Raw genomic sequence first — 109190 nt, 5'->3', positions numbered from 1 at the left:
GTACGCATATCCCATCTCCCACGCCGTCCCCGAATCGGCGTCGGCCCCGTCGATGACGGCGACGACGATATCGACCCTGTTCAGGGCCTCGAGATTGTGCTCGAAGATCGCCCGCCCGTCCCCGGCGCTCCGTGCGGCGTCGTTGTCCCCGACCTCCTGCGGGAGATGGACGTCGTAGAGCGCCGCCTCAAGAAGGTCGCGCACCTCCAGGTTGAAGGCGCGTTCGGCCCCGGAGAAGAGCGGGGCGGCGAGGTACACCCGGTACCGGGCGAAGGTGCAGACGTCGACCGCCCTGATCTCCGGGAACCGGGCGAGGAATGCCCCCCGGCCCGGCACCCGCTCGTCCAGCCATGTCCGGTTCACCCCGCAGGCCGGCGAGGAATCGACGCCGATGATGCAGAGCGGCGGTCCCCGTGCGCGGATCGTTGCCCTCACCTCTTCTTCCATCAGGTCGAGGAGGGCGCGGAAGGCCGGGGTGTCCAGGCGCTCGACAAAGGTCGCGGGCGGGCGCGGCCGGCCGAGATAGGCGGTCTCCGGGCAGGGGAGGGGGACGACCTCGATCGAGAAGCGCCGGCACCGCTCCAGGGCCCGCTCGAACGCCGCACGGTCGGACGGTTTTGTGATCCCCTCGGCCCTCAGAGAGGGGTCGAGGATGCAGGGTGAGACCAGGACATACATTCAATAGGTGTCTGCGTCAAACCGGCATAGATGATACGCCTCTTCGCCTTCAGGGACAACTCCTGCGATCCCAGGAAGTGCACGGTGAAGCGGATGGAAAAATGGGGGCAGGTGAAAATTGTCGACACCCTCACCCGGATCCCGCGCTCATCCTTGATTCTCGACCCGACGGCCGAGCGCGCCCTCTCCCCGGCCGACCGGGGCGTGCCCTCGATCACCGCCCTGGACTGCTCCTGGGAGGTGCTCGACTCGGTGACGGTGCGGCGCTGGCCGACCCGCCGCGCCCTCCCCTACCTCGTCGCCGCCAACCCGGTGAACTTCGGCCGCCCCCTCCGCCTCACCTCGGTGGAGGCGTTTGCAGCGGCGCTCGTGATCCTGGGCGAGGACGAGCAGGCGCGCCAGGTCCTCTCGAAGTTCAACTGGGGGATGCACTTCCTCGAACTGAACGCCGACCCCCTCGCCGAGTACGCGGCGGCGAAGGACTCCGCCGAGGTCGTGGCGATCCAGGCGCTGTATATGGGAGAGTGAGGGCCGTTCACTCCTCGTTGCCGAGGTCGGAAAACGGCGTGCCGGCGGCGGCGAGCATCTTCGGGTAGTAATGGGTGACGTACTCCTTGACCATTCTTCGTGCGCAGAACTGCGGGGCATTGCTCTTGATCGACTCCTTCATCGCCCGCACCCACCCGTGCGGCACCCCGTGCATGTCGGTGTCGTAATAGAGCGGGACGATCTCTTTTTCGAGGAGTTCGTAGATCGCATTCGCATCCGCCGCCGTCCGGTCGCCGACGATGTACTCGCCGCCGAACGCCCAGCCGTTTCTGCCGTTGTAGCCCTCGATCCACCAGCCGTCCAGGATGGAGAGGTTGAGCACGCCGTTGATCGCCGCCTTCATCCCTGAGGTGCCGCTCGCCTCCATCGGGGGCAGGGGGTTGTTGAGCCAGAGATCAACGCCGTGGACGAGGTACTGGGCGACCTGCTCGCCGTAGTCCTCGACGAAGGCGATCTTCCCGCCGAAATCCGGCGACCGGGCGAACGAGTAGATCCGCTGGAGGATCTGCTGCCCCTCGACGTCTGCCGGGTGCGCCTTGCCTGCAAAGACGATCTGCACCGGTCGCCAGCGGTTGTTGACGATCCTCTTCAGCCGTTCGAGATCGTGAAAGATGAGGTCTGCCCGTTTGTAGGTCGAAAAGCGCCGTGCGAACCCGATGGTGAGCACAGTCGGGTTCAGGAGCACCCCCTCTGCGACGATGTTCTCGGGCATATCCCTGTGTTCGGCCCACGTGCGCCGTTTTCTCTCCCTGATCCTGTTGATCAGTTTTGCCTTCAGCCAGATGTGGAGGTCCCAGAGTTCTTCGTCCGGGATCTCGTCGACGAGGTCCCAGATCACCGGGCAGTCATGCTCCATCTGCCAGCAGGGACAGACGGCCCCGATGTAGCGATCGAGGAGGAGTTCCATTCTGTCGTTGAGCCAGGTCGGGAGGTGGACGCCGTTGGTGATCACATCGATCGGCACCCGCTCCTCGGGGAGCCCGGGCCAGATCCCCTGCCACATCGCCCTTGTCACCTCGCCGTGGCGCTGTGAGACGGCGTTGTGATGGGCCGACATCCGCATCGCAAAGACGGTCATGTTGAAATTGCCGCCCGGATCGCCGGGCGCGGCCCCGAGGGCGAGGAACCGCTCCCTCTCGATGCCGAGACAGCGGTAGTAGGTGCTGAAGTAGCGGTCGATCATCTCTGCCGGAAAGATGTCGGTGCCGGCCGGGACCGGGGTGTGGGTGGTGAAGACCGTGGTCCCCCGCACCTGCGCGAGGGCGTCCTCAAAGGACTGCCCTTCCCCGACCCGTTCCCTGACCCGTTCGACCAGGGCGAAGGCCGGATGGCCCTCGTTGATGTGCACGCCCGCATAGTGGACGCCGAGGTACGAGAGCACCTTTCTGCCCCCGATGCCGAGGACGATCTCCTGGAGGAGGCGCTGCTCCTTATTCCCTGAATAGAGGCGGTGGGAGATGGAGCGATGTTCGGGGGCGTTCTCAGGGATGTCGGTGTCGAGGAGGTAGAGGGGGATGCGGCCGACCTGCACCTTCCAGACGGCGACGCTGATGGGCAGGTTGATGTGGGGCACGGGCAGGACGATCTGTTTGCCCGAGGGGTCGAGGACGCGGGTGATCGGGGCGGCGTCGCGGTTGAGCCTCTCCTCGACATTCATCTGCGAACCGTCGGGGCCGATGTGCTGGTGGAGGTAGCCGGCGGCGTACATGAACCCGACGGCGACGAGGGGGACGCCGAGGTCGGAGCACTCCTTGAGGTGGTCGCCGGCCAGAAACCCGAGCCCGCCGGCGTAGAACGGGAGGGAGTGGTGGAGGCCGTATTCCGCCGAAAAATACGCGACGGTGAACGGACGGGAGGTGGCGTATTCCTCGGTAAACCAGGAGTTTTTTCTGGCCATGTACTCCTGGTAGCGCTCCATGATGATGTCGTAGCGGCGGAGGTACTCCCTGTTCTGCGCCGCCCGCCTGAGGTAGTCCTCAGGGATCTCCTGGAGCATCTGCACCGGGTTGTGCCGGCTCTCCTTCCAGGCATGGGCGTTCACCTGCTTGAAGAGCATCCTGGCTGACGGGTGCCAGCTCCACCAGAGGTTGAAGGCGAGGTCGACGAGCCCCTCGATACGCTCCGGGACATGATCGAAACGGCTCCGGTCCATGGCGTCGGCGGTCATCGTGATCGAGGAATAGGTAGAGATGGTTATTTAACTTGCGGGATGAAGGGGGCGTCTCTCTCGTTAAACGCCATATGGCTGCCTGATTATGAATAAATCTATTATTTTTTTTGTAAATTGCGTTTTTTGATCTTCCGGTCAGGGATATCTATAAATAGTATTGTGGTCTGTATTGATCCAATGGAGAAACCGGTACAGGACCGCCTGTTCCTTGATGTGATGAGGGTGGACGCGGAGCAGCGGATCCTGATCCTGATCGTCGCCCTGATCGCCCTGATGTCGCTCGGCATCGGGATGATGCTGCCGCTGACCTTCCCCGGCCTGTTTTCCTGAGTGCTTCCGGTCATGCGCCCGGAGCGGGCGTTTGCTCTTTTTCACCCCTGCCCCGGGCCTCCCGGGAGGGGGAATCAGGTGTGCGACAGGACCCGGCGGTCTTCCGCCTCCCTTATCCCGGCGGCGAGGTCCACGGCGGCGTCCTCGCTGATCCGGTACCTGACCGCCCGCCCGTCGCGTTCCTGCCTGATGATCCGGTCCCCGGTCAGCTTCTTCATGTGCCAGGTGACGGCCGGCCCCGAGATCCCGACCGTGTCGGCAACCTCCTGCCGCGACGCTCCCGGGTGCTCCAGGATCCCGATGAGGATCTCCCGTGTGGTCGTGTTCCTCAGGTGCTTGAGCACTCTCTGCTGGGCAGCGGTGTAGGTCCCGCTGTTCTCGTAGAAGCGGAGGTGGCCGTCCTCGTCGAGCGAGGTGATCTTGTGGTGCTCCTGCAGGACGGCAAGATGATACCTGAGGGTGCTCATCGAGATCGCCGCGCTCTCAGAGAGCGCAGATGGATGCCCGGCGCCGCCCTGATCATCGTGTAGATCTCGGCTCTGGCCGCGCTCTCCAGGACGTTCTCGCGGCCCACCCTGCGGCACCCCAGAGAGAGGCAGGTCTTCGCCGCCCAGAGAAGTTCGAGCGGGACGATACAGACCTCCAGAAGGATCACCCAGAGCGGAAGTTCCCAGAAGGCGACTTCGGACGGGACGAAGGGATGATCTGAAGGGGGGTACAGGCCCCCCGGACTGACAACGTAGGCTGCGGAGGCGATCTGAGCGAGTGCGACTGCAAGAAATACGGCGATCATCCATGCTCTCATCCCGTCACCCCATATATGTCATGAACGTGTAGTTCTTCGACGTGAACGATTTCGACCCGCTGATCTTCAGGAACCAGTTCCCCTCTGCGATCCCGGCCTCGTTCGAGATCCTGAGATAGATCCTGCCGTCCTCGTTGCCGTCGCTCATGTCGTCGTAGGTGCCGAGCACGCCGCCCGGATAATAGATGGTGAGATCGAGCGGCCGATCAGGGTCTATCCAGACGAGATCGACCCAGAAACAGGTCATGTTCGAGGCGATGTCCAGCATATAGTAGCGGCTCCTCCCGCCGAACCCGGGCAGGATAGGGAGGCTGTTCGAGGAGAGGATCGGGATCCCCCGCTCCCCGCCCCCTCCATACGAGGCGCTGTCCGGCTGCCGTAAAGAGGTGACGTTCGCGTCATCCGCCTGCTCATCTCCCTTATTCGTGGCGTTTTCGTATTTTTGCAGCCCTGCCCCGGTTTTTTCTTCGGGAACCGGGTAACAGACGGCAAACGCAACGACATCCTCGCCGGCCTTCACCGTGTACACAGAAACGCTGAGGCTTGACGGCGAAACGCTCTCCTCCGCGGAAGAACCCGATCTTCGAGATGAAGCTGCGCAATGTCGGGAAGGCCGACGATACCTATCGGCTCTCGATCGACGGGCTCCCTGAGGGCTGGTACGCCAGGTACAAGGAGAACGCCGCCGAGACGAGCGACATCTCCGAGATCTTCGTCCCCGCCGGAGAGGAGAAAGCCCTGTACCTCGAGGCGATCCCGCCGTACGGCGTGACGGTCGGCGACTACTTCCTTACGGCCACAATCGAGTCTTCGTCAGGGGCCTATCCCGAAGACCTGACGGCGAAGATCAGCGGGAGTTATGAGATGGGGCTCTCCGCGGACCGCTACCGCTACGAGGCGTCGATGGGCGAGACCGTCGAGTTCGACGTGAAGGTGGCGAACCTCGGCAATGCCGGCGCCCTGACCGGGATCAGGTTCGAGGTGAGCGCATCGCAGGGCTGGAAGGCGACGGTGACGCCCACAAACGTCACGAGCCTCCAGCCCGGCGAGTCGAAGAAGGTGAAGGTGCAGGTGGTGCCGCCGTCGAGCATCGTCGCCTCCGAGTACAAGATCACCGTGAAGGCGGTCTCAGATCAGGGCGAGCAGAGCGACGAGTTCAGGATCGTCGTGAAGGAGCAGTCGTTTGCAGCGATCGCGGGGCTTCTCCTGCTCGGGGCGATTGCCGGCGGGGTCTGGTACTACTTCAGGAAGTACCAGCGCCGGTGAGAGCGTCGTCGGGCGCCTCGCCCTCCCCGGCCGGGACCGGGGCGAGGTGCTCGACGATCAGGCACACCTCGCCGTTTTTGTCGAAGATGGGCACGCTCGTGCATCGCAGGTGCAGGTCCCGTTCAGGGACGTATTTCTCGATCGTCTCTGTTTTTCTGCTTTTGAGGGCCATCTCGGTGGCGCAGACCTCGCAGGGGCGGGCCCTGCCGATGAGGGAGTAGCAGGGTTTTCCCACCACCTCCTCCGGCGTCATCCCGAGCGCCTCGTAGCCGGCCCGGTTGTAGCGGATGATCCGGCGGTCAGGGCGCATGATCCCGACGATCTCGGGGAGGGCGTCGAACGTCCATTCGAGGAGGGCATTTGCCTCGTGCAGCGTCCGCTCGCCGGCGCGGATCTCGGTGACGTCGCGCAGCGACTCGATGGCGCCGACGATCTCCCCGTCCGGGCCGCGCAGGGGCGTTGCCCGTCCCTGGAGCACCCGCTCCTCGCCGTCGCCGGTGACGGCGGTGTCCTCACCCGTGAGGCTCTCATAGTCCCACCGGGAAGCGTCGTGGAGACCTGCAGCCCCCTTCTTCCCCCGGCCGACGACGATATCGGCGAGCAGCGGTCCGGGCGGATCGCTGGGATGGATGAGGGCGTGGCAGTCAGACCGCCCGATCACGCCGGCGGCCGGCACCCCGAAATACCTGCAGAATGCCTCGTTTGCAAACAGGATCACGCTGTCGGGGTCGAACCAGCAGATCATCTCGGTCTGGTCCTCGACGACGGTGCGATAGCGCTCCTCGCTCTCTTCGAGGGCACGGGCGATCCGTCTCTTCTCGACGGCCTGGATGATTATGATCTCCAGATCGGCGAACAGGGTTTTCGGCGCCCCGCCCTTCTGGAGGTAATAGTCCACCCCGGCGTTCAGCGCCTCGATCACTACCTCCTCGCGCTCTTTTCCGGTGAAGATGATGAAGGGAAGAGGGCCGTACAGTCTCCTGACCTCCCGCAGAAGTTCGATCCCGTCCATGCCCGGCATCTGCAGGTCAGAAACCACGCCGTCGAAGGTAGCGGTCGCCAGCGTCGAGAGCGCCTCCTCTGCGGAGGTGGCCGTCGTCACGGCCATATTTCCTCCTCTCTGGAGGAACAATTTTCCTATTTCGACAAGTGCTGGCTCGTCGTCGATATAAAGAATAGATATTTTTTGTTTATTGGGATAATAGGGCTCCGGGAAATCCATTATGGCTCATAATGGTGCCATGCTATATTTACATTTCGATATATCCAAGGATATAAAATGCGGCATATTTAATGTTTTTTACAAATCTGCGGGGCCGGCCGGTGCGTTTTATTCCTGCTGGCCCCCTCTTCCCGGAGAGGGGAGGCCCCGCTCCACCTCCCGCGCAACCTCGCGGAGGGTGACCCCGAGTTCGCGGGCGATCTGCCGCATATCCTCGTACTCGGGCTTGACGGCGATCACCCGGCCGCAGGCCTCGGAAGTCTTCACCCGCACCGGAAAGGTGCGCCCGCCGACGGCGACCTCCACGGTCTCCCGCCGCCGGTCGGCGACCAGCCGGGGCTCCTCGCGCACCCGCACCCCGAGGGTTCCGGTCTCCTCCATCAGGACGGTCAGGAGGCGTGCATAGCGCTCCCGGTCGGTGATCACCGAGATCACCTGGACCGGGCGGTTTTTCTTCCCGATCGCGGGGGTGACGAAGACATCGATCGCCCCCTCCTCGAGGAGGCGGCCGAGGGCGTGGGCGACCACTTCGCCGCTGATGTCGTCGAGGTTCGTCTCCAGCAGGACGATCCGCTCCTCGACGAGCCCGCTCATCTCGCACTCCACGACCCTGAGGATGTTGGCGCCGGCGCCGTTCGGACGGGTCCCGGCCCCGTAGCCGGTGCGGATCGGTGTCATCGCCGGGAAACGGTCGGCCACGACGGCGAGGTTGGCGAGGAGGGCGGCGCCGGTCGGCGTGGTCAGCTCCATCGAGAGCGGGCTTTCCGCCACCGGGATCCGGTGCGCCGCACAGATCTCCAGGGCCGCAGGCGCCGGACCGCCGACCGTCCCGCCGCCGGTCCTGATCAGCCCGCCGCCAAGGGCCGGCGGGGTGGCATGGACCTGACACCCGGCAAGCCCGGCCTCCTCGATCAGGAGGAGAGGGGCGAGGATGTCGAAGATCGTGTCGGCCGAGGCGATGGCGTGCCGCGAAAAACCCGTGGGGTGGAAGCGCCGCTCGGCGGCGAGGAGGTCGCTGAGTATCCTCTCTGATCGCTCACGCCCCCATGCCGTAAGCCCGACCGAAGCGGCTACTTCAGCCAGGGCGGCGGCAAGGTCCCCGTCCGATCCCGCGGGCTTCTCGCGCACCTTAAAGGAGAGCCGCCTGGCCCTGACACCACCGTCGGCCTCCTCCAGCCTCACCGAGAACTCCACACACCCGGGAAGGGCGGCGATCGCTGCGCTCAGCCGTTCGAGGGGCGCAGCCGATCCCGTCAGGTCGGCCAGGGCGGCAGCGAGCATGTCGCCTGATATCCCGCCGGTGCGGGGATCGATGAGCAGCGCCCTCATGCTGCAGGCGGGAAGGGCTCGTTGATCTTCGCGTACACCCGTTGCGCCAGTTTCGCCACCTCAAAGGCCTTCTCGCCGGCGCCCGGGATGGCGCGGGTCAGGAAGGCGCCGTCCTCCGCACTGAATGCGGCGTCCTTTGCATCGTTCCCCACAAGGGCCGCCACCGCCGCCGGGACCGTGATGTTGATGATCGTGTGCCCGATGTACTGGAGCTCCTGCGTCAGCACCGCCCCGCAGAAGAGAGCCGTCGCCCAGTTCGGATCGTCCCGGTTCTTCCCCTCCAGGGCGAAGGCCGGCACCTCCTTCCCGCCCAGGTTCTCCACATGATAGGGCTTGCCGTCGATGGAGACGTCATAGGAGACGTTGGAGTCAAAGCCCCAGTAGCGTGCGGTGAACTTGTCGGTCCGGCGGCCGTGCGCCTTGATCGAGGTGTATTTGAAGGCGATCTGCTTTCCGGTGAAGCCCGAGAGGACCGCCGAGCCCCGGCGCTCCACATAAGCCTGCCGCTCGGCGTCAAGGGTCTGCGTCGCCTCGGCCACCGTCTTTCCGGCCTTCATCAGGTCGTAGGTGTGGGCGGCCCGCCGGTAGATCGCCCGGTCGCGCACCCCTTCGGAGGCGAGGATGCAGGCCTTCGTGATCTTGCCGCGGCTCACCTGCTCGGCCTTGCGGGCGATCGTGTTCAGGCCGCAGAGGGCCATCTCGGGGTCGATGAAGGCGTTCATCTTGTAGTCGCGGATCGCCTCGGCAACGGCGAAGACGTCACCGTTATGCTTCACGAGCAGCCGCATCGCCGGGACGCAGTCGCCCTCCAGGTGGCCGAGGGGCGGGTTCACCGGGCCGCCGGAGAACCCGGCCCCGATCATCGCCGCCTCCTCGAAGGCGGCGAAGATCTCGGAGAGGGCCATCGAGCCGATGACCGACGGGCCGCCGATGTCCTTGAGGATCAGCCCGAAGTCGCCGATCACCCTGGCGGTGTCGTACTCCTCGTGCGTGCCGCGGATATGGATCTTCTCCGGCAGGCCGGCGGCGTCGCGGGCGCCTTTCCCGGCGAGATAGGCCGAGTCCACCCGCCCGAACTTCCCGAACTCCTCGCCGAGGAGGGCGTCCGGGTGCACGAGTTCCATCGTCACCGCCGCACCGATCAGGGCCGGCCAGAGGGCGTACGGGGTGATCCCCGCACCCTCCATGCTCCGCATCATCGCCTCGGTCCCTACTTTCGCGGCGTTGTAGGCGAGCTCGGGGATGTTGTAGTCCTCGCCGAGTGCGGAATGGCCGTAGATCGCCCCGCCTGCGATGAAGGGCGGGAGGATGGCGCCGTCCACCTTTGTCAGCTTCTTCCCCATCAGCCCCTCGTAGATAGCGAGATAGGCCGGGAAGGCCTGGATGCGGTGGGTGAACTTCCCGGTGACCAGGGCGATGGCGCTCGTCCGGGCAGCGCCGGCGTGCATCCGGGCGATCGCCCCGAGCTTGCGGTTGCCGAGCGGCACGCCCGATCTGGCGCAGGAGCCTGAGAAGTAGGCGAGCGACGCTACGATCAGGGCGGCGTTTGCCGGTTCGGCCCCGGCGTTCATCGCCGCCCGTACGGCCTTCTCGATCACCATGTCGAGCGGGAGGTCCGGGGCGGCGGCGTCCACCACGGTCATCCGTCCCATGAGGCTCATCTCATCCCCCCCGATCGGGCAGAAGATGTCGCCGGCAAGGGAGTTTGCCGCCGCAAACACCGGGATCACCATGGAGCCGTGCCCTTTCGTCGCCGCCTCGAGTTTGTCGTTGGTCATCGAGTCCGGCTCAAAGGTCGCCGCCATCGTGGCGGCAAAGATGACTTTGTCCTTTTCGTGTGCATCAGCCATTTCTTATCCCTCCTTTTCCGATGATCCAGACTGAGGACTTTCCGGTAGATATAGGTTGGCGTCGGGAAACGGGAGCTTAAGAAAAGAGTTTCTGGGCCTATGCAGTCCCTTTTGCCGCGGTGTAGGCGTCGTACATCGAATAGAGCCACACCAGCAGGTAGAACGGGAGGCCTATCAGCTCCATAGAGAAGAAGCCGAATATGACCGCAAGCACGAAGAGCACGACGGCCTTGATCAGTTGCCCGGTGTAGAACTGGCCGAGGCCCGGGATGAAGAACGAGAGGACGACGGCGAGAAGTGGTGATGCCATGTCTGTCTCTCTGCTTCCGTCCGCAAAAAAGATTCCTCCGCCGCATGCTCCCGATCGGAACCCTGAATTACCCCGAGGGACGATCACTCCCCCATGGAGGAGCGCGCTGCCATCTCTGCACGGGGCCTGACCAAACGGTTCGGCGACGTCGAGGCGGTCGGGGGGATCGATTTTGCCGTCCTCGAAGGCGAGGCCTTTGGTTTTCTCGGCCCGAACGGTGCCGGAAAGACCACGACGATGCGGATGATCCAGTGCGCCTCGCCCAGGAGCGGCGGCGATCTCCGCGTCATGGGGATGGACCCGGATAGGAACCCGCGGGAGATCAAGGCCCTCCTCGGGATCGTGCCCCAGGAGAACAACCTTGACGCTGACCTCACCGGCCGCGAGAACCTCGTCTCCTATGCCCGCTACTTTGGCATCCCGAGGGCCAGAGCTGAGGAGCGGGTGGAAGACCTTCTCGGGTTCGTGCAGGTGCGGGAGAAGGCGGACGTCGTCATCGAGAGCCTCTCGGGCGGGATGCGGCGGCGTCTGATCCTCGCCCGCGCCCTGGTCAACGACCCTGCGATCCTGATCCTGGACGAACCCACCACCGGCCTCGACCCGCAGGCCCGGCACCAGATCTGGGAGAAATTACGGGCGCTCCAGCGCGAAGGGCGGACGATCGCCCTCACCAGCCATTATATGGAGGAGGCCGAACGCCTCTGTGACCGCCTGGTGATCCTGGACGGCGGCAGGATCCTGGCAGAAGGCGCCCCGGCCGACCTGATCAGATCGCGGATCGGGCGGCACGTGATCGAGGCCGAACCGACCGAAACCGTCCGCGCCTGCCTGGGGCGGCACGGGATCGGCTATGAGGAGGGGGGAGGGAGCCTCCAGGTCCCGGTCGAGGACCCGGCGGCGGTCTCAAAACTCCTCCTTGAGGAGTGCGGGGCGATCCGCCTCTCGACCCGGCCTGCAACCCTGGAAGACGTCTTTCTCACCCTCACGGGCAGGAGGCTGCGGGAATGATCAGGGAAAACCTGAGCCGCAGGGCCTGGACCGTCTGGCGCCGCAACCTCGACGTCTATCTCAAATCCTGGCGGGTGAACCTCCTCACCCCGGCGTTCGAGCCCGTCCTCTACCTCATCGCCCTCGGCTTCGGGGTCGGGTCGTACATCAGCGAGATCGACGGCGTCCCGTACGTCCGCTTCATCGCCCCGGCCCTCGTCGCCATCTCGGTGATGAACGCCTCCTTCTTCGAGTGCACCTACGGGAGTTACGTGCGGATGTACTACCAGAAGACCTTCGACGCCATCGTCGCCACTCCGGTCTCGATCGAGGAGGTGATCGCCGGCGAGATCCTCTGGGGGGCGACCCGGAGCCTCATCTCCGCCTCCCTGATGCTCCCGGTCCTGGTCGCTTTTGGCGTCGTCGCCCTCCCATCGTCCCTCCTCCTCATCCCCTTCGCCTTTGCGGCCGGCCTGCTCTTCGCCTCGATCGCGATGTGCTTCACCTCGATCATCCCGAATATCGAGTCGATCAACTACCCGGCCTTCCTCTTCATCACCCCGATGTTCCTCTTCTCCGGGACCTTCTTCCCGCTCGATCTCCTGCCCGCCCCGCTGCAAACCCTCGCCCTTGCGGTCCTGCCCCTGGCGCACGTCGTCAACGTCTGCCGGGCCCTCACCCTGATGGCGGGGTGGGAACTCCTTGTCCTCGGCCTCGCCTGGATCGCCGTCGTCACCCCGCCGGTCTTTCTCCTGGCCCTGCGGCTGATGCGCCGGCGGCTTGTCGTCTGAGGAGAGGGTGCCGGGAACACTTGAGAGCCGTTATCACCGCCCAGGTGCCAGATAGGATCGAGAAATGATGGAAGGAAACGATCACCCTGATAGCATCGGTTTCTCGAAGTCCAGGTTTGAGGCGCTGACCGACGGTATATTCGCGATCGCCATGACCCTTCTCGTCCTCGGGCTTGCGGTTCCGGCCGGGGGGACGATCAGGACGTCGACGGGCCTCATCGAGACCCTTATGGGGCTTTTCCCGGACTTTATTCACTATGTGATCGCCTTCTTCATCCTCCACGGCATGTGGGTCTCCCATCACGTCCTCTCCAGGCGGATGGCCTCCATCGACCGCCGGTTTCTGGAGATCAACCTCTGGCTGCTGATGGCCATCTGCCTCATTCCCTTCACCACCTCGTTTTCAGGGGATTTCGAGGATATTGCTCTCGCCGCCGTTGTCCTGGAGGCAAACCTCCTCGTCGTCGGCGGCATCCTCCTCCTCCAGTGGCGGTATGTCGCCCGCACCCCGCACCTCCTCTCACCTGAGTTCACGCCGGCCGGGCTCGGGGTCGGGATGCAAAAGACCGCCGTCACCCCGGCGGTCTCGGTCCTCGGCATCGCGCTCGCTCTCCTCGGAGTTACCTGGAGCACGGCGGTGTACCTCCTGATCCCGGTGATCTTCTGGGCGATGAGGGCCGTACGGCGGTGACAGGGGAGGCCTGAACCGGCCTCTCGTCACTCCACGATCGCCGACGCTCCGGGGTTGAACGGGTTCGTCCGCGCCGCAAGGGAGAAGAGGTACGGGTAGGTCGCCTGCAGGTGCTCCATATAGTCGAGCCACTGGTACATCGTTGCAAGGTATGCCCGCCTGAGATCTCCGGTGAGGTGATGGAGATCGCTTTCGGGGAGGGCGGTAAGGTCGTCGCGGTACGAGAGTTCGTCTGCAAGGTGGAAGGTGGCGTGGAGCACCTCGGTGAAGGCCTCGTCCTCCAGGAGGATCGGGTTCTCCATCAGCCTCAGAAGGAAATCGTTTTTTTCTGAAAGAAAGGCGAGGAGGTCTTCGAGGTCGATTCCCGAGAGTGCCGGGCCTGAGTCATGGGTGCGCACCACTTTTTTCATTCGTGCGAAGTCTTTTGCGCTCCAGTTCGCCGTCACCATCAGTTCCTCCCTGATCGTCCCGATCAGGGGGTCGGCCCGGGCGAACCCTCTCAACAGCGGCGTCCCGGTCGTGGTGAAGAAGGCGCCGATGAGCATGTACACCTTTTTGCGCCGGCCCAGCCGTTCCCTCCGCTCCATCCAGGTCTCGAAGAGGTTTGCGATCACCCCGACGAAGGTGCCGACCCCGGCGACGATCACCAGGATCGCAAGCACCTTTCCGGCCGCGGTCACCGGGTGGATCTCGCCGTAGCCGACGGTGGCGACGGTGACGATGCAGAAATACACGGCGTCGAGGGGGGAGAGCCCCTCGGTGACGACGAAACCGGCGGTGCCGATGACGACAACCGCAGCCAGGACGGCGAGGTTCACTCTCAGGCGGGTGGTGGTCGCGGCCATGGCACCCTCAGTTCAGAGGATCTCCTCGTCCTCTTCGCTCCACATCGGATCGACGATCGCAAGGATGACCAGGTCGCCCTCGCCGGTGTTTTCGATCCACTGGGTGGCGCCTGCCGGGATAGAGACGACCTGCCCCTCCCGCACCGGTGCGGACTCGTCGCCGATGTGCATCTGCCCCTCCCCCGCGAGGATATAATAGGTCTCAGAGGAGGTGTTCAGCCGGTGCGGCAGGGTCGCCTCCCCGGCCGGGACGACGGCGTGGGCGAGGCTGCAGCGGTTTGTGCACTCTGGCTCGTGTGCCGGGTGGAGGAGTTCGCAGAGGACCGAGCGGTCTTTTGCCCGGGCGTATGATCCGTTTCTGATGTCCCTGATCAGCATGCTCGATCCTATTCTCTGCCCTGACGGGTGCATATACCCACCGGCCCGAGAGCCCTCAATATCCCGGACGATCGCGATGGGCCTCTATAGTGATCTCCGGGAGTCATACATAACCACTTTGTTTCCCCTGGAGATCCGCCCGTCCCTCCCCTTCCCAACCTATATCTCTGCCGAAGGCCAACCTTTCTGGAATCCTGCCCCATGGCCGCCCGCACCTCTCTGCCCTATTTCTATGCCATCGCCGCCGCCGCTCTCTTCGGGAGCGGGGCTCCGTTTGCGAAGGTGCTCCTCGGGGGGATCGGCCCTGCCACCCTGGCCGGTCTGCTCTATATGGGCAGCGGTCTCGGGATGGCGGCCTATCTTGCGGTCGTGCGCCTCGGCGGAAACGACCGTGGCGCTGTCGAGGCCTCTCTCTGCCGCAGCGATCTCCCCTGGATTGCGGGAGTTGTGATCTTCGGGGGCTTTCTGGCCCCTCTCACCCTGATGCTCAGCCTGCAGGCGACCCCGGCGGCGACGGCCGCCCTCCTCCTGAACTTCGAGGCGGTGGCGACCGCCGGGATCGCCGCCCTCCTCTTTGCCGAGGCGGTCGGACGGCGCACCTGGGCGGCGCTCGGCCTCATCACGGCGTCGTGCCTGATCCTCTCCCTCGCCGAGGGAGGGCCCGGCGGTTTTTCGCTCGCCGCCCTCGGGATTCTTCTGGCCTGCACCTTCTGGGGGCTGGACAACAATTTCAGCAGGAACGTCTCGGCAAAGGACCCGCTGGCGACGGTGATGATCAAGGGGATCGGCGCCGGTATCCTCTCCCTTCTGCTCGCCCATCTCCTTGCCGAGCCTTTCCCGGCGCCGGGCCCGGCCCTGATCGCGATGGCCGTCGGCCTCCTGAGCTATGGCGGCCTGACCAGCGTCCTCTTCCTCCTCTCGCTCCGCAGGGTCGGGTCGGCGCGGACCGGGTCGCTCCTTGCGATCTCGCCGTTTTTCGGGATCGTCGTCTCGTTCGCCCTCTTCGCCGCCCCGCCAGACGGCCCCTTCTATCTCGCCCTCCCGGTGATGGCCGCGGGAGCGTGCCTCCTGGTCACCGAGCGCCACTCCCACCCCCACGAGCACCTCCCGACCGTCCACGAGCACCGCCACCGGCACGACGATCTCCACCACGACCATCCCCATCTGCCCGGTACGGTGCCGCCGGACCGGAACGGCGAGCACTCCCACCCGCATGTCCACGAGGGGACCAGGCACGAGCACCCGCATGTCCCTGACATCCACCACCGCCACCGGCATGACTGAGATAAAAGATGCCTTAAAAATTGAATAGTTCTATTCTGGGCGCATTTCTTCCTCTATGCGCGTGATGCATACCCTTATATGCTCTCAGCAGAAAAGGGTGCAGAAGAATGTACAATATAATGGAGTTGATTACCTGACAAGTTATGGGAAAAAAAACGATAAGGGGCCTGAAGAAGAGATTGTACGGGTGCGTCTGCCGAATAAGCGCAACAGAGAGATGTTTGCAAGTGCCGATCTGATGCTCGGTGCAAACCATATCAGGGTTCGCTGCTTTGACGGAGAGACCCGGGTCGGCAGGATCAAGGGGAAGATTAAAAAGAGAGTCTGGATCCGGGAGGGCGACGTCCTGATCGTGGTCCCATGGGACTTCCAGGCCGACAAGTGCGATATTATCTACCGTTATACCCGCCCGCAGGTGGACTGGCTCCGCGGCCACGGTTATCTCTAAAAAAATACTTTTTTCGGCGCTCAGACAGAGAGCACCAGGATATCGTATTTTTTGACGATCAGACGATCTGCACTGATCGTGTAGGTGTCAGGGGCCGTTTTGGACATCCCGAGGCTCCCGGTGAGGTAGTTCTCCCAGGCCTTTGAGAAGCTGCTGGCGGGATCCGGGGTGTAGACGACCTGCACGTTTAACGTCCCGCTTTTATCCATAAGGGTCTCCGTGCCGTTGAGTTTCAGCCTGACGCCGCCCATCCCGCTCCTGGCCATCGTGCCGGTGCTGTTCAGGGCGATGAGGTTGATCACCAGGGTATCGCTTGCGTCGTCGAAGTACCACCGCGGTTCGGCGAGCATCGACGATCCGCCGGCCTGCGCCCGGATCACCGCCCCGTTCTCCAGGGCAATGGTGGCGTCCTGGTTGTCCGAGTCATAGAGGAGCATGCCCGGAGGGAAGGTTTCCGTGTCGCCGCCTTCGGTGATCGTAAATCTCTGCGCCGTTCCGCTGGTGTTCACCACCGCCAGCGACCCCCCGCTCACCTGCATCGAGGTCTCCTTATAGGGGACGTTCTTGTAGCAGAGGCTCTTGATGTCGTTCTGGAGTACGACCATCGTCTGCTCCATGTTCCGCACGTCGGCGTTGCTCTGCTGCTGCATGAGCATCGGGTAGCCGTACAGGGTGATCAGGGCGATCCCGGTCAGCACCAGCCCGAAGATGATGATGAACCCGATCGCCTCGGAGACCGCTTCTTCGTTGTTTCCTGCTGAAATTTTCATCTTAAACCCCACTCGAGTTGTAGACGATCCGGTTGATCCCGCCGCCGGTCGTGCTGCCGGTCACGCCCATCGTCGCCCCGATCCCGGCGATGGCGATCCGGCTCCTGATATCGCCCCGGGAGATCATCACCACCTGGTCGCCCCCGCTCCCGTCCAGGTCGACGGCATAGTCCTGGCCGGCCACGTCGTCAGGGATATCGAACTCGGTCGCGATCGTCCCGTTGTCCGGGGCGATCACGTAGACGTCCACGACTCTGGTGGAAAGCCCGTTGCCGATGTCCACGAAGGAGTGGTAGGCGAGTTTGTTCGCCGGCCCCTCCATGAAGGCTGCGTTTGTGACGAAGATCGTGATCACCAGGAGCACCACCAGGATGCCGGTGATGGTGACGTATTCAATGAGGCCTGAGGCCCCTTCCTCATCAGAGATAAACCGTCTCGTCATAGGCTGTCACCCCGTTGTTGAAGTGGATGGTGGTTTTGTCGTACGGCGTTCCCGATTTTATTTCCTGGACAACTGAATAATTGACGAGGGCGTTGTTCCTGGCGAGTGCGAGCGCCCTGATGTCCTTCTTGAGGGTTGTGGAATTTCCGTCGCCGCTCAGTACGATGCCGTAGACCTCGCTCTGGAGGTCCCTGATCTCGCTCTTCGGGAACTCGAGCACGCCCTCGGCGGTCGTCTGCCCTACGAGGGTCGCCTGGTTGATGACCAGCGCCAGGAAAAAGATGGAGACCGCCACGATAAAGCCCATCATCACGATCCACTGCCCCTCGTCGTCTAATCTCTCCATATGAGCACCTCCAGCATCACGACCTGCTTCTCCGACCGCATCTCTCCAGGCGCACCCGCGGGTTTTCCTGAAGAGTAGTCGACCGATACGAGTCTCGTCACCCGAACCGCCTGTTCGTAGCCGGTGGGCCGCTCCGAAGAGACGAAATCCCCGTTCTTCACGGTGCCATCGGCTTTCCTGTACGAAACTGAGGCGGCGAACTGGAGGGTGTCGTCGGTCCCGGCGGTTCTGTTGTTCAACAGCGTTTTAAACTCGCTTTCAAAACCTGTGTCGTCCCAATTTTCGATATATGTGACGAGGTCACTCTTTGAAGACTCGTCAACCGGCGTGTCCATCACCAGGAGGACGTCGTTTCCCAGCACCTCCAGCTGCATGTCGGTGATGTGGGAGTCGCCGGGCGTGTAGATGCTCGTCGTGCCTGCCACGAGGTACACGGTGGCCAGGATCACGAAGGCGGCGGCGATCCCCTCCATCGTATAGAGCTGGGCCGCGTCGTCTACCATACCGCCACCTCCAGCACGGCGGGCTTCAGGAGCGGCATCGTGATGTTGTCGTCTGTTTTGGTGTAGTTGAATACGCCTCTAACCGTCGTGTTCGTCCCTGGTGTGTTGGCGAAGGTGAACTTCAGGTCCATGGTGCTCGTCTCGGAGGCCTTGCCGGTGAAGAAGCCCGGCTCCAGTACTACCTTCAGGTTATTTTCCACCTCGACAGGGGGGCTGGTAGTGTTTACCTGTGCCCCGTCGATGTACAGACGCGAGTTCGCATCAGGGAGGTTCGGCGGCACCCAGGTCGCCCCGCGGTAGAGTTTCACTGTCGTGAGGGTGGCATTTTGTGCCCCGTTGTAAAACGTTTTATTCAGGTTCTCGATTCTGATCGTGATCCGCTCGCCGAAGGGATCGATCCGGTATGCCGGCGACGGCGCCAGCAGGTCGGTGAAGTTCAGGCTGACGGTGAAGGTCGAGGTCGCCCCCGGCGCCGTCGCCGGGTCTGCATATGCGGTCAGCACTGCGGCATCGGAGAAGTTCAGCGTCGCCGAACTGGCGTTCTTCACCAGCACCGTCCTCCTGATAGAGCCGTACTCCCCGTCCGGGGTCCCGTCGCCGAGGCGATACGCAAAGTCATCAGCCTTCAGCGAGATGTTGAAGGAGTACGGGATCTCGGAGAAGAAGACCCGGTCCCGGTAATCGTCCGGGTAGGTGTAGTTCGTGGAGAAGAAAGACTCGATCTTCCCTGCCGAGAGGACGTTCGGCAGCCTTTTCGAGACTGCAAGCCCCATCCGCTCCACGCGGTCCATCGCCGTCCGCTCCCCCTCCCAGTGCGAACTCCCGCTCATCGTGACGTCGTCGAACCACCACCCCGGGTCCTCCGCGAGGATCACCGAGGTGCGGTAGGCGACGCCGTCGTAGTCGATCGTGGCGCTCTGGAGCCCTGCGAGCATCCCGGGCACCATCCCGGCCGCGACGATGAGGGAGAGGAGGAAGATCGTGAACCCCGCGAGGAAATCTATGGACATGAGGGCGTCGTCGTTTGTCCGGTCCATTCAGATCGCCTCGCCGGTTCGTGCATCGAAGGTGACGGCGTCAGGGCGGTCGCTGTGCGACCGTATGGTATATGTGCCGCCCTCGAGCAGCAGGTCGGTCCGCTCTCCGGGAATGCCGATCGTCGCCGCATGCAGGCGGTAGAGGTCGCCGGGCATCATGATCTCGTCGAGGATGAGGGGTTCGTCGGGCAGGGCCCCGTTCCATGCAAACCTCGACCAGGCGCCGCGAGAATAGACGAGGAGAGATGTGGCGTTCTCCTGGCGCACGCCGAGCACCCAGGTGCCCGCGCTCGCGGTTTCGGTGACGGCGGTGCCGCTCACCATGACGACTTCCATGCCGGTGACGTTCTCCAGCCCTTCCCCTGCGAGCATATCGAGTTCTTCGAGCGCCGTTTCGAGATCCGTCTTCGTCTCCAGGACCGGATGGGTGACGTCCTGGATCCCGGCACCGTCACCTGATGGCCGGGGGGGCGCCGAGGTGCACCCGCAGACGACGGAGAACGCGAGGATGCAGCAGATCGCCAGAATGAGCGGGGGGATAGGCTTCATATCTGTGATCCTCTTTAGGGGGATTACTATATATACCGATCGAATCTCTATTATCGGTTTCAGATAGTTAGAATTCTGTTTTACGTCATTATATCTCTCTTTGTCCGGCTGCACTCCTTCCTGGTCCACGGATCGATCTGCGGCGGTGTGCCGGGCGCAGGCGCCGGAGATCGTATGGTAATACTTTTTTCATATCAGGTATTACCCTATCGTATGCAACACCCAACCTACGAGGACGTGATCCGCTTCCACGGCCATACCTGCCCTGGCGTCACCTTCGGCTACCGTGCTGCCGGGATCGCCATGGAGCGGACCGGTTCGGTGCGGGCGCCCGACGAAGAACTTGTCGTCATCGTCGAGAACGACGCCTGCGGCGTGGACGCCTTCCAGGTCATCACCGGCTGCACCGTCGGGAAGGGAAACCTCCTCCTCCGCGACCTCGGCAAGAACGCCTGGACCCTCATCAACCGCACCACCGGCAAAGCCGTGCGGATCGCGACCCGCCCTTCCTTCTCGATCGAGGCGATCGATCCCGAATTCCTCCCCCTGCGGGCGCGGGCATGGGGCGCTGGTGCGACCCCCGAAGACAAGCAGGCCTATGAAGAGCACTTAAAGGCGATCTGCAATGCGATCCTGACGCGGCCGGCCGAGGAGATCTTCACGATCCAGGAGATCGAGCCCGAGGTTCCGGAGCGGGCGCGGATTTTCAGGTCGTACATCTGCGCCGTCTGCGGCGAGTCGGTCGCCGAGTCCAGGGTGCGCATGAAGGACGGCAAGACGGTCTGCATACCCTGCGCCGGCGACTATACGCGGGGCTGGTGACCAGGCTGCCCCCCTTTTTCTAAAAAAAGTTATTCTTTCTTCCCCTCGCCCAGGGTGTGGATCACAAGCCCGGAGAGGAGTTTTGGCTCGAACCAGGTCGACTTCGGGGGCATGACATTTCCGTCGTCGGCGATCGACATCACCGTCTCCACGTCGACGGGCTGCATCGAGAAGGCGACGGCAAACTCCCCTGAGTCCACCCGCTCCTCGAGATCGGCAAGGGGCCGCGCCCCGCCGAGGTACTGGAGGCGGGCGTCGCCGCGGGGGTCGGTGATCCCGAGCATCCCTTCGAGCACCGTCTTCTGGAGATACGAGACGTCGAGAGAGCCGATGACGTCCTCCGGGTTCTTCACCGGCGTGGAGAGTTCGTACCATATCCCGCCGAGGTACATGTGGACGACGTGGAGGTTCGCCGCCTCTTTCAGGGGGGGCACGCGGAAGACCGTGTCGTCGATCTCGCCGTAGGGCCTGACGTCGAAGCGCTCCTTCAGCGCCGCGAGGAACGATTCTGGAGTATATTTGCCGAGATCGGTGACCAGGCGGGAATACCCGTGGATCTTCACCCGCTTGTGGGCGAAGAGGATCGCCATGAACCGCCCGTCGTCGGGCTCGTAGGTCCCGGCCTTCCGGCGCTCCTGTGCGATCGTGACCGCCGACTTCGCACGGTGGTGGCCGTCGGCGATATATGCCGCCGGCACTCTGGTAAAGAGGTCCTCGATATGCGCGAGGCGGACGCGGTCGGTGATCCTGAAGAGCTCGTGGACATTGCCCTGCTCGGTCTTGACCACGGCGTCGGGCTCGCCATCAGGGAGGACCGACTCCATGTAGCCGAAGATCTCGCCCTCGTCCGGGTACAGGACGACCACCAGCCCGGTGTTGGCGTTCGTGGCGGCGATGTGCCTGGTCCGGTCCCGCTCCTTGTCGTAGCGGGTGTGCTCGTGCTTCTTGATCACGTCGTCGATGTAGTCGTCCACATCCAGGCAGGCGACCAGGCCGAGATAGAGGCTGCCGCCCTGTTTCACCCGGTAGAGGTAGACCGAGGGTGCGTCGTCGCGCTGCATGAGCCCCTGGTCCTGCATCTCCTGGAAGTTCTCCCTGGCCTGCACGTAGATCTGCTCGTCGTCCGCCGGGATATCAGGCAGAAGGGCGTCGGTACGGCTCACCCTGAGAAAAGAGAGAGGGTTTTTCCTGATGATCTCTGCCGCCTCGTCGGCCGTCACGACGTCGTACGGCACCGAGGCGATCTGCGCGGCATATGCGCGTTGTGGCCTGAGCCCTGTAAACCGGTATACCTTCACCATGAGGATCACGCACCTGATAAGCTGGTAGTAGTTTTGTCGGCGTCAATATATTATCTCCCGCGGGAATAGATGAGAAGAGATGGAAGGGCCAGGATTTTTTCTTCGAAGGGCGAAAGCAGAGGACATCCCGGCGATTGTCGCCATCGAGAAGGATTCCTTCGTCGACCCCTGGAACGAGGAGACGTTCCAGCAGTCACTGGAGTACTGGGCCGACTCGTTCTTTGTTGCGATTGTCGGCGGTCACGTCGCCGGTTTCATCGTCGGCGGGCTTGAAGATACGGGCGAGGCGATCTACGGGCATATCTGCAACTTCGCGGTCGCCGAACGGTTTCGTGGGTGCGGCATCGGGCGGATGCTCGTCCGCCGGGCCGAGCAGCAGTTCGCCCTCCGCCTCGCCGAAGGGGTGCAGCTGGAGGTGCGGGTCTCCAACACCCCCGCGCAGGCGTTCTACCAGAAACTGGGGTATGAACCGGTCTTCACCGTCGGGGGCTACTACTCGAATGGCGAGGACGCCCTGGTGATGATGAAGTGGTTCAGGTTTTAGCCCCGGCCGAGTTCCTTGTGGGCCCGGGCGAGGTGGTTTGCGGCGAGGGCGCCCAGGAGGGAGAGTTCGCCGGCGAGCACCCCTGCCGCCACGATCTCGGCGAAGGCCTTTGCGTTCGCTCCTTCGGGCTCGCCGCCGCCGGCGACCCCGAGGAGGGAGAGACAGGCCGCCTGGGTGTCGATCCCGGTCCCGCCGCCGACGGTGCCGACCTGTACGGCCGGGAGGGTGACGGCGACATATGCGCCGTCGTCGGTCGCCTCGATGGTGGTGATGCAGCTGCTCCCCTCGACGACGTGGGCGGCGTCCTGGCCGCAGGCGAGGTAGAGGGCGGCAATGATGTTTGCGGCGTGGGCATTGAAGCCGAGGGCGCCGGCCCGCACCGATCCGATCAGGTTTTTGCGGTAGTTGACCTCGGCGAGGGTCTTTGCGTCGGTCTTTAAGACCGTCTCGATCAGGTCGTTGCTCAGGTGCACGCCGGCGACGACGCTTTTGCCCCGCCCCTCGATCATGTTGATGGCAGAGGGTTTTTTGTCGGTGCACATGTTGCCGGAGAGGGCGATGAGCCGCGCTCCCGTGGCCGCCTCCACACGGTCGGCGATCTCGGCGGTGGCGATCGTCACCATGTTCATGCCCATGGCGTCCTTGGTGTCATAGGCGCAGCGGAGGAAGACGTTGGTCCCGACGATATAGGGGGTGATGGAGAGGAGCTTTCCGCGGGCCGTGGTCTTCTCGGCCGCCGCGGCGAGGTCGGCGGTGTGGGCGGCGGCCCAGTCGGCGATCTCCCTGGCGTGGACGATGTCCCGTGCGGCAAAGACCGGGGCGCGGGTCATGCCGTCCTTGATGATCCTGACGTCGGCCCCGCCGGCCTTCGTGATCGCCGAGCAGCCGCGGTTCGCCGAGGCGACGAGCGCCCCTTCGGTGGTGGCGAGCGGTATCCAGTAGGTTCCGTTCGCGTACTCGCCCTTCACCTTCAATGGACCGGCGACGCCGACCGGCACCTGGACGGCGCCGATCATGTTCTCGATGTTGCGCTTCACCACGCGGTCGATCCCGATGGAGAAGGTGCCGAGGGCCGCGAGGTCGGCGCCGGTCTCCTCTTCGATATAGGCACGCCTGACCCTGACCGCCTCCTCTGGGGGCAGTTCCTTCTCCAGGGCGTAGAGTTTGAGGGTTCCATTTTTTAGTTTTGCGAGAGGATCATCCATGAGAATAGTGTTGGGAGATCCGGGATAAAGATGCATGCCGAAGGCGACGAACTCTGGGGCCTCAGGGTGGATAAGAGGCGGGCCGAGGAGATGCGGCAGGACCTGATCGGCCGCGGCCTGCTGGAGCGGGGCTATCGGCCGAGATCCGAGGGGGAGAGTCTGCTCCTGCCGCTGACCGGGGAAGTGCCGGGCGCCGAGCGGGCGGTATTCGTCCCGTTCCCGCCCAGGGAGGACCTGGCGCGCCACGAGCTCGTGGGCGGGATCGCGATCCTGCAGGAGGAGGACCGTGCCGCCGCCGAGAAGATCCTCTCATCTCGCCCGTCCCTGCATACGGTCGTCGTCCCGACCGGCCCGGTCACGGGTGAGTTCCGGACGCGTGCGCTCAAGGTCCTGGCCGGGGAGCCGACCACCCGGACGGTCGTCACCGAGCACGGCCGCCGCTTCGCCGTCGACCTCGCCCACGCCTATTTCTCGGCCCGCCTCTCCACCGAGCGGCAGCGGGTGCACGGCCTGATGGCGGAGGGCGAGGAGGTCTGCGATATGTTCGCCGGGGTCGGGCCGTTTGCGATCGCCCTCTCTGACCGGGCCTCCTTCGTCGTCGCCGCCGACTTAAACCCGGCGGCGGTCTCCCTGCTCTGCGAGAACGTCAGGATGAACCGGTGCAGGAACGTTCTGCCGGTCCTCGCCGACGCCGCCCACCTGCCCGGGATCTTCCCCCGCACCTTCGACCGGGTGATCATGAACCTCCCGATGGAGTCGGCGCAGTTCCTCCCGGCGGCCTTCGCACTCTGCCGCCCGGGCGGGACGATCCATTATTATGCCCTGCAGGAGGAGGAGGGGGCGTACCTCGACCGCATCCGTGCCTTTCCGGTTGCGTCGGTCGCCGAGCGGCGGGTGCGGAGCTATTCGCCGGGCGAGTGGCACGCGGTGTACGATATCGTGGTCGGGGAGTGAGGTGCTCCCGTGCGCCTCTCCCGCTCCTTCACGCGGCGCATCCTGATCGCACTGGCGGCTCTCCTTCTGCTGGTCTATATCGCGCTCCCGGTGTTGTTCGGCGTCTTTGTCGTCATCCCGGCCGGCGCTGAGGTCGGCGCCCCGCCTTCCGGGTTTGAGGAGGTGGCGCTCGTGGCCGAGGACGGCGTGCCGCTTGCCGCCTGGTACGCCCCGCCGTCAGGCACTGCAGCGATCATCCTGATCCACGGGGCCGGGGGTTCGCGTGAAGATCTGCGCCCCTATGCCGCCATGCTCAAAAAGCACGGTTACGGTGTCCTCGCCATCGACATGCGGGGGCACGGGATGAGCGGGGGCGCCACCAACCAGTTTGGCTGGGAGAGCGGCCGCGACGTGGGCGCCGCCGTCGCCTTTCTGGAGGGGCTGGAGGAGGTCGCCGCCATCGGCGGTATGGGTCTCTCCCTCGGCGGCGAGGTGCTCATGGGTGCGGCGTCTGAATATCCGGAAATCCGGGCGATCGTCGCCGACGGCGCCACGCACCGCTCCCCTGACGATCTTGTGGCGCTGGAGTCCGAGCGGCCCCTCTACCGGAGTTTCACGGCGCTGGTGATGTACGCCGCCGTGGGGGTGCTGAGCGGCGATCACACGCCCGAACCGATACGGGACTCGATCGTTGATGCGGAGTCCACCGAATTTTTGCTGATCGCGGGGGGCGAAAAAGCGATGGAAGAAGCATTCGGCCGCATGTACGTCCTGAGTGCGGACGGGCGGGCTTCTCTCTGGATCGCCCCCGGTGCCGGTCATACCGAAGCGTTCGCTCTTCTGCCTGACGAGTACGAGGGACGGGTCGTCGCCTTTTTCGATGAAGCTCTGCCGGACGGCACCACGCTCCTCTACAGCGCCGCCGTCTTCAGGTAGTCGTTCTCGGCGGCGATCGCCCGCTCCTGCCACCCGGCGGCAAGCCCTGCATACTCCTCGAAGCGCGGGGAGACAAAAAGCCCGGTGCCGCCGTTCTGGAGCGTCCAGACCTCCCTTCCCGGCGTGAACCGCCCGTCCATCTCGTTCTCCACGGCATGATAGACGATGGCGTCGATCTGCTTCACCACCGATGCGGCGACGAGGGCGGGGGCGAGGTACGACTGGTCGGTGTCCTCGCCGATCAGGGAGACGCCCCCGCTCTCCCGGGCGGCGTCCACGATCCCGGTGATGGTGGGGCCTCCAGTTATCCAGATGATGGTGGGGCGCTCTCAGGAGATTTCTTTGATGATCTCCTGGATCTGCTTCCTGAACAGAGGGAGGTCGGTGTGGGCCGTCTCCCAGATGATCCTCATGTCGACGCCGAAGTAGTGGTGGATGAGTTTGTCCCGCATCCCCGCGACGGCATCCCCCCCGACGCCGGGATGCGCCTCCCTGAATGTGGCCGGGAGATTTTTCACTGCTTCCCCGATGATTTCGAGGTTTCTGATCACGGCGTCCTGTGTCTTTGTATCGTGCAGGAATTCCTCAAAACCGGTTGACCCGGTATAATGTTCTATGCGGTCGATGGCTTCGAGAATATCGTTGCAATAGAGAAGAGGGTCCGGCTCAGACATAGGCCGTCTCGCCTGCGATCCGCTCCTTCATCACCGGCTTGATGGCGTCGGGCGTCACCAGGTCGACCGGAGCGCCGGGTCGTTCGGAGAGGTATTCTTCCAGCTCCATGAAGGTGAAAAAACCGACCGGCCGGGAGAACTCGACCAGAATATCGATGTCGCTTGCGGGTGTCTGTTCGCCGCGGGAGACCGAGCCGAAGACGCCGATCCTTGCGACGTGGAAGCGGACCGCGAGGTCGTCTTTGAGGGTGGCGAGGATGGCGAGGACGCTTTCCCGGGAGTGCATGGGGGATCATCTGTTGGGGGGAGGATAAAGGTTGTGGATGGCGAGAGAGAACGGATCATTTCAGATCTTCGAGTTCTTCTCTTTCTATCCCTGCCTGTCTGAGGATTTCAAGAAGAGTCCCTGTGGGCAGATCCTTTGCATGAACCGGGACGGTCACGCGTCTCCCTGTTTCGGGGTGACGATAGAGGTGGTGACTGCCCCGTGTTCGTACACGGACGAATCCTTTCGCCTCAAGGATTTTGATGACTTTTTGCGGAGAGAGGACGGGAATTTTAGGCATATGCTTCGACCGTCAGGGTATATTCGAGGGTGTCCTCCTCGGTCGGGATCTCCTCGCCCCTGTCGGTCAGGTCTTCCAGGTACACCTCGATCGCCTCCTTTGCCATTGCGATCGCCTCCTCGATCGTGCCGCCGAAGGTGACGCAGCCCGGGAGCGTCGGCACCGTGACGGTGTAGCCTCCCTCCGGCTCTTTTCGCAGAAGAATGCGATAGGTGATCTGGTGCATGTCTCTTTTCTCCTGTTGGTTCGATCTTTTGTGGGGGGTTTATGGGTGAAATAGGTTTTGTGGTGGGTGGATATTGTTGGGATAGAGGACGGGTTCGGGCTCGGGCAGGGGCCGTCTCGCCTGCGATCCGCTCCCTCATCCTCGGTTTGATGGCGTCGGGGAGCGCCGGGTCGTTTGGAGGGTAGTCTGCCGGCTCCATGAAGGTGAAGATAGCCGACCGGCCGGGAGAACTCGACCAGAATATCGATTTCGCTTGCGGGTGTCTGTTCGCCGCGGGAGACCGGGCCGAAGACGCCGATCTTCGCGACGTGGACGCGGGCGGCAAGGTTGTCTTTGAGGGTTTTGAGGACGACGGTGGGGGGATTACGGTTGGTTCGGATCGCCGGTGCGATCGCGATCAGGCACGGCATTGAATACATTTTTTATACGATCGTATACATTATTGATACATGCTCGAGCAGCTCATCCCCTCGAAGACGCGGGTGAAACTCCTCACCCTTTTCCTCCTGAATCCCGGTCGGGAGATGTACCTGCGTGAGGTCGGGCGCCTGACCGGGGAGAACCTCAACGCCGTCAGGCGTGAGCTTGCGAATCTTGAGGGGATCGGGCTGCTTTCCAGCACACGGCGGGGAAATGCGCATTATTATACGGTGAACCGCTCATTTCCCCTGTACGAGGAACTCACCTCGATGATCCTCAAGACCGAGGGGGTGGCGAAGGTCATCGCCGGGCACCTCGACGGGATCGGGGCGATCGACTCGATGTTCATCTTCGGCTCTTTCGCCCGCAGCGAGGCCGGTGCAGGAAGCGACATCGACCTCTTCATCGTCGGGACGGTGGACGAAGCCCGCCTGATCGTAGCGGTCAGGGAGGCGGAGGAGGTGCTCGGGAGGGAGATCAACTATGTCCTCTTCACGAAAGACGAGATGGAGCGGCGGATCGCCGCCGGAGATCCGTTCGTGGCGAACGTGCTTGCAGGGCCGAAGGTGGTGCTGATTGGCGAAGGTTGAGGACCTGGAACGCCAGGGGTTGATCCGGCGCCTCCAGCCTGATCCGCAGGCGGTGGAAAATGCGATGAGCCTTGCCCGGCGGGACGTGGGGGTGGCCGGGAGCGTCCTTGCGGGCAACAGCGATTGGGCCTATACCATTGCATACAACGCCATGCTCCAGGCCGGGCGGGCGCTGATGTTTTCGAAAGGCTACAGGCCGGCGGGAACGAACCAGCACATCTCGGTGGTGAAGTTTGCCGAACTCTTCCTGGACGGAGAGATCGTGCTCGCCTTCGACCGGATGCGGAGGAAGCGGCATATCACGGTCTACGATGTGGCGGGGACGGTCTCGGAGGAGGAAGCGAAAAATGCCGTTTCGCGCGCGGAGGTGTTTCTGGATGTTGTGGAGAGGCTTCTTTGCTGAGGGAGTGAGGGTCCGGCTCAGACATAGGCCGTCTCGCCTGCGATCCTCTCCCGCATCACCGGTTTGATGGAGCGGGCCCACCTCTCTCCGCCGATATTTGAATCCGATCGCGACACCGACCAGTTTATTGCAACGTTCCTGATGCATCACTTCCCTGACCAGCAGGATATTGAGTGGCTGGCGCATTTCAAGGATGCTCATCTAAGCGACGACGAGGCCAGAATCCTTATTCATGCCCGTGAAATCGGATCATTTCAGATCTTCGAGTTCTTCTCTTTCAAGGATTTTGATGACTTTTTGCGGAGATAGGACGGGAATCTCAGGTGTACGTCTCGACCGTCAGGGTATATTCGAGGGTGTCCTCCTCGGTCGGGATCTCCTCGCCCCTGTCGGTCAGGTCTTCCAGGTACACCTCGATCGCCTCCTCGATCGTGCCGCCGAAGGTGACGCAGTTGGGAAGGGTTGGTATTATAACCGTATACCTGTCTTCCGCCTCCTTCCAGAGGAGGATACGGTACTGCAGAAGTTTCATCGCGTCCCTTGTAAGAGTACACTACCCGCTGACACATAAGAAACACCGCCCGAATCCTTTATCCCCTCACGCTCCAACATCTACTCAAAGTTGAAAGTCGCCTATGCCGAATGATCTGATAGCAATTGTGGAAGAATCCGAGGACGTGAACAGCACCCTCATCTCCCGGGTGCGCCTGGAGATACTCTGGGCGCTCTCCGAGCTCGGCGAGGACGGGGCCACCGCACGGCAGCTCAAAGCCGGGCTGAACCTGAGCGACGGCGTGCTCTACGCAAACCTCAAGAAACTTGTCGAGATGGGATACCTCCGCTCCGAGAAGGTGACGCTTGAAGGGAAGGAACTGGAGCTCTACGCCATCACCCAGGAAGGGCTCGGCGAGTGGCGGCGTGTCCGGGGCTGGCTCTGCAAACTCCTCAGCTGCGAAGGTGATATCTGTGAACGATAGAAGCAAAGTCATTGCCTGTTTCAGGGAAGCTGGATTCCGGATGGATAAAGACCAGTTCGAGCACCGGCTCATCGCCCAGAAGCTTGTTTACCTGCTGAAGCTGAAGGGTGTCGAATGTGCGTATCCGTTTCATCTCTACGTCCGGGGGCCCTACTCGCCGGACCTTGCACGGGAGTACTACCAGCATGCCGACGAGTTTTCCCGGTGCGAGACGGAGAGCACCCTCTCTCCCGCCGAAGCGGACTCTGTTGCCAGTCTCACCGGCCTCTTCGACAAAAGCCCGTCCCTGCTTGAGATCGGAGCTACTTACGGGTATCTGGCCTACGAGATGCACCAACCGCCGCAGCAGGCATACCGGGCAGTCCGGAGGATGAAGTCCTTCTACTCCAATGAGCAGATCGTCAAGGGCGTCAACCGGGCGAAGCAGTACCTCTTCGTCCCCACCGCCGAAGAGAGGGCGGCGCTCGACGCCGAGCTGCAGGAGTGGCAACGATCCGGTATCCAGTCGATGAGGCATTAGGATGCGCCGGAGCAGAGGCGATATCTGGTTCGTCGATCTCACCGACGCACGGGGGCACGAGCAGAGCGGGCTGCGTCCTGCCGTGGTGCTCGCCGTCGCCTACGGGGGTCTGACCATCGCGGTCCCGCTGACGACGACCCCGGTGGCTTTTTCGTTCCCGCACACCCACGGTATCGAGAAGAGTTCACAGAACGGGCTGACTTCTAATAGTGCGGCGCTGGTCTTCCAGATTGTTGCCCTCTCGGAAGATCGTTTCGTCCGGAAGATCGGGCGGTGCTCGGTCGAGGATATGGAAGCAATAAGCGTTCTTTTGAAAGACCTGTTGGCGCTGGAATAGCGGTCTTTTCCGGCGAAGGAGAGATGTCGGTACAATCCCATCCCCCTTCCCGCGACATCGTGCCGCGTGGCGATTTCCCGGATACTATTCAACGAACTCCGCAAGGAGTCCCCGGACTTCAGGCCGGGGTAGTTGACACTGAATATTACATTGAATGTCGAAAAATGCTGAAGGGGATTAACTCCACTTTCTGCAGTAAAAGGGTTTGTGTCCAAAATAGTGCTCGTTATATGGTTTTTTGACCCTATTTTCTGAAGATTGAGCCCCCCCAAAAAAATTATTCGAGGATTTCCCCCCGCACCGTCAAAAACACCGGCCCCCGCACATCCACCTTCCGCTTATTATCCGTAATATACCGCATCGCCCATTCCGGTATCCTCAAATTCACATCAGAAGGCGTCTTCGCCATCTTCACCTGCACGGTGACACCCTCCCCGCACCGGGCCGCCTCCTCGATCCTGGCCGCGGCGAGATTCGCCGCCGCCGAGAGGTACGAGATCCCGGTCGGTGCCCCGTTCGCCCGCACGTCCGCGAACTTCTCGGTGTCGGGGACGCCGAGCACTTTGCCCTCCTGCACGAAGACCTCGTTGAAGGTCGCCGGGCCGCAGAGGCGCGAGTTCTCCTCGGGCTCCTCCACAAAGACCCGGAGGTTCTTCCCCGCGAACGCCCCTTCATAGGCGAGGAACGAGCACGGCCCGGAAGCGGCGGCGTTTGCCGTCGCCGTGGCGGCGATTGCGGAGACGAGCCGCCGCCCCTCGACGCTCCGCGGCTCCTCGCGCAGCCCGATCGCCGCCGCGATCTCGCGGTCGGTGAGGCTGCGGGGGAAGAACTGCGGGTAGGTGAGGTGCCGGACGTCGTTTGACTTGTAGAGGATCATCGCCAGGCGCTCGACGCCCAGGCCCAGGTTCATCACCGGGACGCCGACGCCGTACTCGCCCAGGGCCGAGGGCGAGTACATCCCGAAGGTGGCGACCTCCACCCACCCGATCTCGGGGTGCTTTGCATACACCTCGGTCTGGGTGTCGGGGATATAGTATTTCGAGCGCTTCTCGTCGGGCCGGAACTGGAAGTCCTCGAAGCCGAAGGCCGAGAGCAGGGCCTCAGAGACCGCCTTCCCGTCCTCGATCGTGACGTCCTCGCCGGCCACGATGCACGAGGCCGAGTGGTAGGTCATCAGGCGGGTCGGCCCCTCCTCCTGCTCCCGGCGGAAGCACCGGTCGATCGAGAAGAGGCGGATCGGGTGGGCGTAGTGCTCCCACATCGCCCCCAGAGAGAGGAACCACCCGCTCGTCATGTGCGAGCGCAGGGTCGTCCTGGACGACTCCGGGGCGAGGTTTCGAAACTCGGGGAAGACCGCGTCCAGGATATGCACCACGAGGCCGTCGTCGATGGCGAGGTCGGCGGCGATCTCGTGGGTCAGTTCGTCGCCGTCGATCGTCGCCTTCTTGTAGGCGTGGAAGGTCCGCTGGAGTTTCTCTTTCACCGTCTCCGGGGCGACGGCGAAGTCCTCCTCGTGCGACGCGATGATCGCCATGATCTCATCGAGCTGCTTGTCCGAGATCCCCACGTTCGGCCGCGGCAGACCGCCCAGGTAGAAGACCCGGTCCAGGACGGCGCTCGCCTCGGGGCCGAACTGCCGGTAGACGTCCGATTCCTCGATCATCACCGGGACGCGGGCCTCGTCGAAGCCCATCGAGAGGTACACCTCGCGGAGGCGCTGGATCGTCTCGGCGATCGGGTGCGGCGCCGCCCGCGTATAGGCCTTCCGTGGATAGGTCTCCGCAAGCGACGGGGGCGTCAGCACCTCGGGGCCCCGGTGCCATGCCGTCTCGAAATCGCTCCTCGACAGTTCCTTCCGCTCTTCTGGATCAAACCTCATACTTCTCTCTCCATCAGGACCACCCTGGATATCGGGCTCTCGTCGGTGATCCGGTAGCTGCAGTGCCCGGCGATCGCCTCGGCGAAGCGGCGGACCTCCTCGTGCTCCGGCATCGCACTCCGTGAGAGGCGTTTCCGACTGTTTCCCAGATACATGTATCCCTTCACCTCGATGAAGGTGGCGCCCGAGGCCTCATACATCGCTGCGTAGCCCGCCGGGTCGAAATCGTTCTTCCCCTTCACGAGCGTCGTCCTGACCGCCGACCGCCGGGCGGCAAGGATCGAGAGGCTCTCGTGGATCCGGTCCCAGTAGTCCTCCTGCGGGTTGCAGAGGGCGAGGTAGGTCTCTCTGTCGGGTGCGTCCAGGGAGATGTAGGTCTGGTACGGGCGGCACCGCCTGATCATATCGGGCATCGTCCCGTTCGAGACGAGAAAGGTCGTGTAGCCGCGCTCGTTCAAGAGGTCGATGTATTCCGGGAGGTACGGGTAGAGCGTCGGCTCGCCCGAGAGGGAGATCGCCACCATGTTCGGGTCGAGCGCCTCGGCAAATCGCTCAGAAGTGACGTACTGCGAGACCTTGTAGCCCGAGAGCGCTTTTTTCTGGAGGACGGGCAGGGCGTCCGCAATCTCCTCGGGGGTGCAGAAGCGCTCCTCGGTCGTCTCGTGCTCGAAGGAGCGCCAGCAGAAGAGGCAGCGCTGGTTGCACCGCAGGGTCGGCGTCATCTGGACGCAGCGGTGGCTTTCGATCCCGTAAAACTGGTGTTTGTAGCACATATCGCCGCCGCGGAGCGTCCGCTTGTTCCACAGGCACGGCTTCACCGCGGCGGTGGCGTCCGGAGCGACGAACTGGTAGCCCTGCTTGCGCAGGGCGATCCGCCCCTCCTCACATGGTTCTGATGGCATCGATCCCCAGGGTTTCGAGAGCTTCTTTCAGGGTGTTCTGCGCCGCGGCCACGAGGGTCAGCCTGCTCTGCAGGGTCTCGCCCTCGCTCTTGAGCACCGGCACATAGCGGTAGAAGGTGTTGAACTGGTCGGCGAGCTCGCGGGCATAGGCAGCGAGCAGGTGCGGGCGCAGTTCCCTGATGACGCGGTCGATCACTGCCGGGAACCGGGCGATCTGCTTGGCGAGAGCGATCTCGTGCGGGTCGGTGAAGGTAAAGGCGCGCTCGAACGCCCCGGCCTTCTCCAGGATCGAGCAGGCCCGTGCATGGGAGTACTGGACGTACGGCCCGCTCTGCCGCTCGAAGTCCAGCGCCTCCTTCCAGTCGAAGACCGTCGATTTCTCCGGCGATATCTTCACGATATCGTATCTCACCGCGGCCAGGGCGACCGCACGGGCGATCCCCTCGCGTTCCTCCTCGGGGAGTTCGGGCCGGCGCTCTGAGACCTCGGCGAAGGCCTTGTTCGTCACCTCGGCGATCAACTCGTCGGCAGAGACAAACTTCCCGGCCCTCGTCGACATCGAACCCTCGGGCAGGGAGACGAACTCGAAGATCACGATCTCGGGCGCCCTCTCCCCGAGGAGGCGGAGGGTGCACTGGAGCTGCGAGCCGATCAGCTTGTGGTCGGCGCCCAGGACGTCGATCGCACGGTCGAAGTTCCGGCTCTTCCAGGTGTGGTAGGCCAGGTCGCGGGCGGCGTAGACCGAGGTCCCGTCGCTCCTGCGGATGACGTAGTCCTTCTCGAAGCCGCACTCGGTGAGGTCGATGGAGAGGGTGCCGTCGTGCTTTGCCTGCGGCAGGCGCTCGATCTTCGCGATCACCCGCTCCATGTCGCCGTTCCGCACAAAATCGGATTCCCAGACAAAGCGGTCGTGGGCGACGTTGAGGTTCTTCATCGTCACCTTGAAGCCGTCCAGGCAATGGGAGACGACGCTGCGGAACCGCCGCCCGGTCTCGGGATCGCCGGCCTCGATCTGCTGCATCAGGCGGTCGACCTGCTCCGTGATCGTTTCGTCGGCCTCGATCGCCCGGTTCGCCGCCACATAGACGCGTGCGATATGGTGGTCGGGCTTCTCGCCCTCCTCAGCGGGCAGGGGGTTGTTACTGAATCCCCAGGAGACGATGGCGATCTGCCGCCCCATATCGTTCACGTAATAATGGACTTCGAGGGGGTAGCCCGCCTTCCTGAAGGCGCGTGCAAGGGTGTCGCCGATGATCGAGTTCCTGATATGCCCGACATGCAGGGGGCCGTTGGGGTTGGCGCTCGTGTGCTCCAGGATCACCCGCTCGCCCCTCTCGGGGAGACGGCCGAAGCCGGGTTCGAGCGCCGCCGCGACGGCTTCCCTGACGTACTCGCCGCTCACCTGGAAGTTGACGTACGGCCCGGCCGCCTCGACCGTGATCCCGGTCCCGGCCAGGCGCTCCCTGAGGTCTTCCACCAGTCCGGCCGCAATCGCCGCCGGGGCCTTCCGCTGTTTCTTCGCAAGGGAGAACGCGATGGGAGTGGCGAAATCTGCATGCTCGCCGCCCTCGCCGAGGTCCACGGTCTCCTCGCCGGTGCACGCCTTAAGGGCCGCTTCAATCTGCCGATATGTGTTGAAATACATTTCAGTATCCCGTCCTGTACCTGAGGATCGCCGCTATCCCGCCAAAAGCAGAGTAGAGTACCGCCCCTTCTTCAAATTCGTCTGATATGATCTCGACCTTCGTCCCGCTCGCGTCGGCGAGGGCCGTGAGTTCGTCGATGATGTCGCTCTCCTCCTCGATCTGGAGGGGGGCGCTGCACTTCGGGCAGTTCCCGAGGTCGAGGTCCCTGACCGTCTGTCCAGACTCGCTCTTGATCGTGCGCTCCTCCGCATAGCCGCAGGCCCCGCACCTGATCTTCAGGCGGGACTCGCGCAGGCGGTCAGAGAGGAGGAGGATATCGACCGACCCGGTCTCCAGGTTAGCCCGGACGCTCTCCTCGCCATAGGCGGCAAGCCCGTCGTCCTTGACCAGTTCTTTCAGGAACCGGTTCATCAGGTCTTTCTCCTTGACGACCGCCATCCCCTTCAGGACGTCGGAGGCGGCGTCGACGAGTTCGGGAAGCCCGCTCTCGTTCGTATAGGCAACGTCGAAGAGGCCGAGGACTCGTTTCTGGACCTCGTGGTGGAGGTATCCGCCCTCGGCGAACTCCTCCTTCGTCGGCGAGGGCCCGCCGATCAGCAGCCCCTTGAACCGCTCGAAGAAGTCCTTCTCGGCCATGAAGATCTCGCTCGAATGTTCGCCGACCTTCTTGTAGAACTCGTTGATCGCGATCAGCCGCAGGCGCTGGAACCGGGCCGCCGACTGCCCGCCCTTGCGCTGCTTGCCCGGCACCGTGGAGGTGGAGCCGCCGATAGGTTCGACCCGGTTGCCCCGCAGGAAACCCCAGTACGCCTCGCGCCGGTCGATGACCAGGAGGCCGTAGACATACTTCTCCTCGAGCATCGCCTTGAGGGGCTCGAGCTCGAAGTTCGAGGAGCAGCGGTACATATAGAGGCCGAGGGGCTCGGGCGGATAGACGATCTCACACTGGAGGTCGGTGCGGTCGCCGACCGTATTGATGCTCCCGCAGAAGATGGCCATCCCGTTCTCGGGCGGCTTCTTGAAGTACTTCAGCCTGGAGAGGATGGAGGAGATGGCGCTCTGGACATTGGTTTTTGTCTGTTTGCTCTTGATGTTCGAGCACTGGCCGAACTCGTCGCGCAGCTGGGCGGTCACGTCGAATATCTGTTTGTCCGGGGGGATGTAGAGGGAGATCAGCTCCGTCCCGCTCCCCTGTTTAGCCTCCAGCCGCTCGAGCATCTTTTTGAACTCGTAGCGCAGCCGCGCCGGGTCCATCTCCTGAATCTCGGTCATCTCTTATTCACCAGTGTTCAAAGCTAGTACGTATTCGATGCAGATTCCTATAAATCACACGCATCAGGCGATCGTCTCTCTCAGCCGAGGCACCTGAAGACGATGGCGATCGTCTTCGCGTCCGAGATCCGGCCGTCCCGGCACATGGCAGGGAGGTCGGCGATCGGCACCCTGACGACTTCTATCTGCTCGTCGTCGTCGGGCGAGTAGGCCGACGAGGGCGAGAGGCCCCGGGCTTCGAAGAGGTACACCCGCTCGTCAGAGAAGCCCGGCGTGGTGTAGATGAACCCCCGCGGGATCAGCTCCCCGGCGGCGAGGCCGCATTCCTCGATGATCTCCCGGCGTGCAGTCTCGATCGGCTCCTCGCCCTCCTCGAGGGTTCCTGCCGGGGCCTCATAGATCCACGCCCCGATCGCGAAGCGGTACTGCCGGAGGAGATAGCAGTGATCGCCCTCTATCGGGAGCATCACCGCGGCGTTTCCCGGTCTCACCACGACCCGCTCCCGCTCGGTCCCGTCCGGAAGGGTGTAGCGGTTCAACTCCACCGACAGACGCCGTCCCCGGTAGATCTCGGTCACGGCCTCACCCGGTACGGGATCGGGTCCTCGATCCCGGCGGCCCTGAAGGCTTCGAGCCTGAAATGACACGAGTCGCAGGTCCCGCAGGCGACCTCGTTCTCGGTGTAGCAGGACCAGGTCTGGTCGTACGGCACGCCCAGGTCGAGCCCCTTCTGCACGATCTCGGTCTTGTTCATGTGCACGAAAGGCGTCATCAGCTTGATCGTCCCGCCGGCGGCTGTGCCGAGGTCCACCGCCCGCTGGAAGGCCTGGATGAACTCCTCCCGGCAGTCGGGGTAGCCCGAGTAGTCAGAGGACTGCACCCCGATAAACACCGCGTCGGCGTCGCGGGACTCGGCAAAGCTGACGGCCATTGCAAGGAGGTTGGCGTTCCTGAAGGGCACATAGGTCTTCGGGATCCCCTTCCCGCCCTCCTTATACTCTTCCACCGCAATTCCAGGATCGGTGAGGGCGCTCCTGCCGAACTGCGAGAAATACCCGACGTCGATCTCGAGGAACTCCTCGGCCCCGAGGAGCCCCGCGACCGTCCGCGCGCACGCCCGCTCCTTCGCCTCTGTCAGCTGGCCGTAGTTGAGGTGGAGGGCGAGGATATCGTAGCCCATCTCTTTTGCCACGTAGGCGAGGGTGGTCGAGTCCATCCCGCCCGAAAGAAGGCAGACCGCTTTCACTTATTTCATCTCCAGGTACTTGTGGAGCTGGATCTGGAAGCGCACCGGCAGCCCGGTATCGAGCACCCAGGCGGCGATCCCCCGCTCGTCCGCGCCGTAGACCGGCGAGATGAAGATCTCGCCGCGGGCCGGGCAGTGGGTGAGCACTTTTTCCGCGAAGGCGAGGTCGTCCTCGTCCGCGACGACGAACTTCACGCTGTCGGCGTCGCGGGTGTACTGGAGCAGGGAGAGATCGCTCTTCTGGCCGGAGGACGGGCACTTCACGTCCATGCAGATCGCGGCGAAGGGCTGGACCGGTCTGAAATCGATCGTCCCGTTCGTCTCGATCTCCACCGAATATCCCATCCGGTGGAGGCGGCGGCACGCCTCGACGACCTCGCCCATCTGGAGGAGGGGCTCGCCGCCGGTGATGCAGACATTGCGGCACTTCATCCGCCAGATCCGGTCGAGGACGGCGTCCACCGTCATCGCCTTCCCGGCACCTTCCTCCTGCGACTCAGGCGTGTCGCACCAGGCGCACCGCAGGTTGCAGCCCGCCAGCCTGATAAAGGTGGTCGGGCGCCCCTGGTGCTGCCCCTCGCCCTGCAGGGATCCGAATATCTCACAGACCTGCATAATCGATCTCCGCATAGCAGGTCTGCGCTTCCCAGACCCGGACCTTCGTCACCCGCGCGTCGGTCCCTTCCCTGATGCACGCCTCGTTGATGAGGTCGGCGATGATCTCCGCAAGCGTCTCGCTCGTCGGGTCGCCGGCGGTCGTCACCACCTCATGGAACTGGCGGATGCAGGGGACCATGGGATCGTCCTCGTTGAGGATCACCTGGTGGTCGAACCGGTCGGTCACCGCCCTGATGCAGTTGAAGTCGATGAGGATCCCGGTCCGCTCATTGGGCGTGCCCGCGATCCATACTTCCACCCGCCATCGGTGCCCGTGCAGGCGGTTGCACTTGCCCACGTAGTGGAGGAGGCGGTGGCTTGCGTCGAAGGTGGTTTCTTTGTAGATGCAGGTGACCATCACTCAATTATTCGTCCGGCGGGCATATAAGATTATTATAGAGAACACCCCATGAATAATACCAGATTTCGGAACGATGGACAATATATAAATTCGTTCCGCGCCTTGGTATTATACCACAGTGAAGGGTATCCACATCCAGAAATCCGACTCTAAAGAGGGTATTCAATGGGAATGGGAAAATTTGCAGCCAGAAAAATGAAGCGTGATGCCAACAAGACTCGTTGGAATGATGTCGACTACGCACGCCGTGAATTGATGCTCGATGTTAAGTCCGACCCCCTCGAGGGCGCCCCGCAGGCCCGCGGTATCGTGCTCGAGAAGGTCGGTGTCGAGGCAAAACAGCCGAACTCCGCTATCCGTAAGTGCGTGCGCGTGCAGCTGATCAAGAACGGCCGCCAGGTCACCGCCTTCGCGGTCGGCGACGGCGCGATCAACTTCATCGACGAGCACGACGAAGTCACCATCGAAGGTATCGGCGGTCGTCTCGGCCGTTCGAAGGGTGATATCCCCGGGGTCCGCTTCTGCGTGACCAAGGTGAACGATGTCTGCCTCCAGGAAATGGTGCTTGGCCGTAAGGAAAAGCCGCGCAGGTGATGATGATGACCGAAGCAGAGATGCCTGTCCAGGCAGAAGAGCAGGAGACTGGCGTAAAGCAGCTCCTTTTCAATAAGTGGGACATTTCCGAGGTCCAGATTACGGACCCCGGCCTTGTCAGATATGTGAACCTCACCTCCATGATCGTCCCGCATTCCTGCGGGAAGCTCTCGCAGCAGCAGTTTGCGAAGAGCGAGATGCTCGTTGTCGAGCGCCTGATCAACAAGCTGATGCAGACCGAGAACAACACCGGCAAGAAACAGCTCGCCATCAGGATCGTCGAGGAAGCGTTCGACAGAGTCAACAAGAAGACGAAGAAGAACCCGGTGCAGGTCCTGGTCGACGCCATCTCCAACGCCGGCCCCCGCGAGGAGACCGTCCGCCTGAAGTACGGCGGCATCAACGTCCCCAAGTCGGTCGACACCGCCCCGCAGCGCCGGGTCGACGCCGCCATCGGCTTCCTTGCCACCGCCACCTACAACGGCTCCCACAAGAGCAAGCGCGCCGCATCCGACGTCCTTGCCGACGAGCTGATCGCCGCGGCAAAGGGAGACGCGAAGTGCTTCTCCGTTTCCAAGAAAGAAGAACGCGAGCGTGTTGCGAAGGCTGCACGCTAAACCCCTTTTTTTCTGAGGCACCCCAATGACACGAAGGAAAAAGATGGTAGAGCGGGTCACCGAGCTGATGGATAAGCCCCAGCGGATCCGCAACATTGGTATCGTAGCACACATCGACCACGGCAAGACCACCCTCTCCGACAACCTGCTTGCAGGCGCCGGGATGATCTCCGAGGAACTCGCCGGCCACCAGCTCTTCATGGACTCCGACGCCGAGGAGCAGGCCCGCGGGATCACCATCGACGCTTCCAACGTCTCGATGGTTCACGAGTATGGCGGCGATGAGTACCTGATCAACATGATCGATACGCCTGGCCACGTGGACTTCGGCGGCGACGTCACCCGTGCGATGCGCGCCGTGGACGGTGCGGTCGTCGTCGTGGATGCCGTCGAGGGCACCATGCCCCAGACCGAGACGGTGCTCCGCCAGGCCCTCAAGGAGGGCGTCAAGCCCGTGCTCTTCATCAACAAGGTGGACCGCCTGATCAACGAGATCAAGGTCGACTCGACCGAGATGCAGATCCGCCTGGGCCGCGTCATCGACAAGGTGAACAAGCTGATCAAGGGCATGAACGAGAAGATGTACAACGACGGCTGGAAGCTCGACGCTGCAAAGGGCACTGTCGCATTCGGCTCGGCGCTGTACAACTGGGCGGTCTCGGTGCCGTACATGAAGAAGAGCGGCGTGAACTTCCAGGAAGTCTACGACCGTTGCCGCGCCGGCGAGATGAAGACGCTCGCGAAGAAGAGCCCCCTTGCCGAGGTGCTCCTCGATATGGTGGTCAAGCACCTCCCCGACCCGATCGAGGCCCAGGACCGGCGTGTCCACATCATCTGGCACGGCGACTATGAGTCCGAGGTCGGCAAGGCGATGATCACCTGCGACCCGAACGGCCCGATCGCCATGATGGTCACCGACATCTCCTTCGACCCGCACGCGGGCGAGGTCGCCACCGGCCGTCTCTTCTCGGGCACGCTCCGCCGCGGCGGCGAGGTCTATATCTCCGGCACCGCAGGCAAGTCCAACCGTCTCCAGCAGGTCGGCATCTTCATGGGTCCTGAGCGTATCGAGGTCGAGAGCCTCTGCGCCGGCAACATCGCCGCCGTCACCGGTCTGAGAGACGCCATCGTCGGCTCCACCGTCACCTCCCTGATGGAGATGACCCCGTTCGAGTCCCTCCAGCACTACTCCGAGCCGGTCATGACCGTCGCCGTCGAGGCGAAGAACATGAAGGACCTCCCCAAGCTTGTCACCGTGCTACGGCAGGTCGCAAAGGAAGACCCGACCGTGCGCGTCACGATCAACGAGGAGACCGGCGAGCACCTGATCTCGGGCATGGGCGAGCTCCACCTGGAGATCATCACCGGCCGCATCAAGCGCGACAAGGGCGTCGAGATCATCACCTCCCCGCCGATCGTCGTCTACCGCGAGACCCCCACCCAGAAGGCCGGCCCGGTCGAGGGCAAGTCCCCGAACCGGCACAACAGGTTCTACATCGAGCTTGAGCCGATGCCCGAGGGGCTCGTCCAGATGATCAAGGATGGCGAGATCACGATGAACATGCCCGAGCTCGAACGGCGTGACGCCCTGCTCAAGGCCGGTCTCGACAAGGACGAGGCAAAGAACCTCAAGGCGATCGAGGCGACGAACATGTTCTTCGACATGACCAAGGGTATCCAGTACCTCAACGAGACGATGGAACTCGTCCTCGAAGGCTGGCGCGAGGCCCTTGCGGGCGGTCCGCTCGCCGAAGAGCAGGTGCAGAACCTGAAGATCCGGCTCGTCGATGTGAAGCTCCACGAGGACGCGATCCACCGCGGTCCGGCGCAGGTGATCCCGGCCGTCCGTTCGGCCGTGAAGGCCGGCCTCCTGATGGCCGGCGACTCCCTCCTCGAACCGATGCAGAAGATCCAGATCACGGTCCCGATGGACCAGATGGGCGCTGCAACCGGGCAGATCCAGGGCCGCCGCGGTCAGGTCTTCGACATGCAGAGCATGGGCGACTCGATCACCGTCTCGGGCAAGGCCCCGGTCGCAGAACTCTTCGGTTTTGCGGGCGACCTGCGCTCGGCGACCGAGGGTCGTGCGATGTGGTCCACCGAGTTCGCCGGTTTCGAGGTCGTTCCCCAGGGCCTCCTCCCCGAGGTCGTCAAGGCGATCCGGAAGAGGAAGGGGCTCAAGGAACAGATCCCGCGGCCTGACGACTATCTGGCGTGAGCGCCGGGCGTACCCATTCCCGGGGATACCCTCCCCGCAATTATTTTTGGCGCATTTTTTGTCTATTTCTTTACGGAGCGGGCGGTATCGAGACCTTCAGGGAGCGATCTCTGCGGCGCGGCCATCGCTGCTTTTATGTCCATTCACTGCGAGTCCTCCCCATTGATGCCATGGGGTTCGGTCAGGATCGGCGGTGAGGTCTATGACGATGACGTCGTCGTGCGTCCGGGCGGTCGGGTGGAGAAGCGGAAGAAAAAACGCTCGAAGCACCTGAGGGGAGAGTACGGCCACACGCCTCTGAGTGAGGCAGAACTCGGGTTTCTGGAAGAAGAGCGCCCGGAGGTCGTGTACATCGGCACGGGCTATGAAGGTGCCCTGCCCATCACGCCCGGGGCGAGGGCGATGCTGGAGGGTTACGAGACGGTGATCGCCCCGACCCCCGAGGTCGAGGCGCGCATGAACGTGGAACGGCGGCGTTTCGCCGCCGTCGTCCATGTGACGTGCTGATCAGCGCAGTGTCGCAACGTATTCCTCTATCGGCACTGCCTGTTCTTTGTAATGCCTGAAGAGCCGCTCGCCCCACCGCACCGCCCCTTGGGTCCTGCCGACCAGGTCGTGCACGGTGTCGTAGGTGCCGTCAGGGTTACAGAGTCCAAAGGAGAGGGCTTTGTCGGTGACGGTGAGCCCGACCGTGACCGGGACGGTCGAGACATAGAGCCTGAAGGTGGGGAAAGCCGTGGGGTCTCTGCCCTTTTTGACGATTTCCTCCTCCCAGAGGACGCCGGCAAGTTCTGGCGTGATCACCAGTTCGATCTCTGCCCCGGCGACCGCCCGCTCCCAGATCGCCGCGGCGATCTGCGGCAGGGAATAGGTCGAAACGCCGTGGAGCCATCCCGCCTCCCTGATGATCTCCAGGTAATACGCGAACCCCTGCTCCGCGTTCACCGGCTGGTCCACGACCAGCCCGGCATTGATGAGGTCTCCTATCTCTTTTATGGCGATTTCCGGGACGCCGATTGTGGCGTGGCTCTCGAAAAATTCGTTGAACCGGTCGATGGTGGCGATCGTCCTGCTGCAGCGGTCGAGGAAAGTGAGGTAGGCCCGGCCTTTGCCGGTCAGGGAGAAGAAGCCGTCTGTCTCCGAGATATGGCCGTTGGAGCGCATCCACGCCAGGATCTCGGGGTCTGCACGTTCCGGGCATTTGAACGCCTCGATATAGGCGGGCAGGGCCAGGCGGCCGATATCGTCGAGCACTCCCTCGGCGACGAGGGGCATGGGCGGGAGGGACGGGTCCGGCCTGCCGTAGAGTGTCTGGAAGAGCCGTGTGGCGCAGGCGAGGAGCCGGCCGGCCAGGAGCTCCCCGCTCCTGGTGAGGCGGTAGCCCCCCCATTCCTGGACGACGATCCCGCGGTGCCTGAGGTCGCGGAGGATCGGTTCGGTCTCGCCCTGCCTGCACCCGGTGATGACGGCGAGATGGGCCGGGGGCTGCGCGCCACGCGAGAGCGCCACAAGGATGCGGACCACCGCCGGCGTGGTGTACAATCCGATCCGGCCGGGATCGATGCGGCTCTCTGACCTTTCATGTGCGTACATCAGTACTCCCGTGTATGGATCGGCTCAGACCCTCAATCTTTCCGCCATCTCTGCCCCGGCGAGGAATTCCCTGACGAGACGGAGGTAGTCGGCGGTGTCCTCCAGGTGGTGCTCGTGCGACGCCCCTTCGAAGACGGCGATCTCTGATCCCGGCATCATGCGGTGGTAGTACGCCGTCGTCGCCGGGGCCGCCTCGTCGAACTCCCCGCAGGTGAAGAGGGTGGGGACGGCGCACTCGCGGAGGCGTTCGGCGCGCTCGAAGTCCCTGAGGCTGCCGGTGATGGTGAACTCGCTCGGCCCCCACATCTGCAGGTATATTTCGGTGTTCAGGCGCTCGAAGGTCCGTGTCAGGCATTTGGGCCAGGGATCGAGGCGACAGACGTGGCGGCGGTAATAGGCGTTCATCGCCTCCCCGTAGGAGGGGTCGTCGTAGGCGCCGGTCTCCTCGGCGCGGAGGATCGCCTTCCGGTGATCCTCGGGGAGGCTCTGGAGGTATCGCCGCCCATCTGCGGCCCAGCGGGAGGCCGAGAGGCAGGGGGCGGAGAGGACGAGACTGATCACGCCGGCCGGGCGGTGCGTGAGCATGTATTCGACGGCAAGCATCGTTCCCCAGGACTGGCCGAGGAGGTGGAGGCGGTCGAGGCCGAGCGCCTCCCTGACGGCGACGAGTTCGTCGACGGAGCGCTCCAGCGTCCAGAGCGAGGGGTCGTCGGGCCGGTCGGAGTCTCCGCAGCCGAGCTGGTCGTAGAAGATCACCGGCCGCCCGTCATCGAGGGCGGCCAGGGGTTCGAGGTAATCCCACGTGCACCCGGGGCCGCCGTGGAGAACGAGGAGGGGGATGCCGTTCTGGTCGGCGTCGGCGATGCGGTACCTCACCCGTCCGCCAGGCACCGGTGCAAAACCCTCTGAAGGGATATTCATACCTTCCTTCTTGACGTTCACCGGCATGAACCTGTTGCCCGCACCCCGTCCGAAAAGAACTCCTCGATCGGCACCGATCGCTCGCGGTAATGCCTGAAGAGCCGCTCGCCCCATGCGACCGCCTCGGGGGTGAAACAGAGGAGGTCGTGGATCCGGTCGTAGGTCCTGCCGTCCCTGAGGAAGAGTCCGAGGGAGAGGGCTTTGTCGGTGACGGTGAGCCCGACCTTTACCGGTATGGTGCAGACGTAGAACCTGAGGTTCGGGAAGTCGGCCGGGTTTCTTCCTTTCCTGACTATCTCCTCGTTCCATAGTTTTTCCGCAAGTTCGGGTGTGATAACCAGTTCGATCTCTGCCCCGGCGGTCACGCGCTCCCAGATCGTCTCGGCGATCTGCGGCAGGAACCAGGTCGAGACCCCGTGGAGCTGTTCGGCCTCCCTGATCACGTCATAGAAATAGGCGAGTCCCTGCTCGAAGTTCACCGGGACGTCGCAGATCAGGTCGGCGCAGATCAGGGCGTCGATGGTGGCGAGGGCGGATTCTGGCATGCCGTCGAGGGAGTGGATCTGGAAGAAGGAGTTGAACCGCTCGATCACCTCGAAGGTCCTGATGCACCGTTCGATGGATTCGAGTATCTCTGCGCCCTCTGCGCTCAGGGCGACCGTCCTGTCGGCCCCGGTAAAAAAGCCCTGTTCGGCGAGCCATGCCTTCGTCTCGTCTCTGGCCGATCCCGGATCCCTGAGCGCATGGATCGAGGCCGGGCGCGTGATCCTGATCAGGTCGTCCTGCACCTCCTCGAAGAGTGCGGGCATGGGCTGGAGGCCGTGCGCTCCCCTGCCGCAGCGTATTCGGTGCAGGGTCTCGCAGAGGTTCCGGAGCCGCAGGGCGAGCAGGGCGCCGTTGTTGGTGAGCGTATAGCCGTTCTCGTCCTGATCGACGATCCAGCGGTAGCGCATCTGCCTGAGCGCTTCCTCTGCGCTGCACCCGCCGCATCCGGGGATCAGGGAGAGTCTGCCTGCGCTCTGCCGTCCTTCGCCGAGCGCAACAAGGAGGCGCAGGATCGTGGGGTGGCAATAGAGCCTGATCAGGTCGCTCTGTGCGCGGGCACTCTCCCATGAACTCTCTGGCTGCACGGTTCCTCTCTCTTTGAGAATGGGGCGGGGTGGGTATTGAGTTCTTCCCTACTCGAGGGCCGCCTTCACGTACGGCCGCGGCGAGAGCACGCAGCCGCAGAAGGCCTCCCGTTCGCCGACGGCGACGATCTGCGCCGGCACGGGCTTCTCCCTGAGGCTGCGCTCGAACCCGGGCTCGATGCTCTCCATGAAGGCGAAGAAGCGGCGGAGCTCGATGAAGGGGCGGTCGGGTTCGGGGACGAACTCGAAATTTGCGAGGTCGCGCTCGATGGTGGAGGCACGGGCCACCTCCTCGTCGAAGTAGATCCAGACCTCGACGTCGCCGCGCTCGCCGATCTCTTTGAGGGCGAGCAGGTCGGCCGTCTCTCCGGCCCTGATCCCGAGGGCGGCGAAGCGTTCTTCTGTGTTCTCGCCGGGCACCTGCTGGAAGGGGGTGAATGTCTCCATGTTCTCGCCTCACGCCGTGGCGACGGCCACGCACTCCTCCATCGTCCCGATCCGGGCGACGGCCCCGCACATCGTGGGGACGTAGGCGAGGGCCTTGCCCGAGTTCACCATGATCGCATCGAAGCGGTCGAGGGCCGGCGAGACGACGACGCAGGTGTCGGCGTAGACCCGCGCCCCGCTCCGCTCGATCCGCTCGACGGCGGTGCGGTTCTCGGCGATCACGCCGCGGGCGGCAAAGACGAAGAAAGGTTTTTTCACCTTTTTCCCCTCGAGAAGGCCTGCGAGCGTTTCCATCTCCGCCGGCGAGAGGTGGGGGCAGCCGACCGCTATGGCGTCGACCTCGATGGAGGTGAAGACCTCCCTGACCTCGGCCATCCTGATCTCGACCGTCTCCGCAACGTCGCCCTTGAAAGTCGGGAGGCGGGCTTCAGGGGTGATCCCGTCCACATGATAGAGGGCCACGGCCCCGGTCGCCGCCATCGCCGCCCCGAGGGCCTTGAGGTGGTCGCGGTTCGGCCTGATCGCGGAGAAGAGGGGGATCCGGTTCCCGACGATCTTCCCTGCCACGTAGCCGAGCGCCCCGTAGTCGGCGGCGTCCTTTATGGCGGCGGGATCATCCACCGTGATCCCGATCGAGGGCTGGCGGTTTTTGAAGATGTGCAGCCCGTAATACGGCGTCCGGCCGACGATCGCCGCTGCAAGGGCGCCCGGCCCCCCTTCCCGGTTCGTCCTCGCCCCGATGACCGAGTTCGCATAGGCGACCGCCGAGGACTCGGCCCAGGCGAGGTGCTCGCCGTAGTGCGTGTTCGAGAGGTAATAGGGGGTGCAGGTGCATTCGAGCCTGATCCCGAGGCGCTCGTAGGCGTCGATCACCGCCTCCTGCTTCGCGGCGAACTCCTCGGGCACGCCCATCTCGCGCCAGCGGTCGCGGTCCATGCCGATCGGGTTCAAGACCGTCGGCACGGCCACGCGGGCGTCGAGCCCCTGCAGCCATTCCAGCCCCCAGCGCCCGATCGTCTTGTACGAGGCGCCGCTCACCTGGGCGCTCGCGATTCCGACGAGTTTTTCCGCCCCGAAGACCGTACCCAGGCCGACGAGCAGCTCCATCATCTGCTGGCGGGTCTCCCCGAACTCTCCGTCCAGGATCTGCTGTTCTTCAGACTCAAGAAACATCAGGCATCCCACCTGGCCCGGACAAACTTCTCCTCAGCGCCCATGACCATCGTGGCGTCGAGGCCGATCTTCACGTTCGTCCCGTCGCCCTCGCGACAGGGGTCCAGGGACGAGCCGCGCACCCCGGTGATCACCATCAGGTCGCGGTCGCCCCGCACCCGCGTGGCGATCGCATACTCAACGTCGGCCATGTCGAAGGGATTGATGTCCTCGTCGACGACGACGACGTGCTTGAGGGAGGTGTGGGCCGCGAACGCCGCCATGATGGCGTTTTTGCCGTCTCCCTGCGTGTTCTTCCTGATCTGGACGACGGCGTGGAGGTATCCGCAGCCCCCGGTCGTCAAAACCACGTTTCTCACACTCGTCACCCCGGCGACCGCCTTGTAGATCCGCGGCTCGTAGGGCACGCCCATCAGGAGTTTGTGCTCGTTGCCGCCCGGCAGGATCGAGTGGTAGATCGGGTCGGGCTTTGTGTACATCCCGGTGAACTCGATCACCGGCTGGATCCGCTCGAAGTCGTAGGTGCCGGTGATGTCCACGAACGGCCCTTCCTCGGCCCGCTCGGTGCCGATGTAGCCTTCGAGGACGATCTCGGCGTCAGGGACCTGGACGCCGTTTGCGCACTCCCAGACCGGGAGTTCGCCGCCCATCAGTTCGGCGGCGAAGGCGAGTTCCTTCCCCTCGGGGACGCGGGTGCACGAGGCGAAGGTGACGGCCGGGTGCGTCCCGATGACGACGGCGATGGGCAGGCGCTCGCCGCGGGCGAGGGCCTCGCGGTGCATCACGTCGGTGTGCCGGCCCTCGACAAGGCGGGCGGCGACCCGGTCGGGTCCGATCATCATCATCCGGTGGATGGAGGCGTTCTCCACCTCGCCGGAGCGGGAGAAGACGATTCCCGCCGTGATATACGGCCCGCCGTCCTTCGGGAAGAAGGTCATGATCGGGATCTCCGAGAGGTCGACCGGGCGCATCTCAAGCCCGCCCATCGGTTTCAGCCGCCCGCTGTACGAGGCGTCGGCGAGGCGTTTCACCAGGTCTTTCTCCTCGGCCCCGAGCGCCGCCGCAAGGGCCGCCCTGCCGGCGGTGAGGTTCATCACGACCGGTTTTCCCCCGCAGTCGCAGAAGAGGAGGATCCGGTCGGTCTTTGCCGCCATCTGTGCCGCTTCAAAGCGGGTGGAGACCGGGTCGACGATCTCGTCGACCAGCCCGCGCTCCCGCATCTCTTCAATGAACCTTCTCATCGTCATGATACCCGCTCCATCGTTTTCCTATATCGTGTTCGACCCCGAGGTGGTCGAGGATCCGGGCGACGACCATGTCCACCAGGTCGTCGACCGTCTGCGGCCGCCCGTAGAAGGGCGGGCTCGCCACCATCACCGTGGCTCCGGCCTCGTCGGCGGCGAGCATGTTTTTCAGGTGCACCCGGGAAAGGGGCATCTCCCGCAGCACCAGGATGCACCGCCGCCGTTCCTTGAGGCAGACGTCGGCCGCCCGGGCGATGAGGGTGTCCGAGACCCCGGTCGAGATCGAGGCGAGGCTCTTCATCGAGCACGGGACGATGGCCATCCCGTCGTACCTGAACGACCCGCTGGCGATCTCGGCGGCGAGGTTGCGGTTGTCCTCCTCGATCACCGGAAACCCGGAGAGGTCCACCCCTTCGAAGGCGGCGATCTCACGTGCAATATCAGAGACGACCAGGTGCACCCGCGCCTCTGCGCTGAGCACCTCGACGAGGCGGCGGGCGTAGACGATCCCGCTTGCGCCCGTCACCCCGATGACATATTCTTTCCCCATGTTCTCCCTCAGATTGGCAGCCTGTACTGCTGCGTCGGTTTTTTGATATGCAATATCTCGATCGCCGCCCTCTCGACCCCGTCCCGCTGGCCCGGGAGGGTGTATATCCCCAGGCGCCACTGCTCCCGCCGCGTCTCGTTCAGGGTCGCAAGCAGGGGCGAGACCTGTTCGAGCCCGACGAGGGCGTCCCGGTCGCGCACCCGCACCTCCATCGACATCTCGCTCGGGAAGGGCGGGATGTCGACGAGCACCGTCTCCTCCTCGACGCCGGCCTCAGCGGCGATCGCCGCCGCTATCCGCCGGCTTTCGGCGACGGTGGTCCGGTTCTGAACCGAGGCGGCGTTCACCTGGCCCCGCCCGACGTACACGGCCCGTTTGTAGAGGTCCCGGCCGTAGAGCCGCCGTGCGAGGGTGCGGGCGGTTCTGTCCGGAGAAGCGAGGAGGCGGGTGAAGAGGGCGGCGTCGTCCATGCCCATCAGGTCATCGACGGTGTCCTCGCCCCCTTCGATATGGGAGAGGAGGGCGAGGTGGAACATCGAGGTGGCGATCCTGGAGACATGGTGGTAATAGACCACCGGGCGCATCAGGGTCCGGGCGATCAGGAGCGACTCGGCGGCGTTGATCCCGCCCTGGTCCAGGGCGATCCCGGTCTCGGTCAGGACGGTGGATCTGATCAGGCGCGCCGCGTCGACGATCCCGTACGGCACGCCGGTGTAATGGGCGTCCCGCAGGAGGTAGTCCATCCGGTCCACGTCCAGATCGCCATGGATGATCCCGGCGTAGCGGTGGCGGCCGTTGATGACCGCGGCGACCTCCGCGGGGTCGAGGCCGCAGCGTGCGATCCGCTCGGCCGTCCGCTCCTCGTGGAGGAGCCCCTCGACCTCCTGGTGCCCTTTTCCCATCATCTCGACCATGAAGGCCTCTGAGACATGGGAGAAGGGGCCGTGGCCGATATCGTGGAGGAGGGCGGCCACGGTGACCAGGTCGGCATCGCGGCGGTCGAGGCCGAGGTGGCGGCAGAGGAGGGAAGCGAGGTGCATCGTCCCGAGGCAGTGTTCGAAACGGGTATGGTTTGCGCCCGGGTAGACCAGGTGGGCGAACCCGAGCTGCCTGACATGGCGGAGGCGCTGGAGGGGCGGGGAGTCCAGGAGGACGAGCGCCGCCTCTCCCACCTCAACGTCGCCGTGCACCGGGTCCTTGATGATTTTCATCGGGCTGTCAGTTAAAATTCTTCATGTATGCGCAATTAAACTATTCTCTTATGCTTACTTTCCTTTCCGGCGGGACCGGCACACCCAAGCTCCTGCGGGGGATGCGCAACCTCATAAACGACAACGAGATCGCCGTCGTCGTCAATACGGCCGAGGACATGTGGATCTCGGGCAACCACATGTCCCCTGACATCGACACGGTGCTCTATCTCTTCGCGGGCCTGCTCAACACCGAGACCTGGTGGGGGATCAGGGGCGACACCTTTGCGACCCACCGTTTCCTCGAACAGTTCGACGAGGGCGAGTTCATCGCCGTCGGGGACAAGGACCGGGCCGTGCACATCGCGCGGGCGCACCTGCTCTGGAACGGCGCCACCCTCACGGCGGCGACGGCGGCGATCGCCAGAACCCTGGGCGTGGAGGCGCAGGTGCTCCCGATGACCGATGCCGAGGTGACGACCTACGTGGAGACCGACAGCGGGCCGATGCATTTCCAGGAGTACTGGGTCGGCCACCGGGGCGAGGTGGATATCGACGGCGTCGTCAGGATGGGCGAGGCGAACCCGCAGGCGACCCCCGGGGTGCTCGCGGCGATCAGGGAGGCGGACGCCGTTATACTTGGCCCGTCCAACCCGGTGACGAGCATCTCCCCGATCCTGGAGTGCAGGGGCGTGAGGGAGGCGTTACAGGAGAAATTCGTCATTGCGATCTCGCCGTTCATCGGCGACAAGCCCGTCTCGGGCCCGGCCGCCGCCCTGATGGAGGCGTGGGGGATGGAGCCCTCGTCCGCCGGGACCCATGCGCTCTACAAAGATTTCGTCGACGTCTTTGTCCAGGACGTGCGGGACACCTGCGAGGTGCCGGGCAGCCTCCGCCTCGACACCCTGATGTCGAACGAGAAGAGGGCCGAGGCCCTCGGATGGGAACTGATGGCGATCGTCAGGAGCGCCCGGCAAAAGAGAGCCTGAGCCCGACGCCGGTCTCTCGGACCCTCGCCACTCCTGCAAGGGCGATCGTGGCGGCAAGCCCGGTGCAGTGGCAGGGGTGGACGGCGCCGGCGTCGAGGCCGGCAAAATACCGGGCTGTCGCCGCGATCTGCTCTTCCGGGGCGTCGAGGAGGTGGAAGCCGCCGATGACGCAGGCGATCCTGCTCTCGCCGCAGACCTCTTTTGCACGGGCGATCGTCGAGCAGATGCCGGCGTGGGCGCACCCGGTGATCACCACCAGACCGTCCTCTGAGCAGTAGGCGAGGGCGGTATCGTCAGGGACGGTATCAGGGGCGCCATCGCACTCTCCGACGACGTTCTGGCCCTCAAAGGGGAAGCGCCGCGGGATCTCGCCCAGGAAGACCAGGTCGTCGGTGATCCAGACGGGCTCGCTGGAAAGGCGGACCTCCCCCTGTCGTGCAAGGGTCGTCTCGTCCACCGGCATCCCGATCTCCGGGACGCCACCCGCGGTGACGCTCCTGAAGATCGCCGGGTGGGCGAGGAAGGTCGGGGGGTTCTGCTCCTGCCCCTCGATGACGGCGCGGGCCCGGTGGGCGAGCAGGGGCAGAAGGCCCCAGGTGTGGTCGAGGTGGGCGTGGGAGAAGGCGACGACGTCGGTCCTGAGGAGGTCGATCCCCATGGCTGCGGCGTTCCGCAGGAAGACGTCTGAGTAGCCGAGATCGAAGAGGACCGTCGTCTCCCCGTCCCTGATATGGAAGGAGAGCCCGGGCTCTCCCAGAAAATACCGGTCGATGAGGGTCGTATTGTCGCAGAGAACGGTGAGGTCCATGGAAAACCGTGGGCCGCGCCGCCTCTTAACCCTGCCGATGGGGTCAGGTTCATACGCTCAGGGGGCAAAATGCCGTTCATGGCAGGTCACGGGACCGGCGACCGGGCCGCCCTGACGGCGGCGGTGCTGCTGACGGCTGTAGTGATGCTCCTCGAGGTGGCCGGTGGATACGTTTCCGGTTCCCTTGCTCTCCTCTCCGATGCCGGGCACATGTTCAGGGACGTTCTCGCCCTTCTCCTCTCACTCGGTGCGGTGATCATCGCCGAGCGCCTGCCCACGAAGACTCGGACCTTCGGCTACCACCGCGTCGAGGTGCTCGTCGCCTTCGTCAACGGCCTCCTCCTGATCGTCCTCGCCGGGGCGATCCTGTACGAGGCGGCGCAGCGCCTCTCCGCCCCGGTCGTCGTGGGCGGTCCACTGATGGGGGCGGTCGGGGTGGTCGGTCTCGCCGCCAACATCGCCGTTGCCTCTATCCTCCACGGAAGAGACGACCTCAACGTGCGCAGCGCCTTTCTCCATGTCGTCGGCGACACCCTCTCCTCGGCGGCGGTGATCGTCGCCGCACTCTGGATCGCCCTCACCGGCCAGACCTTCGTCGATCCCCTCCTCTCGGGTGCGATCGCCGTCGTCATCCTCGCCTCGTCCTACCCCCTCCTGCGCGAGACGGTCTCGGTCCTCCTCCAGTACACACCCTCCGGCCTGGACTTCGAAGAGGTGGTCGGTGCGATCGAAGGGGTGGACGGCGTGAAAAACGTCCACAACGTCCATCTCTGGAGCCTCTGCTCCCATATCAACATCCTTGACGCCCACGTGGTGACCTGTGCGTCCGACTGCGCGGCGACCGAAGCGATCAAACGGGAGATCAGGCGCCGGCTCCTCGCCTTCGACGTGAGGTACAGCACGCTCGAGTTCGAGGCTGAACCCTGCCCGGGATGCGGGGAGATCTGCAGAATTGAGGTTGATTGAGAGGCGCCTCTCTCTCAGATCCCGGGCTTATTTTCTGCCGCACCCGCAGGTGCAGTCCCCGGCATGATCGTGAGGAGTTCTCTTCTTTCCTCTGCCCTGCCCCTCCCAGACGGCGCCGAGGACGATCTCGATCTCTTCGTCCGAGATCTCGAAATCGTGGGAGATTTCGATCCCGAGTTCGCTGACGACGACCCCCTGGTCGGGCTCGATCCCCTGCGCCGCCGCGACCGTTGCGGCGCACCGGTTCGGGCAGCCGTCGAGAACGACGATCTCGTCCGCCTCTCTGCACTGCTCTTTCATCTCCGCAGAGCCTGTGGCAAGGTTTAGAGTGCAGGCGAACGTCCCGTAGCCTTCGTCTTCGAGTTCGAGGGCGACGATATTCGTGAGCTGCCCGACGTTCGAGGCGCCTGCGCACGGGAAGATGATCCGCTTCTTTCCCTCGCCGCCGCACCCGCAGGTGCAGCCTGTCTCCTCGGTCAGGCTGTCGCCTGGTGCTCTCTTCATGCACTCATGGTCGGACCTGAAAGATTATGGTCGTTTTCCCGCTTCTGCGCCGGCACCCATCGGCATGGTTATCTGGCACTCCTGAGCAGTACTGTACAACGACCGGATCTTCCGGCCCGGAGACCTCATGGAGCGGCAGGACCTCATCTCGATTGGTGCGGCGATTGCAATTGTTTTTTTTCTTGCCATTGTCGTAAAACCGGCCCTTACCGGAGGTCCGGACGACGGGGCCGGCACGCTGCCGGCCCTCTCCCCCTGGCAGACGAGAACGGCGCCGCCCCCGCCGCCCCTCTCGGAGAAGGCGGAGATGATCGAGCGGGCCTACCGCTGGACCGGCATCGACGGCGGCGTGCGCACCTGGACCTTTGCGGTCCAGAAAGACCTCTTCGTCTTCTATCGCGATATGCCCAGGATCCCGTACGCCTCGGCGTGGGGGCGCTACGCCCTCTCCGACGCCGACCGGCCGTACCTGGAGGCCCTCGTCGAGGCCGTCGCACCGGACCGTTTCAACACGCCCGACACCGACTATTACCGGGTGATGGACGTCATCTTCTTCGTCCAGCAGCTCCCGTACGCCTGTGACAGCAGCACGGCGAGCTATCGCGAGGGGGTGTTTCCCCCTGCCTATCGCGGCGGTGCCGATTATCCGAAGTACCCGGTGGAGACCCTGGTCGACGGGAAGGGCGACTGCGAGGACACTTCGATCCTGGCCGCGGCGATGCTCGACCTGATGGGCTACGACGTCGTCCTCCTCCGCTACTCCGACCACATGGCCCTCGGGATCGAGATGGCGAAATTCTCGCCGTTTTACGCCGATTACCCCCCGAAATACTATGACTATGAAGGGAAACGGTATTACTACGTCGAGACGACGAACTACATCGAGATCATCAGGCATATCGATTCCGGGTCCGGCAACGCCACCGTGATCCCAGAACGGTGGGGGCGGCCGTGGTCGATCGGCGACACGGCTGACGTCGGTCTCACCAGCGTCCAGAAAGAGAAGCCCGAGATCATCCCCCTGCGTTATGTCGTCAGGCCACGGTACCATACGATCTACCCGGTGCCCACCCTCTCCCTGGAGGTAGGGGAATGAAGATCGCCCTGCCCGCGAAGGTCAAAGTCCCGCGCGAGGTTCTGATCGGGATCGGGATCCTCCTCCTCGTTGCCCTGCTCATATTCGCCGGATGGAGCCTGTACAAGGAGATGGACCGGGCGGCGCGGACCACCTCGTTAAACGAGGCGATCGCCGGGTCCCAGGAGGTTCTCCTCCCGCTGAACACCGACATCTCCGCCCTCCTCACCTCTCTCTCAGATCGCCCCTCCCCGACCGCCTGCGATGCCTATATGCTCAGGCTCAGGGCGCTCGCCGATCAGGGGACGGTGCTGACGGCGGTGCACCGCACAGAGGTCGCCGGGGTGGACGCTCCCCTCTCTGTCGCCGCTGCACAGGGCGCCTACCTCGACGCTCTCGAACACCTGAACCGGGCGTTTGCGTTGTGGGGCGCCGCCGCCGACGCCTATTTCAGGGACGACTACGACGGGGCGCAGGCCTCCATTGACCGGGCCGACGGTGAATGGCAGGCCTACCTGCAGTCGATTGGAGACTACCGGCGCATCGCTGCCGGCGGCTAAAAAAGAGATATCAGATCATATATTTTGCCGGTCCGTAGACCGTGACCGAGAAGGACCTGAGCGAGGTGGGGTCGATGACCAGGTAATAATCCTTGAACCCCTCCCTGAAGAGGATGGAACCCGTAAAGGTGAAATCCGTCTTATCCCCGACCTTTGAAAAATCTGCCGGATAGAGGGTCACGCTGCCGACATCCCGGTTCGGGTCGTTCGCATCCCTGATCTTCACCGAGAACCCCGAGTAATCGGCGTTGTAGGCGGTGGCCGTATAGTTGATCGCCCAGTAACGGAAGGGGATGTGGAAGACCTCCGAGGCCATCACCGATCCGCTGTTTTCAGACGCAATCTCAAAGTAGGAACGCCAATCCGGGGTCACCCCTGGTTTGCTGGCCGTCCCGAACCCGGCGTAGATCACGTTGAGATCGTCGGGGGGCCGCGTGAAGGTGACCGTGGGAGTGGGGGTGGGCAGGTGATAGGTGGCCGGGTCGACGAACCTGATCTCCTTCGGCTCGCTCCCGTCCCAGCTCCCCGGCGGCGTCGGCACCGGCTGCCCGACGGCGGCCTCTGTCGGTTCGGGAAGCGTGGGCGCCGGAGTTTCGCCGGCAGAAGCGCTCTCGTCCGTGCATCCGCAGACGAGGATGGCTGCGGCCAGGATCAGGAGACAGGCGACGAGGCTCTTCTTATGCATATCCATCTGGTTTATCGACCGCGGGTATTAAGGCATTCCAGAGCGGTGCCGGCGGGCGCCCCCTCCCCCTCTCCGGCCCCCTGAGAAGGATAAGACTAACTATATCATTTCTGGCGTCGATTATTCTTCTGACTTTTATCTCCAGGTGCCAGGATGTTGGGGGAATCGGATCACTCGCTGAGGAAATTTGTCGCGCCCGAGTTCGTCTTCGGTACAGGGGCGTCGCGCCTTGCCGGACGGTATGCCCGGAACTTCGGGGTGCACCGCGTCCTTCTCGTCAGCGATCCGGGCGTCGCCTCCTTTCCCTGGTTCGAGGATATCTGCAGGTCGCTGGACGACGCCGGGATCGCATGGGCCCCCTTCTCCGGCGTATCCGAGAACCCGCGCTCTGCAGAGGTAATGCGGGGGGCGGAGATCTACGAGGCCGAAGAGTGCGGCGGCATCGTCGCCGTCGGCGGCGGGAGCCCGATGGACTGTGCAAAGGGGATCGGGATCGTCTCCTCCAACAACCAGAACATCCTCTCGTTCGAGGGCGTCGACGAGGTCAGGATGCCGGGGCCGCCCCTTATCTGCATCCCGACGACGGCCGGGAGCGCGGCAGACGTCTCACAGTTTGCGATCATCAACGACGAGATGCAGAAACGCAAGATCGCCATCATCAGCAAGGCGCTGGTCCCGGACATCTCTCTCCTCGACCCTCTGCCCCTGGTCACCCTCCCCCCTGAGGTGACGGTGAACTGCGGCATGGACGTGTTCAGCCATGCGATCGAGGCCTATGTCTCCAATGCCAGTTCGCCGGTGACCGATCTCCATGCCAGGAAGGCGATCGACCTCATCGTCCGCTCCCTTCCCGTCGCCGTGGAACGCCCGGACGATATCGACGCCCGCTTCGGCACCATGATGGCCTCGCTCCATGCGGGCCTGGCGTTCTCCAATGCCAGTCTCGGCGCCGTTCACGCCCTGGCGCACGCCCTCGGCGGGTATCTCGATCTCTCCCATGGGCTGGCGAACGCCCTTCTTCTGGAATCGGTGGTTGCGTTCAACTACGCCGCGGCGCCGGATCGCTACGACGAGATCGGCCGGATCATGCAGGCGCCTGCGGACGGCGGGAAAGAGGCGCTCGTCTCCAGGATCAGGGCGTTTCGGTCCTCGCTCGGGATCGCCGGGACGATCGCCGACGCCGGTTGCGAGCGCTCAGACATACCGTCGCTTGCCGCCAGGGCGATCGCCGACCCCTGTCTGGCGACGAACCCGAAAGACATAACGCTCGAAGATATCGGCAGGATCTATGAAGCGGCGTTCTGAACTCCCTGACCGCGAGGCCCTCCGGGAACGGATCATCGGGCTTGGCGAGCGGTCGGTTCACAAGAGTTATTATCCCGAGCTGCAGGAGCGGATGGGCGATCTCGAACGGTTCAGGGCGCTGCTCGACCAGAGTCACGATGCCATTTTCCTGATCGACGCCGTCTCCGGCGTGGTGGTCGATGCCAGCAGGTCTGCATGGGAGCAGTCGGGTTTTACGAGGTCGGCCGTTTTCGGCGCATATTTCCTCGACCTGATCGTCCCGGCCGATCGCGGCCGCATCTACGCCTTCATGGACAGCAGCGCGAGAGAGAAAAAGATGCCCGGGCCGCTGGTCACCTCACTGCTCAGATCGACCGGGGACCCGATCCCGGTGGAGATCACCCTGAAACTGGTCAGGTTCGGCGGGAACCTCTATGCCGTCGCCGTGGCGCGGGACATCACCGAGCGCCAGGAGGCCGAGCGCGAGCTGCGGATCAAGGAGAGCGCCCTCGAGTCATCGACCGACGGCATTCTGATCCTGGATCTTGAGGGGCGGATCATCTACGCCAACCGCGCCGCCGGCGAGATCTTCGGATGCGCATCGCCCGGGGCGCTGAACGGCCGCGCATTCCAGGCGTTTCTGACAGACCCCGACGGGGCGCTTTCTGTCCTGAGGCCGCTTACCCATGGGCCGTCGCTCCACGCCGAGTTCCAGGGGCAGAGGCTCGACGGGCAGGTCTTCGATCTCTCTATCTCGGGCTCCCGGGTGAAGGACGAAAAAGGCTGTCTGCTCTGCCTGATGCTCATCTGCCGGGACATCAGCGACCAGAAGGTCGTGGAGGAGATGAAACGCCGGGCCTACGAGCAGCTGGAGCGGAATATCGAGCAGTTCGCCGTCCTCGGCGACCATATCAGAAACCCGCTGCAGGGGATCGTCGGGCTTGCGGCGATGATGGATGATCCCGCGGCCGGGCAGATCCTGCGGTTGTCCTACCTGATCGACGATATCATCGCCCGCCTCGACCGCGGCTGGGTGGACTCGGAGAACGTCAGGCAGTTCCTGCGGCGCCGGGAGAATTTCGGCAGATGATCCCGGGCGTTCTCTCCTGATCTTCATAGTAAAACCCATAACCCCTCCCCTCCAATAAATACAGGATTAGTACATGCGCATTCCGATCAGTGAGGTAACCCCCGATATTGAGCGTGCCGAAGTCGCCGGCTGGGTCCATGAGGTCCGCGACCTTGGCGGTCTCACCTTCTTTTTGATCCGCGACCGGACCGGGATCATCCAGGTCACCATCGTCAAGAAGAAGGCTCCGGCTGCGGTTCTTGAAGCCGCAAAAGCGGTTTCGAGAGAGTCGGTCGTCCGGGTCGCCGGGACCGTGAAGGCGATCGACAAGGCGCCCGGCGGCCGCGAGCTCAACCCCGAGACTTTCGAGATCGTCGCCCCCTGTGCAAGCCCGCTCCCCCTCGACGTGGTCGAGAAGGTGCCGGCCGACCTCGACACCCGTCTCGACGCCCGGTTCCTCGACGTGAGAAAGCCCCGCGTGGCGGCGGTCTTCAAGGTCAGGAGCACGGTCACCACCGCCGCCTACGAGTTTTTCACGCAGCGCGGCTTCTATAACATCACCTCCCCGAAGATCGTCGCCGCCGCCACCGAAGGCGGGACCGAACTCTTCCCGATCGCCTACTTCGAGAAGGAGGCGTTTCTCAACCAGAGCCCGCAGCTCTACAAGCAGATGATGATGGCCGCCGGGTTCGAGAAGGTCTTTGAGATCGGGCCGATCTTCCGGGCCGAGGAGCACAACACCGTCAGGCACCTCAACGAGGCCACTTCGATCGATATCGAGGTTTCGTTCGCCGACCACAACGATGTGATGAATATCCTCGAGGACCTTGTCGCCTTCCAGTATGCCGCCGTCGCCGACCATTGCGCCGACGCCATCGCCGATATCGGCATCGAGTTCGAGATCCCGAAGACCCCCTTCCCGCGGCTGCCCTATGCTGAGGCGATCGAGATCGCTGCACGGAAGATCGAGGAGCCGATCGCCTACGGCGACGACCTCTCCACCCCGGCGGAGCGGGCGATCGGCGAGGAGATGGGGGAGCATTACTTCGTCGTCGACTGGCCGAGTGCGATCAGGCCGTACTACGCCATGCCGTACGAGAACGACCCCTCCATCAGCAAGTCTTTCGATATGATGCATCCAAGGATGGAGCTCTCCTCGGGCGCCCAGCGTGTCCACCAGCACGACCTCCTGGTCAGGCAGATCGAGGCGAAGGGGCTGAACCCGGATAGTTTCGAGTTCTACCTCCAGCCATTTGCGTACGGCATGCCGCCGCACGCCGGCTGGGGCCTCGGGATGGAGCGCCTCGTCATGACGATGCTCGGCCTCCAGAACATCAGGGAAGCCGTGCTCTTCCCGCGTGACCGGCACAGAGTCGTTCCATGACCGTGATCACCCGCCTCCTGCCGACGACCGTCGTCGGGAGCTATCCGGTCGTGAAGGCGGGCGGCCTCAAAGGTCTCCTCGACCCCCTTCACGGGGCGGTCGAGGCCGCCGTCGCCGACCAGATAAAGGCCGGGATCGACATCATCTCGGACGGGCAGGTGCGCGGCGACATGATCACCGTCTTCGTCTCCCGTCTCCCGGGGATCAGGGCGCAGAAGGTGATCGGCCGCGTCGAAGCGCCTGAACGGCCGCTCACCGTCACCGATACGAAATACGCCCTCTCCAGGCACCCGAAGGTGAAAGGGATCGTCACCGGGCCATCGACCCTCGCCCACGGATTGCGGATCGAGACCCCGATCTACCGGGGGCGGGACGAACTGGTCCTGGACCTTGCGCAGGCCCTCGCCTCCGAGGCCAGGGCGCTCGAAGAGGCCGGCGTGGCAATGGTCCAGATCGACGAACCGATCCTCTCGACCGGCGCCGCCGACCTGGTGGTCGGGCGCCAGGCGGTGAACATGATCGCCTCGGTGCTTCGGATCCCCTCGTGCATGCATGTCTGCGGCAATATCGGCGAGGCGATCGACGATATCCTGAAGACGCAGGTTTCGGTCCTGGACTTCGAGTTCTCGGAGAACCCCGAGAACCTCGAAGTGCTCTCGGAAAAGGACCTGAAAGGGCGGCTGATCGGGTACGGCTGCGTCGCCTCGGCCGACCCCGGTGTCGAGAGCGTGGAGACGATCGAAAAGCGGATCAGAAAAGGGGTCGAGATCTTCGGCGCCGAGAACATGCTCATCGACCCTGACTGCGGGCTGCGGATGCTTGAGCGTGACGTCGCCTTCGGAAAGCTGTCCAATATGGTGAAGGCGGCTGCATCTGTGCGGGCCGACCTGTAAACTATTTTTTCCGGGCTCTTCGCTGTTTCATGTGGGTAACGCTTTCACACGTGCCTATCGATCAACCGCCTTCCCCACACTGCACGCCGGGGGTTGCACCCCCGGACCCCCGCGCACGATTGGACCGGGAAGGCACACACGGTATCCTGAGGGATTACGCCCATCCCCCCTATCGCAGATCAGCGGGGCAAGCCAGCCCCCAGGCACCAGCACAGGGGATCAACTCCTTTTCATCTGGAAACACTCCTCGCCTTCTCAATCGCGACCTGCTTCGTGAGGTCAGCCGATTATCCCGTGTCGCCTGAGAGGAGTCAAATGAAGATATCAGGGCTACCCACACACAGTAGTGAAGAGCCTTTTTCCGGGTTTTACGCGGGGTGATCCCGCACCCGGTCGTATTCCCGGTGCGTGCCGGTCTGCCGTCTCTCCCCGCCCCCCTCCGGGCGGATCGTGCCGAAAAATAAGGGCCGGATCCTGACGGTCCTTTGACCCCTGAGTGTGGGGGTGCCGTCCTCCTCTCTCACACCACGCGCTTTGTTGTCGAGAGTTCGAGCCCTTCGGCGGTGATGTTGTAGGGCACGAGCTGGCGCGGCAGGTCGAGCCCCTTCATCTTGAAGATCCCCATCTTGCGCTCGACCTCCGAGCCCTCGATCGTCTGTTTGAGGTCGAGGATGCCGTCCGCCGCCCTGAAAATCCGAATTTCGTCTTCCGGGGCGTGAATGCCTGCGTAGAGGAGGAAAAGCACGTTTGCCTCATGCTTCACGGCGAACACCGACGCCTTCCTGACGAGTCCGAGGGCCTTTTCGATGCCGTATGCCAGAATCACGGAGGAAAGGGAGTCGACCACGACCCGCTGGCCGTGCATGAGATCGGTGAACTGTTCGGGATCGACGCCCTGCAGATCGGTCATGCCCTCCTGTGGTTCGGCGTCAAGCATGAGGTAGCACCCCTCTTCGGACGTCCCGCCCTCCCCTTTCCAGAACTGCCCGGCGAAGAGGTTCAGGCCGTTTATGGCCGTACCGACTGCGATTATCGTCGTTCCTCTGGGGAAACCCCCGTCGAGTGCCAGGTCAAGCCCTACAAGTCCAGTCGTCCGCCGGTTTGCTCTGTCCACGCGTCCCACCGCAGTATCCATACCTGTCCGCAGTAATAAATCTTTATGTGATTTTTACCGTATCACTATTTCAATTATTCTTTTATGATGGCGTCGGCATTTCATTGTACTGATAAAATAGAGGTTTTTTCTGGAGAATGGGCCGCTCAGTCCCGGGTGCCCGGGGCATGCGCCTCGCGGAGGGTGCGCCTGAGGAGTTTCCAGCCGCCGACGCGCGGGAGGTGTTCGACGACCACCACCTCCCGCGGCACCTTGTAGCCGGCCAGGCGCTCCCTGCAGTAGGCGATCAGTTCCTCCTCGGTGATCGTCTCCCCCTCGTTCATCACCACGGCCGCAACCGGGATCTCGCCACGGTGCTCGTCAGGGCGGGCGAAGATGGCGACGTCGGCAATCTTCGGGTGCTCGATGATCACGTTCTCCACCTCGGTCGGGTAGATCTTCCAGCCCGACATGATGATCATGTCCTTTTTCCGGTCGGTGATGAAGAGCACGCTCTCCCCGTCCAGGTAGCCGAGGTCGCCGGTCAGGAACCAGCCGTCAGGGCGGAAGACGGCGGCGGTCGCCTCGGGCATGCCCCAGTAACCCTTCGCCACCGAGGGGCCGCGCAGGGCGACCTCGCCGATCTCGCCGGGCTGGAGTTCCCGGTCTGGATCATCTTCGGCGACAATCTTCACCTCGCCGTAGCCCACCGGCGCCCCGACCGAGCGGTAGCCCTGGTGGAGGGCGTAGTGGCGCGGGAGGACGACGTTTGCCGAGCCGACGACGATCGTCTCGGAGAGGCCGTAGGCATTGACGACCGGGATTTTAAAGCGGCGGTCGAACTCGCCCCAGATGACCGGCAGGAGCGGGCCTCCCCCGCTGATGACGCACCTGACCGTCCTGAGCATCTCCTCGGTGCCGGGCTTTGCGCGGATGAGGGTGTGGATCACCGGCGGCATGGCGGCAAGCACGGTGGCACCGTGCTCCTCGGCGAGCCTGAGATACTCCTTCGGCTCGAAGCGGTCCATGCAGACGAAGGTGCCGCCGGCCTTCAGGGCGGCAAGCCCCCAGGAGAGGCCGACATGCCCCATCGGGTAGATCCCGAGGTAGACGTCGCCTTCGACCAGGGAGAGCACCTCGGCCTCGGTCGCAAGGGCGCATATCCAGTTGCCGTGGGTGAGCATCGCCCCTTTGGGCCTGCCGGTGGTGCCCGAGGTGTACTGGATCTGGCAGAGGTCGTCGAAGGAGCAGTTGGCCGCCCGCTCCATCGGTTCGGCCTTCAGGAGATCGTCCCATGCGGTCTCGCCGTCGGCCGCGGCACCGACGACGCAGACATTCCCGAGCGTCCGGCACCTCGATCTGATCGCCCTGACCCGTTCGGCGCCGTTCTCGTCGGTGATGACGGCGACGGCCCCGGAGTCCTCGATCGCATACCGCAGTTCGTCCTGCTGGTAGACGATGTTGGTCGGGACGGCCACGGCGCCGAGGCGCCAGATGGCGAAGTAGGAGAGGAGATATTCGGGCGAGGTGTCGAGGTAGATGCAGACCCGGTCGCCCTTCTGCACGCCGAGGGAGGCGAGGCCGCCGGCGATGCGGCAGGCGGCGTCCTGGAGGGCGGGAAAGGTGAGGGTCCGGCCGTCCCGTCCGAAGACGAAGGCCGGGCCTTTGAGGTACCGGGCATTGACGTCGAGAAATGTGGTGATATTTGGCATTGCTGGTCTCCTGATCTACGGATATAGGCGATGGTGGATAACTATGTACATCGCTCTATATATGCGGCGCGGAATGGCGGCGGTCTGGAAAAAAAGGTTACTGGTATTCGGGGGGCTGCACTGCCTCGGGGAGCCCGCCCTTGAAGAAGCCCTTCACGCGCCGGTAGTAATCGACGAGCCGCTCGTTCATCGTGGGGTGGACCTTCTGCGCCGCCGCTTCGAGGTGTTTTCTGGTGACGACCTGAGCGCCCTCCCGCATTGCAAACATCCCGGCCTCCCTGCAGAGCGCCTCGAGGTCTGATCCCACATAGCCCTCGGTGATCCCGGCGATCGCCTCGATGACTGCCGTCCTCGCGGGGTCGCCGAGCTGGATGCCGCGGGCGTGGAGGAGGTCGACGATCAGCCGCCGCCGCCCCCCTGCGGTCAGCACCTCGCCCTGCCCTTTCGAGACTTTTTCCGCTGCCTTCCTGAAGGTTTCGCCTGTCAGGAGTTCGTCCTTCGGGAGGGATGCGGCGATGTCCTCGATCGCAGAGGTGTCCAGCCCTTCGGTGGCGGCGACGGCCTCGTTTATGCTCGACCCCTCGATCGGCATGGTGCGGGTGTGGATCCCCAGGATCTTTGCCCGCCCTTTGCGGTCGGGTGCGCCGATGTAGACCAGCCGGTCGAAGCGGCCGGGCCGGAGCAGGGCCGGGTCGACGATATCGGGTCGGTTCGTCGCCCCCATCACCACGACGTCGCCGCGCTCGGTGAGGCCGTCCATCTCGGTGAGGATCTGGTTCAAGACGCTCTCGATCACGTGCGACTCGGTGCCGCCGCCCCTGGCCGGGGCGAGGGCGTCGAGCTCGTCGAAGAAGATGATCGCCGGCGCCACCTGACGCGCCTTCTTGAAGATCTCCCGCACCGCCCGTTCCGACTCCCCGACCCATTTCGAGAGGAGCTGCGGCCCCCTGACCGGGATGAAGTTCGCACCCGATTCAGAGGCGACCGCCTTGGCGATGAGGGTCTTGCCCGTTCCCGGCGGGCCGTAGAGCAGGACGCCCCGCGGGGGGTTGATCCCGAGGTCTTCGAAACGGGCCCGGCTTGTCAGCGGGTATTCGACCGCTTCCCTGACCTCCTCCTTCTCTGACTCGAGGCCGCCGACGTCGTTCCAGGTGACGTGGGAGACCTCCAGGAGCACCTCGCGCATGGCGCTCGGCGTGACGTCCCGCAGGGACTCGCGGAAGTCAGCCTCATACACCTCCATATGCTCCAGCACTTCCTGCGGGATCTCCTCGGCGTCGAGGTCGATCTCCGGTAGGTAGCGGCGGAGGGCCCGGATCGCTCCTTCACGCGCCAGGGCGGCAAGGTCGGCGCCCACGAAACCGTGGGTCTGGCGGGCGAGATGGCCGAGATCGACATCGTCGGCAAGCGGCATCCCGCGGGTGTGGATCCTGAAGATCTCGGTCCTGTCGCGCTCGTTCGGGACACCGATCTCGATCTCCCGGTCGAAACGGCCGGGCCGCCTGAGGGCCGGGTCGATGGCGTCCAGGCGGTTCGTCGCCCCGATCACGACGACCTGCCCCCGCTCTTCGAGGCCGTCCATCATCGTGAGGAGCTGGGCGACGACCCGCCGCTCCACCTCGCCGGTGACGTCCTCGCGTTTGGGGGCGATCGAGTCGAGTTCGTCGATGAAGATGATCGACGGGGCGTTCTGCCGGGCGTCCTCGAAGACCTCGCGCAGGCGCTGTTCAGACTCGCCGTAGTATTTCGAGATCACCTCGGGCCCGGCGATGGAGATGAAGTGCGCCCCGGATTCGGAGGCGACCGCCTTGGCGATGAGGGTCTTGCCCGTTCCCGGCGGGCCGTAGAGGAGCACGCCCTTTGGGGGGTCGATCCCGAGTTTCCTGAAGAGCTCGGGGTGGCGCATGGGGAGTTCGATCGTCTCCCGCACCCGCTGGAGTTCGTCCTTGAGGCCGCCAATGTCCTCGTACGAGATCTTCCTGACCCCGTCGAAGCCGGCGACCGGTTTTTCGGAGAACTCGAGGTGAGTGTTCTTCGTGATGATGATCGCCTCCTCGGGTTCCACGACGACGGCCTTGAAGGCGACGATCTGCGGCTGCATGAAGGGCAGACCGGCCTGGATCGGGACGGTGTCGTTTTTTGTGACCGGGAAATCGATGAGGTGGTTGGTGACGCTCTGGAAGTTGATCGGGACCTGCCGCGGCATGTCCTCGGGCGGGGCGAGGACGACCCGTTTCGCCTCGACCTCCTGCTCGATCTTCCGCACCAGGATCCGGTCCCCGACCGAGACCACGGCGTTTTCCCGGGTGAACTTATCGATCCGTATTTTTCCCTGCTGCCAGTCGGAAACCATGGCCCGCCAGACCTTGGCGACCGTCCGGCGTTTCCCGACGATTTCGACGAGATCGCCCGGAGAGAGCCGCATCTGGAGCATGGTGTCGGGATCCAGACGCGCCTTCCCCCCGCCCTGGTCCTCGGGGTATGCTCTGTCGACTTTGAGGTACATTTCGGGCATTCGTTACAATCATATACGCCCGGATTTATAACTACTGCCTCAGTATGCGTGTTCTTCTTCTGGATCCGTTCCACGGCGCTGCGGGCGACATGACGATCGGCGCCCTTTTAGACCTGGGCGCAGACGAGGCGCAGGTCCGGGCGGCGATGGCCTCGGTGGTGGCCGACCCGGTCTTCTCCCGGGTGACGAGGTGCGGGATCGCCGCGGTGCGGGTGGAGACCAGGTCGGGGCCGGCGCACCGGAGCCTCGCCGAGGTGATCGAGCGGGTGGAGGCGGCAGATGCGTCTCTGGCGGTGATAGAGCGGGCGAAGCGGGTGTTCCAGAGGATCGCCGATGCCGAGGAGCGTGTCCACGGCCATGCCCCGCACTTCCACGAGGTCGGGGCCGACGACGCGATCGCCGACGTGGTCGGGGCCTGCACCGCTCTTGAGAGCCTGCACCTCGACGCCGTCGCCGTGATGCCGCTGGCCCTGGGGCAGGGGACGGTGGTGGCGGCCCACGGGAGGATGCCGGTGCCGGCGCCGGCCACCCTGGGCATCCTGCGGGGATCAGATCTTGACGCCGTCTTCGGGGGCGGCGAGGGCGAGCTCTGCACCCCGACGGGTGCGGCCCTCCTTGCCGAGTTCTCGACCATAAAGCCGGCGGCGATCGGCGCAGTCCGGGTGCTCGCCACCGGTTACGGCGCAGGCAGCCGCGATCCGGCTGACGCCCCGAACGTCCTTCGCGCCGTCCTCCTGGAAGGGACGGCCGGCGTGCCGGGCGACGAGGTGGATATCCTGGAGACGAACGTGGACGACGTCACCGGGGAGGTGATCGCCCACTGCATGGACGCCCTCTTCGCCGCCGGCGCCCGGGACGTCTCGGTGATCCCGGCGACGATGAAGAAGGGGCGGGCCGGGCACCTGGTCCGGGTCGTCTGCCGACCGGCCGATTCCGCCCCCCTCTCCCTGATCCTGGCGCGGGAACTCGGCACCCTGGGGGTGCGGTGCATCCCGTCGGTCCACCGCCTGGCCACGGCCCGCCGGATCGAGCGGGTGGCGGCCGAGGTCGCGGGCGTGCGCCGCGAGGTGGCGGTGAAGGTCGCCGCCATCGAAGGGGAGGTCTTCTCGGTGAAGGCCGAGTCAGACGAGGTGCGGGCGTGGGCCGAGGAACTCGGGGTGCCGGTCAGGACCGTGGCCAGGATCGTCGAGGCAGCCGCATGGCGCGAACTGGAGGGCGAGGGGCAGTGAAGCTCTCGCGCCTCTCCACCGGTTCTCCCCTTCTCGACGACCTCCTGGGCGGCGGGCTGGAGCGCCGGACGATCACGCAGATCTACGGTGAGCCCGGGAGCGGGAAGAGCACCCTCTGCATCATGGCGGCGGTCTCCTGCCTCCGGGGCGGCGAGGACGTGGTGTATATCGACACCGAGGGCTTCTCCGCCGACCGGTTCGAGCAGATCGCCGGGGAGGAGGCGGTGAGCCTGGCCGACCACCTCTACCTCTTCGAGCCGGCGGACTTCGTGCAGCAGGGGGTGATGATCGCCGAGGCCGAGGCCCTGCTGCGCACGAAGCGGGTCGGGCTGATCGTGATGGACTCGGCGACGGCCCTGTACCGCTCCGAACTCGGGACGACGAAGGACGCCCTCCGCACCCTCTCGCGGCATATGGTCCTCCTCCTCGGGTATGCGAAGAAGTACGAGGTGCCGGTGTTGATCACGAACCAGGTGTACATGAACGTGGACACCGACGTCTTCTTTGGACTCGGGGGGACGGCCCTCGGGCATATCTCGAAGGCGATCCTCAGGATCGAGCGGCGGGACGCGACGCGGAGGGTCGTGCTGGAGAAGCACCGGTCGCGGCCGGCTGATACGTCGTTTGATTATGTGATCGTGGAGGAGGGGATCAGGGGGGTTTGAGGGAGTTTTGATTTCTACTTCTGAAGATCACTCTGTAGAGGCGTCTGAATAAGTATATTGTGCGTTAAGGATCTCCTCCCTCGTGATCCGGTGCATGCCCTTTCACCACTTTCACCCACTCTCGACACCTTTCGACGGCGTCGAAAATGTTTCCCGGTGCATTCGTGTCTCAAATCAATATTTCACGTCATATCCATTGATTTAAAAAATCGTTTTCACCATACGGAAGATCACAGTCACAAGCACCCACATCCACTCCAGGGTTGCCCGCACTCTGTGCTCCTTCCATCTGGTGAAAAGAGGTACGTATGTACATATATGCTGTGTTGCATAAGTGCCACTACCGCACCCAAAGATAGAATATGCCGGAGGCCCCGTCATTCCCTCATGCCAAAGAACAAACGATGGGGCCCAGTACTTCGCTAATTTTAGAGACCCCAAATCCCCCTCTACCGCCCGAAGCCCGCCCAAAATCGAAAGATCTATATAGATTGCAGGCTTCCCCTCATGCCTTTACCTAAATCGAGGGTGACCTGCAGAAAGAGCAACATTCTGAAACCTAAAGACTGTTGCGCCCCTGTTGTTTCGGCACTGGATCAGCATCTAACCATTCCCATTCAGGGAAAACTCACTCAAACGGACTTGATTTCTTCTCTGGTCGGCATGGCTGTAATGAATCAGTCAGTTCACTCAATCACCCACATCCTGGATCGGGTACCGTGCGAAACGTCCGTTCGCTACCACCTCAAAAAACTCGATATGGCCGATTTGGAACAGAATAACACCTCGATCCTCACCACCCATATGCACCACGTCCTCAAACCTGGGTACGCCTATCAGTTTGCGATTGACTTTACCAACGATCCGTACTACGGGTCAACCGATGAGGAGAATGAGGCCTATATCGTGCGAAGTAAGCGTAAAAAGTCAACAAATGAGTTTTATTCCTACATCACTCTGTATGTGACCACCAGGAACCGGCAGATGACGCTGGCCGTGTTCCCGGTGCGCCGGGATACCTCGAAGGTCGGATACATCGCGCAATGTCTCGATCGGATCACTGAACTCGGTCTTCGCATCGAAGTTCTCTGCCTGGATCGGGAGTTCTACACCCGGAAGGTGCTCGGGTTTCTGATGGACGTCCAGGTGCCGTTCATCGTTCCTGTCAGGAAACACGGGAAAAGGATGAAACAAGTCCTCCAGGGAACACACTCCCGGTATGCTGAATATCGGATGCACGGAAAACCGGTGCTGGTCCTGAAGATTGCGATTGCCGTGAAGTATGCAAAAGGAAAACGGGGTAAGCGCGGCGTTGAGAATCTGGGTTACGTCGTGGGAAACCTCCGGTGGAATCCCCATCGGGTCCATCAGACCTATCGGTCCAGGTTCTCGATTGAATCGTCCTATCGGATGCGCAACCAGGTGAAACCCCGTACGAGCACAAAAAACCCGGTCATCCGGTATCTCTACGCCATAATATCGTTCCTCCTCAAGAATATCTGGATCGATATACTCTGGAAGCACTTTTCCCCCGCGAAACAGGGACCACAAACCATTGAGGTGCGCGGCTTCCGGTTCAGCTCCTTCATGTGCATAATCTGGGAGGCGATCCGCACATCGATGAGGGGTGCCAGAGCCATTCCTGTGTTAAGGTATCCTGTTTAGGAAAGGGAGCGAGAAACGCCGTTGAATGAAATGAGAGGGAGGAAGGAATTAGAGAAGTACTGGGGCCGTCCGTACACCGACACTCGTGATTGGAGTATATATAATGAACGTCTGGTTCGCCGCGGCGAATTCTACCTCTCCCTTGATTTCATCGACCACTGGACTGATCTCGTTTCCCGGATGAACACCGGCAAGCCCGGTCGTCCTTTTCACTATCCCGAACCCTTCATCACCTGGATGGCTTTCATTCACGTCTTCCTGCAGATGCCCTATCGCCAGATGGAGGGTTTTACCCGGAAACTCTCTATCTTTATTCCTTCCCTTGTTTCAGCAGATTATACAACCCTTTTCCGCCGGATCAAGCGTCTTGATATCTCCCTTCGGGTTGATCCAACGATCCTCTCACGCAATGTCATCATTGCTGTCGATAGCACCGGGATCAAAGTCACCAACCGCGGGGAATGGATGCGGGAGAAGTGGAGGGTCCGGCGCGGATGGATCAAGGTCCATGCGATGATCGACATCGAAACCAATCAGATCCTTGGTCTAGAGGTCACCGACGAATCGGTTCAGGATGATGCACGGTGTATTCCCCTCCTGGATCAGGTCCAGCAGCACTGTGGCAGGGAGCATACCATACGCCGTCTTCTTGCAGATGGGGCCTATGACCGGAACGAGATCTTCAATACGCTCGAAAAACGCGGGATCCTATCGGGAATCAAGACGCGAACAGATGCAGCGACCAGATCCACCGGATCGCCCTATCGCGCCGAATGCGTACGGGAGCGAGTACGATTGGGGGGATATAGAGAGTGGGCACAGGATATCGACTATGGGATGAGATGGAAGGCTGAAGGAGTGTTTTCCAGTGGAAAACGAATATTCGGCGAAACGGTGAGGGCGACTTCGAAGGAGGGAATGATCCGGGAGGTGAAGATGAAAATGAACTGCTACAATATGCTGCTTACAATGGTGAAGTGAGCGAGACGGCGGAGAAAAGAGGGAGGAAGAGTACAGGAGAGAGTTATGCAACACAGCATACATATATTGATCATTATATCTATGCGTAATTTCCGATCCGCCATTATTCCTCTATCCTCGCCTTCTTTCGGCAGGTGGTGAAAACCTGTCGAAAACGGTCGATAATGGTGAACATCAGGACAACTGTCATCGGCGGCATCTCTTCACCGGCCATACTTCCCTCACTCCAGCGTCCGCCGATACGTCGTGATCTCGAGGGCGATGGCGATCCCGGAGAAGATGAAGATCGCCGGCAGATCCATGCCGATGAGGTGTACCTGCCCCTTAACTCAATATCTATCCCCACACCTGATCATGTTCGATTCTCCTCTCGACTGGCAGGTCACAGGCGGCATCCGACGCCACTATCGACCCCAGCGAACCGGGATCGTTATCTTCAGACTCTTCCAGTGTAATGTCAGGGTAATTTTCGCATGGTTATAACCACTTAAAAACATACCTTTATGCAGGGTTATAACCCACCAGAATCGCATGGCCGATCTCCTCGACCTTCTGGTCGCCCTCAACCCCTGGTGGAGCGGCAGAGACTTCGACACCGGCGTCCGGCGGGACCGCTACCTCTCGAAGATCAAAAGATACTGCACCACCGGGGAGATCGTAGTCCTCAGCGGCGTCCGGCGTTCGGGCAAAACCACCCTGCTGTACCAGATGATCCGCGACCTGATCGATGAACAGGGTGTCGACCCGCGATCGATCCTCTTCGTCAACTGCGACGAGCCCGCCCTGGCCAACCTTGATCGGCCGCTGGAGGCGGTGCTCGACACCTATCGTTCGAACATCTGGAGCGGAGAGGGGGCCTGGCTCGTTTTCGACGAGATCCAGGCGATCCCGGGCTGGGAGCGCTGGCTCAAGGCGACCTATGATCGCAAGCGGTTCAGGCTGGTGATCTCGGGGTCTTCCTCCTATCTCCTCGATTCGGAGGTCTCGACCCTGATCAGCGGAAGGTACCTTGCGGTGCCGGTCTATCCCCTTGACTTCTCAGAGTATCTCCTCTTTCGCGGGATGGAGGTCGAGCTCGACCCGGTCGCCCTCGCCGCCAGAAAATACGACATTTTGAACCTGCTCGGGCAATACATCCGGGAAGGTGGGTTTCCGCAGGCGGTGCGGCAGGAGGACGGGGGCGTGAAGGCGGATCAGCTCAGGGCGTATTACGACAGCATCGTCTATCGCGATATCGTCCAGGTGAACAAAGTGCGCAACCAGCGGGCGCTTGCCGATCTCCTCTCCTACCTCCTGACCAACATCGCCTTGCCCTACTCCTACCGACAGCTGGTAGAGGTGCTGGGAATCGAGGCGGCGACGATCAGGGAGTACGTCTGTTATGCCGAGATGGCACGGGTGCTCTTCGAGGTCCAGTATTTCAGTTACTCCCTGAAGGTGCAGGCGAGGAACAACAAAAAAGTCTACTGCATCGACACCGGGCTGAGAAATGCCGTTTCGTTCACGTTCTCTGCCGACGAAGGGCGTTGTGTTGAGAACCTGGTATTTCTCGAACTGCGGCGGCGGGGGGGCGATCCCTATTACTGGAAAAAAGGGGGCGAGGTGGACTTCGTCCTGAAAAACCCGGACAACACCCTGACCGCGATCAACGTCACCTACACCGACACTCCTCCCGAACGGGAGATGAACGCCCTCCGGGAGTTCGCCGCTGAGTTCGACGGCCGGGTGAGGGATCTGGTGCTGATCACGAAGGATACGGTGCGAATGGATGGGGAGATCAGGTGCGTCCCGCTCTGGCGGTGGCTCCTCGGGGTGGTGTGAGATCGGCGTTTAACGAACAGTGTCAGTACACGTTCCGCCGCTCTCTCTGCACCACCTCGACAACCGGTCCTCTCCTCACTCCAGCGTCCGCCGATACATCGTGATCCCGAGAGCGATGGCGATCCCTGAGATGATGAAGATCGCCAGCAGGTCCATGCCGATGAGGTTTGCCTGCCCCCGCAGGATCAGGCTCCTGAGGAACGTGGATCGCATAGTACTCCGGGTTGATCGTGGCGATCCATTGGAGCCGGTCAGGCATGCCGAGCACCGGGTAGAATGCTCCGCCGTCCTCCCTCACCCGGCGGGTGCCCCTGCCGCCGGTATCCCACAGGATCTTTTGTTGGACATATTTTGCATTTTATGTCCAACAAATTCGGTTGTGGGACATGGATGTCTCACAACCGCCCCTCCCATGTTCGCGTGGTTATACTCCATCAAAAACCCCCATGTATGCCGGGTTATAACCCCGCGAAGATGCCGGATCTCGACCGCGTATACCCGGCCAGTTCCCCACAAAATCGAGAATACCGGCAAAATCGCCCCTCTTCCGCCCTCAGATTCGCGCCCATTTCCGCCCGTTCTCCTGCCCCGTCCATCCCCTCCCCGTCGCACCCCCGACAAAATCCCCGGCGCCCCCCCGCGGAGCCCCGGATTTCCACGTGAAACAGCACGTCTTCGCCTCCGTTCCGCCCGAAACCCCGCAGATATCCAGATCTGAAACGAAGCCCGATCCGCCCGGATCGAGTCCTCTAAAATCGAAAATAACGCCCGGAATGGCCAGAGATCATCCGGGAGGGAGGGGGGTTCACCCCTCGATGACGCCCGAGAAGACCGTCTCTGCCGGCCCCCGCATCAGGGTCCGCTCGCCGCAGGTGATCACCAGGGGGCCACCGTTCGTCTCGACCGCCACCTCGGCCCCGACCAGGCCCAGGCGGTGGGCGATCGCCGCAGACGCCGTGGCCCCGGTGCCGCAGGACTCGGTCTCGCCCTCGACGCCCCGCTCGAAGGTGCGGATCCTGATCGAGGCCTCGCCGGTGACCTCGACAAAGTTCACGTTCGCGCCTTTCGCGAACGACGGGTGGCGGCGGACCTGCGGTGCTGCGGCCGCCACGTCGATCGCCGAGACGTCATCGACGAAGATCACCGCATGCGGGACGCCGGTGTTCGCGGCATAGACCGTGAAGGGCCCGATCTGCTCTTTGTATTCGCCCTCGCCGATCGCCGGGATCGCGGAGCGCTCATAGGCCGGGTCCACCATCTCGATCTCGGCCCAGAACTCGCCCTCCTCGTCGTAGCCCATCGAGACCGGCATCGTGCCTGCCATCGTCTCGACGGTGCAGGTCTCCTGCACGTAGCCGGCGTCATGGGCGTACTTCGCCAGGCACCGGATCCCGTTCCCGCACATCTCGGCCTCGCTCTCGTCCTGCTGGAAGAGGCGCATCCGCACGTCGGCGCTCTCCGAAGGAAGGAGGAAGAGGACGCCGTCGCCGCCGATGCCGAACCGGCGGTCGCAGTACAGGGCGGCGAAACCGGGTTTCATCTCGTCGGGGATGACCGTTCCCGCCGTCTCGTCGATCAGGATGAAGTCGTTGCCGTTGCCGTGCAGTTTGGTGAAGGGGATGTGCATACTGTATTGTAGGCGTGGGGAAGATTTCTCTCTAACGATTCCCCCCTTCACGGCAGGTACCCATCCACGAGTTCCAGGAACCGCTCCACCGTCTCCGGTGCATACGGCCCCTCCTCATAGGCCGAGGCGATCGTCATCGCATCCCTGAAGGTGGAGAGGGACATGAGATACCCGTACGGCCAGCAGACGCAGGGGAGGAGAACAACCTCCCGGAGGTCGAGGGGCCGCCCGTCCTTTCCCGCGAGCGGGAGGGCGACCCCGGCGTCGATCACCCCGATGTTGGAGAAGACCGGGTTTTTCATGCCGCTCTCCTGGTAGCGCCTCATCATCCCGTCGAAGAACACCTTCACCGCAGGCACGCCGCCCGCATAGATCTCTTCGTAGAACCCGATGCACCCGAGTCCAAGGCCGTTTGCCTTGCGCCGTCCTGTCACCGCCGCCACCTGGCCCACGACCTCCTCCAGCCCTGCCCCCTCGCCGGGGGAGAGCGTTACCTCGTAGGCGATGGAGAGGTTTGCCGGCGGCACCGGGCGGTCGAGGTAGCGGCGGAGATCGGCCGAGGTGAGGACGGATCTGGGCGCATGCAGATCGGCGGGGTCGTCCCTGATCCTGAGGATCGCGAGGAAGAAGGCGGCAAGCACGACGTCGTTCACCGTGGCGCCGTGCATTTTGCCGAACGCCCGTGCCCGCGCCAGCCGTTCTGGTGCGAGCGTCCTGAGAGCGACCCGCGGCGCCCCCCGCCCGGTCCGCTCGACCGGGAAACGCCATCTATCGACGAAGGGCTCTTCGGCCTCGCAGGCCCCTTCGATCTCCGCCGCGGAGAAGCGTGCGAGGACCTGGTCGGCGCTCCGGTCGTACAGCCCGGTGGGGGCCGGAGGAACCCCCCGGCAGGCGGCGAAGAGATCCCGCGCCAGGTCGAGGAGGCCGCGGGCGTCGCAGAAGCCGTGGTGGCAGGTGACGGTCACCCGGTCGCCCTCCTCCTCCCGGCAGAGGGCCACCCGCACCTGCGGGCCGGTGCGGACGTCGAGGGGGGGCGGCGGCATCGTCGCTCCGGGGGGGAGCACCTCAAAGCCCCGCTCCCACGCCTCCTCCGGGATCTCCTCCCAGACGGGTGCGCCGTCCCGCACCGCGAACCGGCACCCGAGATAGGGGTTTGCGGCGATCAGGCGAAGCGTCGCCGCCCGCAGGACGTCCTCATCGAGTGCCCCGTCGAAGGTGAAGACGAGGTGCATCGTCGGGTCGTAGATCTGCTCGAAATAGACGTTGAAGACATCGAAGACCGGGGCTGGTGCGGGGGCCATGATCATTGATTCTCTCCGCCGGGATATGGCTCTTTGCGATCCGGTGTTCGACCCGGCTGCGTTCCTGGCTGAGTTCGGTCGGATCGCACGTCCCGGCGGGGTCCTTATCATCGACGACGGCCGAGAGACGGGCAAGGGCGATGCGCCAGGCGACCGACGCCTACCTGTGGTGCCGGCGGAGGCGATGAGGCTCAGGACCGGTCAGGGAAAAAGAGAAAAAAATAGTCGGGCCTGGCCCTCAGCGGTTCCCCCACCGCTCCAGGGCCCGCGCCAGCTCGCGGTGGTCCTTTGCGTACTCCTCCGCCGAGACCCCGGCCATGAAGGCGTCGGCCGCCTGGCGCATCGCCCGGGCGCCGGCCTCGGTGCCGTCAGGGTGACCGTGGATCCCGCCGCCGGCCTGCAGCACGATGTTCGTGCCCAGGTTTTTGAGTTCGGCCGCCACCTTGCCCGGGTGCAGCCCGCCGCTCGCCACCGGGAAGGTCGGTTTGAGTCCGTGGTAAGGATCGGTGAGGGCGGCGTTGTCCCCCCGCAACTCGCCGACGTCGTGGCTCATCTTCCCGGAAACCGTCCCGGTGTGGAGCTGGTCGCCGCCGAGCATCCGCACGATCCGTGCGATCGGGCGCATCGCGATCCCGTGCTCCGGGTTCCTGGTGATCGCCCCGTGCATCGTCCGGTGGACGTGGACCGGGACGGTCACCGAGGGCGCCTCGGCAAGGGCCTGCAAGGCAGTGAACCCGCAGGTGATCACGTCGATCATCACCATGTTCGCACCCAGGTCGATGGCGTGCTCGGCCCGCTCCACGATATCGTCGGCCCGCGCCGAGATGTTCACCGCATACAGCACTTCCTGCCCTGTCTCGCTCTTCGCCTCGTCGAGTTTCGCCATCACCGCCTGGAGGCGCTCGTCCATCGGGCAGAAGGTCTGGTCGGTCAGGGTCTCGTCGTCCTTGATCAGGTCCACCCCGCCGATCGCCGCTTTATAGGCGACCTCTGCCGTGTCCTTCGGGTTTAAGCCCACCTTCGGCTTGATGATCGTCCCGACGTGCGGCCGGTCGGTCGTCCCGATCAGCCGCCTGATCCCCTCCATCCCGAACTTCGGTCCGGCGAAGGGGACGAGCGTCTCCGGGAACTCCACGTCCAGGAGGCGGACTGCATCCAGCCGGGCAAGCCCGAAGAGGTTGCCCGCCACCACCGAGAGGTACTGCGGGACGTTTCCTGCCTCGAAGATCTCGGCCGGGTAGCAAAGCCGCGTAACGTACCCGTTCCCCGAGGGCTCAAGGGAGAGCACCTCGCCGTCGAGGCGGCGGACATACTCGGTCGTGGTGGTGATCTCGGTCCAGGTCCCGGTCGTCTCCTCCTCGGCGATCGCCAGTGCCGCCGCCTCAGGGGTCGTGTCGGACCGCGGGCGGAAATAATAGGTTGCAACAACGTCTTTTGTCATGTTCACTCCTGTATTCTCTCGTCTATCTCAAATGCCTTGTGAAACTCCCCAATTCCCCAGCCGAGATGGTCCCTGATGATCATATAGGCCATCGCTGGCGGGATCGCCCCGATCTCGGTCACGATCAGGTCGACGTAGCGCGCCGGGGTCACGTCGAAGGCCGGGTTTCTCACCCGCACGTGCGGCAGGCCCGCGGCGATACGCCGGTCGAGCACCTCCCCGGTTTCCCGCTCCTCGATCGCGATCCGCTCCCCGAGGATCGTCCTGGGGGCGAACTTGTAGGTCTCGGCGGCAACCACCATCGGCGTCCTGGCCTCGTGGGCGGTGAGGGCGATCTGGGCGGTGCCGATCTTGTTCACCACCGCCCCGTTCACCGTGATTGCGTCCGCCCCGGTGATCACCAGGTCCACATCATTGATATAACTCCTCACCGCCGAGTCCACGATGAAGTTCGTCTGGATCCCGGCATCGTTTAAGGCCCGGATCGTCAGGAGCCCCTGGTTTCTCGGCCTTACCTCGGTGGCGAAGACCTCGATCGCCTTGCCCTCCCGGTGGGCCGTGAGGATGCAGGCCAGCGCCGCCTCGGAGTTGCAATGGGTGAGGATCACGTCGCCGTCGGAGATATGGCGGGCGCCGATCTCGCCGATCCACTCCACCGCGTGTTTTGACGAGAGGATGAACGAGTCCGCGGCCGCCTTTATCGCTGCCTTCGCCTCATCGACGCTCTTAGCCCCCTCGAGCGAACGCATCACGGTCTGCACGGCGTTCGGGAGGGAGACCGCCGTCGGGCGGGTGGCGACGAGGAGGTCGGCCGCCTCCTTCATGGAGCGGAGAAAGGAGGCGGTATCGGAAGTTTCCAGTCCGGCCGCATGGTCCCTGAGGGCGCCGACCGCCGACCGGGCGATCCTGCCTGCCCCCCTGATCTCCATGCTCCTGATCTTTTCTGCGGTTTCATTCAGCAACATACTTTAATGGAGTAGATGAATACCCGATCACATAAGCGTTACCTGTGTGCATCCATGACCGTTGCAGTGGTATTTGATAGTGCCGGCACCCTCCTCCGGAGCTACCGGACGGCACGGGACGTCCGAACCGGTGAGATTCTCTCAGACGTCGAGACGACCCTCCTCACCTGCCTGGACCGTGCTCGGGTGCTCATCGCTCTCAACGCCCATTCCAGGGACGTGATCGGGGCGCCGCCCGACCAGCTCCTCTCCGCATACCTCTGTGCGCAGAATATCGGTTTCGGTGTCTCGTGCCTCCGCCAGGTCACACCCCACGAAGACCTGGCGCGGATCCTCTACTCTGACAGAAACGCCATGGTCGGCGATCTCCAGGCCTGCATCAGGGACGTGTGGGGGACCCTGAAGGAGGAATCGCTTGTGGTGATGGACTCCGGGGCGATCCTCAACCTCACCATGCCGGGGATCGAGTTCACCGTCACCGCGGGGGGCCGCCCCTTCGAAGGTGCGAAGGAGGCGATCAGCGATCTCCATGCGATGGGAGTTGCCACCTTCATCGCCTCAGGCGACCGGGCGGCAAAGCTCGAACGGATCGCCGACCACCTGGGCATCCCGCGGGACCAGGTGCACGGCATCGCCACGCCCTCGATCAAGGCGCAGATCGTCGACGACCTCAAAAAATGCTATGACGCCGTGGTGATGGTCGGCGACGGCATCAACGACCTCCAGGCCTTCAGGAAGGCTGACGTTGCCATCCTCTCAGAACAGCAGTCGAAGGAAAAGCCGCTTGAACTCTGCAAAGCGGCAGATTATATCGTTGGAAGCGTCAGGGAAGTTGTCCCCATCATCAGGGACCTCTCGGGAGACGCAATTGTTCCGATATAAAGGATAATATGATCTGACCTCTACACTACCCTTTAGGTATCAACGGAGTATATTATGACCGCGCTTATCACAGTCGAGAACCTCTGCATGGATTTTGGCGGGAAACGGGCTCTCAACAATATAAATTTTGAAGTCGCAGAAGGCGAGATCGTCGGTATCATCGGGCGGAGCGGCTCTGGAAAGACCGTTCTCCTTCACCTGATCAGAGGTGTCGACCAGCCGCCGACGAGCGGACGGGTGCTCTACCATGTTGCGGCGTGCGAGGGGTGCGGATGGGTGGACGTGCCGAGCGCAGCCGGAAAAACGTGCCCGAAATGCGGCCAGACCCTGCAGCCGACCGACTTCGATCTCTGGGACCCCTCGAACGAGCCGATGAAAAGGCGGATCATGGCGCGGACGGCGATCATGTTCCAGCGGACCTTTGCCCTCTACGGGAACGACCGGGTGATCGAGAATGTCCTGCACGCCCTTGAGGACATCAACTATCCCTCGAACAAAGCGGTGAACCGGGCCGCCGATCTCCTCGACGAGGTCCGTCTCTCCCACCGCATGATGCATATCGCCCGCGACCTCTCGGGCGGCGAGAAACAGCGGGTGGTGCTCGCCCGCCAGCTCGCAAAGGAGCCGTTCGTTCTCTTTGCCGACGAACCCACCGGCACCCTCGACCCGGGCACCGCCAACCTCGTCCACTCCATGCTCAACGAGGCCGCCAGGAATAACGATATGGGCATGATGGTCACCTCGCACTTCTCGCAGGTGATCGAGGACGTCGCCGACCGGGCGATCATGCTGAAAGACGGCGAGATCGCAGCGATAGGGTCGCCCCAGGAGGTCATCGCCCACTTCATGGAGGGGATCTCAGACGCAGAGACCTACACCAGGACCGACCTCGGGGCGAACGTCCTGGTCGCCCGCGACGTGATCAAGCGCTACCTCTCGGTGGACCGCGGCATGGTGAAAGCGGTCAACGGCGTTTCCTTCGAGGTTGCGGAGAAGGAGATCTTCGGGATCATCGGGAAGAGCGGTGCGGGCAAGACCACCCTCTCGCGGATTATCTCCGGGATCATCGAACCGACGAGCGGCGAGATGAACGTCCGGATCGGCGAGGAATGGGTGGACATGACCAAGCCCGGCATCGAGTTCCGCGGTCGGGCGAAGGGCTATATCGGGCTCCTGCACCAGGAGTACGATCTCTTCCCCCACCGGACGGTCCTGGACAACCTCACCGATGCGATCGGGCTCGAGTTCCCGAAGGAGCTCGCGATCAGAAAGGCGGTCATCACCCTCCGCATGGCCGGTTTCACCGAGGAGAAGAGCCGCGAGATCCTGGACCGAAAACCGGGCGAACTTTCCGAGGGCGAGCGCCACCGCGTCGCCCTTGCCCAGGTGCTCATCAGGGAGCCCAGGATCGTCATCCTGGACGAGCCCACCGGCACCATGGACCCGATCACGAAGATCGACGTGAAGCACTCGATCATGCACGCCCGCGAGCAGATGGACGAGACCTTTATTGTCGTATCGCACGATATGGAGTTTGTGCGGGATATTTGCGACCGGGTAGCCCTGATGCGGGGCGGAAAGATCATCGCCCTCGGCACGTCTGCCGAGGTGCTGGCGCGTCTGACCGATGAGGAACGCGAGATCATGGGGAAACCCGGCGCGTGAAGGGGTGATAGATGATGCACGTCTTCCTTGACGGCAGGCAGGTGGAGGTTGCCGCGGGAGCGACGATCGGCGATCTCCTCCCTGCATGGGACAGGACAACCGTGGTGGCGGTGATCAGGCCTGCGGCAAAGCAGGCGGCGCAGACCGGGCACATCAGGCTCTCGACCTCCGCGGGCGAGGTGGTGATCGAGACCACCCCCCTTTTTGCAGCCGCTTTCGGCGACGATATCGATATTTTTAATAGCGAACTCTCTCTGCGGTGGAGCGATCGCTATGCCGCGGCGTTCGGACCGTTTCCGTCGGCGATCCTCCCGGACCGTGCACCGCACCGCTACGGGCGCGGCGACGTGGTCCTGGGCTGCGCCGGCTACGACCCCTCGCGTTCGATGCTGATCTTCTCGCGCTCTGATCACCGGGCCGATTTCGGGGCCGCAAAGGACGGCGGCGTTGTTGCGCGGGTCGTCTCCGGGCGCGGGGTCATCGACCGCTGGACCACCGGCGACGCGATCACCGGGGCCGAGCGGGTGCTCTCCTGGGCCGACCGCTCCACCTCGTTCACGACCGCCGACCCGGCGACGCCCCTTGAGGAGGGGGCCGAGATCGTCACCCGGGTCGATATCGCCGCCGAGGGCTATGGCGAGGGGGCGGTGGACACCACGACCGCCCGATCGGTCGAGCACCTCCTCCTCTCGATGGAGAAAGGGACGTTCTTCATCGGGCGGGCGGCCTCCACCTTCATCAGGGACGAATCGATGATCCCGATGGAGGTGCCGGCAGAACTCAAAAGGCCGCGGCGGGAGGGTGCGGTCACCGTGCGGGCGGCCGGCGGGTCTATGGGCGGGATCTATATCTACCGGGAGGAGATCCCGGCCCACCCTGCCCACACGCTCGCCGGACAGGTGGTTCACGGGCTTGAGATCGTCAAACTCGCCGACTCAGGCCAGCGCTTCTCGGTCTCGGTCGCCCCGCCGCGCTTCGATCTGGTGGGAATGCCGCTTGAGGCGGCAGAGGCCGTTGCCAGAGAACGCGGGATTTCCCTGGTGCTGGAAGGCGGCGGGGAGGACCTCATTGTCGTCGGCCAGAAACCGGCCACGACGCTCGAGGCCCTTGCGGCGGGCTCGGTCACCCTGGCCGTCCTTCCGGCGGCGCGGGTGATCTCCATCACCCTCGACGACGAGAACGCTCCCAGTACCTGCGACATCTTCAGGCGGGCGACCGGTCTGCGGACCCATATGGTCGGCTCGATGCCGGTGCTCTTCAAGTTCGAGGACGTCACCCTCTTCCAGCCTTCCATCAAGAAGAAGATCAATATCCTGCCCGAGAACACCCCGAAGGATCTCGTTCCCGCCGGTTCGCTTGCGATGACGAACGAGTCCAGAAAGGGCGTCGGCATGGTCGGTGTTCGGGAGACCGACAACTCGGAGTTCGGGCCCACCTCTGAGCCGTTCGAGGGGACGAACCTCATCGGCCGGGTGCTCGACCTGGACAAACTCGCCGGCCTGAAAGAAGGCGGGACCGTGTATGTGCGGGAGGTGCGAAAGAATGGCTGAATATACTCCTGCCTATGTCGGCACGGTCACAAAATATGTTTTTATCGAGTCTCCTCACCTGACCCCGAAAGACCTCGCCCTCAGGGCCTACGAGATCTCGGGCGGCGTCATGATCAAGGAGACCTGTTTCGGGATGCAGGTGACCGGGAAACCCGACGAGGTCGAGACCTTGATCGCCCGGATCCGCGAGTTCGACCCGTCTCATATCTATGTGAAGGACCGGGGCTTTCCGCCCGGCGACGAGCGCCGGTGCCGGGCCAACCTCGGCGGAGCGCGGCCCGGATACCTGGGCCACGAGTTCGAGATGGGCCGGATCCGCTATATCGCGCGGGGGCTCGAAGCGCCGGCGACGGGGGTGCCGGCCGTTCCGGAGCGGCGCGAGCCTCTCGACGCCCGAAAACTAAAAGAACTGATGGAAGCAGAGGAGCCGTAAATCATGGTGAAAGTCTTTATCTATCCGGCAACGAGCCTCATCCTCTCCGATATGGTCGCCCGGTTCGGGCACGAGCCAATCGGATCGGCCCTGGGGATCCGCGAACGCATCCAGACCCCGGGTTTTGAGAGCCCCCCCCTCCAGATCACCCCCGAAGAACCGAAGAAGGGGCTGAAATGGGCGGCGGTCGAGGTGCCCTCGGGCGTTCGCGGCCGCATGGCGATCTACGGCCCCCTCATCGAGCAGTCCGAGGCGGCGATCATCATCCGCGAGGCCGAGTTTGCCTTCGGGTGCATGGGGTGCGCCCGGACCAACGAACTGATCCAGTTCAGTCTCCGCCATAGGGGCATCCCGGTCCTCGACCTTGAATATCCGTCGTCAGACGAGGAAGGCATCGCTTTCGTCGCCGCCATCAGGGAGTTTCTTGCCGGTCTCGCGAAGGAGGGGCAGGCATGACCGAAAAAGTGCGGATCGCCCAGCTCTCCTGCGGGCCCGAATACTCTGGCGTCCAGAAGGAGATCGACGAAGCCGCCGCCATGGTCGATGCCGAGATCTTCTTCCCGGACATCATGCTCGCCGACGTCAGGAAAGGTTTCGAAGAGTTCGGGCTCGACGTGCGGAGCCCTGACTTAAAACTCGCCATCGCCCGGGCGAGGGCGCTCGTCGACGGGCGGATCGACGCCGACGCCGTCTTCATCGCCACCTGTTTCAGGTGCGCCGAGGCGGCGATCGTCAGGAACGAACTGCGCCGCTATATCCATGAGAACTCCGACCTTCCCGTCGTCTCCTACTCCTTCACCGAGCGCACGACGGCCGGGACGCTGCTCACCAGGATGGAGGCCCTGACCACGATCGCCCGTCGCCGCGCCCTTCTCGCCCGGGAGAGGCAGGAGGGGATCACGATGGGGATCGACTCGGGGTCATCGACGACGAAGGCGGTCGTGATGAAGGACAACGAGATCGTCGGCACCGGCTGGCTCCCGACGACCGAGGTGGTCAGGAGCGCAGAGGGCGTCGTCGAACTCGCCCTGCAGGAGGCCGGCCTGAAGATCGGCGATATCGAGGCGATCGGGACGACCGGATACGGCCGTTACCTGATTGGAAAGCATTTCAACGCCGACCTCATTCAGGAAGAGTTGACCGTCAACTCGAAGGGCGCCGTCTATCTTGCCGGCGCTCAGCACGGCCCGGCGACGGTGATCGACATCGGCGGCATGGACAACAAGGCGATCTCGGTCCAGGATGGGATCCCGGGCACCTTCACGATGGGCGGGATCTGCGCCGGCGCCTCAGGACGGTTCCTCGAGATGACCGCAAAGCGCCTGGGCATCGACATCACTGAACTCGGCCCCCTTGCGATGAAAGGGGTGGGCAACCATGTCCCGATGAACTCGTACTGCATCGTTTTCGGGACGCAGAGCCTGGTCAACGCCCTCGCCGCCGGGAGCACCCGCGAGGATGTCGCCGCCGCCGCCTGTCACTCGGTTGCCGAACAGGTCTTCGAGCAGCAGCTCCAGGAGGTGGACATCAAGGAGCCGGTGATCATGGTCGGCGGCACCTCTCTGATCCAGGGGCTGGTGTATGCGATGGGGCAGCTCCTCCAGACCGAGATCGTGGTCCCGCACCACTCGCAGTACATCGGTGCGGTAGGGAGCGCCCTTCTGGCGTCGGGCTTTGTCAGGGGAGAGTAGGAGATGGCTGCGCTTGAGTACTTCACGGTCGAGTGTGTCGAGGAGAAGGGCCGGGAGGTCTACGAGCAGATCGCCTCGGACGTCCTCCTCGACCTCGACCTCCTCAGGGTGGTCGAGAAACTCTATATCTTCATCGACCCCCGTGTGCCGGTCTTTGTGGCCGTCGGGACGACCCGCCGGAGCGGCGGGCTCGTGCGGATCAGGGACTTCGCCGACGTGATCGTCGAAGAGGGGCGGGCCACCCTCTCGATCGGGGACGAGACCTACCTCGCCCCGATGCTCAGCCTCCTCTGGGGGCGCTACGGCAAGGAATACGTCGACCAGCCAGACCGTTTCTCGGTCATCGTCCATCTCCCCGAGGGGGAGGACCCACGGGAGATCGAGGAGATCGTCGTCGCCGATCCCGAGGAAGGACTGTACCGCGACCTGATCTACGCCCTCCAGATCGTCGCCCCTGAGGGCTTCAAGGTGCGGCGGCAATACCATGTCGGCGGGGTGTTTTACTATGTCGCAAGCGAGAACACCCTCTCAGAGGAGATCGTCGATACACTGGTCGCCGAAAAACTCAAACTGATCGGGGTGACGCTATGATCTTTGTCCCCATCACCTACAAGGGCGGGGTCTACCGCCATGACGAGATCGTCGACCTCATCGAGGATCTCGGGGGCTATATCGTCCAGAAACACATGATCGCCCAGGATGTCGTCCTCCAGTGCCTGGTGCCGAAGGACGACGTCGAGTTGATCCGCACGATCGGTCGCCCCTTGGGCGGCGAGGTGATCGTCGCCCCGCTCGTCGGCACCGAGATCGCCGTCGTCTCGCCCTCCCTGGAGATCCATCATCTCCCGCACTCCTCCTGCGACGTGGCCGAGTACCTCCGCAGGGCCGGGGCGAAGACAAATATGGTCGGGCTTGCGCGGGGGTTCGGCAAACGGATTGCAAACCTCAATGTCGAGGAGCGGGACACGATCAACGAGCACGATCTTGTCGTCTATGTGCTCGGGAACTTCGAGGTCTGCATCGAGGAGAAGTTTCCGGCCCTCCGCCGGGGCGTCCACGTCCCGATGGTGGTCACCGGCGCCCCGTCGACCGAAGCCCTCAGGCGTGTCATCGATCCCCCGGTGGAGGGGTATGTCGGGAATATGGGGCGGTGCATGCACCGGACGAAAAAGCCCGAGGAGCTCGCCACCCTGGACGCTCTGGTCGATGAAGTCTCCCGGGTGCTCGATGAAAAACGAGCGGAAATCGCCAAAGATCCCCTTTCGGTCTCGCCGGCGCGGCTGATGAAGGTGATCGAGGATAAGGTGGAGGCGGTCCACATGGTCAATCACCCGACGCCGGTGACCGTCCAGATGGCCGGCCTGCGGGTGAAGATCCCGTACGAGGTCTATGCTCCCCAGATCCGCGCCCTTGAGATCGAAAACGGCGTTACGGTGGGCGACGTCGCCGAAGTGCTCCCTTCAAAGATGCGCAACTACATATGGCTCAGGATAAAACCCTTCTCTGAAACCAATATCATGGTGTAATCGATGACCTTTGAAGAGAAACTCGCCACCATTCTGAAGGAGGGCACCGGCACGGTCTCGGCCCGCTGGCTCAGGGAGATCGAGGAAGAGTTCGGCCGCGCACCCCTGATCCAGACGCGGATGGGGGAGCGGCCCGAGGTGCTCGTCTCCCATCTTCTCTACCGGGATGCCATTTTTGAAACGAGCCATCTCGACCCGAAATATATCGAGCTGATCAGCCTTGCGGTGGGCGCCGCCCTGAAGTGCCGCCACTGCGTGGACTACCATATGCAGGCGGCGATGGCGAAAGGGGCGACCAGGGACGAGGTTCTCGAGGTGATCCTGATCGCGGGCCTCGCCTCCAACGCCTCGGTGCTCGCCGACGCCTACCGGGTGATGGACGAGACCAGACCGGACGAGCCCTGCATCTCCTGCGATATCCAGGGGACGAACGGCGTTTCAAAGGACGATGGCGGCGCCTGATCGACAATATATATTTCCAATATCTATTATATATTATTTCGAAAACGTATATTGGCGCCCCGGCCGACCTTTCTCAGAGAGGTGGCCCATGGGTATTCCTGACAACGTCCAGGCCGTATTCTTTGACTGCTACAACACCCTGATCGAGATCGGCACCGACGAGGACGACCCGCTGACCTGGCAGATGTTGAGTTCGTGGCTGTCCTATCAGGGCGTCGGGATCGGAGCGGGGGATCTGATGCACGAGTACAGGCGGACCTGCCGCGAGCAGGCCGTGCGACGGGGGGAAGCCCACCCCGAGATCGACGTCGAGGCGGTCTTTGTCCAGATCTGCCGGGACCATCGCCTCTGGGATCTCGATGCGCGCAGGGTCGGTCGCCGGGCTGCACGGACCTTCCGGGCGGCGTCGGTACGGAAAAAAAGGGTTTTTCCCGAGAGCCTGCGTCTGCTCGAGCACCTCAGGGGTCTGCCGATGGGCATCGTCTCCAACGGCCAGCGGGTCTTCTCCGAGCACGAACTCCGCCACCTCGGTCTCAAGGGGTATTTCGACGTGCTCGTCTTCTCCTCAGACCTCGGGTTCAAGAAGCCCGACCCCAGGATTTTTGTGTATGCCCTGGAGAAACTCGGGGTCGATCCGGAAAACGCCCTTTTCATCGGGGACTCGTACCGAAACGATATCCTGGCCCCGCGGGCAATCGGGATGCACTCGATGTATATCAGGGATGCCTGGGGCCTGCCTGATCGTTCGTGAGCCGGCATCATATATGCCGGCTTTTTTCTGAGAAAATTATTTATTCCGCGTCCCGAAAGAGGGTGGTGCTACGGTGAGGTCTTTCCGGAGCAGTAAGACCGCACCGTTGCGAGGGGGTATCATGGCAGGTATCTGTCTGGGATTCGAGGTGCATCAACCATTCCGCCTGAACCCTTCGTTCAGGCCTGAGGCGGCAAAAGGGCGGCGGGACCTGAAAAATCACTACTTCGACCCGGGGAACCGGGCGATCCTGAGAAAGGTGGCCGAACGCTGTTACATCCCTGCAGCAGGGCTGCTCATCGACGCCCTCGACGAGGGGCTGCGGTGTTCGTTCTCGCTCTCGGGCGTGCTTGTCGAGCAGCTCGAAGCGTGGTGCCCTGAGGGCCTCTCCCTCTTTGTCGAGGCAGGCTCCCACCGGAATGCCGAGGTGCTCGCCCAGACCTATTACCACAGCCTTGCAGGCTTTTTTGCCGACCAGGACGAACTCGCCGCTCAGATCGGGATGCACGCCGACCTGATGGCCGATCTCTTCGGCCGGCGGCCCCGCGTGGCCGAAAACACCGAGTTCTCCCTCGACCCGGGCATCGCCGCCGCCATCAGGGACCTTGGCTTCTCGGCCGTCTACACCGAGGGGGCCGACCGTATCCTCCTGGGAAGGACGCCGAACGAGACCTACACCTGCGAGGGCATGCCGGTGCTCCTCCGCAACTGCCCGCTCTCAGACGACATCGCCTTCAGGTTCTCGTGGAAGGGATGGGACAAACAGCCCCTGACCGCCGGGAAGTACGCTGCCTGGATCGCCGGTTCGCCTGGCCGGTGCGCCCACGTCTTCGTGGACTTCGAGACCTTCGGCGAGCACCAGCCCGCGGGGAGCGGGATCTTCGAGTTTCTCTCCGCCCTGCCCGCCGCTCTCGACAGGGCCGGGGTTGCGTGCGTTCTCCCCTCGGAAGCGGCGGCGCACCCGCCGGCAGGAAAGATCGAGATCCCTGATCCGGTCTCCTGGGCCGACCTGGAGAAGGACACCTCGGCATGGCTCGGCAACCACCTCCAGAGGAGCGCCTTTTTCGCCCTTGAGCACTCGCCGGCCCGCACGATGCGCCCGGAACTCTGGCGGTACCTCGGCACGAGCGACCACTTCTATTATCTTGCCTCGAAGGGCGGGTCCTGCGGCGAGGTCCACCGGCACTTCTGCCCGAACGGCAGGTTCGAGTCCTATGAAACCTTCATGCAGGTCCTCTCCCACCTCGAACGGCGCTGCCTCCCGAGAGCGAAACACGCCCTCGTCTCGCTCCCGGCGGATCGGGCCTTCCACTTCTCCTTCCCGGACGGCACCTATGCCGGGTGGTCGGCCCACAGCCTCCGCGAGTTCGAGGAGGCGCTCGATCAGGCGCCTGCGGCCTCGGTGGACCGCCACCTTGCCCGCGGCGACTTCGCACGCTGGATCGAGGGATCGTTTGGCGAACGCCGCCTTGCCCTCGAGGTCGCCGCCTGCGAGACGGCCGATGCGGTGAAGAACGCGGTGCGGGAACGGAGGTGCAGGCTGTGCGCCCGCTGAAGATCGCCTTCTTCTGCTGGGAGTCGCTCCATGCGGTGCGGGTCGGCGGCCTCGCCCCGGCCGCCACCTGCCTTGCCGAGGCCCTCGCCCGCCGCGGCCACGAGATCCACTTTTTCACCCGCGGTCCGGGCCCTGACAGGAGAAACGGCGTGCGCTATCACTACTGCAGCTCGCAGGGAGGAAACATCGTCGATTACTGCCGTGACCTCTCGCTCCAGGCCGCCGCCCTCTTCAGGGGGGAGGATTCGCCGCCCTTCGATATCCTGCACTTTCACGACTGGCACTTTGTGGAGGCGCTCCACCTCTTCAGGGACCGAAAGACGGTGCTCTCCTTTCACTCGACCGAATACGGCCGGAACGGCAACCAGAGAGGAGGATGGTGGGAGTTCGGCGAGATCTCAGGGAAAGAGTGGTATGGCGCCTATATTGCAAAGCGGGTCACGGCGGTCTCCCGCACCCTCAGGCAGGAGGTGATGGGCCTCTACAATGTCCCTGACTATAAGATCGACGCCGTCCCGAACGGGATCGATCCTGACCGTTATTATATGCCGGTCGATGCCGGGGCGGTGAAAGAGAAGTACGGCGTCCACCCGTACGCCCCGCTCGTCTTCTTCGGCGGCCGCCTCGCCTACCAGAAAGGCCCTGACCTCCTCCTCAGGGCGGTGCCCGCCGTCCTGAAAAACCGCTGGGACGCTCACTTTCTCTTTGCCGGGGAGGGGGACATGCACGGCGTGCTCTCCCGCCGCGCCAGGGGGATGCCGGTGCGCCTTCTCGGCTATCTCGACGAGCCCGCCTATATCAGGCTCATGAACGCCGCCGATATCGTCGCCATCCCGAGCAGGAACGAACCCTTCGGGCTGGTCCTCACCGAGGCGTGGAGCGCCGGTCGCTGCGTCGTCGCCTCAGACGTCGGCGGCCTCTCCGAGAACATCGACCAGTTTGTCAACGGGGTGAAGGTGCAGCCGTCCGCGAAAGGGATCGCCGACGGGATCAACGCTGTCATCGGCGATCACGGGCTCTGCTGCGCCCTCGGCAGGCGCGGCCGGGAGAAGGTGGAGCGGGAGTTCCGCTGGGAGTCGGTCGCCGGTGCGATGGAGCGCGTCTATGAACAGGTGCTCTGATGCGGATCGCCTATTTTCTCGATGAGTTCCCGCCGTTTTTCAGGGGTGGGCTCGGCACCTATGCCCTGGAGGTTGCGCCGCGGCTCGCGGCGGCGGGTCATGCCCTGAGCGTCTATGCATGGTTGAGCGAGGGCACGGCGGCCGAAGAGGTCGGGGGTGCGATCACGGTCAGGAGACCGGCGATCCCTGACCCGCGCCCCCTCCTCCCGATCCTCCTCCCGCAGGAGGTGGCGGGCTGGCCGCCTGACTCGCAGCGGTTCTTTGCCGAATACCAGATCTTCTCGATCCTCTCCGCCGGCGACCTCCTCAACCGGGGCGTGAGTCACGACCTCGCCGTCGCCCACGACTGGCTTGCGGCCCCGGCCGGCATGCTCGCCGCGGCGAGTCTGGATATCCCGTTTGTGCTCCACGTCCACTCCACCGAGGCCGGGCGGTCGGTGGGCTGGGGGTCGCCGACGATCAGGGCGTTAGAAGCGCGGGCTGCGGAGCGTGCAGATATCGTCGTCACCGTGAGCCGGGCGATGCAGGACGAACTCGTCTCCCTGGGCGTTCCCCCGGAAAAGATCCGGGTGGTCTACAACGGGGTCGACCCGGCGAAGTACGATCCCGGCCGCGTTTTGAAGGCTGACGTCAGGGCGTTCCGGGAGCGCCTGGGTCTGGGCGACGACCCGGTGATCCTCTTTGTCGGCAGGCTTACGCGGGTGAAGGGCGCCGACACCCTGGTCAGGGCCTTCCAGTACGTCCTCCAGGACGTCCCGGAGGCGCGCCTCGTCGTGATCGGGGTCGGCGAAACAGAGGACGAGGTGCGGCACCTCGCGGAGATGAAAGGGGGGGGACGAGTTCACCTGCTCTTCTCGGTGCTCCCTGAGGAGGAGCGGATAATCGCCTATGCCGCCGCCGACCTCTGCGTCTTTCCCTCGACCTACGAGCCCTTCGGCATCGTCTGCACCGAGGCGATGGCGATGGCAAAACCGGTCGTCGTCGGGGCGCAGGGCACCTCGGGGATGCGCGAGCAGGTCGTGCCCTCGGGGCCGGGGATCTGCGGTTTTCACATCGACCCGTACGATCCCCGGGACATCGCCACCTATATCTCCCTGATCCTGCGGGACGCCGCTCTCAGGGAGACGATGGGCAGGAACGGGAGGGCCCGGGTGCTCGCAATGTTTGCCTGGGAAGGCGCCGTCGAGGCTACGCTGGCGGCGTACGAGGAGGCGTGCCAGGGGAGGGGAGGATGATCGCTTTCGGGTCCGAAGTGCAGGACCGGAGGTTCGCACGGCGAAAAGAGTTCCTGCTCGTCTGCAACGGGGCGTGGGCCTCATCCTCCCTTGCCGGGAACACCCGCAAATATCACGGTCTGCTGGTGGCCGGGGGCCGCGTCCTCCTCGCCTCGCTGGACGAGCACCTCAACGGCGAGCCCCTCACCCCGGCGGCCTACGCCGGCGGGACCGACGAGCGCGGCCTCTCCCGCCTGTACGGCGTTTGCCTGGATCCCGATCCCGTCTTTTCCTATGCGGCAGGCGGCGCCTCCCTCAGAAAACGCATCTCGTTTGACGGCGCCCTCACGGTCAGGTACGATCTCGCCGGGCCTGGCGAGGTGCGGGTCGTCCCGCTCGTCGCCGACCGGGGGATCCACGAGACGAGAACGGCGTACGACCTCACGGCGACGCCGATCCCCGGCGGGGTTCGGGTCGGGCCGCTCACCCTGCGGTCGCGGGAGATGGCCTTTGCCCCGGCGCCCTGCCTCTACCGCGACGTCCTCTACGAGGAGGACAGGGAGCGGGGGTATGCGCACCAGGAACACCTCTACGCGCCGGGTGCGTTCACCGCCGCCGGCGAGGACTGCACCCTCACCCTCACGGCCGAGGCCGACGGGGTGTCCTGCTCCGCCGCACGGCCCGGTCGGGACGGCTGGCTCGACCGGGCCGCGGACTCGTTTCTCTGCGGTGACGAGATCCTGGCCGGCTACCACTGGTTTGCCGAAGGATGGGGGCGGGACACCTTCGTCTCCATCCCCGGCCTCCTCCTCTCGCGGGGGAGATATGCAGAGGCACGCCGGGTCTTTGCCCGCTCTGCAGAAAGGCTGAAGGGCGGCCTCATCCCGAACCGGATGCCCGACGACTACGCCTCCAGCGACGCCCCGCTCTGGTTTCTCCATGCCCTTGAACGCTACCGCGCCTGCTCCCATGACGACCGGTTTGTGGCGTCGATGCGGCCGCATATCGAGGCGATCCTCCGGGAGTATCCCGAAAGCGCCGTGGCGCATCTCGACGGCGGTCTCATCGCCGTTGCGCCGCGGAGCACCTGGATGGACACGCCCCATACCCCGCGGGCCGGAAAACCGGTGGAGGTGAACGCCCTCTGGATCGCCGCCCTCAGGTTCGCCGAATCCCTCGGGATCGAGGGGCCGGTGCCGGCGCATACGGCAGAGAGTGCCTTCTCCCGGTTCTGGAACCAGGATCGCGGCTGTTTCTTCGATCTGCTCGACCCGACCGACCCCGCCGTCCGCCCGAACCAGGTAATCGCCCTCGCCCTCGGGATCGTACCACCCGAACAGGGGCGCCGCGCCCTCGGCGTGATCAGGGAGGAACTGCTCACGCCCTTCGGGCTGCGCACCCTCTCGCCGCGCGAGCGCGGCTATGCCGGCCGGTTCGCAGGCGACGCCACCTACCACAACGGCACGGTCTGGCCGTGGCTCCTCCCCTTTTACATCGACGCCCTGCGCATCCACGCACCGGGCGCCGACTCCGCCGTCCTGCTCGCTCCGCTCTCTGCCCACCTTGCCGACGCCGGGCTCGGCACCGTCTCGGAGTGCTTCGACGGCGACACGCCGCACCGTCCCCGCGGCTGCATCTCCCAGGCCTGGAGCGTCGCCGGGGTGCTGCGGGGATACCGCGGCCCGCCCTCAGGGGGTGACGCCGGTGCGGCATGAACGGCATCTCGCCACCCTGCACCAGGGCGACCCGTTCAGGGACTGGCTCGTCTCGGTGCTCGACGGCCGCCTGCCCGACCCCTCGGCCCCGGCCGAGGTCTCCCTGATCAGGCCGGCCTCGCACACCGTCTGCCGCTACCAGTTTGCCGGCGGGCCGGCGGTGGTCGCCAAGTTCTTCGCCGAACCGACCGGAGCGAACCATCGCTACGACCCGGAGAAGGCGATGAAGTCCGAGTTCCGCCTGCTCAGGCGGGCGGGAAAGGTGATCCGGGTCGCCGAACCGCTTGCGATGAGGCGGGAGTTCAACTGCGTCCTGGTGACCGCTTTCGTGCCGGGCACGCCGCTCTCCGCCTGTCTGGGAGATGAACCCGCCCTCTACAACCGCCTGACCGGGGTCGCCACCCTGCTCAGACGGCTCCACGACCTGGAGTCGTCCCGGTACCGCAAGGAGCGGGAGTTCTCGAACGTCCATGACGTCCTCGACCAGAACCGCCTCCCCGGGGCGGAGCGGGAGTTATTCAACCGCCTGCTCGGGGAATGGTGGCATTCAGGCGCCCTTGACCGCGAGCGCGGCTGCATGATCCACCGGGACGCCACGCCGGCAAACTATCTCTTCACAAACGACGGCGTCGTGGCGATCGATTTTGAATCCGCATGGACCGATGCTCACCCGGCCCACGACCCCGGGATCTTCTGTGCCGAGATGAAATTCGCCTTTCGCCGCCGCTGCGGCAATCCCGACGCCGCCGAACCATACATCGGCCACTTTCTCTGGAATTATGCCCGTTCCCCTGAGGAGTTTGCGTACATCACCGGGTGCGTCCCGTTTTACATGGGGCTCGGTTATCTCAGGATGGCGCGCCTGGCACCCCCGCGGGATGAACGAAACTGGCTTTTACAGGAGGCGATGCTCTGTCTGAGGCGCCGGTAGATTTCTCACGGGTGCAGGGGATCTTATTCGACTGCTACGACACCCTGCTCGATATCAGCATCGACGAGCGGAGTCCCGGGCCGTACCGGACGCTCAGCTCCTGGCTTGCCTATCAGGGTGTCAGGATCACGCCCGAAGACCTGCAGGCGGCATACCGGAAACGGATCAGGGACGAGATGCAACTGAGGGGAGGAGCGCACCCGGAGGTGCGGGTCGAAGAGGTCTTCGCCGGGATCTGCCAGGACCATGCGGTCTGGCCCATCGATTTCACGGCGCTTGGCGTCCTGCTCGCCCGCTCCTTCAGGGCGGCGACCGTCAGGCGGATCTGCGCATTTCCCAGTAGCCGCCGCCTGATCGCCGCCCTCAGCGCATACCCCCTCGGGGTTGTCTCCAATGGCCAGCGGGTCTTCTCAGAGATCGAATTGCGGATGTTCGGCTTTTATCCCTTCTTCCAGACGGTCGTCTTCTCCTCGGACGTCGGGTGCAAAAAACCTGACGAGGCGATCTTTCGTGTGGCGCTCGAACGGATGCATCTCGAGCCCGAGCATGTCCTCTTCATCGGCGACTCGCAGAGCAACGATATCGTCCCGTCGCGCCGTCTCGGGATGCAGGCCCTGCACATCAACGAGGCGTGGGACCTCTTTTCGGTCTGAATAAAAGGTGTGTCAGGCCCCGGTCTTCTCTCCCCGCAGGGAGATCCCGGTGATGATGGATATGATCCCGCAGGCGATCGCAAACACGCCGAGGTACAGGGCGACAAACACCAGGCCGCCGAAGATCGGGAATGCCATGAAGATGCCGCCGATGACGACGGAGAGCGCCCCTGAGATCCCGAGGAGCAGGCGGTTCCCGGTTCCCTCCACGGCAAAGATCGCAAGGGCGATGTCAGAGAGGCCGATGACGATCGAGAGGGCCGCAAGGAGGGTGACCAGGGCGGCCGCCATGAGCCAGGGCCAGACGATCGCCGCGATGCCGAGGATGGCCGAGAGGACACCGAGGAGCATGGCGAGGGTCGTGCCCGTCCTGCCGACCGGCTGCGTCGATCCGAAGACGACGAGCATGACGCCGTAGATGAGCGCCATCGCCCCGAAGAGGTACATTAAGATCTCGAGGCTGAGCCCGGTCCAGAGGAGGACGACGGTGCCGACGAGGAGGGCGGCGATGCCGCGCACGACAAAGGGCCCCCATTCGCGGCTGCTTCTCATCTCAATGATGATTTCTGTCTCTTCCATGCACTCAAAGAGCGGAAATACGTTATTTATCTCTCCCTAAATGCGCCTTATTCCCGTCTGCCTCGTTATTCCGTATCCTGTGCGCGACGACCGCCGCTAAAAAGACCGCGAAGATCCCGGTGAGAAAGATGCCGTCGAATACTCCGGCCCCGCCGATGGAGAGGACGGCTGCTTTTCCCCCGGCGATATGGGCGACCGTTCCCGGCGTGAGGAGATGGAAGATGTCCGCGCCCAGCAGGGTGCCCATCGCCCCGCCGATGTATGCCGTGCCCGCCGCGGCGATCCCGGCCCTGGTGAAGAGGATGCCGGCAAACGCTCCTGCGAGCGGGGCGATGTAGAAGGGCATCAGGATGCCCGTTTCAGGCGTCGGCACCGAGAAGTAATACGAGATCGCCGCCACCAGCAGGATGGCGAGGATGGCCGGCCCTTTTTCAACCCGGTCCCTGGCGAGGAGTTCGGCCGAGATCATGAGCGGGATCAGGCACCCCCCGGCGTTCACGGCGAGGGTGACGCCGTCGATCGTCATGAACGGGATATCGATGAAACTCCCGGCAAGCGCTCCCAGGGTCATCAGGAGGGCCGCCCACGCCTTCAATCCCGCGAGTTCGAACGCCTCTTCGCTGACGACGATATAGAGGTAGAGGAGGAGGACCGGGACCATCAGGAGCCCGAGCATGATGATCATATCTGTTGAGAAGAAGGGGACGAAGGCGATCGCCGGGAACGACGCAGGGGTCATCATGCTATGGTGTCGCGGCCACGGGATAAACATACCTCCGGGTGCCGGCGGAAAATGCGCACGCCTCCTGTTCCGATACCCCTTCTCTCAGGGCTCCCCCGGCGTGAGGGTGGTCGTCGAGGTGTGCACGTTCCTCCCCCAGCGGTCGTAGATGGCGATGCTGACCGTCACCGGGACGCCGGGCTCGGCGGCCGCTGCCGGGAGTTCGATCGGCCGTTCTGCCGAGATGTTCGTGTAGAGCCTGCCGGCGACGGCCTCCTCGGTCGTACCGCCTCTTCTCATCTCGAAGGTGACCGTATAATCAGACGGTTCGGTGCTGTTCGGATAGTACCTGACGACGAGTTCATCAGGATCGCCGCCGGTGTGGACCACCTCGCCCCTGAAGGTGACTGCCGTCGGGAGGCTGCCGTCTGGCGTGGCGGTGCAGCAGGCGGCGATGCCGGCGGCGCCGACGAGGGCGAGGCAGAGGAGTGCCAGGACCTGTGCGTTCATCCTGTTCTGTCAGGGTGCGGAGGTTGCATAAAGGTATCTCCTTTCCTCACTTCTCGGCCCAGTAGTCCCTCTCCTTGTGGGAGAGGTCCCGCGCCACTTCTACGAGGTCGGGCGGGAACGGATTGAAGAATGTCTGGTTCGCAAGGTAATCGTTGCCGAAGCGGACGATCCACGAGCGGAAGACGGCGAGGTTCGGGCAGACGGTCGAGCGGTCCTCGCGGTAGCGGTGGAGGTTTTCGAGGAAGAACGCCTTTTCTTCGTGCGAGAGGCTGTCCTTGAAATAGCCGAGGGCGTGCATCAGGACGTTGATCGTGGCGGTGTAGGGCGGCGCCCGTGCAAGCGCCCTGGAGAAGTGCGCCCCGTAGGCGTCCGCGACCTCGTTGAAGCCGTGTTTTTCATGGTTTGCAACGATCCTGCCGAGTTCCTGCAGTTCTTTCTGGCTGTAGGCCATCAGGAGAAACTTGTTTCTCTGATGAAACGCTGCGAGTTCGTGCATCTTTCCCGAGGCCCTGACCTGCCTGAACAAGGCGCCGGCGAAGATGCGGGTGAAGAAGTGCTCTTTGATCCGTCTGTTCCTGAGCCGTCCCTCGTCCTCGACCGGCAGGCCGGGAAAGCGCTCCATCACCCTGGCCGCAAATATCCCGGCCTCCTTTCTGGCGGTGTCTCCGGATTCTGCGCCGCGATAAACCTTTACGTCTTTTATCCCGCAGGACGGCGAGCGCGATTTTAAGATGAAGCCGTCGAGATCCCCGGCAGCGTCGAGGGTGCTGTCCGCGAAGGCGATCATGCGGTCGGTGACGTCGAGGCCGGTCTCGTGCTGGATCAGCCGCGTCGAACCGTTCATGTCCACGAGCCTGACCGGTTCGCGCGGCACGCCCAGGCCGATCTCCATTTCGGCGCAGACCGGAAGGAAATCTGCATACTCCTTCAGGGCGCTGACCGTGTTGCTCGTGATCCGGTCTCCGTTCCAGCGGCAGTGATCGAATTCGATGCACCTGCTCGAGAGGATCCGCGGCCGTTCAAAGGTGTTCATGGTGCTCAGGAGGAGGGGTGTGCTGAACGGTAATAGATGTTTCTCCGCGGGTCCGACCGCCAGATTTATCAGGGCCGCCTCTCTCTTCCTGAGTATGAGGGGGATCGGCCTTTCCCGGCAGACCGGGACACTCTGCGCCCTGCTCAGGCTGTGCCGCCTCCCGTTTCTCCTCGGTGGGCTGCTGCTCTTTCTCCTGGGCGCATATACTGCAGGCGATCCCTTTGCAGTGCCGGACCGTCTTCTCCTCTGCTACCTCGTCCTTGCCGCCGGGCAGGTCTCGGTCAGCCTGAGCAACGACTACTTCGACCGGCAGGCTGACCGCCCGGGGATGCGCACGCGCATATCGGGCGGGAGCGGCATCCTTCTCTCGCGGCCTGATCTCGCCGGGGCGGCCCGTTTGCTCGCCCTCGTGCTCATCGGCATCTCTCTCGCCCTCGCCCTTCTCTGTGCGATCCTCTACCCCCTGCCCCCCTATTTCCTCCCCTTCGTCCTCGCCGGGAACCTCGTCGGCTGGTACTATACCGCCCCGCCCCTCGCCCTCGCATACCGCGGTCTCGGCGAGGCGGCGACCATGCTCACCTTCGGTTTTTTCATGCCGGGCGCCGGTTATCTTGCGGCAGGCGGCCGGTTAGACCTCTCCTTCGCCCTTTTCATCCTCCCACTTCTTTTCGCCGGGCTTTTTTTCATCCTGAGCGTGGAGATGCCTGACTGCGAGGGCGATCGTGCTGCCGGAAAAGAGAATCTTGTCGTGAGATATGGCAGAAGAAATGCGTTTCTGGCGATGTTTCTCGCCGCCGCCGCTATATCTCTTCTCCTTCCGGCCGCCTGGAGCGCTCCCCCTCAGGTGCTGGCGGCCTCGTTACTGCCGGTGATCGCCGGGGCCATCCCTCTCCTTCACCCCCCGGCCGACCGGCGAGAGATCATCCGTGCCGCAGAACTGAACCTCGCCGCTCTCATCGCCTTTATCCTGGTCGCCGCCCTCGCCGCTGCAGGCGTATTCGCCTGAGCACCTATTTCCCCTTGCGGAAGTACCTGAGGAGACGGATATCGCGCCGCTGGTACATCGCCTGCGGGAACGTCCCTTCGGCCGCATGACGGACGTCTTCCACCGAGTAAAAGGCCTTCGGGGAGATCTCGTGCACCTTTCTGACCACGTCAGGGACCGTTTTCCGCCGCACGACGGTGAAGATCACCTTGCCGGGCCCGGCCATGCCCTGGGCGTCCATGACGGTCACGCCATAGCCGGAACTCCTGAGCGTCCCGATGAGCGATGTGGCGTCCCGCTGGGTGATGATCCGCACGACGGCCAGGCCCATGGCGATCTTCTCCTCGACCAGGATGCCGATGTAGTTGCCGGCCGCAAAACCAGAGGCGTAGGCGATATAATTGACATAGTTTGTGACGTTCGAGAAGATCTGGCCGATTGCAAGGAGCCAGATCAGGATCTCGAAGAAGCCGAGCGCCGGGGCGGCATATTTCATCCCCCTGTTCACCAGGATGATCCGCATCGTCCCGAGGGTCACATCGGCGATCCTCGCGAAGAAGATGAAGAGGGGGAGGAGCACGCTTGAAAAGACCCAGGCATCCATCGCTCTTTCCTCACTCAGGCGGAGAGCATGCGATGGCGGCGACGGCGAGGACGATCGCCCCGGTCTCGACGGCGGCCTCGGGCCGGGGGGCGAAACGGGAGGAGTGGAGGTATGCCCCGCCGTCGCCCTCCTCTTTTGTTCCGATCCTGAAGTAGGCGAGCGGTATGCCCTCCTCTCCGAAGACCGCAAAGTCCTCGCTCCCTGAGAGGGGCGGGATCTCGACCGTGCTCTCCGCTCCCAGGCATGCCCTGATCGCCGCGGCGCACCCTTTGGTCAGTGCGGCGTCGGTGTACAGGGGCGGGGCCGATTCGCCGATCACGCTGACCGTGGGCATCAGGGCCGGAGGGATCCCGGCGGCGACGGCGGTCCCCTCGGCGATCCGCCTGATGGCGGCGAGGCCCTGTTCCTGGACGGTCCGGGTGTGGTAGCGCATGCTCATCTTCAGCACGACCTCGTCCGGGATGGCGTTGTGTTTTCTCCCGCCGTGGATCGCCCCGGTCGAGAGGATGAAAAACTCGTTCGGATCGATCTCGCGGCTCCTGATCGCCTGCAGGGCGAGCACGGTCTGGGCGGCCAGGAGGATCGGGTCGCGGGCCCGGTCCGGGTGGGCGGCATGCCCACCGATACCCCTGACGACCAGGTCAATAGACTCCCCTCCTGCCGAGAGGATGCCGCCCCTGCTCCCGACCGTCCCGACCGGGAGGTCAGGGCCGACGTGGACGGCGACGGCGTAGTCGGGTCGCGGGAACCGGGAGAAGAGGCCGTCGGCGATCATCAGGCGCGCCCCGGCCGCGATCTCCTCTGCCGGCTGGCCGACGAAGAGCACCGTCCCGCGCCAGCGCTCTTTTGTGGCGGCGAGGAGGCGGGCGGCCCCGACGAGGGCGGTCATGTGGACGTCGTGACCGCAGGCGTGCATGACGCCCGGGCGCTGGCTTGCGTACGGGAGGCCGGTCTCCTCGGCGACCGGGAGGGCGTCCATGTCGGCCCTGAGCATCACCACCGGGCCGGCGCCGTTTTCGAGCACGCCGACGATGCCGTGGCCACCGATCCCGCCGGTCACCCTGCACCCTGCGGCAGAAAGGGCGGCAGCGAGCTTCCCTGCCGTTTCAGCCTCTTCGCCCGAGATCTCGGGGTGGGTGTGGAGGTCTCTGTACAGGGCGAGCAGCGAGGGGAGGTCTGCCCTGATCAGTTCGCGGATCCTTTCGGGTAGCACAGTACTCCGGTGGACGGGGAATGGTTTATGAGTATCTGTGGCGACACCGATCCGATGGCAGACAACGGCGTGATGATCGGCGGCGTCCCCCTGGAGAACGTTCTCATCTTCATCCTCCTCTTTTTTGTATTCATCTTTGCCGGAAACCTCTGTTACGCCCTGGTCAGGCGGGCCCTGGACCCCGTACTCCCGCGCGGAAGCGCCAGGTTTTCCGCTGCCCTGGTCCAGTATGCCGTTATTTTCACCGGGATCTATTTCAGTGCCCTCGTCATCCTCGATTTTGATCTGACCGCCTTCTCGGCAAGCCTGGGGATCCTCAGCATCGTCGTCGCCTTTTCCTCGGCCCAGATCATTCAGAACGTCCTGGCCGGGCTGCTCATTGCCGTGAACCGTCCAATCCGGCTCGAAGAGTGGATCGCCGTCGGCGGGGCGCCTGAGACCGGCATCGTCAGGGTCAAGGACATCGCCCTGACAACGACGACCCTGCGCGGCCAGAATGGGAGGCTGGTGACGATGCCGAATTCCGCCCTGCTCAACACGAAGATCGTCAATTACACGCGCTCAGGGTTCATCAGGGTGCGCCTTGCCTTCATTATGCCGCGCACCATTCCGGTGGAGCGTGTGAGCGCTCTGGTGCTCGCCGCCGCAGACCGCGAGCCCGAGATCCTCCCGAATGTCTGGGGCGAGCAGAAAAGTCTCTTCGATTCCCTGCTCCAGCTCCCCTCGATGCGCCGGTTGTATGCGGAAACGGTCGATCTCTCGCTTCTCAGCCCGAAGGTGCTGGTCTCGGGCGCCGGCCCCGACACCCTGACCCTGAGCATCGGGTTCTGGATCCAGCGGATCGATCACCGGGACGAGATCCTCTCCTCGTTTCTCCTTGCGATCCTCTCCTCCCTCGAGGAGGAGGGGATCACCGGGGTGCAGATCCGTGAAGACACATCGGCATAAGGCCGTTCTCCCCCTCACCTCTTTTCCCAGCGTATCATCGCCTGCCGCCGCCGTTTCCGGTGGAGATACCCCCCGGCGCCGTCGGGCTCGAGCATTGCGGCGAAATGTTCGGTGATCGTCCCGAGGCTCTCCTTCGGGGCCTCGTGGAGCGTCGCCCATCCCTCTGCAGCCTCTTCGGGCGAGGCGTACCGGTTTGTCAGCACGACGTCGTAGACCGTCACGTCGGCGTAGATCTCCCTGTCGTGGAGGATGTTTATGATATAGGAGTAGTCAGGGTAGCCCGCGTCCTCCCCCTCCCCGCCGAACACCGCCTGCCTGAGGGCGATCTCCGCCGGGGTGCGCCACTCTCCCGCGTGCCAGAAGAGGCAGACAGAGCGGCTGGCGGTGGCGTCGATCTTCTCCAGCGCCGCCCCGAGGTCGTAAAAGCCCAGGGAGTATGCGGCGACCACGACGTCGTGCTCCTCGACGTTCTCTCCGATCGCCGCCTCTTCCCACCGCATCCTGATGCACGAGTAGTTCGTGAGCCCTTTTGCCGCCATGCCGGCCGCGAGCTTCTCAAGCATCCGCTCAGACGGGTCGAGGGCGGTCACGTGGGCGGCGACCTCTGCCATCGGGACGGCGAGGCGGCCGGTTCCCGCACCCATGTCGAGCACCCGGTCGCCCGGGAGGAGGGCCATCATCCCGACCTCCTGCGCCGCGATCGCCGCCTCGTCGTTCACCGCCTGTTCATAGGCGGCCGCTTTTTTGTCCCATGCGGCGCCGGGGTCGCGATCTTTCCCTTTCCTGCGGGGTGCGGCGGCATAGACCGCCTTCCAGAGTTCGTTCCAGTCGATGATCCGGTGCATGGCGGTGGATGGGCCGCAGGGGTTGATAAGCGAGCTGGGAGAAGTGGTCTTCCTTAACCGGCGGAGATCCCCGGAGGCTCCTCGCCATCCCCTGCAACGGCCCTGAAAAAGGTGTAGGTGAAGGTCCCGTCCTCCTCTTCCGTTCTCCTGAGGGCCGCGATGCCGCGCTCCCACTCGCCGGGCGTCACCATCCCGGCGGCGAGCGCCCGCTCCCTGGTGCCCCTCTGTTCTCGCCTCCGCTCAATACAGCGGGAAGGGGGCCAGGTTTGAGATCCTGGTCCCCGGCCAGGTATGGCGACACCTGGAATGAGCTCCGTTCCGATACGGCGGGGGAATATGCCTCCCCTTAAACCGGATTCCGGCATAACGCTCAGGCCTCTGCCCTGAAGGTGAGGGCCCGGACACCGCTCTCATCGAGGAGGTCGAGCCGGTCACCTTCGATGGCGTACCTCTTCACGTCCCCGAGGAGGTTGAGGTACGTGGTCTCCTGCTCCATGATCCCTTCCGCGGTGCAATGCATCTTCGTCGACCCGATCTGGCCGATCGAGAGCGAGGCGCCCGAGAGGGTGCAGGTGGCGAAGTAGCGGTTGCACCCGGCCGAACCGGTGAGACTCCCGTCTTCCCCGAAGATGGCGGTGATCATTGAGCCTGCGACGACCGAACTGACGGTGTCGCCGCTGTAGAGAGATTCAAGGGTCCAGGTTGTCCCGATGAGGGGTGCTGGCCCGGACGGTGTGGCCTTTTCGAAGACGAGGATGACGGTGCGGTTTATGTCGCTGAGGGTCAGCGTGTCGCCCTCGACCGCAAAGGAAGCCGCTGTGCCGAGGAGTTTGAGGTACGCCGTCTCCTGCTCCATCACGCCGGGTGTCTCACAATACATCAGCGTCGAGACGGCCGGGCCGATGGCAATCGCCGTGCCCGTTTCCGTGTACCGGGCGGAGTAGTGGTTGCACCCGGCCGAGCCCGAGAGGGTGGTGTTGTCGGTGAAGGCCAGGGTGACCATCGTTCCCTCGAGGGTGCTCTTCATCGAACCGTCCTGTTCGTATGAGAGGAGGTTCCAGGCCGTGCCGTCCAGTACGGCCGTCGGAGCGGTGGCGTTGTCCTCCCCTCCTGGAGCCTGCCCGGTGCAGCCGGCGGCAAGGAGGCAGGCGGCGAGGACGACGGCCGTCGCCGCGAGGGTCGGGGTGTATCTTCGTGGTCGCATGCTCAGGGATGGGCGGCGTGCAGAGATATAGGATCCCATGGCTGCGGGAATATTCGCAGTTATACGGGTTTTAAATTGCGATTCGGGGCCCATTTTTATTTTTCAGGGGTGTGGATGCGGGGAGGATCCGGGCTCAGCACTTCGCTTGAATGGTTGAGGCGGCCATCAGGAGATCAACCCCTCGGCTTCCCTTCGCGTATCTTCGCGTGAGCGTTGTGCACGGTGGGCGATAGAACCTCACGCGAAAAGAGGCGAAGCCGCGAAGTCCGGTGTCCGGGTGCTGCCAACGCCGTTCGAAGGCGTCGCGCGAGACCGGAGTGCTCGATGGTCAGGGCGGCAGAGAGAGGTCTGCCGATCTGGATAGGAGCCGAATCACAGGAAGGGATCAGAAGAGTATCATGAACAGAAGAATTGAACGTGATTTCAAAACGCTGAGGGGGAGATTTGAACTCCCGAGGGGCTCAACGCCCCACGGGCTTTCCAGGCCCGCGCCATACCACTAGACTACCTCAGCACTGCGCCTTTAACTATTCGCTTCACCTTTTTTTAAGCCTATCCCCGCGGCCGTGCCGGCCGGCCCCCTGCCGGTGGGAGTGCGGGCGGGCCGGGCCCTCACGCTTTTTTCTGGCCGGCCTTCTTCGTCCAGCCCCGCGGGTAGGTGCCAGCCGCCATCATCACGGCCTTCGGCGCGAGCACCAGCCCGGTATCGCCGGGTTTGTAGGCCTCTGCATCGACGAGCGCCTCGCCCAGGCAGACCAGTTCGTCCCTCTCTGAGATCACTGCCACGAGGTCCCCTTTGCGGTACTTCGTCTTCGAGAGCACGCCGACCCCGGCGAGTTTTGCTCCGTGGCAGATGGCGTCGATCGCCGTGTCGCGCACCACGATCCTGGGCATCTCGCCGACGCCCAGCACCGGTGGGAGGATGATCCTGCTGAGGGCCGTCTCATCGCCCGCCGCCGCGGCGACGCAGGCGTCCCTGATCGCGTGGAGCGTCAGGGCCGTATCCTCGGTGAACAGGCCCGACCTCGTCCGCCTCAGTTCCTGCATATGGGCGCCGGTCCCGAGGGCGAGGCCGAGGTGGTGGCAGAGCGACCTGATATAGGTGCCCGCGTCGCAGACCACCCTGAAGAGCACGACCCGCCCGTCGACGTCGAGCACCTCGAGGTCGTGGATCTTCCTGATCCGCAGCGACCGCTTCACGGCGCTCTGCCTGGGCGGGCGCTGGTAGATCCGGCCGACAAACTCCCGGGCGGTCTCCTCGATCTCTGCACGGTCGGCATCGCCGTGGATGCGCATGGCGCAGACGTACTCCTTCTGCTCCCGGAGCAGCACCGGGGCGAGGCGCACCGCGGGGCCGAACATCACCACGAGCACCCCTGAGACCTGCGGGTCCAGGGTCCCGGCATGCCCGACCTGCACCCCGAGCATCTTGCCCACCCATGCGGCGACCTGGTGGCTCGACGGCCCACGCGGTTTGTCCACCACGACAAGCCCGGCCTGCGGCACGCCTGGCAGGTGTTCGGTCGTCGCTCTCTTCCCGCCCCTGAGGTCCAGGGCCGCAAGCGTCCCGGCAAGAGAGCCGTCCCCGACCACGTCAGGGACGACGCCCGCCGTCTCCATCGCCTGCGCCGTCACCCTCCCGATGGCGACAACGATCTGCCCCTCCCGCCGCTCCCACCGCGCCGTGGTAAACGACGAGGCGCTGGTGAAGAGCACGGCGTCGGCGCGGCCGGTATCGAGGGCCTCGCCCGAGGGCACCAGGTCGTAGACCTGGTACTCGCAGGCCTCTCCTCCGGCGTCCGCGATCGCCTGCATCAGGCCCGGGTTCGGCACCGCCGCTCGCGGGATCCCGACCCGTTTGCCCTGCAGCCATGCCCCCATGTGCGGGGCGAAATCAGCCGAGTAATAGGTGGGCAGGGTCTCGGGCTCAAGGCCGCTCTCTTCGAGGGTCCTGGCCGTTTGCGGCCCGATGGCGACGATCCGGGTCGGACGCGGGAGGTGAAGGCGCGGGGCGACGACCGCCGCGGGCAGGGCGCTCGTGAAAAAGATGCCGTCGAAGACCCCGGCGTTTGCGTCCTCTACAAACCGGCCGACGGCCTCTTCGCGGAGGTCGGCCCTGAGGGGCGAGACCGTATAGCAGGTATGGCCGAAGCGGGCGCAGACATCGGCGTCGTTCCCCGCCTTCTCTGCCAGGCGGGTGATCGCAATCAACATTGCTGGAATGTTCGGTGCGGGAGGGATATCACGGTTTCCCCCGGATCGATTGCGCAGGATATATATCGGGCCGGGCCGATCTTCCCGTGTGATCGTCCCCCTCATCGTCGGCACGCTTGCAGGCGTCGCCCTCGGGATCGTCAGCGGGCTCGTGCCAGGGGTGCACGCCAACACGATGGCCGGCCTCCTCCTCTCGGTCGCCCCCCTCCTGGTCGGGATCCTCGGCACCCCGGTGCTCGCCGCGGCGCTGGTGGCGGCCCTGATCACCCACACCTTCCTGGACTGCGTCCCCTCCACCTTTCTCGGCGTGCCCGATGCCGACACGGCAGTGATGGTCCTGCCGGCGCACGCCCTCTGCCTTGAGGGGCGGGGCGCCGAAGCGGTGCGGATCTCGGCCTTCGGCAGCGCCAGCGCCGTCGTGTGGGCGCTCCCCTTCTGCCTCCTCTTTCTCGTCCTCCTCCCCGCACTCCAGCCCGCGATCGACTGGGGGATCGGCCTCCTCCTCCTTGCGGTCGCCTGCTACCTCGTCGTCTTCTCGGAGTCGCCGGAATGGGCCGCCGGGGTCTTTCTCGTCTCCGGGCTCCTCGGCCTCTTCACTTTCAGGTACGCCTTCCTCGCCTGGAACGGCGGCGACGCCGTGCTCATGCCCCTCCTCTCCGGGCTCTTCGGCGTCGCCGTCCTCCTCTCGGCCTCGGGCGGTGCGATGCCCCCGCAGAAGAAGGGAGGCGCCGTCCCCCTGACGCGGGCGTTCGTCCGCTGCTCGTGTGCGGGCTCGGTCGCCGGCGCCATTGTCGGGTGGCTGCCCGGGCTCTCCAGTGCCACCGCAAACGCCGTCCTCGCCTCGGCGATCGACTACGGCGACGACCGCGCCGGGTTCATCCTTGCCACCAGCGCCGCAAACACGGCGAACGCCTTTCTCGGCCTCGCTGCCCTGTACGCCCTGGGGCGGATGCGCAACGGGGTGATGGTCGCCCTTGGCACCCTCGATCTTCCGCCGTTCTCGTTCCTTCTCTTCGCCGCCGTCCTCTCGGCGGCCGTTGCCTTCGGCGTCACCATGCTCTTCTCCGGGACGGCCGGGCTCTTTGCCCGCGTCCCCCTCGGGCCGCTGAACGCTGCGGTGATCCTCTTCGTCACCCTCCTCTCGTTTGTCCTCTGCGGCCCGTTCGGGCTCTTCATCCTCGCCGCGGCGACCCTGCTCGGCCGCGTCCCGGCGCTCGTCGAGGTCAGGCGCGTCTCCTGCATGGGGGCGATCATGGTGCCGGTGATCCTCTCCTCCCTGGGGATACCGGTCCTCTAGATCATCCCGAAGATGAAGGCGATGTACACCGCATAGGCCGCCATCAGGCCGACGGCCCAGATCCGCGTCCAGCGGTCGCTGCCCAGGAAGAGGGGGATCACCGCCACGGAGAAGGCGGCGACGATCAGGGTGTCGGTGAGGTTTGCCACCGGCACCGGGCGGATCAGCGCCCCGATCCCCATCACGAAGAGGAGGTTGAAGATGTTGCTCCCGAGCAGGTTTCCGACCGAGATCCCGTCCTCCCCCTTCATGATGGCGACGAGCGAGGTCGCCAGTTCAGGCAGGGAGGTCCCGACCGCCACGATCGAGAGGCCGATGACGAGGGTGGGGATCTGGAAGAACCCGGCGATCGCCACCGCCCCGTCGATGACGAGCTGGGAACCGATGACGACGGCGGCAAGCCCCCCGATAGTGAGGAGTATGTCCCGGCGGCCGTGGCTCGGGATCACGCCCTCCGCGATCGCCCCGCCGCCCCGCGTCATGACGAAGAGGATCACGGCAAAGGCGGCGAGCATCACGAGCCCGGCCGGGAGGTCGAGGACGCCGCGCAGGGCGCAGAGGCAGAAGACCCCGGTCGCTGCCAGCATGAGGGCGGTCTCGCGCAGGTTTGCCATGCCGCCGCTGACGAGTGCCGGTCTGATAAAGGCGCAGAGGGCGAGCACGAGGGCGATATTTGCGATGTTGCTCCCGAGGACGTTTCCAAGGGCGATTCCCGTGTCGTTTGCGATGACGGCGTTGACGCTCACCACGAATTCGGGAAGGGAGGTGCCGAATGCGATCACCGTGAAGCCGATGATCGCCGGGGAGACGCCGAACCGCGCCGCAAGACCGCTGCCGCCGCCGACGAAGAGGTCGGCGCCCTTGATAAGGAGGGCGATGCCTGCGAGAAACAGAATAACTTCGAGGATCATTGTGAGTTCCCGTTGTTATGGGGCTTCGCGCCTGATATGTTAATGCTCCCTGAGCCCCTATACCTGCAGGATGGAGCGTTACTGGTTTGGGGAGATCGAGGACGGCCGGTGCCGGCCGGTCGAGGCCGATCCTGCAGCGGTTGCCCGCCGGCTTGAGGAGCTGGGGCCGTCTCTCCAGCGGCCCGACTGGACGCTGGCGCAGTCCTGCGGCGTGGTGGAGGACCGGGCCGGCTACATCGCCCTGCTCGGCCGCTCGTGCATCGAGCTGGCGCGGGCGCAGGTGGCGACCGAGCTCTCGGGTCCTGATGTCGAGCTCCTGCAGATGGTCAGGACGCTCGACGAGACCGATCATGTGGTCAACCTCCTGCTCGAACGCGCCGTCGACTGGCAGGCCGTCCTCGACCCGGGGTTCACGAGAAAGTACCGGCAGGGGGGCAAGGCGCTTTCGGGGCGGATCCGGCGGAGCCCGTCGCCGGCCCTCAGGCAGGTCGGCGCTGAGATCGAGAGCCTCGGGGAGATGCGGACGCGGCTGATGCGCGAGGTCTCCCGCCGGGCTGATCAGGTCATGCCCAATACGAGTGCGCTTGTCGGCGGGCTGGTGGCGGCGCGGCTGATGGCCGAGGCTGGCGGTCTTCTGGCGCTGGCCAGGATGCCGGCCGGGACGATCCAGGTGCTCGGGGCGCGGACGGCTCTGTTCTCGCATATCCGCGGCGGGGCGCCGTCTCCGAAGCACGGCGTGATCTTCCAGCACCGGCGGGTCCATAATGCGGGCAAAGAGGTGCGGGGCCGGGTGGCGCGGGTGCTGGCGGCGAAGCTTGCGATTGCCGCACGCATCGACCTGTACCGCGGGGAGCTCGACCCTGCATTCATCGACCGGGCACAGGCGCGCATCGATGCCGCCGGGGTGTCGGCATGATCAGGATCGGCGGCGTGCTGGTCTCCCCGGGGGAGGGAGGCGTCTACGGCGAGCGGATGATCGGGAGCTACCGGGTCTGGGACCCGCGCCGCTCGAAGCTCGCCGCCCTCGCCCTGCTGGGGAGCGAGACCGATCTCGCTCCCGAAATGCGGGTGCTCTACCTCGGGGCGGCGAACGGCACCACCGTCTCCCACGTGGCCGACTACGTGGAGGTGGTCTATGCGGTCGAGTTCGCCCCGCGCCCGATGCAGGACCTCCTGGAGGTCTGCCGGAGGCGGAGGAACATCGTCCCGATCATGGCCGATGCCGGGCGGCCCGAGCGCTACGCCGGGATCGTGGAGGGGGTGGACCTGCTCTACATGGACGTGGCGCAGCCCGACCAGGCAGGGATCGCCCTGCGGAACATTCCGTTCCTGCGGAAGGGCGGCACCCTCGTGCTGATGCTCAAGACGCGCAGCGTCGACGTCACGCAGAGCCCGCAGGACGTCCTCGAAGAGACGGTCCGCACCCTCACGGCCGGAGGGCTCGCTATCAGGGAGACCCGCTGGCTTGAGCCCTATCACCGGGACCATGCGGCGATCGTCTGCGAAGCCATCAAATAGGATCTCTCCCTCTCCTTTTCATGGGCAGATGCATCTTCAACCCGTTCAGCCTCATCATGATGGCGTTTCTCTTCGCCGTCCTCATATTTCTCATTCCGCTGCTGTTCCTGAGCGTCATCGGGGGAGCGTTTGCGAAACTCGGCTTTCAGCCGTGGACCGTTCTTCTGATCCTGATCCTGACGCTCTTTGGCAGCCTGGTCAATATCCCGCTCACCACCGTCCAGAGCGGGCCGGTGCGGATGGAGAAGACCTATAATCCCTTTTACGGCTGGGTCTACCGCATCCCCGAGGTGGCGCCGGAGACGACGGTGGCGATCAACCTGGGCGGGGCGCTGATCCCCCTCTTGATCTCGCTCTACCTTCTCGCAGAGTCGGTGATCCTCTCGGGCGGCTACACGATCCTGGCCCTGGCGCTCGTCGGCACCCTGGTCGTGACGCTGGTCACCAACCGGGTGGCGCGGCCGGTGCCGGGCCTCGGGATCGCCACGCCCTTTTTTGTGCCGCCGCTGGCCGCCCTGCTCGTGGCGCTCGTCCTCTCCGGGTTCGCCGGCGGCTCAACGGTCGCCGTGATCGCCGCCCCGGTGATCGCCTATATCTCGGGCACGCTCGGGACGCTCATCGGCGCCGACCTCTTGAACCTCCGCCGCCTCGGCGAACTCGGGGCGCCAATGGTGAGCATCGGGGGCGCCGGGACCTTCGACGGCGTGTTTCTGACCGGCGTGCTCGCGGCGTTTCTGGCGTGAGGCCGGGAAGGGCCGATTCTTTTTTTCGGGCCGGGCGGGAACGCAGGTATCTTATAGGGCGCCCGCGCCCGGGGCATTCCATCGCCTGAAGAGGGCGTCGAAGAGGGCCACCTGCCGGTCGTAGACGCGGGGATCGTTCTCTTTGTACTCGAGGCTGACGTCGATTGCCGGGTGCGCGGCGATGAAGGGGACGATCACGCCGAAGTCGAGCCCCCCGTCAGGGTGGTCGAGGGGGAGGTGCTCGTCGGTGATGGAGCCTCTCCTGCTGTTGGAGAGGTGGAAGAGCCTGAGTTCGAGGGCGCCGAAGGGGGCCAGGAGGTCGGCGAAAGGGCGGGAGAGATAGTTTGCCGTGCAGAAGAGGTGGGGGAAGTCCAGGCAGAAGCCGCGGATCTGCCCGCCGCCGAGGGCGGCGAGGTCGCCTGCCTCGTTGCCGAGGAGGGGGTAGTCGGCGTAGATCGAGGGGAGGTTTTCCAGGATGAAGCGGGGGTCGAAGTGGTCGTCGAGGAATGCGGCGAAGGTCGCTTCGGCCTCGTCCCGCCGGCCCGGGAGGTAGCGGCCCGTGTGGAGGACGATGGTATCGGCGCCGGTCTGGTCGGCCGCTTCGGCCGTCTGTGCGAGGGCCAGTTCGATCCAGGCTTCAATCTCTGCAGGGGAGCGATCGTCATAGGCCGTCGGTGCGCAGGGGTTGACCCCGTGGGCGTGGTGCGGGGCGTGGATGACGACCTGCACGCCGGCGTCTGCGATCAGGTCGAGATGATCCCGGAACGACCGTTCGTCCCCCGGGATGATCTGGACCTGGATGTGGTCGAT

Annotated in this window: 120 protein-coding genes, 1 tRNA gene and 2 pseudogenes (2 of these 123 cut by a window edge); 57 read left to right on the top strand and 66 right to left on the bottom strand. The window is 64.0% G+C overall.

The window, feature by feature from the left end; all coding sequences use genetic code 11:
- On the bottom strand, positions 1-678 hold the 5' portion of the coding sequence (locus HWN36_RS05500) for a nucleoside 2-deoxyribosyltransferase (RefSeq protein ID WP_176788445.1). 177 nt of this gene lie to the left of the window's left edge; 678 of the gene's 855 nt are visible here — the first part of the coding sequence; its start codon is at positions 676-678; its stop codon lies off the left edge, out of view.
- A gap of 30 nt (positions 679-708) precedes the next feature.
- Here HWN36_RS05500 and HWN36_RS05495 point away from each other — a divergent pair, with 30 nt between their 5' ends.
- Positions 709-1206 carry a DUF367 family protein gene (locus HWN36_RS05495; RefSeq protein WP_176788444.1) on the top strand — a complete coding sequence of 166 codons (498 nt, stop codon included), beginning with the start codon at positions 709-711 and terminating at the stop codon, positions 1204-1206.
- Positions 1207-1213: 7 nt separating this feature from the next.
- Here the strand turns inward: HWN36_RS05495 and glgP are convergent, their stop codons facing one another.
- Positions 1214-3394 (bottom strand): alpha-glucan family phosphorylase, encoded by a 2181-nt coding sequence (gene glgP / locus HWN36_RS05490; RefSeq protein WP_176788443.1) that lies wholly within the window; start codon positions 3392-3394, stop codon positions 1214-1216.
- A gap of 180 nt (positions 3395-3574) precedes the next feature.
- Between glgP and HWN36_RS05485 the strand changes: the two genes are divergently transcribed.
- A complete protein-coding gene (locus tag HWN36_RS05485) occupies positions 3575-3727 on the top strand; it encodes a hypothetical protein (RefSeq protein ID WP_176788442.1) in 153 nt (50 codons plus the stop codon).
- 74 nt (positions 3728-3801) lie between these two features.
- On the opposite strand, the gene HWN36_RS05480 is transcribed toward HWN36_RS05485, so the two are convergent.
- The 3 genes from HWN36_RS05480 to HWN36_RS05470 are packed head-to-tail and all read right to left on the bottom strand — an operon-like array spanning position 3802 to position 5061.
- Complete coding sequence (locus HWN36_RS05480) at positions 3802-4194, bottom strand: winged helix-turn-helix transcriptional regulator (RefSeq protein WP_176788441.1); 393 nt, start codon at positions 4192-4194, stop codon at positions 3802-3804.
- On the bottom strand, positions 4191-4520 hold the full coding sequence (locus tag HWN36_RS05475; RefSeq protein WP_176788440.1) for a hypothetical protein: 330 nt from the start codon (positions 4518-4520) through the stop codon (positions 4191-4193). The genes HWN36_RS05480 and HWN36_RS05475 overlap by 4 nt, the downstream gene beginning before the upstream one ends.
- 16 nt (positions 4521-4536) lie before the next feature.
- A complete protein-coding gene (locus tag HWN36_RS05470) occupies positions 4537-5061 on the bottom strand; it encodes a hypothetical protein (protein ID WP_176788439.1) in 525 nt (174 codons plus the stop codon).
- A 59-nt stretch (positions 5062-5120) separates the two neighbouring features.
- On the opposite strand from HWN36_RS05470, the gene HWN36_RS05465 reads away from it, so the two are divergent.
- Complete coding sequence (locus HWN36_RS05465) at positions 5121-5798, top strand: COG1470 family protein (protein ID WP_246269852.1); 678 nt, start codon at positions 5121-5123, stop codon at positions 5796-5798.
- On the opposite strand, the gene HWN36_RS05460 is transcribed toward HWN36_RS05465, so the two are convergent.
- The 4 genes from HWN36_RS05460 to HWN36_RS05445 all read right to left on the bottom strand — a co-directional run bounded on the left by HWN36_RS05460 (position 5776) and on the right by HWN36_RS05445 (position 10509).
- Positions 5776-7020: a PAS domain-containing protein gene (locus HWN36_RS05460; protein WP_176788438.1), complete on the bottom strand. Its 1245-nt coding sequence runs from the start codon at positions 7018-7020 to the stop codon at positions 5776-5778. The genes HWN36_RS05465 and HWN36_RS05460 overlap by 23 nt on opposite strands.
- A 108-nt stretch (positions 7021-7128) precedes the next feature.
- On the bottom strand, positions 7129-8349 hold the full coding sequence (gene larC, locus HWN36_RS05455; RefSeq protein ID WP_176788437.1) for a nickel pincer cofactor biosynthesis protein LarC: 1221 nt from the start codon (positions 8347-8349) through the stop codon (positions 7129-7131).
- Positions 8346-10199, bottom strand: coding sequence for a hypothetical protein (locus tag HWN36_RS05450; protein ID WP_176788436.1), 1854 nt, complete (start codon positions 10197-10199; stop codon positions 8346-8348). The genes larC (HWN36_RS05455) and HWN36_RS05450 overlap by 4 nt, the downstream gene beginning before the upstream one ends.
- A gap of 97 nt (positions 10200-10296) precedes the next feature.
- Positions 10297-10509, bottom strand: a complete 213-nt coding sequence (locus tag HWN36_RS05445; protein ID WP_176788435.1) for a hypothetical protein — start codon at positions 10507-10509, stop codon at positions 10297-10299.
- Positions 10510-10602: 93 nt separating this feature from the next.
- Between HWN36_RS05445 and HWN36_RS05440 the strand changes: the two genes are divergently transcribed.
- The 3 genes from HWN36_RS05440 (at position 10603) to HWN36_RS05430 (ending at position 12978) form a co-directional block, all read left to right on the top strand.
- Entirely contained in the window at positions 10603-11517 is a 915-nt protein-coding gene (locus HWN36_RS05440; protein WP_176788434.1) for an ABC transporter ATP-binding protein, read from the top strand.
- Positions 11514-12287 carry an ABC transporter permease gene (locus HWN36_RS05435; RefSeq protein WP_176788433.1) on the top strand — a complete coding sequence of 258 codons (774 nt, stop codon included), beginning with the start codon at positions 11514-11516 and terminating at the stop codon, positions 12285-12287. The genes HWN36_RS05440 and HWN36_RS05435 overlap by 4 nt, the downstream gene beginning before the upstream one ends.
- 64 nt (positions 12288-12351) lie before the next feature.
- The gene (locus tag HWN36_RS05430) at positions 12352-12978 is read left to right on the top strand and encodes a TMEM175 family protein (protein ID WP_218133195.1); all 627 of its coding nucleotides are present in this window, start codon (positions 12352-12354) and stop codon (positions 12976-12978) included.
- A gap of 26 nt (positions 12979-13004) precedes the next feature.
- Here HWN36_RS05430 and HWN36_RS05425 read toward each other — a convergent pair whose 3' ends face one another.
- Positions 13005-13823 carry a potassium channel family protein gene (locus HWN36_RS05425; RefSeq protein ID WP_176788431.1) on the bottom strand — a complete coding sequence of 273 codons (819 nt, stop codon included), beginning with the start codon at positions 13821-13823 and terminating at the stop codon, positions 13005-13007.
- A 12-nt stretch (positions 13824-13835) separates the two neighbouring features.
- On the bottom strand, positions 13836-14234 hold the full coding sequence (locus HWN36_RS05420) for a cupin domain-containing protein (RefSeq protein WP_246269851.1): 399 nt from the start codon (positions 14232-14234) through the stop codon (positions 13836-13838).
- 168 nt (positions 14235-14402) lie between these two features.
- Here HWN36_RS05420 and HWN36_RS05415 point away from each other — a divergent pair, with 168 nt between their 5' ends.
- Positions 14403-15485: a DMT family transporter gene (locus HWN36_RS05415; RefSeq protein ID WP_176788429.1), complete on the top strand. Its 1083-nt coding sequence runs from the start codon at positions 14403-14405 to the stop codon at positions 15483-15485.
- A 64-nt stretch (positions 15486-15549) separates the two neighbouring features.
- A complete protein-coding gene (gene eif1A, locus HWN36_RS05410) occupies positions 15550-15933 on the top strand; it encodes a translation initiation factor eIF-1A (RefSeq protein WP_343044930.1) in 384 nt (127 codons plus the stop codon).
- A gap of 20 nt (positions 15934-15953) precedes the next feature.
- Here the strand turns inward: eif1A and HWN36_RS05405 are convergent, their stop codons facing one another.
- The 6 genes from HWN36_RS05405 to HWN36_RS05380 are packed head-to-tail and all read right to left on the bottom strand — an operon-like array spanning position 15954 to position 19580.
- Positions 15954-16703 carry a DUF7289 family protein gene (locus HWN36_RS05405; RefSeq protein WP_176788428.1) on the bottom strand — a complete coding sequence of 250 codons (750 nt, stop codon included), beginning with the start codon at positions 16701-16703 and terminating at the stop codon, positions 15954-15956.
- Between the two features lies 1 nt (position 16704).
- Positions 16705-17145, bottom strand: coding sequence for a hypothetical protein (locus HWN36_RS05400; protein ID WP_176788427.1), 441 nt, complete (start codon positions 17143-17145; stop codon positions 16705-16707).
- Entirely contained in the window at positions 17123-17491 is a 369-nt protein-coding gene (locus HWN36_RS05395; protein WP_176788426.1) for a hypothetical protein, read from the bottom strand. Before HWN36_RS05395 ends, HWN36_RS05400 begins: the two co-directional genes overlap by 23 nt.
- On the bottom strand, positions 17479-17994 hold the full coding sequence (locus HWN36_RS05390; RefSeq protein ID WP_176788425.1) for a DUF7288 family protein: 516 nt from the start codon (positions 17992-17994) through the stop codon (positions 17479-17481). The genes HWN36_RS05395 and HWN36_RS05390 overlap by 13 nt, the downstream gene beginning before the upstream one ends.
- A complete protein-coding gene (locus HWN36_RS05385) occupies positions 17988-19031 on the bottom strand; it encodes a hypothetical protein (protein ID WP_176788424.1) in 1044 nt (347 codons plus the stop codon). Before HWN36_RS05385 ends, HWN36_RS05390 begins: the two co-directional genes overlap by 7 nt.
- Positions 19032-19580: a hypothetical protein gene (locus HWN36_RS05380; RefSeq protein WP_176788423.1), complete on the bottom strand. Its 549-nt coding sequence runs from the start codon at positions 19578-19580 to the stop codon at positions 19032-19034. It lies immediately after the preceding gene.
- A gap of 213 nt (positions 19581-19793) precedes the next feature.
- Here HWN36_RS05380 and HWN36_RS05375 point away from each other — a divergent pair, with 213 nt between their 5' ends.
- Positions 19794-20402 (top strand): FmdE family protein, encoded by a 609-nt coding sequence (locus HWN36_RS05375; protein ID WP_176788422.1) that lies wholly within the window; start codon positions 19794-19796, stop codon positions 20400-20402.
- A gap of 29 nt (positions 20403-20431) precedes the next feature.
- Here the strand turns inward: HWN36_RS05375 and HWN36_RS05370 are convergent, their stop codons facing one another.
- On the bottom strand, positions 20432-21703 hold the full coding sequence (locus tag HWN36_RS05370; RefSeq protein WP_176788421.1) for a DUF1015 domain-containing protein: 1272 nt from the start codon (positions 21701-21703) through the stop codon (positions 20432-20434).
- Positions 21704-21782: 79 nt separating this feature from the next.
- Here HWN36_RS05370 and rimI point away from each other — a divergent pair, with 79 nt between their 5' ends.
- A complete protein-coding gene (gene rimI / locus HWN36_RS05365) occupies positions 21783-22247 on the top strand; it encodes a ribosomal protein S18-alanine N-acetyltransferase (protein ID WP_176788420.1) in 465 nt (154 codons plus the stop codon).
- Here rimI and hmgA read toward each other — a convergent pair.
- Complete coding sequence (gene hmgA, locus HWN36_RS05360) at positions 22244-23452, bottom strand: hydroxymethylglutaryl-CoA reductase (NADPH) (RefSeq protein WP_176788419.1); 1209 nt, start codon at positions 23450-23452, stop codon at positions 22244-22246. The genes rimI and hmgA overlap by 4 nt on opposite strands.
- A gap of 30 nt (positions 23453-23482) precedes the next feature.
- Between hmgA and HWN36_RS05355 the strand changes: the two genes are divergently transcribed.
- The gene (locus tag HWN36_RS05355) at positions 23483-24406 is read left to right on the top strand and encodes a class I SAM-dependent methyltransferase (RefSeq protein ID WP_176788418.1); all 924 of its coding nucleotides are present in this window, start codon (positions 23483-23485) and stop codon (positions 24404-24406) included.
- Between the two features lie 9 nt (positions 24407-24415).
- Entirely contained in the window at positions 24416-25321 is a 906-nt protein-coding gene (locus tag HWN36_RS05350; RefSeq protein ID WP_176788417.1) for an alpha/beta fold hydrolase, read from the top strand.
- Here HWN36_RS05350 and HWN36_RS05345 read toward each other — a convergent pair.
- From HWN36_RS05345 to HWN36_RS11800, 6 genes and pseudogenes are all read right to left on the bottom strand, one after another.
- Positions 25297-25629 carry a BMP family ABC transporter substrate-binding protein gene (locus tag HWN36_RS05345; protein WP_343044988.1) on the bottom strand — a complete coding sequence of 111 codons (333 nt, stop codon included), beginning with the start codon at positions 25627-25629 and terminating at the stop codon, positions 25297-25299. The two genes, HWN36_RS05350 and HWN36_RS05345, sit on opposite strands and share 25 nt — an antisense overlap.
- A 21-nt stretch (positions 25630-25650) precedes the next feature.
- A complete protein-coding gene (locus tag HWN36_RS05340; RefSeq protein ID WP_176788415.1) occupies positions 25651-25995 on the bottom strand; it encodes a HepT-like ribonuclease domain-containing protein in 345 nt (114 codons plus the stop codon).
- The gene (locus HWN36_RS05335; RefSeq protein ID WP_176788414.1) at positions 25988-26281 is read right to left on the bottom strand and encodes a nucleotidyltransferase family protein; all 294 of its coding nucleotides are present in this window, start codon (positions 26279-26281) and stop codon (positions 25988-25990) included. Before HWN36_RS05335 ends, HWN36_RS05340 begins: the two co-directional genes overlap by 8 nt.
- Before the next feature lie 55 nt (positions 26282-26336).
- Positions 26337-26561 carry a type II toxin-antitoxin system HicA family toxin gene (locus tag HWN36_RS05330; RefSeq protein ID WP_176788413.1) on the bottom strand — a complete coding sequence of 75 codons (225 nt, stop codon included), beginning with the start codon at positions 26559-26561 and terminating at the stop codon, positions 26337-26339.
- Entirely contained in the window at positions 26554-26787 is a 234-nt protein-coding gene (locus HWN36_RS05325) for a type II toxin-antitoxin system HicB family antitoxin (RefSeq protein ID WP_176788412.1), read from the bottom strand. The genes HWN36_RS05330 and HWN36_RS05325 overlap by 8 nt, the downstream gene beginning before the upstream one ends.
- A gap of 272 nt (positions 26788-27059) precedes the next feature.
- A pseudogene (locus HWN36_RS11800) lies at positions 27060-27197 on the bottom strand (hypothetical protein); the annotation flags it as partial.
- A gap of 39 nt (positions 27198-27236) precedes the next feature.
- Here HWN36_RS11800 and HWN36_RS05315 point away from each other — a divergent pair.
- From HWN36_RS05315 to HWN36_RS05305, 3 genes are all read left to right on the top strand, one after another.
- On the top strand, positions 27237-27797 hold the full coding sequence (locus HWN36_RS05315) for a nucleotidyltransferase domain-containing protein (RefSeq protein WP_176788411.1): 561 nt from the start codon (positions 27237-27239) through the stop codon (positions 27795-27797).
- Positions 27784-28200 (top strand): HEPN domain-containing protein, encoded by a 417-nt coding sequence (locus HWN36_RS05310; RefSeq protein ID WP_176788410.1) that lies wholly within the window; start codon positions 27784-27786, stop codon positions 28198-28200. The genes HWN36_RS05315 and HWN36_RS05310 overlap by 14 nt, the downstream gene beginning before the upstream one ends.
- A 66-nt stretch (positions 28201-28266) precedes the next feature.
- Positions 28267-28509 carry a hypothetical protein gene (locus HWN36_RS05305; protein ID WP_176788409.1) on the top strand — a complete coding sequence of 81 codons (243 nt, stop codon included), beginning with the start codon at positions 28267-28269 and terminating at the stop codon, positions 28507-28509.
- 10 nt (positions 28510-28519) lie between these two features.
- Here the strand turns inward: HWN36_RS05305 and HWN36_RS05300 are convergent, their stop codons facing one another.
- A complete protein-coding gene (locus HWN36_RS05300; protein ID WP_176788408.1) occupies positions 28520-28732 on the bottom strand; it encodes a type II toxin-antitoxin system HicB family antitoxin in 213 nt (70 codons plus the stop codon).
- A 103-nt stretch (positions 28733-28835) separates the two neighbouring features.
- Here HWN36_RS05300 and HWN36_RS05295 point away from each other — a divergent pair, with 103 nt between their 5' ends.
- Genes HWN36_RS05295 through HWN36_RS05285 form a run of 3 tightly spaced genes read left to right on the top strand, consistent with a single transcriptional unit; the run spans position 28836 to position 30034 of the window.
- Complete coding sequence (locus HWN36_RS05295) at positions 28836-29177, top strand: transcriptional regulator (protein WP_176788407.1); 342 nt, start codon at positions 28836-28838, stop codon at positions 29175-29177.
- 40 nt (positions 29178-29217) lie between these two features.
- The gene (locus HWN36_RS05290; protein WP_218133194.1) at positions 29218-29697 is read left to right on the top strand and encodes a hypothetical protein; all 480 of its coding nucleotides are present in this window, start codon (positions 29218-29220) and stop codon (positions 29695-29697) included.
- Between the two features lies 1 nt (position 29698).
- Positions 29699-30034, top strand: a complete 336-nt coding sequence (locus HWN36_RS05285; protein ID WP_176788405.1) for a type II toxin-antitoxin system PemK/MazF family toxin — start codon at positions 29699-29701, stop codon at positions 30032-30034.
- Positions 30035-30311: 277 nt separating this feature from the next.
- Here HWN36_RS05285 and sepS read toward each other — a convergent pair whose 3' ends face one another.
- From sepS to HWN36_RS05245, 8 genes are all read right to left on the bottom strand, one after another.
- Complete coding sequence (gene sepS, locus HWN36_RS05280) at positions 30312-31913, bottom strand: O-phosphoserine--tRNA ligase (RefSeq protein WP_176788404.1); 1602 nt, start codon at positions 31911-31913, stop codon at positions 30312-30314.
- Positions 31910-32815, bottom strand: coding sequence for a 4-demethylwyosine synthase TYW1 (gene twy1 / locus HWN36_RS05275; RefSeq protein ID WP_176788403.1), 906 nt, complete (start codon positions 32813-32815; stop codon positions 31910-31912). The genes sepS and twy1 overlap by 4 nt, the downstream gene beginning before the upstream one ends.
- A complete protein-coding gene (gene argS, locus HWN36_RS05270; RefSeq protein ID WP_176788402.1) occupies positions 32796-34460 on the bottom strand; it encodes an arginine--tRNA ligase in 1665 nt (554 codons plus the stop codon). Before argS ends, twy1 begins: the two co-directional genes overlap by 20 nt.
- Before the next feature lies 1 nt (position 34461).
- The gene (gene prf1, locus HWN36_RS05265; protein WP_176788401.1) at positions 34462-35733 is read right to left on the bottom strand and encodes a peptide chain release factor aRF-1; all 1272 of its coding nucleotides are present in this window, start codon (positions 35731-35733) and stop codon (positions 34462-34464) included.
- A gap of 80 nt (positions 35734-35813) precedes the next feature.
- The gene (locus tag HWN36_RS05260) at positions 35814-36311 is read right to left on the bottom strand and encodes an NUDIX domain-containing protein (protein WP_176788400.1); all 498 of its coding nucleotides are present in this window, start codon (positions 36309-36311) and stop codon (positions 35814-35816) included.
- Positions 36308-36979: a 7-cyano-7-deazaguanine synthase QueC gene (gene queC, locus HWN36_RS05255; protein ID WP_176788399.1), complete on the bottom strand. Its 672-nt coding sequence runs from the start codon at positions 36977-36979 to the stop codon at positions 36308-36310. The genes HWN36_RS05260 and queC overlap by 4 nt, the downstream gene beginning before the upstream one ends.
- Entirely contained in the window at positions 36980-37594 is a 615-nt protein-coding gene (locus HWN36_RS05250; RefSeq protein WP_176788398.1) for a 7-carboxy-7-deazaguanine synthase QueE, read from the bottom strand.
- The gene (locus tag HWN36_RS05245; RefSeq protein ID WP_176788397.1) at positions 37581-37994 is read right to left on the bottom strand and encodes a 6-carboxytetrahydropterin synthase; all 414 of its coding nucleotides are present in this window, start codon (positions 37992-37994) and stop codon (positions 37581-37583) included. Before HWN36_RS05245 ends, HWN36_RS05250 begins: the two co-directional genes overlap by 14 nt.
- Before the next feature lie 168 nt (positions 37995-38162).
- On the opposite strand from HWN36_RS05245, the gene HWN36_RS05240 reads away from it, so the two are divergent.
- From HWN36_RS05240 to HWN36_RS05225, 4 genes are all read left to right on the top strand, one after another.
- A complete protein-coding gene (locus tag HWN36_RS05240; RefSeq protein WP_004037486.1) occupies positions 38163-38591 on the top strand; it encodes a 30S ribosomal protein S12 in 429 nt (142 codons plus the stop codon).
- A gap of 5 nt (positions 38592-38596) precedes the next feature.
- Entirely contained in the window at positions 38597-39208 is a 612-nt protein-coding gene (locus tag HWN36_RS05235) for a 30S ribosomal protein S7 (RefSeq protein WP_176788396.1), read from the top strand.
- 25 nt (positions 39209-39233) lie between these two features.
- Complete coding sequence (locus tag HWN36_RS05230; RefSeq protein ID WP_176788395.1) at positions 39234-41426, top strand: elongation factor EF-2; 2193 nt, start codon at positions 39234-39236, stop codon at positions 41424-41426.
- Positions 41427-41591: 165 nt separating this feature from the next.
- The gene (locus tag HWN36_RS05225) at positions 41592-41933 is read left to right on the top strand and encodes a hypothetical protein (protein ID WP_176788394.1); all 342 of its coding nucleotides are present in this window, start codon (positions 41592-41594) and stop codon (positions 41931-41933) included.
- Here the strand turns inward: HWN36_RS05225 and HWN36_RS05220 are convergent, their stop codons facing one another.
- Genes HWN36_RS05220 through HWN36_RS05185 form a run of 8 tightly spaced genes read right to left on the bottom strand, consistent with a single transcriptional unit; the run spans position 41934 to position 49695 of the window.
- Positions 41934-43019, bottom strand: a complete 1086-nt coding sequence (locus HWN36_RS05220) for a helix-turn-helix transcriptional regulator (RefSeq protein WP_176788393.1) — start codon at positions 43017-43019, stop codon at positions 41934-41936.
- A 24-nt stretch (positions 43020-43043) separates the two neighbouring features.
- Positions 43044-43940, bottom strand: coding sequence for a proline iminopeptidase-family hydrolase (locus tag HWN36_RS05215; RefSeq protein WP_246269849.1), 897 nt, complete (start codon positions 43938-43940; stop codon positions 43044-43046).
- 17 nt (positions 43941-43957) lie between these two features.
- Positions 43958-45070, bottom strand: coding sequence for a transcriptional regulator FilR1 domain-containing protein (locus tag HWN36_RS12255; RefSeq protein ID WP_176788391.1), 1113 nt, complete (start codon positions 45068-45070; stop codon positions 43958-43960).
- Positions 45071-45118: 48 nt separating this feature from the next.
- Positions 45119-45517 (bottom strand): hypothetical protein, encoded by a 399-nt coding sequence (locus HWN36_RS05205; protein ID WP_176788390.1) that lies wholly within the window; start codon positions 45515-45517, stop codon positions 45119-45121.
- Positions 45518-45526: 9 nt separating this feature from the next.
- Positions 45527-46690, bottom strand: a complete 1164-nt coding sequence (locus HWN36_RS05200; RefSeq protein WP_176788389.1) for an aconitase X — start codon at positions 46688-46690, stop codon at positions 45527-45529.
- The gene (locus HWN36_RS05195; RefSeq protein WP_176789579.1) at positions 46690-47931 is read right to left on the bottom strand and encodes a UbiD family decarboxylase; all 1242 of its coding nucleotides are present in this window, start codon (positions 47929-47931) and stop codon (positions 46690-46692) included. Before HWN36_RS05195 ends, HWN36_RS05200 begins: the two co-directional genes overlap by 1 nt.
- The gene (locus HWN36_RS05190; protein ID WP_176788388.1) at positions 47915-48484 is read right to left on the bottom strand and encodes a UbiX family flavin prenyltransferase; all 570 of its coding nucleotides are present in this window, start codon (positions 48482-48484) and stop codon (positions 47915-47917) included. The genes HWN36_RS05195 and HWN36_RS05190 overlap by 17 nt, the downstream gene beginning before the upstream one ends.
- Positions 48485-48492: 8 nt before the next feature.
- Positions 48493-49695, bottom strand: a complete 1203-nt coding sequence (locus tag HWN36_RS05185) for an HD domain-containing protein (protein ID WP_176788387.1) — start codon at positions 49693-49695, stop codon at positions 48493-48495.
- A gap of 50 nt (positions 49696-49745) precedes the next feature.
- On the opposite strand from HWN36_RS05185, the gene cofD reads away from it, so the two are divergent.
- On the top strand, positions 49746-50663 hold the full coding sequence (gene cofD / locus HWN36_RS05180; protein WP_176788386.1) for a 2-phospho-L-lactate transferase: 918 nt from the start codon (positions 49746-49748) through the stop codon (positions 50661-50663).
- On the opposite strand, the gene HWN36_RS05175 is transcribed toward cofD, so the two are convergent.
- Positions 50635-51471, bottom strand: coding sequence for an MBL fold metallo-hydrolase (locus tag HWN36_RS05175; protein ID WP_176788385.1), 837 nt, complete (start codon positions 51469-51471; stop codon positions 50635-50637). The two genes, cofD and HWN36_RS05175, sit on opposite strands and share 29 nt — an antisense overlap.
- A gap of 78 nt (positions 51472-51549) precedes the next feature.
- On the opposite strand from HWN36_RS05175, the gene HWN36_RS05170 reads away from it, so the two are divergent.
- Positions 51550-52437: a cation diffusion facilitator family transporter gene (locus tag HWN36_RS05170; RefSeq protein WP_246269848.1), complete on the top strand. Its 888-nt coding sequence runs from the start codon at positions 51550-51552 to the stop codon at positions 52435-52437.
- 27 nt (positions 52438-52464) lie between these two features.
- On the opposite strand, the gene HWN36_RS05165 is transcribed toward HWN36_RS05170, so the two are convergent.
- Complete coding sequence (locus HWN36_RS05165) at positions 52465-52941, bottom strand: putative zinc-binding protein (RefSeq protein ID WP_176788383.1); 477 nt, start codon at positions 52939-52941, stop codon at positions 52465-52467.
- Between the two features lie 127 nt (positions 52942-53068).
- On the opposite strand from HWN36_RS05165, the gene HWN36_RS05160 reads away from it, so the two are divergent.
- Together HWN36_RS05160 and HWN36_RS05155 are read left to right on the top strand one after the other, a co-directional pair.
- Complete coding sequence (locus HWN36_RS05160; protein ID WP_176788382.1) at positions 53069-54037, top strand: hypothetical protein; 969 nt, start codon at positions 53069-53071, stop codon at positions 54035-54037.
- Complete coding sequence (locus HWN36_RS05155; protein WP_176788381.1) at positions 54034-54576, top strand: hypothetical protein; 543 nt, start codon at positions 54034-54036, stop codon at positions 54574-54576. The genes HWN36_RS05160 and HWN36_RS05155 overlap by 4 nt, the downstream gene beginning before the upstream one ends.
- A gap of 10 nt (positions 54577-54586) precedes the next feature.
- Here HWN36_RS05155 and HWN36_RS05150 read toward each other — a convergent pair whose 3' ends face one another.
- Positions 54587-55261 (bottom strand): hypothetical protein, encoded by a 675-nt coding sequence (locus tag HWN36_RS05150; protein ID WP_176788380.1) that lies wholly within the window; start codon positions 55259-55261, stop codon positions 54587-54589.
- Between the two features lie 153 nt (positions 55262-55414).
- Between HWN36_RS05150 and ercA the strand changes: the two genes are divergently transcribed.
- The 4 genes from ercA (at position 55415) to HWN36_RS05130 (ending at position 59891) form a co-directional block, all read left to right on the top strand.
- Complete coding sequence (gene ercA / locus HWN36_RS05145; RefSeq protein WP_176788379.1) at positions 55415-56566, top strand: alcohol dehydrogenase-like regulatory protein ErcA; 1152 nt, start codon at positions 55415-55417, stop codon at positions 56564-56566.
- Positions 56550-57635, top strand: coding sequence for a PAS domain S-box protein (locus tag HWN36_RS05140; RefSeq protein WP_176788378.1), 1086 nt, complete (start codon positions 56550-56552; stop codon positions 57633-57635). The genes ercA and HWN36_RS05140 overlap by 17 nt, the downstream gene beginning before the upstream one ends.
- A 73-nt stretch (positions 57636-57708) precedes the next feature.
- Positions 57709-58998 carry an aspartate--tRNA(Asn) ligase gene (gene aspS / locus HWN36_RS05135; protein ID WP_176788377.1) on the top strand — a complete coding sequence of 430 codons (1290 nt, stop codon included), beginning with the start codon at positions 57709-57711 and terminating at the stop codon, positions 58996-58998.
- Positions 58995-59891 (top strand): methionine synthase, encoded by an 897-nt coding sequence (locus tag HWN36_RS05130; RefSeq protein ID WP_176788376.1) that lies wholly within the window; start codon positions 58995-58997, stop codon positions 59889-59891. Before aspS ends, HWN36_RS05130 begins: the two co-directional genes overlap by 4 nt.
- Positions 59892-60411: 520 nt before the next feature.
- Here HWN36_RS05130 and HWN36_RS05125 read toward each other — a convergent pair.
- From HWN36_RS05125 to HWN36_RS05115, 3 genes are all read right to left on the bottom strand, one after another.
- Positions 60412-61014, bottom strand: coding sequence for an RAD55 family ATPase (locus HWN36_RS05125; protein ID WP_343044929.1), 603 nt, complete (start codon positions 61012-61014; stop codon positions 60412-60414).
- A gap of 137 nt (positions 61015-61151) precedes the next feature.
- Positions 61152-62696, bottom strand: coding sequence for a class I adenylate-forming enzyme family protein (locus HWN36_RS05120; RefSeq protein ID WP_176788374.1), 1545 nt, complete (start codon positions 62694-62696; stop codon positions 61152-61154).
- Between the two features lie 97 nt (positions 62697-62793).
- A complete protein-coding gene (locus HWN36_RS05115) occupies positions 62794-65211 on the bottom strand; it encodes a CDC48 family AAA ATPase (protein WP_176788373.1) in 2418 nt (805 codons plus the stop codon).
- A gap of 44 nt (positions 65212-65255) precedes the next feature.
- Here HWN36_RS05115 and larC (HWN36_RS05110) point away from each other — a divergent pair, with 44 nt between their 5' ends.
- The 5 genes and pseudogenes from larC (HWN36_RS05110) (at position 65256) to HWN36_RS05090 (ending at position 71572) form a co-directional block, all read left to right on the top strand.
- Positions 65256-66440 carry a nickel pincer cofactor biosynthesis protein LarC gene (gene larC / locus HWN36_RS05110; protein ID WP_176788372.1) on the top strand — a complete coding sequence of 395 codons (1185 nt, stop codon included), beginning with the start codon at positions 65256-65258 and terminating at the stop codon, positions 66438-66440.
- Positions 66410-67105 carry a DNA repair and recombination protein RadB gene (radB, locus tag HWN36_RS05105; RefSeq protein ID WP_176788371.1) on the top strand — a complete coding sequence of 232 codons (696 nt, stop codon included), beginning with the start codon at positions 66410-66412 and terminating at the stop codon, positions 67103-67105. The genes larC (HWN36_RS05110) and radB overlap by 31 nt, the downstream gene beginning before the upstream one ends.
- Positions 67106-67612: 507 nt before the next feature.
- Positions 67613-68770, top strand: coding sequence for an ISH3 family transposase (locus tag HWN36_RS05100; protein WP_176788132.1), 1158 nt, complete (start codon positions 67613-67615; stop codon positions 68768-68770).
- Positions 68771-68873: 103 nt separating this feature from the next.
- Positions 68874-69751 (top strand): annotated as a pseudogene (locus HWN36_RS05095) (IS5 family transposase).
- A gap of 531 nt (positions 69752-70282) precedes the next feature.
- Complete coding sequence (locus HWN36_RS05090; RefSeq protein ID WP_176788370.1) at positions 70283-71572, top strand: ATP-binding protein; 1290 nt, start codon at positions 70283-70285, stop codon at positions 71570-71572.
- Between the two features lie 75 nt (positions 71573-71647).
- On the opposite strand, the gene HWN36_RS05085 is transcribed toward HWN36_RS05090, so the two are convergent.
- The 5 genes from HWN36_RS05085 to HWN36_RS05065 form a co-directional block, all read right to left on the bottom strand.
- Positions 71648-71785 carry a hypothetical protein gene (locus tag HWN36_RS05085; protein WP_176788369.1) on the bottom strand — a complete coding sequence of 46 codons (138 nt, stop codon included), beginning with the start codon at positions 71783-71785 and terminating at the stop codon, positions 71648-71650.
- A gap of 592 nt (positions 71786-72377) precedes the next feature.
- Entirely contained in the window at positions 72378-73199 is an 822-nt protein-coding gene (gene dapF / locus HWN36_RS05080) for a diaminopimelate epimerase (RefSeq protein ID WP_176788368.1), read from the bottom strand.
- Positions 73200-73246: 47 nt separating this feature from the next.
- Positions 73247-74500 (bottom strand): condensation protein, encoded by a 1254-nt coding sequence (locus HWN36_RS05075; RefSeq protein WP_176788367.1) that lies wholly within the window; start codon positions 74498-74500, stop codon positions 73247-73249.
- A 238-nt stretch (positions 74501-74738) separates the two neighbouring features.
- Entirely contained in the window at positions 74739-75941 is a 1203-nt protein-coding gene (locus HWN36_RS05070; RefSeq protein ID WP_176788366.1) for a RuBisCO large subunit C-terminal-like domain-containing protein, read from the bottom strand.
- Positions 75942-75943: 2 nt separating this feature from the next.
- Positions 75944-76906 (bottom strand): ribose 1,5-bisphosphate isomerase, encoded by a 963-nt coding sequence (locus tag HWN36_RS05065; protein ID WP_176788365.1) that lies wholly within the window; start codon positions 76904-76906, stop codon positions 75944-75946.
- Positions 76907-76960: 54 nt separating this feature from the next.
- Here HWN36_RS05065 and HWN36_RS05060 point away from each other — a divergent pair, with 54 nt between their 5' ends.
- The 16 genes from HWN36_RS05060 to HWN36_RS04985 all read left to right on the top strand — a co-directional run bounded on the left by HWN36_RS05060 (position 76961) and on the right by HWN36_RS04985 (position 93055).
- A complete protein-coding gene (locus tag HWN36_RS05060) occupies positions 76961-77788 on the top strand; it encodes an HAD family hydrolase (RefSeq protein WP_176788364.1) in 828 nt (275 codons plus the stop codon).
- A 54-nt stretch (positions 77789-77842) separates the two neighbouring features.
- Entirely contained in the window at positions 77843-79453 is a 1611-nt protein-coding gene (gene atwA, locus HWN36_RS05055; protein WP_176788363.1) for a methyl coenzyme M reductase system, component A2, read from the top strand.
- An 11-nt stretch (positions 79454-79464) separates the two neighbouring features.
- Positions 79465-81003: a methyl-coenzyme M reductase-associated protein Mmp3 gene (mmp3, locus tag HWN36_RS05050; RefSeq protein ID WP_343044928.1), complete on the top strand. Its 1539-nt coding sequence runs from the start codon at positions 79465-79467 to the stop codon at positions 81001-81003.
- Positions 80996-81436 carry a methanogenesis marker 6 protein gene (locus HWN36_RS05045; RefSeq protein WP_176788361.1) on the top strand — a complete coding sequence of 147 codons (441 nt, stop codon included), beginning with the start codon at positions 80996-80998 and terminating at the stop codon, positions 81434-81436. The genes mmp3 and HWN36_RS05045 overlap by 8 nt, the downstream gene beginning before the upstream one ends.
- Positions 81437-81439: 3 nt before the next feature.
- Positions 81440-81892 carry a methanogenesis marker 5 protein gene (locus tag HWN36_RS05040; protein WP_176788360.1) on the top strand — a complete coding sequence of 151 codons (453 nt, stop codon included), beginning with the start codon at positions 81440-81442 and terminating at the stop codon, positions 81890-81892.
- Positions 81889-83127: a methanogenesis marker 15 protein gene (locus tag HWN36_RS05035; RefSeq protein WP_176788359.1), complete on the top strand. Its 1239-nt coding sequence runs from the start codon at positions 81889-81891 to the stop codon at positions 83125-83127. Before HWN36_RS05040 ends, HWN36_RS05035 begins: the two co-directional genes overlap by 4 nt.
- A gap of 3 nt (positions 83128-83130) precedes the next feature.
- On the top strand, positions 83131-83718 hold the full coding sequence (locus HWN36_RS05030) for a methanogenesis marker 17 protein (RefSeq protein ID WP_176788358.1): 588 nt from the start codon (positions 83131-83133) through the stop codon (positions 83716-83718).
- The gene (locus tag HWN36_RS05025; RefSeq protein WP_176788357.1) at positions 83715-84653 is read left to right on the top strand and encodes a methanogenesis marker 7 protein; all 939 of its coding nucleotides are present in this window, start codon (positions 83715-83717) and stop codon (positions 84651-84653) included. The genes HWN36_RS05030 and HWN36_RS05025 overlap by 4 nt, the downstream gene beginning before the upstream one ends.
- A 3-nt stretch (positions 84654-84656) precedes the next feature.
- On the top strand, positions 84657-85115 hold the full coding sequence (locus HWN36_RS05020; RefSeq protein WP_176788356.1) for a carboxymuconolactone decarboxylase family protein: 459 nt from the start codon (positions 84657-84659) through the stop codon (positions 85113-85115).
- 88 nt (positions 85116-85203) lie between these two features.
- Positions 85204-85866, top strand: a complete 663-nt coding sequence (locus HWN36_RS05015; protein ID WP_176788355.1) for an HAD family hydrolase — start codon at positions 85204-85206, stop codon at positions 85864-85866.
- Positions 85867-85987: 121 nt separating this feature from the next.
- Positions 85988-87421 (top strand): alpha-amylase, encoded by a 1434-nt coding sequence (locus HWN36_RS05010; RefSeq protein ID WP_176788354.1) that lies wholly within the window; start codon positions 85988-85990, stop codon positions 87419-87421.
- Positions 87409-88542, top strand: a complete 1134-nt coding sequence (locus tag HWN36_RS05005; RefSeq protein WP_176788353.1) for a glycosyltransferase — start codon at positions 87409-87411, stop codon at positions 88540-88542. Before HWN36_RS05010 ends, HWN36_RS05005 begins: the two co-directional genes overlap by 13 nt.
- Positions 88542-89777 carry a glycosyltransferase family 4 protein gene (locus HWN36_RS05000; protein WP_176788352.1) on the top strand — a complete coding sequence of 412 codons (1236 nt, stop codon included), beginning with the start codon at positions 88542-88544 and terminating at the stop codon, positions 89775-89777. The genes HWN36_RS05005 and HWN36_RS05000 overlap by 1 nt, the downstream gene beginning before the upstream one ends.
- Positions 89774-91471 carry an amylo-alpha-1,6-glucosidase gene (locus HWN36_RS04995; protein WP_176788351.1) on the top strand — a complete coding sequence of 566 codons (1698 nt, stop codon included), beginning with the start codon at positions 89774-89776 and terminating at the stop codon, positions 91469-91471. The genes HWN36_RS05000 and HWN36_RS04995 overlap by 4 nt, the downstream gene beginning before the upstream one ends.
- Positions 91461-92402, top strand: a complete 942-nt coding sequence (locus HWN36_RS04990) for a phosphotransferase (protein ID WP_176788350.1) — start codon at positions 91461-91463, stop codon at positions 92400-92402. The genes HWN36_RS04995 and HWN36_RS04990 overlap by 11 nt, the downstream gene beginning before the upstream one ends.
- Positions 92403-92413: 11 nt before the next feature.
- On the top strand, positions 92414-93055 hold the full coding sequence (locus HWN36_RS04985; protein ID WP_176788349.1) for an HAD-IA family hydrolase: 642 nt from the start codon (positions 92414-92416) through the stop codon (positions 93053-93055).
- A gap of 12 nt (positions 93056-93067) precedes the next feature.
- Here the strand turns inward: HWN36_RS04985 and HWN36_RS04980 are convergent, their stop codons facing one another.
- From HWN36_RS04980 to HWN36_RS04965, 4 genes are all read right to left on the bottom strand, one after another.
- Entirely contained in the window at positions 93068-93634 is a 567-nt protein-coding gene (locus HWN36_RS04980) for an HdeD family acid-resistance protein (protein ID WP_176788348.1), read from the bottom strand.
- A gap of 22 nt (positions 93635-93656) precedes the next feature.
- The gene (locus HWN36_RS04975) at positions 93657-94376 is read right to left on the bottom strand and encodes a DUF1614 domain-containing protein (RefSeq protein WP_246269847.1); all 720 of its coding nucleotides are present in this window, start codon (positions 94374-94376) and stop codon (positions 93657-93659) included.
- 84 nt (positions 94377-94460) lie between these two features.
- A complete protein-coding gene (locus HWN36_RS04970; RefSeq protein ID WP_176788347.1) occupies positions 94461-94865 on the bottom strand; it encodes a hypothetical protein in 405 nt (134 codons plus the stop codon).
- A 46-nt stretch (positions 94866-94911) separates the two neighbouring features.
- Entirely contained in the window at positions 94912-95898 is a 987-nt protein-coding gene (locus tag HWN36_RS04965; RefSeq protein WP_176788346.1) for a YbgA family protein, read from the bottom strand.
- 94 nt (positions 95899-95992) lie between these two features.
- On the opposite strand from HWN36_RS04965, the gene HWN36_RS04960 reads away from it, so the two are divergent.
- A complete protein-coding gene (locus tag HWN36_RS04960) occupies positions 95993-96904 on the top strand; it encodes a prenyltransferase (RefSeq protein ID WP_176788345.1) in 912 nt (303 codons plus the stop codon).
- 4 nt (positions 96905-96908) lie between these two features.
- Here the strand turns inward: HWN36_RS04960 and HWN36_RS04955 are convergent, their stop codons facing one another.
- Together HWN36_RS04955 and HWN36_RS04950 are read right to left on the bottom strand one after the other, a co-directional pair.
- The gene (locus tag HWN36_RS04955) at positions 96909-97487 is read right to left on the bottom strand and encodes a DUF2179 domain-containing protein (RefSeq protein ID WP_176788344.1); all 579 of its coding nucleotides are present in this window, start codon (positions 97485-97487) and stop codon (positions 96909-96911) included.
- A 10-nt stretch (positions 97488-97497) separates the two neighbouring features.
- On the bottom strand, positions 97498-98700 hold the full coding sequence (locus HWN36_RS04950) for an amidohydrolase (protein ID WP_176788343.1): 1203 nt from the start codon (positions 98698-98700) through the stop codon (positions 97498-97500).
- Between the two features lie 54 nt (positions 98701-98754).
- Here HWN36_RS04950 and HWN36_RS04945 point away from each other — a divergent pair, with 54 nt between their 5' ends.
- Positions 98755-99648 (top strand): mechanosensitive ion channel family protein, encoded by an 894-nt coding sequence (locus HWN36_RS04945; RefSeq protein ID WP_218133193.1) that lies wholly within the window; start codon positions 98755-98757, stop codon positions 99646-99648.
- 14 nt (positions 99649-99662) lie between these two features.
- Here the strand turns inward: HWN36_RS04945 and HWN36_RS04940 are convergent, their stop codons facing one another.
- The 5 genes from HWN36_RS04940 to HWN36_RS12250 form a co-directional block, all read right to left on the bottom strand.
- A complete protein-coding gene (locus HWN36_RS04940) occupies positions 99663-100493 on the bottom strand; it encodes a class I SAM-dependent methyltransferase (protein ID WP_176788341.1) in 831 nt (276 codons plus the stop codon).
- Between the two features lie 53 nt (positions 100494-100546).
- Entirely contained in the window at positions 100547-100684 is a 138-nt protein-coding gene (locus HWN36_RS11795) for a hypothetical protein (protein ID WP_218133192.1), read from the bottom strand.
- A gap of 179 nt (positions 100685-100863) precedes the next feature.
- Positions 100864-101697, bottom strand: a complete 834-nt coding sequence (locus HWN36_RS04930) for an META domain-containing protein (protein WP_176788339.1) — start codon at positions 101695-101697, stop codon at positions 100864-100866.
- A gap of 429 nt (positions 101698-102126) precedes the next feature.
- Positions 102127-102211 (bottom strand) — tRNA-Ser (locus HWN36_RS04925).
- A 98-nt stretch (positions 102212-102309) separates the two neighbouring features.
- Positions 102310-103911: an RNA-guided pseudouridylation complex pseudouridine synthase subunit Cbf5 gene (locus HWN36_RS12250; RefSeq protein ID WP_343044926.1), complete on the bottom strand. Its 1602-nt coding sequence runs from the start codon at positions 103909-103911 to the stop codon at positions 102310-102312.
- Positions 103912-103999: 88 nt separating this feature from the next.
- Here HWN36_RS12250 and HWN36_RS04915 point away from each other — a divergent pair, with 88 nt between their 5' ends.
- Positions 104000-105208, top strand: coding sequence for a tripartite tricarboxylate transporter permease (locus HWN36_RS04915; RefSeq protein WP_176788338.1), 1209 nt, complete (start codon positions 104000-104002; stop codon positions 105206-105208).
- Here the strand turns inward: HWN36_RS04915 and HWN36_RS04910 are convergent.
- Positions 105205-106119: a calcium/sodium antiporter gene (locus HWN36_RS04910; protein WP_176788337.1), complete on the bottom strand. Its 915-nt coding sequence runs from the start codon at positions 106117-106119 to the stop codon at positions 105205-105207. The genes HWN36_RS04915 and HWN36_RS04910 overlap by 4 nt on opposite strands.
- A 70-nt stretch (positions 106120-106189) precedes the next feature.
- Between HWN36_RS04910 and HWN36_RS04905 the strand changes: the two genes are divergently transcribed.
- Genes HWN36_RS04905 through HWN36_RS04895 form a run of 3 tightly spaced genes read left to right on the top strand, consistent with a single transcriptional unit; the run spans position 106190 to position 108380 of the window.
- Entirely contained in the window at positions 106190-107035 is an 846-nt protein-coding gene (locus HWN36_RS04905) for an NOP5/NOP56 family protein (RefSeq protein WP_176788336.1), read from the top strand.
- A complete protein-coding gene (locus tag HWN36_RS04900) occupies positions 107032-107637 on the top strand; it encodes a fibrillarin-like rRNA/tRNA 2'-O-methyltransferase (RefSeq protein WP_176788335.1) in 606 nt (201 codons plus the stop codon). Before HWN36_RS04905 ends, HWN36_RS04900 begins: the two co-directional genes overlap by 4 nt.
- 20 nt (positions 107638-107657) lie before the next feature.
- Entirely contained in the window at positions 107658-108380 is a 723-nt protein-coding gene (locus HWN36_RS04895) for a DUF1614 domain-containing protein (RefSeq protein ID WP_176788334.1), read from the top strand.
- A 51-nt stretch (positions 108381-108431) separates the two neighbouring features.
- On the opposite strand, the gene HWN36_RS04890 is transcribed toward HWN36_RS04895, so the two are convergent.
- On the bottom strand, positions 108432-109190 hold the 3' portion of the coding sequence (locus HWN36_RS04890; RefSeq protein WP_176788333.1) for a TIM barrel protein. Its footprint extends 90 nt past the window's final position; 759 of the gene's 849 nt are visible here — the last part of the coding sequence; the start codon falls outside the window, past its right edge — the gene reads right to left on this strand; it ends in the stop codon at positions 108432-108434.

The sequence above is a fragment of the Methanofollis tationis genome, assembly GCF_013377755.1.
In the GTDB taxonomy this organism is placed as follows: Archaea; Halobacteriota; Methanomicrobia; order Methanomicrobiales; family Methanofollaceae; genus Methanofollis; species Methanofollis tationis.
The sequence above is the reverse complement of the archived record's forward strand: the minus strand, read 5'-3'. Positions and strand labels throughout refer to the sequence as shown.

Excerpts from the sequence above, each read along its gene's own strand:
- HWN36_RS05495 (WP_176788444.1), top strand. The coding sequence starts at position 709 with ATGATACGCCTCTTCGCCTTCAGGGACAACTCCTGCGATCCCAGGAAG.
- glgP (WP_176788443.1), bottom strand. The coding sequence starts at position 3,394 with ATGACCGCCGACGCCATGGACCGGAGCCGTTTCGATCATGTCCCGGAG.
- HWN36_RS05485 (WP_176788442.1), top strand. The coding sequence starts at position 3,575 with ATGGAGAAACCGGTACAGGACCGCCTGTTCCTTGATGTGATGAGGGTG.
- HWN36_RS05480 (WP_176788441.1), bottom strand. The coding sequence starts at position 4,194 with ATGAGCACCCTCAGGTATCATCTTGCCGTCCTGCAGGAGCACCACAAG.
- HWN36_RS05475 (WP_176788440.1), bottom strand. The coding sequence starts at position 4,520 with ATGATCGCCGTATTTCTTGCAGTCGCACTCGCTCAGATCGCCTCCGCA.
- HWN36_RS05465 (WP_246269852.1), top strand. The coding sequence starts at position 5,121 with ATGAAGCTGCGCAATGTCGGGAAGGCCGACGATACCTATCGGCTCTCG.
- HWN36_RS05460 (WP_176788438.1), bottom strand. The coding sequence starts at position 7,020 with ATGGATTTCCCGGAGCCCTATTATCCCAATAAACAAAAAATATCTATT.
- larC (WP_176788437.1), bottom strand. The coding sequence starts at position 8,349 with ATGAGGGCGCTGCTCATCGATCCCCGCACCGGCGGGATATCAGGCGAC.
- HWN36_RS05450 (WP_176788436.1), bottom strand. The coding sequence starts at position 10,199 with ATGGCTGATGCACACGAAAAGGACAAAGTCATCTTTGCCGCCACGATG.
- HWN36_RS05445 (WP_176788435.1), bottom strand. The coding sequence starts at position 10,509 with ATGGCATCACCACTTCTCGCCGTCGTCCTCTCGTTCTTCATCCCGGGC.
- HWN36_RS05440 (WP_176788434.1), top strand. The coding sequence starts at position 10,603 with ATGGAGGAGCGCGCTGCCATCTCTGCACGGGGCCTGACCAAACGGTTC.
- HWN36_RS05435 (WP_176788433.1), top strand. The coding sequence starts at position 11,514 with ATGATCAGGGAAAACCTGAGCCGCAGGGCCTGGACCGTCTGGCGCCGC.
- HWN36_RS05430 (WP_218133195.1), top strand. The coding sequence starts at position 12,352 with ATGATGGAAGGAAACGATCACCCTGATAGCATCGGTTTCTCGAAGTCC.
- HWN36_RS05425 (WP_176788431.1), bottom strand. The coding sequence starts at position 13,823 with ATGGCCGCGACCACCACCCGCCTGAGAGTGAACCTCGCCGTCCTGGCT.
- HWN36_RS05420 (WP_246269851.1), bottom strand. The coding sequence starts at position 14,234 with ATGCACCCGTCAGGGCAGAGAATAGGATCGAGCATGCTGATCAGGGAC.
- HWN36_RS05415 (WP_176788429.1), top strand. The coding sequence starts at position 14,403 with ATGGCCGCCCGCACCTCTCTGCCCTATTTCTATGCCATCGCCGCCGCC.
- eif1A (WP_343044930.1), top strand. The coding sequence starts at position 15,550 with ATGCATACCCTTATATGCTCTCAGCAGAAAAGGGTGCAGAAGAATGTA.
- HWN36_RS05405 (WP_176788428.1), bottom strand. The coding sequence starts at position 16,703 with ATGAAAATTTCAGCAGGAAACAACGAAGAAGCGGTCTCCGAGGCGATC.
- HWN36_RS05400 (WP_176788427.1), bottom strand. The coding sequence starts at position 17,145 with ATGACGAGACGGTTTATCTCTGATGAGGAAGGGGCCTCAGGCCTCATT.
- HWN36_RS05395 (WP_176788426.1), bottom strand. The coding sequence starts at position 17,491 with ATGGAGAGATTAGACGACGAGGGGCAGTGGATCGTGATGATGGGCTTT.
- HWN36_RS05390 (WP_176788425.1), bottom strand. The coding sequence starts at position 17,994 with ATGGTAGACGACGCGGCCCAGCTCTATACGATGGAGGGGATCGCCGCC.
- HWN36_RS05385 (WP_176788424.1), bottom strand. The coding sequence starts at position 19,031 with ATGGACCGGACAAACGACGACGCCCTCATGTCCATAGATTTCCTCGCG.
- HWN36_RS05380 (WP_176788423.1), bottom strand. The coding sequence starts at position 19,580 with ATGAAGCCTATCCCCCCGCTCATTCTGGCGATCTGCTGCATCCTCGCG.
- HWN36_RS05375 (WP_176788422.1), top strand. The coding sequence starts at position 19,794 with ATGCAACACCCAACCTACGAGGACGTGATCCGCTTCCACGGCCATACC.
- HWN36_RS05370 (WP_176788421.1), bottom strand. The coding sequence starts at position 21,703 with ATGGTGAAGGTATACCGGTTTACAGGGCTCAGGCCACAACGCGCATAT.
- rimI (WP_176788420.1), top strand. The coding sequence starts at position 21,783 with ATGGAAGGGCCAGGATTTTTTCTTCGAAGGGCGAAAGCAGAGGACATC.
- hmgA (WP_176788419.1), bottom strand. The coding sequence starts at position 23,452 with ATGGATGATCCTCTCGCAAAACTAAAAAATGGAACCCTCAAACTCTAC.
- HWN36_RS05355 (WP_176788418.1), top strand. The coding sequence starts at position 23,483 with ATGCATGCCGAAGGCGACGAACTCTGGGGCCTCAGGGTGGATAAGAGG.
- HWN36_RS05340 (WP_176788415.1), bottom strand. The coding sequence starts at position 25,995 with ATGTCTGAGCCGGACCCTCTTCTCTATTGCAACGATATTCTCGAAGCC.
- HWN36_RS05335 (WP_176788414.1), bottom strand. The coding sequence starts at position 26,281 with ATGCACTCCCGGGAAAGCGTCCTCGCCATCCTCGCCACCCTCAAAGAC.
- HWN36_RS05330 (WP_176788413.1), bottom strand. The coding sequence starts at position 26,561 with ATGCCTAAAATTCCCGTCCTCTCTCCGCAAAAAGTCATCAAAATCCTT.
- HWN36_RS05325 (WP_176788412.1), bottom strand. The coding sequence starts at position 26,787 with ATGCACCAGATCACCTATCGCATTCTTCTGCGAAAAGAGCCGGAGGGA.
- HWN36_RS05315 (WP_176788411.1), top strand. The coding sequence starts at position 27,237 with ATGCTCGAGCAGCTCATCCCCTCGAAGACGCGGGTGAAACTCCTCACC.
- HWN36_RS05305 (WP_176788409.1), top strand. The coding sequence starts at position 28,267 with ATGGAGCGGGCCCACCTCTCTCCGCCGATATTTGAATCCGATCGCGAC.
- HWN36_RS05300 (WP_176788408.1), bottom strand. The coding sequence starts at position 28,732 with ATGAAACTTCTGCAGTACCGTATCCTCCTCTGGAAGGAGGCGGAAGAC.
- HWN36_RS05295 (WP_176788407.1), top strand. The coding sequence starts at position 28,836 with ATGCCGAATGATCTGATAGCAATTGTGGAAGAATCCGAGGACGTGAAC.
- HWN36_RS05290 (WP_218133194.1), top strand. The coding sequence starts at position 29,218 with ATGGATAAAGACCAGTTCGAGCACCGGCTCATCGCCCAGAAGCTTGTT.
- HWN36_RS05285 (WP_176788405.1), top strand. The coding sequence starts at position 29,699 with ATGCGCCGGAGCAGAGGCGATATCTGGTTCGTCGATCTCACCGACGCA.
- sepS (WP_176788404.1), bottom strand. The coding sequence starts at position 31,913 with ATGAGGTTTGATCCAGAAGAGCGGAAGGAACTGTCGAGGAGCGATTTC.
- twy1 (WP_176788403.1), bottom strand. The coding sequence starts at position 32,815 with ATGCCATCAGAACCATGTGAGGAGGGGCGGATCGCCCTGCGCAAGCAG.
- argS (WP_176788402.1), bottom strand. The coding sequence starts at position 34,460 with ATGTATTTCAACACATATCGGCAGATTGAAGCGGCCCTTAAGGCGTGC.
- prf1 (WP_176788401.1), bottom strand. The coding sequence starts at position 35,733 with ATGACCGAGATTCAGGAGATGGACCCGGCGCGGCTGCGCTACGAGTTC.
- HWN36_RS05250 (WP_176788398.1), bottom strand. The coding sequence starts at position 37,594 with ATGCAGGTCTGTGAGATATTCGGATCCCTGCAGGGCGAGGGGCAGCAC.
- HWN36_RS05245 (WP_176788397.1), bottom strand. The coding sequence starts at position 37,994 with ATGGTCACCTGCATCTACAAAGAAACCACCTTCGACGCAAGCCACCGC.
- HWN36_RS05240 (WP_004037486.1), top strand. The coding sequence starts at position 38,163 with ATGGGAATGGGAAAATTTGCAGCCAGAAAAATGAAGCGTGATGCCAAC.
- HWN36_RS05235 (WP_176788396.1), top strand. The coding sequence starts at position 38,597 with ATGACCGAAGCAGAGATGCCTGTCCAGGCAGAAGAGCAGGAGACTGGC.
- HWN36_RS05230 (WP_176788395.1), top strand. The coding sequence starts at position 39,234 with ATGACACGAAGGAAAAAGATGGTAGAGCGGGTCACCGAGCTGATGGAT.
- HWN36_RS05225 (WP_176788394.1), top strand. The coding sequence starts at position 41,592 with ATGCCATGGGGTTCGGTCAGGATCGGCGGTGAGGTCTATGACGATGAC.
- HWN36_RS05220 (WP_176788393.1), bottom strand. The coding sequence starts at position 43,019 with ATGTACGCACATGAAAGGTCAGAGAGCCGCATCGATCCCGGCCGGATC.
- HWN36_RS05215 (WP_246269849.1), bottom strand. The coding sequence starts at position 43,940 with ATGAATATCCCTTCAGAGGGTTTTGCACCGGTGCCTGGCGGACGGGTG.
- HWN36_RS05205 (WP_176788390.1), bottom strand. The coding sequence starts at position 45,517 with ATGGAGACATTCACCCCCTTCCAGCAGGTGCCCGGCGAGAACACAGAA.
- HWN36_RS05200 (WP_176788389.1), bottom strand. The coding sequence starts at position 46,690 with ATGTTTCTTGAGTCTGAAGAACAGCAGATCCTGGACGGAGAGTTCGGG.
- HWN36_RS05195 (WP_176789579.1), bottom strand. The coding sequence starts at position 47,931 with ATGAGAAGGTTCATTGAAGAGATGCGGGAGCGCGGGCTGGTCGACGAG.
- HWN36_RS05190 (WP_176788388.1), bottom strand. The coding sequence starts at position 48,484 with ATGGGGAAAGAATATGTCATCGGGGTGACGGGCGCAAGCGGGATCGTC.
- HWN36_RS05185 (WP_176788387.1), bottom strand. The coding sequence starts at position 49,695 with ATGAAAATCATCAAGGACCCGGTGCACGGCGACGTTGAGGTGGGAGAG.
- cofD (WP_176788386.1), top strand. The coding sequence starts at position 49,746 with ATGCTTACTTTCCTTTCCGGCGGGACCGGCACACCCAAGCTCCTGCGG.
- HWN36_RS05175 (WP_176788385.1), bottom strand. The coding sequence starts at position 51,471 with ATGGACCTCACCGTTCTCTGCGACAATACGACCCTCATCGACCGGTAT.
- HWN36_RS05170 (WP_246269848.1), top strand. The coding sequence starts at position 51,550 with ATGGCAGGTCACGGGACCGGCGACCGGGCCGCCCTGACGGCGGCGGTG.
- HWN36_RS05165 (WP_176788383.1), bottom strand. The coding sequence starts at position 52,941 with ATGAAGAGAGCACCAGGCGACAGCCTGACCGAGGAGACAGGCTGCACC.
- HWN36_RS05160 (WP_176788382.1), top strand. The coding sequence starts at position 53,069 with ATGGAGCGGCAGGACCTCATCTCGATTGGTGCGGCGATTGCAATTGTT.
- HWN36_RS05155 (WP_176788381.1), top strand. The coding sequence starts at position 54,034 with ATGAAGATCGCCCTGCCCGCGAAGGTCAAAGTCCCGCGCGAGGTTCTG.
- HWN36_RS05150 (WP_176788380.1), bottom strand. The coding sequence starts at position 55,261 with ATGCATAAGAAGAGCCTCGTCGCCTGTCTCCTGATCCTGGCCGCAGCC.
- ercA (WP_176788379.1), top strand. The coding sequence starts at position 55,415 with ATGTTGGGGGAATCGGATCACTCGCTGAGGAAATTTGTCGCGCCCGAG.
- HWN36_RS05140 (WP_176788378.1), top strand. The coding sequence starts at position 56,550 with ATGAAGCGGCGTTCTGAACTCCCTGACCGCGAGGCCCTCCGGGAACGG.
- aspS (WP_176788377.1), top strand. The coding sequence starts at position 57,709 with ATGCGCATTCCGATCAGTGAGGTAACCCCCGATATTGAGCGTGCCGAA.
- HWN36_RS05130 (WP_176788376.1), top strand. The coding sequence starts at position 58,995 with ATGACCGTGATCACCCGCCTCCTGCCGACGACCGTCGTCGGGAGCTAT.
- HWN36_RS05120 (WP_176788374.1), bottom strand. The coding sequence starts at position 62,696 with ATGCCAAATATCACCACATTTCTCGACGTCAATGCCCGGTACCTCAAA.
- HWN36_RS05115 (WP_176788373.1), bottom strand. The coding sequence starts at position 65,211 with ATGCCCGAAATGTACCTCAAAGTCGACAGAGCATACCCCGAGGACCAG.
- larC (WP_176788372.1), top strand. The coding sequence starts at position 65,256 with ATGCGTGTTCTTCTTCTGGATCCGTTCCACGGCGCTGCGGGCGACATG.
- radB (WP_176788371.1), top strand. The coding sequence starts at position 66,410 with ATGGCGCGAACTGGAGGGCGAGGGGCAGTGAAGCTCTCGCGCCTCTCC.
- HWN36_RS05100 (WP_176788132.1), top strand. The coding sequence starts at position 67,613 with ATGCCTTTACCTAAATCGAGGGTGACCTGCAGAAAGAGCAACATTCTG.
- HWN36_RS05090 (WP_176788370.1), top strand. The coding sequence starts at position 70,283 with ATGGCCGATCTCCTCGACCTTCTGGTCGCCCTCAACCCCTGGTGGAGC.
- HWN36_RS05085 (WP_176788369.1), bottom strand. The coding sequence starts at position 71,785 with ATGCGATCCACGTTCCTCAGGAGCCTGATCCTGCGGGGGCAGGCAAAC.
- dapF (WP_176788368.1), bottom strand. The coding sequence starts at position 73,199 with ATGCACATCCCCTTCACCAAACTGCACGGCAACGGCAACGACTTCATC.
- HWN36_RS05075 (WP_176788367.1), bottom strand. The coding sequence starts at position 74,500 with ATGGCCCCCGCACCAGCCCCGGTCTTCGATGTCTTCAACGTCTATTTC.
- HWN36_RS05070 (WP_176788366.1), bottom strand. The coding sequence starts at position 75,941 with ATGACAAAAGACGTTGTTGCAACCTATTATTTCCGCCCGCGGTCCGAC.
- HWN36_RS05065 (WP_176788365.1), bottom strand. The coding sequence starts at position 76,906 with ATGTTGCTGAATGAAACCGCAGAAAAGATCAGGAGCATGGAGATCAGG.
- HWN36_RS05060 (WP_176788364.1), top strand. The coding sequence starts at position 76,961 with ATGACCGTTGCAGTGGTATTTGATAGTGCCGGCACCCTCCTCCGGAGC.
- atwA (WP_176788363.1), top strand. The coding sequence starts at position 77,843 with ATGACCGCGCTTATCACAGTCGAGAACCTCTGCATGGATTTTGGCGGG.
- mmp3 (WP_343044928.1), top strand. The coding sequence starts at position 79,465 with ATGATGCACGTCTTCCTTGACGGCAGGCAGGTGGAGGTTGCCGCGGGA.
- HWN36_RS05045 (WP_176788361.1), top strand. The coding sequence starts at position 80,996 with ATGGCTGAATATACTCCTGCCTATGTCGGCACGGTCACAAAATATGTT.
- HWN36_RS05040 (WP_176788360.1), top strand. The coding sequence starts at position 81,440 with ATGGTGAAAGTCTTTATCTATCCGGCAACGAGCCTCATCCTCTCCGAT.
- HWN36_RS05035 (WP_176788359.1), top strand. The coding sequence starts at position 81,889 with ATGACCGAAAAAGTGCGGATCGCCCAGCTCTCCTGCGGGCCCGAATAC.
- HWN36_RS05030 (WP_176788358.1), top strand. The coding sequence starts at position 83,131 with ATGGCTGCGCTTGAGTACTTCACGGTCGAGTGTGTCGAGGAGAAGGGC.
- HWN36_RS05025 (WP_176788357.1), top strand. The coding sequence starts at position 83,715 with ATGATCTTTGTCCCCATCACCTACAAGGGCGGGGTCTACCGCCATGAC.
- HWN36_RS05020 (WP_176788356.1), top strand. The coding sequence starts at position 84,657 with ATGACCTTTGAAGAGAAACTCGCCACCATTCTGAAGGAGGGCACCGGC.
- HWN36_RS05015 (WP_176788355.1), top strand. The coding sequence starts at position 85,204 with ATGGGTATTCCTGACAACGTCCAGGCCGTATTCTTTGACTGCTACAAC.
- HWN36_RS05010 (WP_176788354.1), top strand. The coding sequence starts at position 85,988 with ATGGCAGGTATCTGTCTGGGATTCGAGGTGCATCAACCATTCCGCCTG.
- HWN36_RS05000 (WP_176788352.1), top strand. The coding sequence starts at position 88,542 with ATGCGGATCGCCTATTTTCTCGATGAGTTCCCGCCGTTTTTCAGGGGT.
- HWN36_RS04995 (WP_176788351.1), top strand. The coding sequence starts at position 89,774 with ATGATCGCTTTCGGGTCCGAAGTGCAGGACCGGAGGTTCGCACGGCGA.
- HWN36_RS04980 (WP_176788348.1), bottom strand. The coding sequence starts at position 93,634 with ATGGAAGAGACAGAAATCATCATTGAGATGAGAAGCAGCCGCGAATGG.
- HWN36_RS04975 (WP_246269847.1), bottom strand. The coding sequence starts at position 94,376 with ATGATGACCCCTGCGTCGTTCCCGGCGATCGCCTTCGTCCCCTTCTTC.
- HWN36_RS04970 (WP_176788347.1), bottom strand. The coding sequence starts at position 94,865 with ATGAACGCACAGGTCCTGGCACTCCTCTGCCTCGCCCTCGTCGGCGCC.
- HWN36_RS04965 (WP_176788346.1), bottom strand. The coding sequence starts at position 95,898 with ATGAACACCTTTGAACGGCCGCGGATCCTCTCGAGCAGGTGCATCGAA.
- HWN36_RS04960 (WP_176788345.1), top strand. The coding sequence starts at position 95,993 with ATGAGGGGGATCGGCCTTTCCCGGCAGACCGGGACACTCTGCGCCCTG.
- HWN36_RS04955 (WP_176788344.1), bottom strand. The coding sequence starts at position 97,487 with ATGGATGCCTGGGTCTTTTCAAGCGTGCTCCTCCCCCTCTTCATCTTC.
- HWN36_RS04945 (WP_218133193.1), top strand. The coding sequence starts at position 98,755 with ATGGCAGACAACGGCGTGATGATCGGCGGCGTCCCCCTGGAGAACGTT.
- HWN36_RS04940 (WP_176788341.1), bottom strand. The coding sequence starts at position 100,493 with ATGCACCGGATCATCGACTGGAACGAACTCTGGAAGGCGGTCTATGCC.
- HWN36_RS11795 (WP_218133192.1), bottom strand. The coding sequence starts at position 100,684 with ATGGTGACGCCCGGCGAGTGGGAGCGCGGCATCGCGGCCCTCAGGAGA.
- HWN36_RS04930 (WP_176788339.1), bottom strand. The coding sequence starts at position 101,697 with ATGCGACCACGAAGATACACCCCGACCCTCGCGGCGACGGCCGTCGTC.
- HWN36_RS12250 (WP_343044926.1), bottom strand. The coding sequence starts at position 103,911 with ATGTTGATTGCGATCACCCGCCTGGCAGAGAAGGCGGGGAACGACGCC.
- HWN36_RS04910 (WP_176788337.1), bottom strand. The coding sequence starts at position 106,119 with ATGATCCTCGAAGTTATTCTGTTTCTCGCAGGCATCGCCCTCCTTATC.
- HWN36_RS04905 (WP_176788336.1), top strand. The coding sequence starts at position 106,190 with ATGGAGCGTTACTGGTTTGGGGAGATCGAGGACGGCCGGTGCCGGCCG.
- HWN36_RS04900 (WP_176788335.1), top strand. The coding sequence starts at position 107,032 with ATGATCAGGATCGGCGGCGTGCTGGTCTCCCCGGGGGAGGGAGGCGTC.
- HWN36_RS04895 (WP_176788334.1), top strand. The coding sequence starts at position 107,658 with ATGGGCAGATGCATCTTCAACCCGTTCAGCCTCATCATGATGGCGTTT.